Origin of the sequence: Nocardioides silvaticus (assembly GCF_003160695.1) — a bacterium.
GTDB classification, from domain to species: domain Bacteria; phylum Actinomycetota; class Actinomycetes; order Propionibacteriales; family Nocardioidaceae; genus Nocardioides; species Nocardioides silvaticus.
Genome location: NZ_QGDD01000013.1, coordinates 1 through 81102 on the forward strand (window position 1 = coordinate 1; position 81102 = coordinate 81102).

An 81102-nucleotide genomic window follows, 5' to 3' on the forward strand; every position below is an offset into this window, starting at 1 on the left:
CGCCTTGACCTGGGCGAGGGCAGCGGCGGCCTGTACCGCCTCGGAGCCGGTGAGCTGGTCCCATGGGACCTCGGCAAGTTCCCGGGCGTGGTCGAGGACGGCGGTCGCCGTCTCGAGCGCTCCGGGAGAAGTCATGCGCTCAGTCTATCGAACAAGTGTTCGAACAGCAAGGGTTGTACGCGATCTACTCGAGGGAATCTGGGGCCCGCCGGCCGGGAAACAAGGGCGCCCACCCGCCCTCCTCGCTCCGTCCAAAGCACTTTCGATCGCAACAACCCACAGCCGGAGGTCGCGGGCAGAGGCACGGCGTCTCGATACGACCTCGCGCCAGAGCGCTCGGCCTACTCGACGACCGATAGCGGCGGTCGCCACCACCCACAGCCGCAAGGCCGCAGTGATCGCACCGCGTCTCGATACGACCTCGCGCCAGAGCGCTCGGCCTACTCGACGACCGGACGGCGCTCGGTTCCTCCTCGACGACCAATGGCGGCCTGCTCGACGACCGAGGGGGTCAGCCCATCGTGTTGGGGTCGCGCCACCGCCGCTCGAAGGGCAGCCGCCAGGCGTAAGGGGCTACGAGCTGGTGGATCTGGTTCGGTCCCCAGCTGCCCTGCCGGTAGGGCCGGACGATCGGCGGGTTCTCGAGGAGCGGGGTCGAGATCTCCCAGAGCCGTTCGATGCCCTCGGCGGAGCTGAAGAGGGTCCGGTCGCCGCGGGCGGCGTCGTAGATCAGCCGCTCGTAGGCCTCAAGCACCGACCCCGCCCAGGTGGTGTCCTGCATCGCGAACTGCATCGACAGCTTGTCGAGCTTCATGCCGGGGCCGGGGCGCTTGCCGTAGAAGGACAGAGACATCTTCGCCCGGTCGGCGAGGTCGAAGGTGAGGTGGTCGGGGCCGTAGTCGCCGACGCCGGAGTTCTTCGGGAACATCGACCGCGGCGGCTCCTTGAACGCGATCGAGATGATCCGCGCCCCTTCGGCCATCCGCTTGCCGGTGCGCAGGTAGAACGGCACGCCCGCCCACCGCCAGTTGTCGATGAAGCACTTGAGGGCGATGAAGGTCTCGGTCTCCGACTCCGGCGCGACGCCCTCGATGTCGCGGTAGCCCTGGTACTGGCCACGGACGACGCACGCGGGGTCGATCGGGAGCATCGACCGGAAGACCTTGTTCTTCTCCTCGTTGATCGCGTCCGGCGAGAGCGACGTCGGCGGCTCGAGCGCGATGAAGGCGAGCACCTGGAACAGGTGCGTGACCACCATGTCCTTGTAGGCGCCGGTCGCCTCGTAGAAGCTGGCGCGCTGCTCCAGACCGAGCTCCTCGGGCACGTCGATCTGGATGTGGTCGATGTGGTTGCGGTGCCAGATCGGCTCGAACAGGCCGTTGCCGAAGCGGAACGCCAGGATGTTCTGGGCCGCCTCCTTCCCGAGGAAGTGGTCGATCCGGTAGATCTGCGACTCGTCGAACACCCTGTGCAGCTTGGAGTTGAGGTCGACCGCTGACGCGAGGTCGACGCCGAACGGCTTCTCCATCACGATCCGGCTGCCCTTGGCGAGGTCGGCCTCCTCGAGCATCGAGACCACCGCGAGGGCGGCCTTCGGAGGGACACTGAGGTAGTGGAGGCGCACGTTGTCGCCGTCCCAGTCCGTCTCGGCCTTCTCGACCGCGGCTCGGAGCCCGGCCGCGCCCTCGGCGCCCGGCGCCCAGTGCAGCCGCTCGGAGAACTCCGACCACGCCTTCATGTCGGCGTCGTCACCGTGCTCCGCGACCGCCTCGTGCGCGAGCTCCACGAACGACTCGGTGGTGTGCTCGTCGAGCGAGGTGCCCACGACCTGGATGTCCTGCAGCAGCCCGCTCTCGAAGAGGTGGAGCAGCCCCGGGAGGAGCTTGCGTCGCGACAGGTCTCCCGTCGCCCCGAACAGCACGACCGTCACGCGTTTCGTCGCCATGTCCTCCACTGTGCCTCCCGGAAGTTTCAGTGCTGTGTCTCCATCGAACCACGGCGGTGGCGGAGGCCGTCCAGCAGAAGGCCCAGCCCGGCCGCGAAGTCGCGGTCGCTGTCGTCCTCGTGGGACAGCACGAACCGCACCAGGGTGCGGGCGCCCAGCCGCGCGATCTCCGCGTCCGCGCCGCCGCGTTCGAGCGCGGAGCGCAGCGGCAGCTCCAGCGCACCGGCGTCACTCCGGTGCACCCGGGAGATGAGCGCGGCGCCGTCCCGGTGGCGGCGCATGGCGTCGCGCAGCTCCACGCACAGCAGCTGGAGCTCGGCGTCCCAGGCGGCGATCTCCGCGGGCCGGCGGCCCCGCCTGAGGATCTCCTCGGCGACCGCGGCGAGCAGCGCCGCCTTGTTGTCGAAGTGGTGGTAGAGCGCGCCCACCTGCACCCCGAGGTCGGCGGCGATCCGGCGCATCGAGAGGTCCTCCAGCCCGGTCTCGTCGAGCACGGCGATCGCGCGCTCGACGACGTCCGAACGGCGGTAGCGCACGTGACACCCCCTCGCGGACCCCTTATCGTTACCTGAACACCGTTCAACTTACCGTGCCGAGGAGCCCCATGAGCGCGCCGTTCGACCAGATCGCCACCCGCGTCCTCGAGGGAGGCGAGGCGACCGAGCAGGACGCGCTCGCAGTGCTCAGGGCCGACGACAGCGAGCTGATGGACCTCGTCGCCGCGGCGAGCCGGCTCCGCCGCGCGCACTTCGGCAACACGGTGAAGGTCAACTACCTCGTCAACCTGAAGTCGGGCCTCTGCCCCGAGAACTGCAACTACTGCAGCCAGGCGCTCGGGTCGCAGGCACCGATCCTCAAGTACTCGTGGCTGTCCAAGGACGAGACGCTCAAGCAGGCCGGCGCCGGCCTCGCCGGCGGCGCGACCCGCGTCTGCATGGTGTCGTCGGGCCGCGGGCCGTCGGACCGCGACATCGACAAGGTCACCGAGATGACCGAGGCGCTGAAGGCGGAGTACCCCGACGTCGAGGTGTGCGCCTGCCTCGGCCTGCTCAAGGACGGCCAGGCCGAGCGCCTCAAGACGGCCGGCGTGGACGCCTACAACCACAACATCAACACCGCCGAGTCCCACCACGACAACATCGTCCAGACCCACACCTACGAGGACCGGGTCGAGACCATCGGCAAGGCCAAGTCGGCCGGTCTCTCCCCCTGCTCCGGGCTGATCGCCGGGCTCGGCGAGACCGACGAGCAGCTCGTCGAGGCGCTCTTCGCGCTGAAGGCTCTCGACGCCGACTCGATCCCGGTGAACTTCCTGATGCCGTTCGACGGCACGCCGTACGAGAACACCTGGGAGCTCACCCCCGGGCGCTGCCTGCGCATCCTCGCGATGGCGCGCTTCGTCTGCCCCGACAAGGAGGTCCGGATCGCCGGCGGCCGCGAGATGCACCTCCGCTCGCTGCAGGCGATGGCGCTGCAGGTGGCCAACTCGATCTTCCTCGGCGACTACCTGACCTCCGAGGGCCAGGACGCCAAGTCCGACATCGAGATGATCCGCGACAACGGCTTCGTGATCCTCGGCGCCGAGGACGCGCTCGTCGGCTCTCCGGTGGTCGAGCCGGTCGAGACCCACGACCCGGCGATCCGGCACCGCGGCGCCGGCACCGAGGTCCCCGCGAACGCGTAACCGGACCGTGCGCAAGGCACAGGCGGTGGTCGAGGAGGCCGCCCGCGGCCGTCTCGAGACCCTCGCCTTCGACCGCGAGCACCTCTGGCACCCCTACACCTCCATGACCGAGCCGGCCCCGGTGCGGCTCGTGACGGGCGCCCGCGGTTGCGAGCTCGAGGTCGACGGCCGGTGGGTCGTCGACGGCATGTCGTCGTGGTGGGCCGCCATCCACGGCTACCGGCACCCGGTGCTCGACGCCGCGGTGCGCGACCAGGTGGAGCGCTTCAGCCACGTGATGTTCGGCGGCCTGACGCATGAGCCCGCAGTCACGCTCGGACGCCGGCTCGTCGACGTCACCCCCACCGGGCTGGAGCGCGTGTTCCTCGCCGACTCCGGCTCGGTGTCGGTCGAGGTCGCCGTCAAGATGGCGCTCCAGTACCAGCGTGGGATCGGTCGTCCGGAGCGCCGGAAGCTGCTGACCGTCAGGGGCGGTTACCACGGCGACACGTTCCACCCGATGAGCGTCACCGATCCGGACGGCGGGATGCACACGATGTGGAGCGGCCTCCTGCCCGAGCAGGTGTTCGCACAGGTCCCGCCCCGGGCGGGCGCCGGCACCGGCCACCTCGAGAGCTGGATGCTCGCACTCGAGCGTCAGGTCGTCCGTCGCCGCGACGAGCTGGCCGCGATCATCGTGGAACCGCTGCTCCAGGGAGCCGGGGGCATGAGGCACTACGACTCCGAGTGCCTCCGGGTCATGCGCGACCTCGCTGACGAGCACGGGCTCCTGCTGATCTTCGACGAGATCGCCACCGGGTTCGGGCGCACCGGCCACCTGTTCGTCAGCGAGCTGGTGACCCCCGACATCCTGTGCCTGGGCAAGGCGCTGACCGGTGGCTACCTCTCGCTCGCCGCCGTCCTGACGAAGGACGCGGTCGCGCGGGGCATCTCGGGGTCGGAGTCGGGCGTCGTCATGCACGGCCCGACGTTCATGGGGAACCCGATGGCCTGCGCGGTCGCCACGGCCTCGATCGACCTGCTCCTCGCGAGCGACTGGCCGTCGCGAGTGGCCTCGATCAACGAGCGGCTCGCCACCGGGCTCGAGCCGCTCCAGGAGCTCCCCGGCGTGAAGGACGTCCGCACCGTCGGAGCGGTCGGCGTGGTCCAGCTCGATCACCCCGTCGACGTCGTCGCCGCGACCGACGCCGCCGTGGCGGCCGGAGTGTGGCTGCGTCCCTTCCGGGACCTGATCTACACGATGCCGCCCTACGTCATCGCCGACGAGGAGCTCGACCGGCTCCTCCACGGCATCACCGAGGCGGTGAAGGCGGGATGACCTGGAGCGAGTGGCTGGCCGAGGAGGCCGCGGCCCGCGAGGAGGCCGGGCTGACCCGGCGCCTCAGTCCGCGGCCCGCCGTCGACCCGATCATCGACCTGGCGGGCAACGACTACCTCGGGCTCTCGCGCCACCCCGAGGTCCGGCAGGCCGCTGCCGACGCCGCGCTCACCTGGGGAGGCGGAGCCGGTGCCTCCCGCCTGGTCAGCGGCACGCTCGAGCTCCACGCGGAGCTCGAGGCCGAGCTGGCCGACTACCTCGGACAGCCGTCGGCCCTGGTGCTGTCGTCCGGCTACGCCGCCAACCTCGCGGTCGTCACCGCCCTGGCCGACCGCACCGCGCACGTGGTCTCCGACGCCCACATCCACGCCTCCCTCGTCGACGCGGCCCGGCTGTCGAGGGCGCGGCTCACCGTCACGCCGCACAGCGACGTCGAGGCGGTCCGGGAGGCGCTCGAGACATCGAGCGGCGACCGCACCCTGGTGCTCGCCGAGTCGGTCTACTCGGTCCTCGGCGACGCGGCGCCGCTGACGGAGCTAGCCGAGCTGTGCGCGTCGTACGACGCACTGCTCGTGGTCGACGAGGCGCACGGCCTGGGCGTGCACGGGCCGGGCCTGGTGACCGGCGCGGGGCTGGCCGGTCACCCGAACGTCGTCGTCACCGCGACCCTGTCGAAGTCGCTGGGCAGCCAGGGCGGCGCCGTGCTCGGACCGGCGAGGCTGCGCGAGCACCTGGTCAACCGCGCGCGACCGTTCATCTTCGACACCGCGCTGGCACCCGCGCCGACCGCGGCGGCGCTCGCCGCGCTCCGCGTGTTGCGCGCACGGCCCGGGCTCTCGGGCACGGTCCACGACCGGGTGCGCACCCTGGCCGACGCGCTCGGCGTGGTCGCGCCCGACGGCGCCGTGCTCTCGATCCCGATGCCGTCGCCGCAGGCCGCGGTCGCCGCACAGGCGGCCGCCCTGGCCGAGGGCGTGCGGGTGGGCTGCTTCCGGCCGCCGTCGGTGCCCGACGGCGTCTCCCGGCTGCGGGTCACCGCGAGCGCCGGCACCGCCGAGCCCGACTGGGACCGGGCGGTCGAGGTCCTGGTCGCGGTCACCAAGGAGCACCAGTGACCCGACGCATCGTCGTCGTCACGGGCACCAGCACCGGCGTCGGCAAGACCGTCGCGACCGCGGCGCTGGCGGCGACCGCCACCGGCGACGTGCTGGTGGTGAAGCCCGTGCAGACCGGGGTCGCCACCGACCCGGAGCGCGACGTCGCCGCGGTCGAGCGGCTCACCGGCCGTGCCGTCCTCGAGCTCACGGCCCTCGACGAACCGCTCGCGCCCGACACCGCCGCCCGCCGGCAGGGGGTCGAGATCCCGCGGGTCGCCGAGCACGCCGAGCGGATCCGCTCGCTCGTCCCGGACCACGAGACCGTCCTCGTCGAGGGTGCCGGCGGCCTGCTGGTCCGGCTCGACACGTCCGGCGGCACGCTCCTCGACCTGGCCGCGCAGCTGGCCGGCAGCGTTCCCCACGATGTTCGCGTCGAGGTGGTCGTGGTGTGCGCGGCCGGCCTGGGGACGCTCAACCACACCGAGCTCACCGTGGGTGCCCTCCGGGCCCGCGGGCTGGAGCCGGCCGGTCTGGTCGTGGGGTCGTGGCCCGAGCAGCCGGGGCTCGCCGAGGAGTGCAACCTCGAGGACCTGCCACGGGTCACCGGCCTCCCGGTGCTCGCCGTGCTGCCGGAAGGGGCAGGCGGCCTCGACCGCAAGGCCTTCCTGGCGGCCGCGCCCCGTTGGTTCGGAGCGCCGGCGGAGCCAGCGGGCGCTTAGGTCTTTGAACGGGCGGCCCGCGTCACGGCCTTCCGCCGCCCGAAACCGCCTCACTAGCGTTGCGGGCGGAGTTGGGGGACCGATTTCCAGCGGGACCTGGTGCGGTGCTCGCCCGGTGGGGTGGTGAGCACCGCAGCAGGCCTGCGGCGCTTGCCCGAGGGTCAGGCGTCCTCGCCGCGCAGGATCGCGAAGGCGCTCTCCCGGTCGGTGACCCGCAGCTTCTTCAACGCGGCGGAGACGTGCACCCGCACCGTCGAGCGGGACAGGAACAGCCGCCGCGCCACCTGGTCGGTGGTGAGCCCGGCGCCGAGCAGCTCCATCACCTGCCACTCGCGCGCGGTGAGCTTCGAGGCCGCCGGCGTGCTCTGCACGAACCGCGGCAGGGCCGGGGCCCGGAACTCCTCGGCGAGCCTGCGCACCAGCTGCCGCGGGATCGCGGCCTCTCCGTTGAGCACGCCGCGCAGCGCGAAGCCGAGCCGCGACGGGTCGGTCTCCTTGAGCAGGTAGCCCGCGGCGCCGGCGCGGAGCGAGTCGAAGAGGTCGTCGTCGTCCGCGGTCTGGGCGAACATCACCAGCGCCGAGGTCGGCAGCCGCCGGGCGAGCTCGCGCGCCGCGGAGATCCCGTGGCCGGGCAGGTCGACGTCGAGCAGCACGACGTCGGGGCGCTGCTCGACAGCGACGGCGACGACCTCTTCGGTCGTGCCGGCCTCACCGCAGACCTCGCACCCGTTGCCCTCGAGGGCAGCGACGACCCCGGCGCGGGCGGCGGGGTCGCCTTCCGCGACCACCACGCGGATCGGGTCGTCGGTCACGCACGCATGGTTCCACGAACCGCTGCTCCGCAGTCCGGTTTGGGTGCGACACGCGGTACCAGATCTGGCGTACCCCTCGGGCGACCCGCCCTCACCAGATCGGCGGCCGCCGCTCGCTCCAGGGCGCCGCGGCCTCGACCTGGGCCGCCAGCGAGAGCAGCAGCTCCTCCTCCGCGGGGCGCGCGGCGAGCATCACGCCGACCGGCAGTCCGTCGGTCGTCCAGTGGAGCGGCAGTGAGACGGCCGGCATGCCGGTGACGTTCCAGGCCGAGGTCCAGGGGGTGAACCGCTTCTGCGCCTCGAAGTCGGCGGCCGGGTCGGCGTCGTCGCGGATCGCGCCCACCGGGAGCGGCGGGCTGGCCAGGGTGGGCGTGAGGACGGCGTCGTACGGCGCCAGCCGGATCAGCGCCTCCGCCGCGAGCTGCCGGAGCCGGCCGATCGCAAGCCCGAACTCCGGGCCGCTCACCGCCTCGCCGCGCTCGCCGAGCCAGCGGGTGAGCGGTCGCAGCAGGTCCCTCCTCTCCGGCGGCAGCGGCGTGACCGACAGCGCGGTCAGCACCGACCAGCAGACCTCGAAGGTCGCCACCGCCTCGGGCGGAAGCGGCACCGGCACGTCCTCGACGCTGTGACCGAGGTCGGCGAGCAGGCGCGAGGTCTCGTCATAGGCCTGCCGGCTCTCGACGCTCACCTCGACGTCGGCGATCACCGGCTGCACGAACCGGGCGATGCGCAGCCGGCCGGGCTCGCGGCGGGTCGCGTCGAGGAAGGTGCCGCCCGGCTCCGGGGCCCAGAAGGGGTCGCTCGCACGACGCCCCGCGAGCACGTCGAGCAGCGCCGCGGCGTCCCCGACGCTGCGCGCGATCGAGCCGGAGGTGGCCAGGCCGATGGGGTCGCCGTACATCGGGAACCCGCTGATCCGCCCCCGGGTCGGCTTGAGCCCCACCAGGCCGCAGCACGACGCCGGGATCCGGATCGACCCGCCGCCGTCGGAGCCCTGGGCGACCGGCACCAGGCCGGCGGCCACCGCTGCGGCCGCACCCCCGGACGAGCCGCCGGCCATCCGGCTGGTGTCCCACGGCGTGACCGCGGGCGGGCGGCCCTCGGGCTCGGTGTAGCAGGGCGAGCCGAGCTCCGGCGTGCTCGTCTTGCCGAGGCTGACCAGCCCGGCCGCCTCCAGCGCCAGCGTGACGGCGTCGGAGACGTCGGGCACGTAGTCGGCGAACACCGGCGAGCCGAACGAGGTCGGCACCCCTGCGGTCAGGTTGAGGTCCTTGATCGCCGTCGGCACGCCCGCCAGCGGGGACGCGCCCTCTCCGACAGGACCGACCGCCGCCACCTCCCGGGCCCGGGCCCGGGCCAGGTCGGCGTCACGGAACGCGAACGCGCCGGCCACGAAGTCGGGGACCTCGCGGTCGGCGCGCTCGATGCGGTCGAGGTAGTGGTCGGTCAGCTCGACGGCGCTGATCTCGCCCGTGCGGAGGAGGGCGCCCTGCTCGAGCGCGGTGAGGTCGTGCAGGTCTGCCACCCGACCAACCTAGTGGGATCAGGCAGCCGCACCCGAGGCGTCGTACGACGCCAGGTCGGTCACCGCGGCGACGAACCGGTCCACGGTGTCGGCCTCGGCCAGCGGGTCGCTGCCGAACGCGTAGGCGTGCGAGAGCGCGATCCGCTCGACGACCGCGGCACCCGCCACGCGGGCGGACTTGCGGGTGTCCTCGTGGGCCCACTGGCCGCCGTACTGACCACCGGCGGTGCCGACGACGGCGAGCGGCTTGCCGCGCAGGGCGTTCTCGCCGTACGGGCGCGAGACCCAGTCGATGGCGTTGTTGAGGACAGCGGGCATGGTGCCGTTGTACTCGGGGGTGACGACGAGGATCCGGTCGGCAGCGGTGACCTGCTCGCGGAGCCGGACGGCAGCGGCGGGGGCCTGCCCCCCGTCGATGTCCTCGTTGTAGAACGGCAGCTCGCCGAGGCCCTCGGCGATCTCGACGGTCACGCCGCCAGGGGCGTTCGTGCGGATCGCCTCGGCGATCCGGCGGTTGTGCGAGTCGGCGCGGAGGCTGCCGACGAGGACCAGGACGCGGGTGGTGTGAGTCATGTCGATCGAAACGGACCATAGTCCGTTTTCATTCCCGGGTGTCGGGAAAAAGTTCCGGCGTCGGATGGGCACCGCCTCCTAGAGTGACCACGCCATGCCGAAGCCACTCCCCCTGCTCACGTCGCCGCCGCCCGAGCGGCGCGACGCGGCGCGCAACCGGGAGGCGCTGATGGAGGCTGCCGAAGCCCTCATCAAGCAGCACGGGGTGCGGGGCGTCACCATGGACGCGCTCGCGGCGGCGGCCGGGGTGGGCAAGGGCACCGTGTTCCGCCGGTTCGGGAGCCGGGAGGGACTGATGGCCGCGGTCCTCGACCACTCCGAGACCGAGTGGCAGGCCGCCGTCATGGGCGGGCCGGCCCCGCTCGGGCCGGGCGCCCCGCCGATGGAGCGGCTGCTCGCCTTCGGCGAGTCCCGGATGCTGCTCAACTTCAAGCACGCGGAGCTGATCGAGGCTGCGGGCTACCCGGGTCAGCGCAGCCTGCAGGCGCTGTCGTTCACGACGATGCACGTGCGCTACCTGCTCGGCGAGCTCGGGGTCGAGGGCGATCTCGCCTACCTCGCGACCGCGCTCGTCGCACCGCTCGAGCTGATCGTGCTGCGCCAGCAGGCCGACCGTGACCAGATCTCGACGACGCGCATCGTCGCCGGCTGGACCGACCTGGTCCATCGGGTCGTCAGGCCGGACTGACCGGCCCGGGCGCACCCCTCATTCGACCCTCGACCGACCCTCAATCGACCCTCATTCGACGTGGTGCCTCAGCAGCCCGTAGGTGAGCCCGTCGACCAGCGCCTCCCACGACGCCTCGATCACGTTGGCGCCGACACCCACCGTGACCCACGACGACTCTCCGTCGGAGGTCTCGATGAGCACCCGGGTGATCGCGTCCGTGCCGTGGCCCTGGTCGAGGATGCGGACCTTGAAATCGATGAGCTCGAACTTCGCGATCTCCGGGTAGGCCTGCACGATCGCGGTGCGCAGCGCCTGGTCGAGCGCGTTGACCGGCCCGTTGCCCTCGCCGGTCACGACGTAGCGGACCCCCGCCGCGGTGAGCTTGACGGTCGCCTCGGAGACCGCCTCCTCCCCCGGCTGTGCGTGGGTGAGGGTCTCGGTGATCACCCGCCACGACTCGACGTCGAAGTATGACGGGCGGTTGCCCTCCGCCTCTTCCATCAGCAGCAGCTCGAAGGATGCGTCGGCCGCCTCGAACGTGTAGCCCTGCGACTCCAGCTCCTTGACCCGGCTGGTGACGCGGGTGACGACCTCGGGGTGCTCGGAGAGGTCGAAGCCGAGCTCCTTGCCCTTGAGCTCGATCGATGCCCGACCGGCCATCTCCGAGACGAGCAGCCGCATGTCGTTGCCGACTCCTGCGGGGTCCATGTGCTGGTAGAGGTCGGGGTCGACCTTGATCGCGCTGGCGTGCAGGCCCGCCTTGTGCGCGAAGGCCGAGACCCCGACGTACGGCTGGCGCGACGCGGGCGGCACGTTGGTGACCTCGGCGATCGCGTGGGCGATCCGGGTCGCCTCCGACAGCAACCCGGGCGGGAGCACCTGCCGGTCCAGCTTGAGCTCGAGGTTGGCGACCACGTTGACGAGGTCGGCGTTGCCGGTGCGTTCGCCGTAGCCGTTGATGCAGCCCTGCACGTGGGTGGCGCCGGCGTCGACGGCGGCCAGGGTGTTGGCGACCGCGCAGCCGGTGTCGTTGTGGCAGTGGATGCCGACCCGCACGCCGGTCGTCTGCACCACGTCGTGGACGACGTCCGCGACCCAGCCCGGGAGCATGCCGCCGTTGGTGTCGCAGAGCGCGATGACGTCGGCGCCGGCGTCGTACGCCGTCCGCAGCACCTCGAGCGCGTAGGACCGGTCGAGACGGTAGCCGTCGAAGAAGTGCTCGGCGTCGAGGAACACCTGCTGCCCCTCCGCCCGGAGGTGGCTGACGGTGTCGCGCACCATCGCGAGGTTCTCCTCGAGCGTGGTGCGCAGCGCCTTCTCGACGTGACCCGCGTGCGACTTCGCGACCAGCGTCACGACGCCCGCGCCGCTGTCGCGCAGCGCCGCGATCAGCGGGTCGTCGGCAGCCTTCATCCCGGCACGACGGGTCGCGCCGAAGGCCGCCAGCCTCGCGTGCCGGAGGTCGAGCTCCTGGGCGGCGCGGCGGAAGAACTCGGTGTCCTTCGGGTTCGCGCCCGGCCAGCCGCCCTCGATGTAGCCGACGCCCAGCCCGTCGAGCTGGCGGGCGATGGCCAGCTTGTCCGCCACCGTCGGGTTGAGACCCTCTTGCTGCATGCCGTCGCGCAGGGTGGTGTCGTAGACGTGGAACGTCCCGTGCAGGTCGAGCGTCTCGGCTGGCTGGTTCATCGGTGTCTCTCGGTTCGGGGCTGCGGATGCGTCCGGGCAAAAGAAAAACCTCTCGGGAACGAGAGGTTGGCGCGTCGAGGGTCTCGACGCGCTAGCTAATGATGATCGTGGTGCGGTGCACGTGCTCAGTGTGCCACGAGGTCCGGCAGTGAGTCTCGCGGTCTCGCTACGCGGGTCGTCAGAAGGGCGGGCCCGAGCCCGGGGTCCAGCTGACGCCCTGGCTCGCGACGACCAGGCCGAGGACGCCAGCGAGGAGCACGAGCCCGGCGCAGAGCGGCAACCAGCGCCGCCAGGTGCGGGTGAGCGGGTAGAGAGCACGGGACAGCGGCGAGCGGAACCGGCTGGCGCCGGGACCCGACCACAGCGCGATGCCGAGCGTGGTGCCGCCCGCGAACAGGGTGGTCGCGCCGTCGACGGCCGCGGCGTAGCAGAGCAGCCCGGCCGCGAGCGCGAGGCCGAGGCTCCAGAGCGTGAGCACGAGGGTGCCGGTCAGGGCGCGGACCGAGTGCCACGGCGTGGTGAGGAGGACCTGCGGCGCGTCGTACCACTTCGTGCCGCGGGTGGTACGACGGTCCGCGCCGGCCGATGCTGCGAGCGAGCCGGTGCGGAGCACCCACACGCCGAGGACGACCGCGGTGAGCGCCAGCCACGGGGCGAGCGCCGTCGCCGCACCGAGCACGAGTGCTGCGCAGGTGACCGCAGCGCCCCGGCGGAACCGCTCCGCGAACGGCACCTTCGGCTGCACCAGCGCGCGGGCGTCCCACTCCTGCTCCCACTGGGCCACGGCCTGCGCGTGCTGCGGCCACGGTGCTGCAGACACCGGCGCGGGTCCGATCGTCGGCGGAGCGGGCGGTGGCGGGCCAGGCGGCGGGGTCAGCACCCGGGTCGCCGGACGGGGCTCGACCTGGGTCTCGGCGGTCCGCGGTGCCTGCGCGACGGGCAACGTGAAGTCGTCGGGTGCGTTCTCGACCGGGGGCGGCACCGCCGGCGCGGACGGCTGCGTGCTCAACGGCCGTAGCCACGCGAGCAGCTCGATGAGCGAGGGCCGCGCGAGGGGATCGGGGTCGAGCGCCGCGTCGAGGACGTCGCCGAGCGGGCCCTCGATGCCGCGCAGGTCGTGCTCGCCGCGCCGGGCGCGGTCCATGATCGCCATCGACGGGCCGCGGCCGAACGGCGGGTGGCCGGTGGCGCCGTAGGCGACGGTCGCCGCCCATGCGTAGACGTCCGCGGCGGCGGTCGCGTCGTCGCCGTACAGGATCTCGGGAGCGAGGTAGCCCGGCGTCCCGAGCAGCCAGCCGGTCTGGGTGAGCCGCGGGTCGTCGGCGACCCGGGCGAGGCCGAAGTCGATGAGGATCGGCGTCCGGCCCTCCATCAGCACGTTGGAGGGCTTGATGTCGCGGTGCAGGACGCCGGCGTGGTGGACCGCCGCGATGCCCTCGGCGAGGCAGCCGGCCAGCCAGAGCAGGTCGCGGTCGGCGACGGGCCCTTCCTCGACGACGTGGTCGTGCAGCGAGAGGCCGGGCACGTAGCGGGTCACGACGTAGGGCACGTCGGCCCACGGGTCGGCGTCGAGGAACTCCGCGATCCACGGGCTGCGGACCAGAGTGAGCGTGGTGACCTCGCGCGCCAGCCGCGCGCGGGCCTCCTCGTCGCCGACGATGTGCGGTCGCAGCACCTTCAGCGCGACCCGGCGCCCGTCGGTGTGCCGGGCGAGGTGGACGATCCCCATCCCGCCTTCCCCGAGGCGCGCCAGCAGCGTGTAGTCGCCCACGCGCGTGGGCGACTCGCTCTGCGGCTGGGTCGTCACGAAACGAGGCTACCCAGCGGACCGCCGTACGACGCCCAAGCGGGGCCGGATTCCGTTCCGTGCCCAGCGAATGGGTACCGTCGGTGGAGAAGGACGGCCGACTCGGGAGGTACGGCACGGATGACGGTTGCACGTACGGACGCCGCAGAGGCGGCCTACCGCGCGTTCGCCGGTGACCTGGCCAAACGGGCCCGGAAGCTGCCCCGCGAGGTGGTCAGCGAGCGCGTCGAGACCGCGTTCCGCGAGCTCTGCGTGTCGGTCCGACCCACCGTGAGCCTCGAGGTCGGCGCCCACGAGGCCGGCTTCAGCCGCTGGCTCAAGGCTGAGGTCCCCGACGCCCGCTGCGTCGCCTTCGAGGCCAACCCCTACGTCCACCGGAAGTTCGCCGCGGACCTTGCCGCCGCGGACGTGGAGTACCACCACCTCGCGGTGTCCGACGTCGCCGGCTCCGTCGACCTGCGCATCCCCCGCCGGCTGCACAACACGAAGCGGGACCGTTGGTTCCGCAAGCAGCGCACCAGCCGGATGGCGAGCCTCGCCGACCACCGCTGGGCGGTGCGCACCGAGAGCGTCGCCGTGCCGTCGGTGCCGCTCGACGACTTGATCCGGGTGCAGGACCACGACGCCGTCGTGGCCTGGATCGACGTCGAGGGCTCGTCCCGCCAGGTGCTGTCCTCCGGTCGCGAAGTGCTCTCGCGCGCCGAGCTCGTCTACATCGAGGTCGAGAAGGAGCAGGTCTGGGACGGCCAGTGGCTCGACACCGACGTCGCCGCCTTCTTCGCCGACTGCGGCCTCGTCCCCGTGCTGCGCGACATCCAGCGACGTCACCAGTACAACGTCGTCTTCGCCGCCGCCGACCTGGCGAACGATCCGCTCGTCACCCGGTTGCGCGACGACGTCTACCGGCCCTAGACGACGCGCTTCATCCAGCCGAAGGTGTCGTCGGCGCGCCCGAACTGCACGTCGACGAGCGCCTCGCGGATCCGCATGGTGAGGTCGGTGCTGGCAGGCGCGGGGACGTCGCCGTCCTTGGTCCTGAGCGCTCCGACCGGCGTGACCACGGCAGCGGTGCCGCACGCGAAGACCTCGGTGATCCGCCCGCTGGCGACGCCGTCGCGCCACTCGTCGATCGCGAACTTCCGCTCGGTCACGTGGTGGCCCATCTTGCCGGCGAGCTCGATGATCGAGGAGCGGGTGATGCCCTCGAGGATGGTGCCGGTCTCGGGCGTCACGATCGAGCCGTCGTCGAAGACGAAGTACATGTTCATGCCGCCGAGCTCCTCGACGTACTTGCCCTCCTGGCCGTCGAGGAAGACGACCTGGTCGCAGCCGTGGGCGTAGGCCTCGCGTTGGGCGACGAGAGAGCTGGCGTAGTTGCCGCCCGTCTTGGCCGCACCCATGCCGCCGCGGCCGGCGCGGGTGTACTCCTCGGTCAGCCACAGGCTGACCGGCTTCGCGCCGCCCTTGAAGTAGGCCCCGGCCGGGCTCGCGATGACCATGAAGGTCACGTGCTCGGCAGGACGGACGCCCAGGAACTTCTCCGAGGCGAACATGAACGGGCGCAGGTAGAGGCTCTTCTCGCCGGCACCGCTGTTGCTCGGCACGAACCGCTGGTCGACCTCGACCAGCGCCGCCACGGCCTGCACGAAGTCGTCGGCGGGCAGCTCGGGCAGTGCCAGCCGATCGCAGGAGCGCACCATCCGCTCGGCGTTGGCCTCGGGACGGAACATCCACACCGAGCCGTCGTCGTGGCGGTAGGCCTTCATGCCCTCGAAGATCTCCTGCGCGTAGTGCAGGACCGCTGCGGCGGGGTCGAGGGTGAGCGGGCCGTACGGCGTGATGCGGGCGTCGTGCCAGCCGTCGGTGGGGGTCCACTCCACCGTGAACATGTGGTCGGTGAAGTGGGTGCCGAAACCGGGGTTCTCGAGGATCTCGGCCAACCGCGCGTCATCGGTCGGGGACGACGTGAGCGTGGTGGTGATCTGCATGCCGGACAATTTAGTCGCACTTCCTAGCATTTCTACGGGGCAGGGGTCATGACTTGTCAGGCACTCCCCTTGGTTGTCAGCCATTGCAGAGGCGGACAACCCGCGGAATACCCGGCCGACCGGGTATTCCCCGGTCGACTCAGCCCGCTACTCGCGCCGCGATCGCGTCGCCCACCTGGGGCGTCGACCGCTTCTCGCCCGCGGTGCGGGCGGCGAGGTCGTCGATGACGGCGGCCTCGATCCGGGCGGCCGCCTCGGGGTGACCGAGGTGGTCGAGCAGGAGGGCGCCGCTGAGGATCGCGGCGGTGGGGTCGGCGACCTGCCGGCCGGCGATGTCGGGCGCGGAGCCGTGGACGGGCTCGAACATGGACGGCGCGGTGCGGTCCGGGTTCACGTTGCCGGACGCGGCGAGGCCGATGCCGCCGGTGATCGCGGCGGCGAGGTCGGTGACGATGTCGCCGAACAGGTTGTCGGTGACGATCACGTCGAACCGCTGCGGGTCGGTCGCGAGGAAGATCATCACCGCGTCGATGTGGCAGTAGTCGGTCGTGACGTCGGGGTGCTCCGCAGCCACCTGCTCGAACAGCCGCCACCACAGCGACCCCGCGTTGACGAGCACGTTGGTCTTGTGGACCAGGGTGAGCTTCTTGCGGGGCCGGCGCTGGGCACGGGCGAACGCGTCGCGGATGACCCGCTCGACGCCGTACGCCGTGTTGACCGACACCTCGGTCGCGACCTCGGCCGGGGTTCCCGTCCGCAGTGCGCCTCCGTTGCCGGTGTAGGGACCCTCGGTGCCCTCGCGCACCACCACGAAGTCGACCTCGCCCTTGCCGAGGACGTCGGCGGAGAGCGGCGAGACCGCGCCCGGGTAGATCCGGGACGGGCGCAGGTTGACGTAGTGGTCGAGCTCGAAGCGCAGCCGCAGCAGCAGCCCGCGCTCGAGGATGCCCGGGGGCAGGTTGGGGTCGTTGGGCTTGCCGCCCACCGCTCCGAGAAGGATCGCGTCGTGCTCCCGGATCTCGGCGAGCACGGAGTCGGGCAGCACCTCTTGGGTGGCGAGGTACCGCTCGGCGCCCAGGTCGTAGCGGGTCTGTTCGAACTTCACCCCGGCAGGGGCGGCGACCTCGAGCACCTTGAGTGCCTCGGCCGTCACCTCGGGGCCGATGCCGTCGCCGGGGACGACGGCCAGCGCGACGCTCCCTTCTGCGGGCGTGGTCGCGGGCACGGCGGACTCGGTGTCGGGGGTGGAGGTCATGGGCGAAGACGTTAGTTGTCGTCGGGACGGAGGTCGTCCTCGTCTCGCAGGGCAGTCCCGGCGGGACGGTCCAGCGTCGCCTGGAGCGCGCCGGCGTAGTTGCGGTGCAGCGGGTGATCGGGGTCGTGCTTCGCCGGGCCCCAGTCGGGATACATGTCGTACATCGTGCTCGCCTCTCGGGAAAGCGCACCGGCTCTCGCCGGGCACAGGGCTTCTGTCAGTTTGATCGAGAAGCCCATGCAGGCGGGGGATGCACGCCGCAGTACACCGCGGCGAGGTGGCCTCTCTCAGGCCTCGCCGCGGCGCACGATGAGTACGAAGAACTGCCGCATGGTGGTCCGAGCGTACGACGCCACGGCCCTCCTGTCTCGCGGATATCGCTCGCTGTTCGGATGCCGAGACACCCGTCTTGGGATGAAAGACTCTTTGCATGAGCGCGAACCCCGACCTGCCCCACGTGGTCAACCGCGCTTTCGACGTGTCGCGTCGCGCGGGGTACGTCTCGTTCTGCCGCAACGAGACCGGCCGGCTGCTGGCTGCGCTGGCTGCGACCCGCAACGGGATCATGGCCGAGTTCGGCACCGGCTGCGGCGTCGGCACCGCGTGGCTCCGCTCCGGCGTCCGCGGCACCCAGGCCCGCATCCTCACCGCCGAGCTCGATCCCGCGCTGGCCCGGGCGGCCGCCGAGATCTTCATCGACGACCCGCTCGTCGACGTGCTCACCGCGGACTGGTCGACCCTCCGCGACAAGGGCCCCTACTCGCTGCTCTTCCTCGACTCCGAGCAGCCCAGCGAGGTGGGCGTCGACGCCATCGCCGACCTGGTCGAGCCGGGCGGCATCGTGGTGCTCGACAGCTTCTGGCCCTGCGAGCAGTGGCCCCCCGTCGTCGACGGCCGGGTCGACATCCTGCGCGAGCAGTGGCTCACCGACGAGCGGTTCACCGCCGTCGAGGTGATGGTCGCCAGCGACTCCTCGGTCGTGCTGGCCACCCGCCGCTAGCTCCGGTCGTCGAGTAGCCCGAGCGCGCAGCGCGAGGGCGTATCGAGACGCCGTGCGCCGTCAGTGGACCTCGCCGGGCGCGGCCTTCCGGACGATGATCCGGCTCCACGCACCGAGGTAGACCCGGTCGTCGGGGCCGAGCTCCTTCTTCTCCCCCGGGGTCAGCGGCGTCGTGGGCAGCGGGCCGAGCGGACCGCCGACGTAGGTGCCGTTGGACGAGCCGAGGTCCTCGACCCACCAGCGGGTGCCGTCGGTCGTGAGCTGGCAGTGCCGCCGGCTGATGCCGTTGTCGGTGGCCAGGTCGATGTCGGGGTGGATGTTGCGGCTGCGCGACTGGCGGCCGACGAGGACCGACGTCGTCCGCAGGGGTACGACGACCGGCACGCCCGCGGACGGGAGCGGGTCGCTCGAGTCCTGGTCGGCGTACCAGTCCGGATCGATCCAGACCTCGGCCACCCACGAGCTGCTCAGCGGCGGTGCGATCGACGGCTGCGCATCGGCGGTCGGCGGGTCGAGGTCGGGCGGGCCCGCGGCCGCCGGCGCGTCGCCCGCGGCTGCGCCAGGGTCCGGCCCCGCCGGCGCGCCGAGGTCCAGCGAGGAGGGCGCGCGGGGCGGCTGCCCCGTGGTGAAGTCGTAGCCGCACGCCTCGCAGAACAGGGCGTTGTCCGGGTTGACCGCCGAGCAGTTGGGGCAGGTCGTGCCGGCCGGGCCGGGGGCCGGCGGGTCGGCCGGCTGGTCGGGGGCCGAGGGCGGCGGCGACGGCGTGCCGCTCGACGGCGTCGCCGGCCCGGCGTCGGTGATGGGCAGGCCGCAGACGTCGCAGTAGTCGTCGGCGGTCGAGTCGTGGCCCGAGGGACAGGTAGGCAAGGTCAGCTCCCGGTCGGGTCCTTGCGGACCCGGGTCGTCTTCGTCGACGCGGTGTCCAGCGCCATCTCGTCGGCCTTGTCGACCGCGCGCTTGAGCCGCACCGTCCCGTCCGCCTCGTTCTCGACGTCGACGACCTTGCGCAGCTTCGACGTCGCCTCGTCGTTGCCGGTCTCTGCGGCGAGCTGCACCGCGCGGCCGAGCTTGGTCGTCGCGGTCGCCTCGTCGCCGGCGGCCTTGGCAGCCAGGCCCTCCTGGATCATCGCCGCGAGCTCGGTCTGCCCGGTGTAGTGGGCCACCTGCTGGTCGATGCGCGTGGTCAGCTCGGAGTTGTTGGACCAGGTGGCCTTGATCAGTCCCTGGGTCACGGCGTTCTCGCCGAGCGCCAGCTGCACCCGCGCCGCGAGCTGCTCCTGGCCGATCGCCTTGGCGGCGACCCGCACCGCGACGTGGTAGTCGCGTGACTCGTCGGCCCAGGCACCCGTCGGGTAGTCGCGGGTCAGCGGGTTGACCGCGGTGCCGCGGTCGGTGAGGTCCTCGAGCGTCGGCGCGACCTGGCGCACGAAGAGGACCTGCGCACCCTGCGGCGTCCAGATCCGCAGCTTGGCGTCGGCCACGCCGCGGGCCATCGAGGCGCGCATGATCTCCTGGAACTGCGCGCGCATCTGGTCCGGCCTCGGGATGATGTCGACGGTGCCGAGCAGGGCCTGCGCGATCCGCCGGATCTCCGCGACCTGCCAGTCGGTGCCGGCGCCGCGGCAGTCGCACTGGAAGTAGCCGGTCGCGCGGTTGATCGCCTCGTCGAGGCGGCCGGGGCGCTCCCGGTTCTCACCGTCGGTGAGCAGCAGCGCGTGGCGCTGGGTCACCTGCGGCACCGACGCGAAGATCTGCCCCGCGAGGTCGAGCCAGGTCGAGATCGCCGTACCGCCGCTGCCGACGAACCGGCCGATCGCCGCGGACGCCTCCTGGCGGGTCTGGGCGTTCATCTGGACCAGGGCCGGCCCGCTGGTCACGGGCGGGTAGGCCAGCATCGCCCGGTCGGCGCCGGCGATCACCGCGAACCAGGTGCCGTCGACGATCTCGGCCAGCGCCGCCTGGGCCGCGTCCTTGGCCGCCGCCATCGTCGCCGGGCCCATCGAGCCCGACGTGTCGACGATGATGATCTCGCCGGCGTCGCCCGAGCCGGACTGGCCGGCCGTGCCGGCGCCCGTGCAGGAGATCGTCACGATCGCGTTGACGTCGGTCCCGCCGTCGGGCAGGAACTCGTTCTGGAAGACGGCGGTGGTGAACTCAGCCATCGGTCGGGGCTTCCTCTCCTGCTGCGTCGGTTCCTGCTGCGTCGGCGGCGGGTGCGGCCGGTGCTTCGGGGGTCGCTGCCGGCGGTGCCGGGGTACCGGCATTCTGCCCCGCCGGTGGTGGCGGCGGTACGGCGGGCGCGGACGGCGTCGCCGTCTCGACCTCCGCCGGCGGCGGCGGCGGGGGCGGAGGAGGCGGCGGGGGCGCCAGCGGCCCCAGGCGCGCCAGGCTGACCGTGATGTTGTCGTGCCCGCCGGAGGCGTTGGCGAAGTCGACGAGCCTCAGCGCGAGGGTCCCCGGGTCGGCCGGTCCGACCGCCCGGACCTGGGCCTGCAGCGCGGACGGCTCGGAGGCGTAGTTCCACAACCCGTCGGAGCAGACGAGCAGCCAGCCGGCGCCGCTCACGTCGAGCGTGGACACCGTCGGCACGAAGTCCTGGGAGTCGCGACCCAGCCACTTGGTGATCGCGTGCGCGAACTCGCCCGTCTCCGCCTCCTCCTTCGCCACACCCGAGGCGATCTGCTGCTGCGCGACCGAGTCGTCGACGGTCAGCTGCACCGCCTCGCCCTCGTCGGGGATCCAGTAGGCGCGCGAGTCGCCGATCTGGGCCGCGCTGATCCGTGTGCCCTCGAGGACCGCGACCGTGAACGTCGCCGACGCCGGGTTCGGCGAGTCCGGGTCGGTCACCGCGATGATCGCGGTGTTGGCGGCGGCGGCCGCGTCGGCGAACACCTTGGCGACGGCCGCGTCCCGGCTCTGCGGGGTTCCCATCCCCGCCGGGAGCGGGGTGCGCAGCACCTCCCGCGCGGCACGGGCACCGGCCAGCGAGGCGACGTCGGAGTCGATCGAGCTCGAGACGCCGTCCATGACCACCAGCACGGCCCGCGAGCCCTGCTCCTCGCCGGCGAGCAGCGCCATCGCGTCCTCGTTGCGGTTCTTGCGGACGCCCTTGTCGCACACGCCGGCCACCCAGGCGGCCGGCTCCTCGCGGAAGTGGTCGCGCTCGCTCGGCGCCTTGGTGCCGCACGACATGCAGTAGAGGTCGGGGCCGACCTCTCCCCCGCACGCCGCGCACGGCCGCCGGCCGGGGTCGGGCGGCGGGTCGGGCAGCGCGTCGTGCGGCCGTCGGGTGGGCGCGCTGATCGGCGCGTCCCCGAGCGGATCGGTCGTGTCGTCGGCGGGCACCATCGTCGGCGGCGTCAGCTCGGTCGAGGCAGCGGCGGCGCCCGTCTGCGCGCCGCACGACTCGCAGAACCGTGCTCCGGCTGCCAGCGGCGCACCGCAGGAGGGGCAGGCGACGTCCGGGGTCGCGGTCATGTGAGGCTCCAGTTCCGTACGGCGTTCGCCTGGTTGACCAGGTCCACGCGCTCGTCGAGCTCGTGGGCGTCGCGGGCCAGCAGCCGCAAGGCGTTCTCCAGCCCGTTCCTGATGTCGGTCTCGGACGCCGGCACCGAGCCGATGTGGGCGCCCTTGCCCGGCGGGTTCTTCGTCACGACCGGCAGTGCCTCCTTGAGGATCCGTACGGTGTAGCGCTGGCGGGTGGGCCCGTCGACCGACGAGCTCTCGATGGTGCGCAGCGCCTGGTCGAGGACGGTCAGGTCCATCGCGCTGCCCGCGAGGAGCACCTCGGCCCGCTGCTGGCGGCTCTCGGTGTAGCCGCGGCTGGTGGTCGGCACCAGGTCGAGCGCGGCGACGGCACCGGCCGTGTCGCGGCGCTCGGCACGCACCCGGGCCATGCCGAAAGCGGCAGGGGCGACGTACGTCGCGTCGGTGGCGACGCAGGTCTGGTACAGGCTCTCGGCCACCTCCGGCTGCCCACCCTTCTCGCACGCGAACGCCAGCGCCAGCTTCGGGGCGAGCTCGCCGGGGACCTGCTGGTAGACGGCGTTGAACGTCGCCTTCGCGACCTCCCAGTCCTGCTGCTGGACGGCCGCGAGACCCTCCATCCACAGCGCTCGCCACTCCCACGGGTCGGCCGAGAGCAGGTTGCCGGCGTAGCTCTTCGCGGCCGACGCCTCCTTGAGCTCGAGTGCCGCCTTGCAGCGGGCCAGCCACACTTCCGCGCTGTCCTCGGGAGCCGCGTCGAGGTCCTTGAGCCGCTGGCGCGGGTCGTCGGTGCCGATGGTCGACAGCCAGCCGTGCTGCGGGTCGGTGGTGTCCTCGCGCAGCGCGGGCAGCTGGTCCCACGACGTGATCGGACGGGCTGTCGCCGGCGACTCGAACAGGACCGACGCGGCAGAGGTGAGCGCCGTGCCCTGACGCTTGCGCGCGACCACCTCGCGCAGCACGCCGAGCAGCTGGGTGCGCAGCTCGTCGACGGAGGCGAACCGGTCGGCCGGGTCGGGAGCGCAGGACTTGGCGACCAAGTGGTAGAGCGAGTCGTACTGCTGGAACAGCGGCGTCGAGTCCACCGGCGGCAGGCTGTGCAGGTAGGTGCCCTGATAGCCGCGGAACTCCATCGTCAGCACCAGCAGGGTGCGGCCGATCGTGTAGATGTCGGAGGCCACCGACGGGCCGACCTCGGCCACCTCCGGCGCCTGGTAGCCGACCGTGCCGTAGATCGCCGACTCGTCGTCGTCGACCCGGCGGACACCGCCCAGGTCGATCAGCTTCATGGCGTCGCCGACCTGGATCATGTTGTCGGGCTTGAAGTCGCAGTAGACGAGCCCGAGGTCGTGGAGGTACTGGAACGCGGGCAGCAGCTCGAGGATGTAGGCGAGCGCCTGGTCGACGGGCAGCGGGTCGTAGGCGCCGTTGTTGGCCCGCATCCGGTCCTTGAGGATCTGCTTGAGCGACTTGCCGCCGACGTACTCCATGACGATGTAGCCGGCGCCCTCGTGGGTCACGAAGTTGTAGATCTCGACGATCGCCGGGTGCTCGACCTGGGCCAGGAACTGCTGCTCGGCGATCGCCGCCGCGAGCGCGTCGGGGTCGCCGGAGTTGAGCAGGCCCTTGAGCACGACCCACCGGTTGGACACGTTGCGGTCGCGGGCGAGGTAGATCCAGCCGAGGCCGCCGTGCGCGAGTGCGCCCGCCACCTCGTACTGGCCGGCGACCAGGTCGCCCTGCTGCAGCTTCGGCGTGAACGAGAACGCCTGGCCGCAGTTGGCGCAGAACCCCTCGGTGCGGCCGGGCTTGCCGTCGATGCTGCGACCGACCTTGTTGCCGCACTTGGCGCAGCTGCGCTTGTCCTCGGGCACCTCGGCGTGGGCCATGATCGCCTTCGCGGCGTCGACCGGCGGTGCCGGCGGCACCGAGGTGAGCCCGGCGCCGAGCCGGGCCGCACGCATCCGCTGGGAGCCGGTGCGGGTGCGCCGGGTGGAGCCGGTGCCGGTCGAGCCGGCTCGCCTGGAGCCGATGGCGGCCGACTGCACCCGGGCCGACGAGGTCGCCACCGAGGCGCCTCCGTGGGACACCGGCTCCGCCTCCTGCGCGACGACCGGCGCGTCGGCGGCGGTGCCGCAGATGTCGCAGTACCCGTCGAGGATCTTGCCCGAGCAGCCCGGCTGGCGGCACGGCGTGCCGTTGGGCACGGCGGCTGCCGGGGCGGGGCCGGTGGCCGGCGCACCGACGGTCGCGGTCGGGATGCCGGTCGTCGAGCCTGCGCCACCGGCGGTCGAGCCGGTGGCGGCCCCGGGCGACCCGCAGACGTCGCAGTAGCCGTCGAGGATGTTGCCGGTGCAGCCCGGCTGGGTGCAGGTGTTCGCAGTCACTGCGCGGTCTCCTTCTGAAGCCAGGTCTGGTAGGTCGCGACCAGCTGCTGGGCGACGGCCATCGGGGCCGGGGTGCGGGCGAGCACGGCGCGTGCCTGCCGCTCGCTCTCGACCAGGTCGCGGTTGCCGGCCACGCCTTGCGCGGTGGCCTTGGCGACGTAGGCGTCGAGCAGGGCGACCAGCTCGGTGTGCTGGGCCAGCGCGTCGGCGTACTTGTGCTGCGCGAACTCGAGCGCCTGCGAGACCCGGTCGAGCTTCTTGAGGTACTCGTCGATGGCGTCCGGCGTGTTGGGGACCGGGCCGAGGGCGTCGACGTCGGGCACGGCGAAGTGCGGCGCGGTGTCGACGGTCGCCACGCACTGCGCCGCGAGCTTCTCCAGCGCCTGCTCGCGCGCCTCGAGGTCCGCTCGGAGCTCGCGCGCCGACTCCAGCTTGGAGCGGGCGTCACGGCGCCGGGCGTTGCCGACGATGAGGTCGCGCTCGAACGTCGTCGCCTCGACCTCGAGCGGCCCCAGCATGCCGCCGACGTCGGCCCCGCGCTCCGACCGCTCGGTGAGCTGGTCGAGCCGCAGCATCAGCCCGGCCAGGGTCCGCGCGGCCGCCTCCTGCGACGCCGGCGGCTCGAGCCCGACCTGGTCGCGGATCCGCTCCAGCTGCGCGCGCAGGTCCCGGATCCGCGCCACCTGCTCGGTGGCGTCGTAGGTCAGCGCGAGCTTGGTGCGCAGCTGGCCCGTGAGCGCGTCGTTGAGACGGCACGCCTCCGGGAGCGACACCGCCAGCCCGCCGGGCATCCCGGACGCGCCGTCGAGCCGACCCCAGATCAGGGTCGAGATCCGCTCCCGCTCCTGCTGGAGCACCCGGCCGCCGTCCCACGTCGCGAAGACCAGCTGGTAGCGGTCGTGGATCGCCTTCCACATCGCCAGCACCAGCTGCATGTCCCCCGCCAGCTCCTCCCCCCGCCCGGCAGCGATCGCCGCGGCGTCGAGCTCTCTCAGCTCGTCGTCGCGCGTGCGCAGCCACCCGTCCAGCTCGACGACGTAGCGCTGGATGAGCGCCGGCTCGATGGCCTCGCCGAGCTTGCCGGGTGCGGAGGGGGCGGTCGCGGTCATGGACTGGTCGTCACTCCTACCGGTACGGCAGGGTCGGAGGCGGCTGCACGGCGTCGGCACCGTTCAAGGCGCTTTTGAGCCACCTGGTGTAGATCGGCTGCCACTGGTCGTTCTCGCGCATCGACTCCAACACGCCGTTGACGAAGGCCACCAGCTCGGTGTCGTCCTTGTTGGCACCGATCCCGTAGGGCTCGTCGTTGAGGGGAGCCTGCTCCGGGACGACGGCGTAGGGGTCCTGGGCTGCGAGGCCGGCGAGCACCGTGTCGTCACCGGTGATGGCGTCGACCTCGCCGCGCTGGAACTTCACGAGGCACCCCGTGTGGTTGGCGGCCGGCTCGATGATCGCTTCCTCCTCGGCTTCCTTGATGTTGTCGAGGCTGGTCGAGCCGGTAGGCGCGCAGACGCGCAGCCCAGCGAGGTCCGACGGGTCCTGGTACTCGCCGTTGCCCTCGTCGCCGTCGTCCAGCGACCGGCTCACGAGCACCTTCTGGGTGGCGGCGTAGTAGACCTGCGAGAACGCGATCTGCTCCCACCGGGCGCAGTTGATCGTGAAGTTCCGGATGACCAGGTCGACCGCTTCCTCCTCGAGGAGCGGGATCCGATCCGCGGCCGTGATCACGCGCAGCTCGAGGTTGCGACCGGTCTCGAAGTCGGAGCCGAAGATGGCCCGGCCGATGGCCTTGGCGAACTCGATGTCGAATCCCTCGATGCGGTTGCCCTCGTCGGGGTTCTCCGAGGCCATCAGGTAGGTGTCGGCCGAGACCCCGACGATGAGGCGGCCGCGGCTCTCGATCTCGGCGACCTTGCCGGTGATCTCGTCACTCGGCTCGTACGACGCGAAGTCGCTGTCCGAGGGGGTGCAGGTCGAGGCCGCGGGAGCGCTGCTCGGGGCGGCCTCGGGCTCCTCCGGCAACGGAGTCTCGTCGTAGCCGCAGCCGGCGAGGAGCGCAGCCATCGCACTCATCGCGGCCAGACCATTTGTCACGCGGCTCATGCGTACTCCTTCCGCCGGGCGCCGATTCCTCGCGCCACCGCGATCGCCGACGCGCATCCGAGCAGCACCGTCAGGAGGCTGCCTACGAGCGCGAGCGACCGTCCCGCTCGGAGCTCCTCGCTGACCGTTGCTCCGTTCTCCTGCACCAAGCCCTTCACGACGCCGTCGAACGCGTCGAAGGCGGCAGTGGAGTTCTGCCCGCCGGGCGCGTTCTCGGCGCCGGTCGCGATCTGGATAGCGGGGCCGCGGCGGTCCTCGTCGTCGTACTTGACGATGCTCGCGTGCGCGTTGGCGTAGCTCCGCCACTCGTCGAGCACGATCCGGTCGCCCTTCTCCTCGACGATCTCGGCCGCGGCGATCCACGGGTCCTCGTAGCGCGGTCCGGAGCCCCGGTTGACGAGTCGCAGGCTCTCGTTGGCCTTGGCGTCGTTGCCGGCCGTCCGCACGGCTGCCTGATCGACCGCCATCCGCAGCTCACCGGCGAGCAGGTCGTCGTTCTGGCTGTCGGCACGCCAGGCAGCGATCGCGGCAACGATTGTCGTCACGACGACCACGATCATCGCGACAGCGATACCGACGTTCACGTAGCGGCGGAACCGTCCGGCGAGCAGGATGCTGATCCACACCAGCACGGCGACGCTCGCCAGCCCGATGAGGAGCAGCCAGATCGGGTGCTGCCCGCCCATCGAGTCCTCGGCCCGCTCGGTGTTCGCGTCGACGAGGTTCGTCAGGATCGGCAGGGCGTCGGCGCGGAGGTTCGCGCTGGCCCCGCTCAGGTACTCCTTGCCCACCGGGTAGCCCTGTCTGAGGTTGGCGCGAGCCTCGGCGATCGCCGTCGCGTAGTCGTTGACCGCGACGTTGAGGGCGGCGAGCGCCTTCTCGTCCGCCGGCTGCGCCTCGGCCGCCGACGCGATCTCACCGAGGACGTCATCCAGCGCTTGGTCGTACTCCTCGTCGCGCGACGCGATCTCCGCCGGATCGAGGTTGCCACCGCTGACGGCGAGGTTGGTCGCGATCGCATCCACCCTCAGGAGGTTGGACTGGATCTCCTGCACCCTGACCAGCTGCTCGGTGTCGTCGGCCGCACGGCCGTCGGACTGGTAGGACAGGAACTGGACGAGCCCGCTGGCGAGGCCGAACAGGAGGACGGCCGCCATGCCGATGACCTGCAGGCGGTTGAGGAGCGTGGGGGTGTTCTCCACACCGACGCCCACCGGCTTGCCGGTGGGCGCGGCCCAGGAGCGCTTGGGTTTGGCGTTCGGTGGCGCTTGTGGGGCCGGCGCCGGCTGAGCCGCCGGGGTCGCCGGGGGCGGCGGCGCGGCAGCGGACTGGCTCATGAGGGCTCCTCTTCGGGCTCGGCAGGAGAGAGTACGTCGACCGGCTCGGCCGGGGGCGCGTCGGCCGGGGGCAGCAGGGTGCCGTCCTCGGCGACGACCGGCTCCTCCTCGTCGGCGCTGGGCGGCACCAGGTCGTCGGCCTCGAGCGAGCGCAGCTGCTCCACCGTCGGCTCCTCGATGTCGCGCAGCCGCCATGCGTGGTGACCGATCGCGGCCTCGAGCATGTTGCGCACGTAGCGCGCGTTGCCGAACGACGGCCCGCGCGGGACGTCGGCGAGGATCTCGCGGAGACGTTGGACCACCGGCTCCCCCGCGTCGTAGTCGGCGCCCTTCGCCATCTGCTCGAAGATCGCCACCAGCTCGTCGTCGCTGTAGTTCGCGAACTCGATGTGCGTGCGGAACCGGCTCTCGAGGCCGGGGTTCTCGGCGATGAAGACCGCCATCGGCAGCGGGTAGCCGGCGACGATGACCACCAGGTCGTCGCGCTTGTCCTCCATCTCCTTGACCAGCGTGTCGATGGCTTCCTTGCCGTACTGGTCGCCGGAGAGCGCGTACGCCTCGTCGATGAACAGCACCCCGCCCTCGGCGGACTTCACGACGTCGGCGGTCTTCTGCGCGGTCTGACCGAGGTAGCCCGCCACCAGCTCCGACCGGTCGCACTCGACCAGCTGCCCCTTCGAGAGCAGCCCGAGCGCACGGTAGATGCCGGCGACCAGCCGCGCGACCGTCGTCTTGCCGGTGCCGGGGTTGCCGTTGAAGACCAGGTGCCGGGTGATCGTCGGGCTCTCCAGCCCGGCCTTCTTCCGCAGCCCCTCCACCCGCAGCACGGCGGCCTGCCGGTGGATCTCGTCCTTGACGTTCTTCAGCCCGATCAGCGCGTCCAGCTCCGCCAGCAGCTCCTCAACCGTTTTCGTCGGTTCTGGATCAGCCTGAGCTTGAGCCGACCCGTCGGAAACCTCTGGCGCCGTCGCGGCTTCGTCGCGCTTCTCTACGGTCTGTGCGCCGGAGGTTTGCGACGTGTCGGCGTCGTCGGGCGCGTCCGGCGTGGACGGTGTGTGCGACGGCGGCGTGAGGCCCAGGCCAGCTCCGCGATTCATCGCCTCCAGCTGCTTCTGCACCTGGTCACCCATCCGTCGCACCTGGTCGAGCAGCTCGTCGCCGACGCCGGGGACGGGCTCGCGGGTGGGGAGGTCGAAGGCACCGGGTGCGCCGGCTGCCGGCCGGGTCGGCGCGCCGGACTGGGCGGCGAGGATCGTGGCGGCGGCGCCGCGGGCGTCGGGGCCCGGCTGGCCGAGCGTCTGCGCCGCCACCGCGACGTCGGAGAGGGCGGCGGCGTAGTCGGCGGCGTGCGCCGACTTCTCCAGCAGCAGCTGGTTCATCAGCGGCGTCGGGCCGCCGCGGAACCGGTTGCCCTGCTTGGCGGCGAGGAAGAAGTCCTCGGTCGCGCCGGGCTTCCCGACCTGTTCGCACCAGTCGACGAAGGCGCCCTTGGAGCGCTCGGAGACCGTGGCGGCCAGCGCTTCGCCCTCCGCGCGGGCCGCGGTCTCGTCGGCACCCGCGGTGCGGGCGACGCCGGCCAGCGCGTCGAGGGCCTCGGACAGAGTCGTCATGGTGTTCCCAGGTTGAGGTCGGGGCCACCGGTCGAGGAGTGGCCGAACTTGGCTTCGAGGAAGCGCCCGTGGGCGATCAGCGCCTGCGCGTCACCCAGGTTGGCGGCGTCGAAGATCTTGTCCATCGTCACGCCGAGCAGCTCGAGCTGTTCGATGAGCACCATCAGCGAGGTCTTGTTGCCGTCGATGGGCCGGGTGTCGGCCCATTCCCGCGGGAGTCGCAGGTAGCCGCCGAGCGCCTCGGGCAGGTAGTCGGTCGCGGTCGCCATCAGCGAGTAGCCGTCCTGGCTGCCCAGCCCCAGGTCGTTGAGCCGCGGGAGCGTCTGGTGGATGGTGCGCGCGATCTTCACCACCCGCGAGGTCACCACCGGCGGTGCGTTGCCCTCACGGCACATCGCGTTGACGCGGTTGAGCGCCGCCAGGATGTCGTTGTCGGTCGGCGGGGGCGGCGCGACGTACTCGGTCCCGGCGTCGTCGCCCTTGCCGCGGACCTTGCGGAACCACGACCCAAGGCCCACCCGTCAGCCCTGGATGTCGAGGGTGCCGGCGGCGTTCCGCTGGTCGTGCTGCTGGACCCGCTCGAGGTAGGACTTGGACTTCTCGACCTCGGCCTCGAGCACACCGATGGTCGTCGACATGTTGTCGAGCGCCTTCGACTTGAACTCGTCGATGGAGTCCATGGTCGCGTAGATGTTCGCGAACGCGGCCTGCAGCTGCTCGATCCCGATGGTCGACGACGCTGCCTGCTCCTGGATCGCCGCGGAGTTCTCCTTGAGCATCTCCGAGGTCTTCTGGATCAGGTTCGACGTCGTGGTGTTGAGCGCCGTGATCTGGTCGAGCACCAGCTTCTGGTTGCTCAGGGCCTGCGCCACGATGACGGCCGTGCGTAGCGCGGAGATCGTCGTGGTGGTGGCGCGGTCGACGCCCTTGATGAGCTCGATGTTGTTCTTGATGATGATGTCGATCGCCAGGTAGGCCTGGATCGACACCGCGAGCTGGGTCAGCAGGTCCTGGTGCTTCTGCCGCACGTAGAAGAGCACGTCCTGGCTGAGCGTCTTGGCGCCCTCGGGGTCGGACAGCTCCATCTCCGCGATCTTCGCCGACAGCTTCGCGTCGAGCCGCTCCGCGACGTAGATGTACTGGTTGAGCCGGCCCATCGTCGCCCAGAGGTTCGTCTTCTCCAGGTTGAGCGCGACGTTGTCGCGGGTGAGCTCGTCCTGGCCGCTGCGCAGGTGGTGCAGGATCCCGTTGAGCTGGCTCTGGGAGGACTGGTACTTGCGGAAGTAGTCCTCGATCTTGTCGTTGAAGGGCAGCTTGTCCCACCACTTCTTCGCACCGGTCGCCTGGCCCGGGTCGAGGTCCTCGATCGTGCGGCGCAGCTCGAGCAGGGTCTTGCCCACGTCGGAGCCCTGCGCGATGCCGCCCTTCTTCAGCGCCTGCACCGGCTTGTCGAGCATCCGGTTGGACGTCTCGGCGGCCTTGCGGATGTCGGCGTCGCCCATCGTGCGGACGTTCTCTGCCTGGGCCGCGAAGCCCGGGCTGCCGATCTTCTCGGTGGTGAGTGCGTCGAGGAAGCTGTCGACCTTCGAGTCCAGCTCCGGCACCATCGCGGCGTCGACCTGGGGCGCCATCTTCGGCGCCGCCGTCGCCGCGACGGGCTGGGGCGGCTCCGGGGCCGTCAGGGTCAGCACGGGCTCGGGCGGGGCGAGCGGGCTCGGCTCGGGGGCGGTAGCGGAACCATCGGTGGTCATGCCGCTGAGCCTATCCAGTCATCCCACCTCGCACACCGGGGAAATCCAGGACCTCACCCCGAGGGTTTCAGCGGTCTAGACCACGTGCCCAGTGCCGGGTGTCGAGCCCGCGCCCGCTCGTGGCGGGAGGGCGGAAGTCGTGCGGGGTGAACCGGGAGCGCGGGACCGAGCGCGGGGCGTCCAGCCAGCTGACGATGCGGTTGAAGCGATTGCTCATGACGAGACCTCCGTCTCGGGGGTGGTGGTTGCGGTGGAGGGAACGGTGACGTCGACGACGCACCAGGGCAGGAAGAGCTGGGTGAGCGGCCCGATGCCGAGCGCGTAGAGCACGGTGCCGGCACCGGCCACGCCGCCGAGGACGAGGCCGACGAGGACGACCGCCACCTCGAGCAGCGTGCGGACCAGCCGCAGCGAGAGCCCGGTACGACGGTGCAGGCCGGTCATCAGCCCGTCCCGCGGGCCGCGACCGAGCTGGGCGCCGATGTAGAGGCCCGAGGCGATGCCGCACAGCACGACCCCGCCGACCATCAGCGCGACCCGCGCCGCCAACCCGTGCGGCGCCTCGAGCACGGCCAGGGTCGCGTCCGCGGACAGGCCGACGAGCAGCGCGTTGCCCACGGTGCCGATGCCCGGCTTCTCCCGCAGCGGGACCCACAGGAGCAGCACCACGAAGCTCATCACGACGACCGCCTGCCCGAACGTCATCGGCAGGTGTTGGATCAGGCCGGTGTGGAGCACGTCCCACGGCGCCAGGCCGACGTCGCCGCGCACCATGAGGGCCAGGCTGACGCCGTACAGGACCAGCCCGACGAACAGCTGCGGGAGCCGACGGCCCAGCCGGCCGGCCCGCAGCTGGGCCACCGGGCCGAGGTCGGCCAGGATCGGGGCCGGGCGGCGGTCGGCCGTCGTGGCGGTCAGGGTCGTCATGCATCAAGGATCCCGAGAAGTGGCCTGTTCACAAATAGCCACTTGTGATCTACTGGACTGCATGTCGCAGTCCATTTCAGCCAGTCGGGTGGCCACCCTCGCCGGCGACTTCCACCGCTCACCCGCCTACGTCGGGTTGGCCGACGCCCTCAAGGAGCTGATCGGCGACGGCCGCATCGGCTACGGCACCCGGCTGCCGAGCGAGCGCGAGCTCACCGCGGCGCTGGGCGTCTCCCGGACGACGGTGACCCGGGCGTACGCCGTGCTGCGCGACACCGGGTACGCCGAGGCCCGCCACGGCTCGGGCACGTTCACCCGACTGCCGGGCGGGCCGACCCGGGCCCACGACCGGGCGCTCTGGCCCACCCACGTCAGCGGCGGGGTGATCGACCTGGTCTGCGCTGCTGCCACCGCCCCGCCCGGGATGGCGGCGGCGTACGCCGAGGCGGCGGCCGCCCTCCCGGCGCACCTCGGCAACCACGGCTACTACCCCGCCGGGCTGCCCGACCTGCAGGCCGCCATCGCCTCGTCGTACGACGACCGCGGGCTGCCCACCGACCCCGAGCAGATCATCGTCACGACCGGTGCGCTGGCCGCGAGCGCCGTCGTGGGCGCCGCGTTGGTCGGCCCGCGCGAACGGGTGCTGATGGAGTCACCGACCTATCCCAACGCGGTCCAGGCGCTGAAGACCGGCGGCGGCCGGCTGGTCACGATCCCGCTCGACCCGTCCGGGTGGGACCTCGATGCAGTCGGGCAGGTCCTCGCCAAGCACGGGCCGCGACTGGTGCACGTCATGCCCGACCACCACAACCCGACCGGGCTGGTGATGACCGAGGACGAGCGGGCGGCGTACGCCCGGTTGCTGTCGCGGCACGGGGCGACCGCCCTCGTCGACGAGGCCCACCACACCCTGCGACTCGACGACGACCCACCGCTACCGCCGTTCGCGACGTTCTCGCCGGACGCGATCACGGTCGGCAGCGTCAGCAAGAGCATCTGGGGTGGGCTGCGGATGGGGTGGATCCGGGCGCCCCACAACCTGGTCGACACGCTCACCCGGGCCCGGGTCGGTCTCGACCTCGGGGCTCCCGTGCTCGAGCAGGTGCTGCTCACCCAGCTCATCGGCAGCGGCCTCGAGACGATGCTGGCCGTGCACCGCGAGCGGCTCCGCGAGCAGCGCGACGCGCTCGTCGCCGCGTTGCACGAGGAGCTCCCCGACTGGACGTTCCGCGTCCCTGTCGGCGGGATGGCGTTGTGGTGCCACCTCCCCTCCGACCCCCCGGCCGGCGCGACCGCCCTCGTCATCGAGGCGGAGCGCCACGGCGTGATGCTGGCCCCCGGGCCGTCGTTCGCCCCCGCGGGCGGGCTCGACCGCTACCTGCGCTTCCCCTTCACCGTCCCGGTCCCCCAGCTCCAGGAGGCCGTCCGACGGGTCGCCGACGCCTGGCGTGCCGTCTACGGCACGGGCCCGGCGTCCTCCGCCGTACCCCGGCGACGCGGGGGCGTGCTGGTCGCCTGACCCCTCCGGTCGTCGAGGAGTAGAGCGAGCGCAGCGAGCCCCTGGTCGTCGAGGAGTAGAGCGAGCGCAGCGAGCGACGTATCGAGACGCCGCAAGCCGCCCATGGCCTCAGGTCGGCGGCCGGGCGCAGGCGTCTCGATACGCCCTCGCGCCAGAGCGCTCGGGCTACTCGACGACCGAGAGCGGCTCGGGCTACTCGACGATCGATAGGGCGTCAGACGAGGTCGACGGCGCGGATCGAGGCGGCCGAGATCGCGGAGGCGATCTCGGTGAGGGTGTCGGCGGGGATCGCGGAGTCGACGGACAGGGCGACGAGCGCCTGGCCGCCCTTGGAGTCGCGGGAGACCTGCATGCCGGCGATGTTGACCTGGGCGTCGCCGAGGATCTGGCCGACGGTGCCGACCATGCCCGGGCGGTCGTCGTAGGTGAAGAACGCCAGGTGGTCGGTCGGCTCGATGTCGATGTCGTAGCCGTTGACCTCGACCAGGCGCTCGCGCTGGTGGATGCCGACGAGGGTGCCGCTGACGGAGATCTGAGCGCCGTCGGCCAGGGTGCCGCGGATCGTGATCAGGTTGCGGTGGTCGGGGCTGTCGGCGTCGGTGACGAGACGTACGGCGACGCCTCGCTCGGCCGCGAGGAGCGGTGCGTTGACGTAGGAGACCTGGTCCTCGACGACGCTGCTGAACACGCCCTTCAGCGCGGCCAGCTCGAGCACCTTGACGTCGTGGTCGGTGATCTCGCCGCGCACCTCGACGTCGAGCTGCTGGGGGAGCTCGCCGGCAACGCCGGTGAAGATCTGGCCGAGCTTCTCGGTCAGCGGGATGCCGGGCCGCACGTCCTCGGCGATGACGCCGCCCTGGACGTTGACGGCGTCGGGCACCAGCTCGCCGGCGAGCGCGAGGCGCACCGACCTCGCGACGGCGATGCCGGCCTTCTCCTGGGCCTCGTCGGTCGAGGCGCCGAGGTGGGGGGTCGCGACGACGTTCTCCAGCTCGAAGAGCGGGCTGTCGGTGCACGGCTCCTTGGCGAACACGTCGAGGCCGGCGGCGGCGATGCGGCCGGTCTTGAGGGCGTCGAAGAGGGCGGCCTCGTCGACGATGCCGCCCCGGGCGGCGTTGACGAGCACGAGCGACGGCTTGGCCTTGGCGAGTTGGTCGGCACCGATGAGGCCCGCGGTCTCGGGAGTCTTCGGCAGGTGCACGGACATGAAGTCCGACTCCGACAGGAGGGTGTCGAGGTCGACGAGGCGGACGCCCATCTGGGCGGCGCGGCCGGCCTGCACGTAGGGGTCGTAGGCGATCACGTTCATGCCGAAGGCGCTCAGCCGTTGGGCGACGAGGACGCCGATCCGGCCGAGGCCGACGATGCCGACGGTCTTCTCGTAGAGCTCGATGCCGCTGTACCTCGACCGCTTCCACTCGCCGTTCTTCAGCGCCGCGTGTGCGGGCGAGACGTTGCGGGCGGCGGCGAGCATCAGCGCGACGGCGAGCTCGGCCGCGGAGACGATGTTGGAGGTCGGCGCGTTGACGACCATCACACCGGACTGGGTGGCCGCCTTCACGTCGACGTTGTCGAGGCCGACCCCGGCCCGCGCGACGACCTTGAGGCGCTTGGCGGCGGCCAGCGCCTCGGCGTCGACCTTGGTCGCCGACCGCACGAGGATCGCGTCGACGTCGGCGATCGCGGGCAGCAGCTCGTCGCGGTCCGCACCGTTGCAGTGCCGGATCTCGAAGTCCGGGCCCAGCGCCTCGACGGTGGCGGGGCTGAGCTCTTCGGCGAGGAGTACGACGGGACGGTCAGTCACAGCTGTGGGGTCCTTCGAACGAGGATCGTGCGGGGCGGTGAAGGTGCACGACGCTGTGCCTCTCCTCACGGTACCGGACCGGTTCCTGTGTCACGAACCTGTGTCAGACATCGAAAGGGCGCGTGGCGGGCCGGACGTAAATGGGTCGCGCCCCGCACGCCCGCGCGCCTACGGTGGTGCACATGGAGCTCTGAGGCCGTCCGCGTCCGCCCCCTCACCCAGAGAGCTCCTATGTCTTCGGTCATCTCCCTCTCCTCCGTCGGCTTCGCCTGGCCCGACGGCACCGTCGTCCTCGAGGACCTCGAGCTGCTCGTCGGCACCGGCCGCTCCGGCCTGGTCGGCGCCAACGGCGCCGGGAAGTCCACCCTGCTGCGGCTGGTCGGCGGCGAGCTCATCCCGACGTCGGGCCACATCGCGGTGACCGGCCGGGTCGGCTACCTGCCGCAGGACCTCACCCTGCGGGTGGAGCAGCCGGTGGCGTCGTTCCTCGGCATCGACCGGCAGCTGCGCGCGCTCCGCGCGGTCGAGGCCGGCTCGACCGACCAGGCCGACTTCGACGCGATCGACGACGCCTGGGACGTCGAGGACCGCGCGGTCGCCGAGCTGGCCCGGCTCGGGCTGCCCGACGGCACGCTGACGCGCACGATGGGCGAGCTCTCCGGCGGGGAGGTCACTCGGCTCGGGCTCGCCCGCCTGCTGCTGGACCGGCCCGACGTGCTGCTGCTCGACGAGCCGACCAACAACCTCGATGCGCAGGCGCGGGAACGGCTGTACGACGTCGTCGACTCCTGGCGCGGCACCCTGCTGGCGGTCAGTCACGACCGTGACCTCCTCGAGCGGATGGACCGGATCGGAGACCTGCGCGAGGGCGCGGTCCGGTGGTACGGCGGCGGCTACTCGTCGTACGTCGAGCAGGTCGACGCCGAGCAGGCGGCGGTCCGCCAGGCGGTGACCGCGGCCCGCTCCGACGTCCGGCGGCAGCGGGCCGACCGGGTCGAGGCGGAGCGGGTGCTGGCCCAGCGCCGGCGCCAGGGCCGAGCGGCCCAGCTGAGCGGCGGCATCCCGAAGATCGTCTCCGGCGGCAAGAAGCGCAAGGCGGAGAACTCGGCGGCGGCCTACCGGAAGGTGCACGACGAGCGGCTCAACGCTGCGCGCGAACGGCTCGACGAGGCGCAGACTCGGCTCCGCGAGGACCGGGAGATCCGGGTCGATTTGCCCGGCACGGTCGTGCACCGCGGCCAGCAGGTGCTGGGGACCCGTGGCCTGGTGCTGCGGACCGGCGCCGCGGTCGACCTGACGGTCGATGGCCCGGAGCGGATCGCGGTCACCGGCGCGAACGGAGCGGGCAAGACGACGCTGCTCGAGACCCTCGCGGGCCGGCTGGCCCCGTCCGCCGGGGCCGCGACCGTGCACGTGCCGGTGGCCTACCTCCCCCAGCGACTGGACGTCCTCGACGAAGCGCTGAACGTCGCGGAGAACGTCGCTCGCCGGGCGCCGGACGCCGATGTGACGGCCGTCCGCTTGCGGCTGGCGCGGTTCCTCTTCCGCGGCGCCGCCGCCGACAAGGAGGTCGGGGCGCTGTCGGGCGGCGAGCGGTTCCGCGCGTCGCTGGCGTCGCTGCTGCTCGCCGACCCGGCGCCCCGGCTGCTGCTGCTGGACGAGCCCACCAACAACCTCGACTTCGCCTCGTACGACGCGCTGGTCTCGGCGCTCGCCTGCTACCGCGGCGCGCTCGTCGTCGCCAGCCACGACGAGGCGTTCCTCACCGACATCGGGGTCGGCCGGACGGTCCGGCTCTGAGGGTGTCCGGGCAGGGTCAGATCGCGCAGCCGTCGGGGCCGCAGGCGTCGGCGTCCTCGGCGCCGGGCACCGTCGCGAGGACCGGCCGGCTCTCCGACCACGCGCGCTCGAGGAGCTGGGCGAACAGCTCGGTCGGCTGGGCACCGGAGACGCCGTACTTCTCGTCGACCACGAAGAACGGCACACCGTTGGCGCCGTACGCCCGCGCCTGCGCGACGTCGGCGGCGACCGCGTCGGCGTACTCCTCGCTCGCGAGCACCGCGCTGACCCGTCCGGCGTCGAGGCCGATCCCGGTCGCGACCTCGCGGAGGACGTCGTGGTCGGCGAGGTTGCGGGCCTCGCCGAAGTAGGCGTGCAGGAGAGCGTCCTTGAGCGCCGCCTGCTGGCCCCGGCCGCCCTCGGCGAGCGCGAGGTGGAGCAGCCGGTGGGCGTCGACGGTGGCGGCATGCGGCGAGTCGGGGTGCCGGGACCAGTCCATCCCGAGCTCGGCGGCGACCGCGATCACCGCGCCCTGCTTCTCGGCGGCCTCCTCGAGGCTCAGTCCGTACTTGCGGGCCAGCATCTGCTGCGCCGTCTCCGTGGGCTCGGTGGGAGCACCGGGGTCGAGAAGGAAGGAGTGGAAGACCATCTCCACCTCGTCGCGGTGCGGGAAGTCGGCCAGCGCCCGCTCGAGCCGGCGCTTGCCGATGGAGCACCAGGGACAGACGACGTCGGACCAGATGTCGATGCGCATGTCGTTGAAACCGCAAGCACCTCGGTGGTGTTCCCCGGGGGTGCTCCCGCCGTACCCCGAGGGTCGGCCTCCCCCTCCCCTGGGTGGCCTCAGGGTCGGGTCAGGGGCCGATCCGGGGGTCTGCCCGACGCGCGCAGGAGGGCTCGGCCGGAAGGCTGACGGCCATGATCACCATCGACTCCCTCACCAAGAAGTACGGCGCCTTCACCGCCGTCGACGAGGTGACGTTCACCGCCGAGCCCGGTCGGGTGACCGGCTTCCTCGGCCCGAACGGCGCCGGCAAGTCCACCACCATGCGGGTCATGGTCGGCCTCACCGAGCCGACCTCCGGCCACGTCCACGTCCTCGGCCGCCCCTTCGGCGCCCTGCCGAACCCCGGCCGCGAGGTCGGCGTCCTGCTGGACGCGTCCGCCCAGCACGCGGGCCGCACCGGCCGCGAGATCCTCACCATCGCGGCGCGCACCATGGGCCTGCCCAAGGGGCGCGTCGACGAGATGCTCGAGCGTGTCAGCCTCACCGAGGAGGAGGCGGGCCGCCGTGTGCGCAACTACTCCCTCGGCATGCGGCAGCGGCTCGGCATCGCGACCGCGCTGCTCGGCGACCCCGAGGTCCTCATCCTCGACGAGCCGGCCAACGGACTCGACCCGGCCGGCATCCGTTGGATGCGCGACCTGCTGCGCGGGTTCGGTGACCAGGGCGGCACCGTGCTGCTCTCCAGCCACCTGCTCCACGAGATCGAGGTCATCGCCGACGACATCGTCGTCATCGGCAACGGCCGGATCGTCGCGGGCGGCACCAAGGAGGAGCTGCTGGCGTCGGCCGGCACCCTGGCCCGCGCGGCTGACCCCGCCGTCCTGAGCCGCGCCCTCGAGGCCGCCGGCCTCGTCACCTCGATCGCCGACGGCGCGGTCTTCACCGACGCCGACCTCACCACCGTCGGGCGGGCGGCGTTCGCCGCCGGCATCGCCCTCACCGAGCTGCGCACGGCCGACGGAGCGGGGCTGGAGGAGATGTTCCTCGAGCTGACCGCCGAGAGCCAGCGCGACGCCGTCACCGACAACAAGCTGGAAGGAGCCGCGGCATGAGCACCGCGACCATGACCCCGGAGGCGTCCAACACGCCTTCGACCGTCGGCGGCGGGACCGCTGCCGTCGCCCGGCGCCCCGAGCGCGCCGTACCCGACCCGATCCCCTTCGGCCGGATCCTCGGCGTCGAGCTGCGCAAGATGTTCGACACCCGGTCCGGCTTCTGGCTGATGGCGAGCATCGTCATCACCTCGGCTGTCGCGACCGTGCTGACCGTCCTGCTGAGCGACCGCGACGAGCTCACCTTCGACTCGTTCGCCGCGTCGGTCGGCAGCCCGATGTCGATCATCCTGCCCATCATCGGCGTCCTGGCGATCACCAGCGAGTGGAGCCAGCGGACCTCGCTGACCACGTTCACGCTGGTGCCGAGCCGGGGCCGGGTGATCGGGGCCAAGCTCGTCAACGTGCTGGTGATCGGCGCGGTCTCGATGCTGATCGCCCTCGGCGTCGGCGCCGTCGGCAACCTGGCGACCGCTGCCATCACCGGCAACGACGCGGTGTGGGACATCCCGGCCTGGACGTTCGCCCAGATCGTCCTCGCCAACGAGCTCGGCATGATCTTCGGCTTCACCCTCGGCCTGCTGTTCCGCAGCTCGCCCGCGGGCATCGTCGGCTACTTCGTGTGGGCCCTGGTCCTGCCTGGGATCTCCGAGGCGCTCGCGTCCGCCCAGGACTGGTGGGCCGACAACGCCGCCTGGTTCGACGTGAACCAGACCCGGTTCCTGCTCTTCGACTCCAAGCTGACCGACACCGAGTGGGTCCAGCTGGCCGTCACGTCGGGCATCTGGGTCGTGCTGCCGTTCCTCATCGGCCTGCGGCTGGTCATGCGGTCCGAGGTCAAGTAGCGCGCACCCGACGTCCTGCGGACGGGGCCGCCGACGGCCCCGTCCGTCGGACGTCCTCGTCGGTCCTAGTCCGATCGGGCCATCCGTCCGGACCCCTTGACCGATGTGGTCGCCGCGCCCGTGGCGCAGGGTAGAGATGCGATGAAAAAGGAGGCACCCGATGCTTGTCGCACCAGCAGCGTTCCCGACGCCGAAGCCGGAGACCCGGCCCTCCGCCGGCGAACGGCAGGCCACGTGGGCGATCATCCTGATCTCCCTCGCCCTGTTCTGGTACGGCGTGGGCGTGGGTGTCCAGCACCTCTGGACCTCGTTCGCCGGCTGACCGGCGCCGGCTACCGCTGACGCGGGATCGCCAGCCACTCCGCCCAGGAGAGGTCGCGCCCGACGTACCGCGGGGCCTGCAGCGGCCAGTCCTCGGCGATCCACCTCGGGACCAGCTCGTCGAGGGCGGTCTCGACCTCGGTGCCGACGTACTCGTCGCGCACCCACCACGAGATGTCCGCGTCACCGCCGGCCTTGTCGGTCGGGTCGATGTAGACGCAGCCGATCAGCTCGGTCTCCTCGGCGTCGAAGAGCGCGTAGTTGAAGGACTCGTGGGCCACGATCTCGTCCCAGTGGTGCTGCAGGTCCTCCCGGTCCTGCTCGGCGGTCATGTCGGCCGGCGGCCAGCCCCACGCCTCGCCGTAGATCGACCACAGCCGCTCGCGGGAGCCCATCACCGCGGGCATGTCGAGCTCGGTGTCGTCGGGGTGGATCGGCCGGAGGTGGTGCCCGGTCGGCAGCTCGACGCGGGTGGGGTGCTCCCAGTCGGCGGGCAACCAGGGGGTCTCGTCGTTGGTCACCGCGGCACCCTACGTGCGGAGCGCGGGCCGCGCCGCCGAATTGCGGCGGGCGGGCGCGGCGGGGGCGCGGGCGACGTCGCGGGATGACAGCATCGCGGGATGACGGCACTCTCGGCCCGGCTGCTCGGCGGCTTCCTCGCGATCGCGACCGTCCTCGGACTCGGGGCCGCCCCGGCCACGGCAGCCGACCCGGAGCCGCCCGTCCTCACCATCACCGCGCCGCGCGCGCACGAGGGCGAGCCGACGACGGTGACCGTGGTCGTCACCCGGCTCGGCGCGCCGGTCAGCGGTGCGGCCGTGACCGTCGAGCGCCGTCGGAACGGCGCCTGGACACCGGTCGCGGAGGTGGTCACCGACGCCCAGGGCGTCGCCACGACCGAGGTCACGTTGGCCCGCGACCCGCGCGACAACACGGTCCGCGGCACGACCCCGCCGACCCAGGAGCACGAGGGAGCGACGGCCACCTTCGACGTACCGCTGGAGAAGCGGGACAGCGTCGTGACCTTGCGTGGGCCCGAGGAGTTCAAGGACGAGACCGAGGCGACCTTGACGATCCGCTGGCGAGCGGTGGGCGGCGGACCGGTGGCCGGGAACGTCCGGCTCCTGCGCCGGCTCGCGGGCGAGCGGAAGTGGCACGCCGTACGACGGCTCGCGACCGGCGCCGACGGCGAGGTCGCTGTCGACGTGTCCCCGCGCGTCGACAGCCGCTGGCGCGCGATCGCCGTCGGGGTGCCGTGGGCGCGCCGCGGCCGCAGCGACGTGCACCGCCTCGACAACCTGCCGCCGATCGCGCCGGTGTCGATGCCGCGCGGGGCGCCGCGCCCGCGCCGGTCGCTGCCGCCGCAGAAGCACGCGGTCGGCAAGGGCGCCAACGCCAAGATCTCGCGGATCCCCGGCGGCGTGTGGCGGCAGATGACCGGTCGCAGCTGGCACGCCGGCTGCCCCGTCGGGCGCGCCGGCCTGCGGCTGGTCCGCGTCAACTACTGGGACTACACCGGCTACCGGCGCCGCGGCGAGGTCGTCGTCGCCTCGGGTGTCGCCCGTCAGGTCGCGGGTGCGCTGAAGGCGATGTACGCCGCCGAGCTGCCGATCCGCTCGATGTACCGCGTCGACCGGTTCGGCTGGTCCGCCCGGCTGCACGGGGCCGACGACTACGCCTCGATGTCCGCCGGCAACACCTCGGCCTTCAACTGCCGGGAGGTCGTCGGCCGCCCCGGCGTCCGGTCACCGCACTCCTACGGCCGGTCCCTCGACATCAACCCGTGGGAGAACCCCTACCGCTCCCCCCGCGGCGTCTTCCCCAACACCTGGTGGCTGAGTCGCTCCCACCCCGAGGTCGCCTGGCGCTCCCGGAGCCACCGCGTCGTGCAGATCATGGCGGGCCACGGCCTGCGCTGGACCTACGGTCTGCAGGACATCCACCACTTCGACGCCGTCCCCCGCGGCGGGCGGATGATCGCGCTGCCCCGGGGTTGTGCGGACGTGGTGTGCCACTGAGCCGGGCTGGCCGGTCCGCGGAATACCCGGTCGACCGGGTGTTCCGCGGGTTGTCAGCCTCTGCAATGGCTGACAACCCGTGGGATACCCGGTCGACCGGGTATCCCACGCCGCCCCGAGCTCAGCGCGCCGCCGAGCCCTCGGTGTAGTCGTCGTCGGTCTGCTTCCACGCGAAGTGGGCGCGGAGCGCCTTGCCGGTCGCCTCGATCGGGTGGCCGGCCTCCTCCTCGCGGAGCTTCTGGAACTCCGGGGCGCCGGCGTCCTGGTCGGCGATGAACCGCTCGGCGAAGGAGCCGTCGCGGATCTCGGCGAGGATGCCGCGCATCGACTCCTTGACGGCGCTGTCGATGACCCGCGGTCCGGAGACGTAGTCGCCGTACTCGGCGGTGTCGGAGACCGACCAGCGCTGCTTGGCGATGCCGCCCTCCCACATCAGGTCGACGATCAGCTTGAGCTCGTGGAGCACCTCGAAGTAGGCGATCTCCGGCTGGTAGCCGGCCTCCATCAGGGTCTCGAAGCCGGCCTGCACGAGGTGGGAGACGCCGCCGCAGAGGACGGCCTGCTCGCCGAACAGGTCGGTCTCGGTCTCCTCGGCGAAGGTGGTCTTGATGACGCCGGCGCGGGTGCCACCGATGGCCTTGGCGTAGGACTTCGCCAGGTCCCACGCAGAGCCGGACGCGTCCTGCTCGACGGCGATGATGTCCGGGATGCCGCGGCCGGCGACGTACTCGCGGCGCACCGTGTGTCCCGGCGCCTTCGGGGCGACCAGGATGACGTCGACGCCCTCGGGCGCCTGGATGTAGCCGAACCGGACGTTGAAGCCGTGGCCGAACACGAGCGTGTCGCCGGCGGCGATGTGCGGGGCGATCTCCTCGGCGTAGATCGTGCGCTGGTGCTGGTCGGGGGCGAGCACGACGATGACGTCGGCCTCCTCGACGGCCTCCGCGACCGGGAGCACCTTGAGGCCCTGCTCCTCGGCCTTCGCGACGCTCTTGGAGCCGGGGCGCAGGCCGACGCGCACGTCGACGCCGGAGTCGCGCAGGTTCAGCGCGTGGGCGTGGCCCTGGCTGCCGTAACCGATGACGGCCACGTGCTTGCCCTGGATCAGGGACAGGTCGGCGTCGTCGTCGTAGTAGATCTCAGCCACGGGGGGCTTCTCCTTCATCTCTTTGCTGGTCGAGCCTGTCGAGACCCGATGGACGGTGGTGCTTTCAGCTGGCAGGCGTGACGGGTACGGCGACCGGCTTGCCGCGCTCGGAGATCGACCGCGAGCCGCGGCCGATCGCGATCGCACCCGACTGCACGAGCTCACGGATGCCGAACGGCTCGACCACGCGGAGGAAGTCCGCGATCTTGCCGGTGTTGCCGATGATCTGGATGGTCACGGCGTCGGGGGCGACGTCGACCACCTTCGCCTTGAACAGCTGGACCGCGTCGAGCACCTGGCTGCGGGTCTCGGGGGTGGCGCCCACCTTGACCAGCACCAGCTCGCGCTGGACCGCTGCTGCAGCGTCGAGCTCGACGATCTTGATGACCTCGACCAGCTTGTTGAGCTGCTTGGTGACCTGCTCGAGCGGACTGTCCTCGACGTTGACGACGATCGTCATCCGGGAGACCTCGGCATGCTCGGTCGGGCCGACCGCGAGCGACTCGATGTTGAAGCCGCGGCGGCTGAACAGGGCCGCGATCCGGGTCAGGACGCCGGGCTTGTTCTCGACCAGGACCGACAGGGTGTGCTTGGCCATGGCTTACAGGTCGTCCTCGTCGAACTGGGGAGCAAGGTCCCGGGCGTACTTGATGTCGTCGTTGCTGGTGCCGGCGGCCACCATCGGCCACACCATCGCGTCGCGGTGGACGCGGAAGTCGACCACGACGGGGACGTCGTTGATCTCCATCGCCTTGCGGATCGTCGCGTCGACGTCGTCGGGCGAGTCGCAGGCCAGGCCCACGCAGCCGTAGGCCTCGGCGAGCTTCACGAAGTCGGGGATCCGCTTCGAGTGCAGGTCGGTGTTGGAGTAGCGCTCGTTGTAGAAGAGCGTCTGCCACTGGCGCACCATGCCGAGCGACTCGTTGTTGATCACCGCGACCTTGATCGGGATGTCGTTGATGGCGCAGGTGGCGAGCTCCTGGTTGGTCATCTGGAAGCAACCGTCGCCGTCGATCGCCCACACGGTCTGGCCGGGCATGCCCACCTTCGCACCCATCGCGGCGGGGACGGCGTAGCCCATCGTCCCGGCGCCTCCGGAGTTCAGCCAGCGGTTCGGCTGCTCGTAGTCGATGAACTGGGCCGCCCACATCTGGTGCTGGCCGACGCCTGCGGTGTAGATCGTGTCGCTGTCGGAGATCGCGTTGATCCGCTCCAGCACGTACTGCGGGGCGAGACCGCCGTCGGCGGGCTTGTCGTAGCCGAGCGGGTACTTCTTCTTCACGCCCGCGAGGAACTGCACCCAGCCCTCGTAGTCGCCGGTGTTGCCGGCGTCGGCCTCGGTGCGCAGCGCCGTGATCAGGTCGATGAGGACCTCGCGGACGTCGCCGACGATCGGCACGTCGGCATGGCGGTTCTTGCCGATCTCGGCCGGGTCGATGTCGGCGTGGATCACCTTGGCGCCCGGGGCGAACGAGTCGAGGTTGCCGGTCACCCGGTCGTCGAAGCGAGCGCCGAGGCTGATGATCAGGTCGCTCTTCTGCAGGCCGGCGACCGCGGCCACCGTGCCGTGCATGCCGGGCATGCCGAGGTGCTGCGGGTGGCTGTCAGGGAAGGCGCCGCGGGCCATCAGCGTGGTCAGCACGGGGATGCCGGTCAGCTCGGCGAGCTCGATGAGCTGCCGGGACGCGCCGGAACGGATGGTGCCGCCGCCGACGTAGAGCACCGGCCGGCGGGACTCGAGCATCAGCCGAGCGGCCTCGCGGATCTGCTTGGCGTGCGGCCGGGTCACCGGGCGGTAGCCGGGCAGGTGGATCTCCGAGGGCCAGGCGAACGACGTCGAAGCCTGCAGCGCGGACTTCGCGACGTCGACGAGCACCGGGCCCGGGCGGCCGGTCGAGGCGATGTGGAAGGCCTCGGCGATGGTCCGCGGGATCTCCGCCGGGTCGGTGACCAGGAAGTTGTGCTTCGTGATCGGCATCGTGATGCCGCGGATGTCCGCCTCCTGGAAGGCGTCGGTGCCGATGAACTGGGCGCCGACCTGGCCGGTGATCGCCACGATCGGCACGGAGTCCATGTGGGCGTCGGCGATGGGCGTGACCAGGTTGGTCGCGCCCGGTCCGGAGGTGGCCATGCACACGCCCACCCGACCGGTCGCGGAGGCGTACCCCTGCGCGGCGTGCCCGGCGCCCTGCTCGTGCCGCACCAGGATGTGGCGGATCGGGCTGTCCATCAACGGGTCGTACGCCGGGAGGATCGCGCCGCCGGGGATGCCGAAGATGTCGGTCACGCCCGCCGCCTCGAGGGACTTGACCAGGCTCTCGGCCCCGGTCACCTGCCCCGAGCTGGTGCTGGCGCCCTGCTGCTGCTCACTCATCCGACTACTCGTTCCTCACATCTGGACATCTGGTCGACCCGGTCGCCCGACTGGTCGTCGTACTCAACAAAAAACCCCTCGGTTGCGAGGCAACGAGGGGCGGACGCGCAGGGCGGTGTCAGCCGGCGCGTCCGGTGCGTACGAGGAGAAGGTCCTGGCGCATGCGGACAGAGTACGCCGTCGCGCCTCACGCCGTGCGCGGACCCTGCCTGGCGTCCCAAATGGCGGGACGCGCGTCTCAGATCCAGCACGGGTCACGGCAGGACCAGCTGGCCGATCGGACCGGGGTTGAACGCGACCTCCCACCGGTAGCCGTCGGGGTCGCCGAAGTAGCCGGTGTAGCCGCCCCAGTCGCGCTCGACCGCGTCGGAGACCGGGTCGGCGCCGGCGCGCCGAGCCGTCGCGAGCACCGCGTCGACCGCTTCCTTGGTGGCGACGTTGTGGGCGAGGGTGATCGGTGCGATGCCGCCGGTCGAGCCGCCGGGCATGGTCGGCTCGCCGACCTCCTCGGCGAAGTGGGCACGGTCCCAGAGCGAGAGGACGAGGCGCTCGCCCGTGCGGATCATCAGCACCTCCCCCGGCACGTCGAGCTCCGGGTGCCACCCGAGTCCGTCGACGTAGAACCTTCGGGTGGCCTCGAGGTCGGCCACTGCGAGCGTGACGAAGCTGATGCGCGGGTCCACCGGCTCACTGTAGGAAGACGCACCGACTGAAGCCCACTGGAAGGAAACTGGAAGGCACCTCCCGCACCCTTCCGGCGTGGGCTCACTCCAGCACCTCTCCTCCCGGCGCGCGGTCGCACGGACGGACCTCGCCGCCCTGGCGAGCTCGGTCGACAAGCGCCGCTACGTCTGCCCCGACCAGCTCGACCGACGGCTCGACCAGCTGCTCGGCGACGGTCCTGACGCCCGGCTGCTGCTGCTCAACGGCACCGGCGGGTCCGGCAAGAGCGCCGCCCTGCGCGAGGCGGCCCGACGGGGCGAGCGCCTCGGCTACCACGTGGTCACCCTCGACGGCCGCCAGCTCGCGGCAGCGGGGCCGCGGCTGGCCGACGTCCTCGCCGACCTGCCCGGGACCGACCTGCTGGTCCTCGTCGACGAGCTCGGCCACCTCGGCGCCCACGCCCACGCACTGGGCCGGGCTCTTCTCGCGCTGCCCGACTCCACCCGGGTCGTGACCGCGGCCGTCGAGCAGCCGCACGGCTGGGTGCCGCCCGAGCTGGCTCCGCTCGTCGCGTCGCTGCGGATGCCGGTCCTCACCCCCGACCAGGCCGACCGGGTGCTGGGCAACCACGGGGTCGAGGACCCCAGCGCCCGCGCCACCATCCGCGCCTGGGCGTGCGGGCTGCCGCTCGCGCTCGTGCTCGGCGCGGCGGCGTGGGTCGAGCACGGCGCCGACGCGATCGAGCCCGGCGGGCCGGTGCTGGCCGCGACCGCCGACGACCTGGTCGGGCACCTGTCCGGACTGGCGCTCGACCAGCTCGACACCGACCTGCTCGAGGTGGCTGCCGTGGCCGGCTGGCTGGACGAGCGGCTGCTCGCCGACGTCCTGCCGGAACGGGACTGCCACGCCGCACTGACCACGCTGTCGTCGTACTCCTTCGTCGAGCGGAGCGGCAGCGGCATCACCCTCCACCCGCTGGTCGCGCACGCCGTGGCCGAGCGGGTGCGGCACGACGGCGTGCGGGTCTCCGACCTGGTGCTGCGGATCGCCTCGCACCTGCGGGACCGCGCGATCCACGGCGACGCCCGGTCGCTGCACCAGCTGGCCGCGCTGTCCGAGGACCCGCGACTGCGCGCCGGAATGTCGCCGGGTCACAGCTCCACCCTCTACGGCGACGACATCCGGGCCGGCGAGGTCGACGAGGTCGGCCGCTGGGCGCCCGACGGGCTCGGCGCCGCCGTACGGCCCTGGCTGCAGACGCTGCCCGCCTCGACCTGGCGGACACCGACCCAGGTGGTGCGCCACACCGACGGCCGGGTGGTGGCGGCGGCGATCGCGGTCCCGATGGCCGAGGCCGCCGCGCTGGTCCGGGCCGACGACCCGCGGGCCGAGCTGGTGCGGCCGCTGCTGGAGTACGCCGAGCGCAACGGCATCGCCGACCGGGTGGTGATCAGTCCCTTCCAGCTGCTCGCGCCGGGTGCGGTGGAGGAGGACCCCAGCGTGATGGCGCTGCGCAACGGCCACACGCTGCGCCGCTGCCGGGTGCCGAACCCCAGGTTCGACCTGGTCAACGAGTTCGGCTGGAGCGACTTCGAGCGCGCGGTCGTCGCCGACTGCGGCTATGTGGAGGTGCCCGAGCTGCGCCGGGAGGTCCGCGGCCAGGAGGTGCGGACCTGGCTGGCCGACGTCGGTCCGTGCGGCCTGGTCGGTCTGCTGTTCCGCGGGATCGCGAGCGAGCACGGCATCACGTTCCCGGAGCCCCGCACCCAGGGCGAGCTGGTGCTGACGGCCCTCGACGACTTCCACGACGACGCGGTCCTCGCCGGGCTGCCGCCGGCACCGCTCGGCCACGACCCCCGGTACGCCGCCGACCGGGTGCGCACCTGGGTGCGGCGGCTGATGATGAGCGCGCTGCACGACCAGCCCGACCTGGCCGCGCTGCTGGAGCAGCGCTACCTCACCCCGGCCGCCACCCACGACCAGGTGATGCGCGCGACGTTCCTGAGCCGGGCGACGTACTTCCGCCGGATCCGGACCGCCCGCGACCTGCTCGCTACGGCTGCGGACCGGGTGGGCGCGCCGCTCTGAGCGCTGTCCGCTGCCGGCCGTCGTCGTCGAAGTTCGCCGGGTCGAGCCAGGCCCGGTGGGCGGCCGCGACCTCCGGCCACTCCTCGGCGGTGACCGAGAACCAGTCGGTGTCGCGGTTGCGGCCCTGGGTGACCATGTGGTTGCGGAACCGGCCCTCGTAGGTGAAGCCGAGCCGCGCGGCCGCCCGCCGCGACGGCTCGTTGAGGCTGTCGCACTTCCACTCGAAGCGGCGGTAGCCGAGGTCGTCGAAGGCGTGGGCCATCAGTAGGTGGATCGCCTCGGTCGCGGCCCGGGTGCGCTGGAGAGCACTGCCGAACAGCACGCCGGCGACCTCGACCTGCCCGGTCCGCGGCTCGATCCGCATGTACGACGCGATCCCGCTCGCGCGGTCGGCCCGCTCCCCCTCCTGCGGCACCAGCGCGAAAGTCACGTCGCTGGGCGAGTCGACCAGCTCCGCGAGGTGCATCCACAGCGTCGCCAGCGAGTCCGGCTTCGCTATCGGCCGGTAGGTCCACCGCGGGCCGTCGTCCGGACCGCACACGGCCGCGAACAGGTCGGCGTAGTGCACCGACGACAGCGGTACGACGCGTACGTACCGGCCGGTGAGCGTGACCGGCTCCGGCGCCGGGCGGGTCTCCCAGCCCGGCACCTCGTCACCGACCTGCTGCCCCCACCGGTTCACCTCCACCACGACGCGAGCCTAGCCAGGCCGCCGGGGCGACTCAGCCGGTGACAGCGCCCAGCGCAGCCGACTGGACCGTCTTGGCGTACTTGCCGAGCACCCCGCGGGTGTACTTCGGCGGCAGCGGCTCCCAGCCCTCCTTGCGCTTCTCCAGCTCCTCGGGCTCGACGTCGAGCTCGAGGGTGCGGTTGGCGACGTCGAGGGTGATCGGGTCGCCGTCGCGGACGAAGGCGATCGGGCCGGCGTCCACCGCCTCGGGGGCGATGTGGCCGACGCAGAGGCCGGTCGTGCCGCCGGAGAACCGGCCGTCGGTGATGAGCAGGACGTCCTTGCCGAGGCCGGCGCCCTTGATGGCACCGGTGATGGCGAGCATCTCGCGCATGCCCGGGCCGCCCTTGGGGCCCTCGTAGCGGATCACCACCACGTCGCGGGGCTGGATCTTCCCCTCGGCCAGCGCGTCCAGCGCGGCACGCTCGCCGTCGAAGACGCGGGCGGTGCCCGTGAAGGTGGTGTCGTCGAAGCCGGCGCTCTTCACGACCGCGCCCTCGGGAGCCAGCGTGCCCTTGAGGATCGTGAGGCCACCGGTCTTGTGGATCGGCTCGTCGAGGTGGCGGATGATGTCGCCGTCGACGGCCGGGGGCGCGATGTCGGCCAGGTTCTCGGCCATCGTTTTGCCGGTCACCGTCAGGCAGTCGCCGTGGAGGAGGCCGGCGTCGAGCAGCGCCTTCATCACCACCGGGATGCCGCCGACCTTGTCGACGTCGTTCATCACGTAGCGGCCGAACGGCTTGAGGTCGCCGAGGTGCGGCACCTTGTCGCCGATGCGGTTGAAGTCGTCGAGGGTCAGGTCGACCTCGGCCTCCCGCGCGATGGCGAGCAGGTGCAGCACCGCGTTGGTCGAGCCACCGAGCGCCATCGTCACCGCGATGGCGTTCTCGAACGCCTCCTTGGTCATGATCTGGCGGGCGGTGATGCCCTTGCGCAGCAGCTCGACGACCGCCTCGCCCGACTTGTGCGCGAACCCGTCACGACGACGGTCGACCGCCGGCGGCGCCGCGGACCCGGGCAGCGACATCCCGAGCGCCTCGCCGATCGAGGCCATCGTGTTGGCGGTGTACATGCCGCCGCAGGCGCCCTCGCCCGGGCAGATCGCGCGCTCGATGCGGTCGACCTCCTCGCGGGTGATCTTGCCGGCCAGGCAGGCCCCGACCGCCTCGAACGCGTCGATGATCGTCACGTCCCGACCGTCGACGTTGCCGGGCATGATCGAGCCGGCGTAGAGGAACACCGAGGCCAGGTCGAGGCGCGCGGCCGCCATCAGCATCCCGGGCAGCGACTTGTCGCAGCCGGCGAGCAGCACCGAGCCGTCGAGGCGCTCGGCGTTCATCACGACCTCGACGGAGTCCGCGATCACCTCGCGCGAGACCAGCGAGAAGTGCATCCCCTCGTGGCCCATCGAGATGCCGTCGCTGACCGAGATCGTCCCGAACTCGAGCGGGTAGCCGCCGCCCGCGTGCACGCCGTTCTTCACGGCCTTCGCGAGCCGGTCGAGCGACAGGTTGCAGGGGGTGATCTCGTTCCAGCTCGACGCGACGCCGACCTGGGGCTTGGCGAAGTCCTCGTCACCCATGCCTACCGCGCGGAGCATGCCACGGGCAGCGGCCCGCTCCAGGCCGTCCGTGACGTCGCGCGATCGGGGCTTGATGTCGGGGGCGTCGCTCATGCCCCAAATCTAGTCGGGCGGCGCAGCGCCGGCCGGGGCAACCCGTTCTGCGGGATCGGGCTCGGCCAGGGCGCGGGACGCTCCGGCGCCCTGCCGCCACTCCGCGGCGATGTGCTCGCGCAGCCAGTACACGATGTGGAGCGCACCGAGCGCCATCACCACGGCGACGACGGCGAAGATCACCCGGTAGTCCCAGATGACGACGAGCAGCGACCCGAGCGCCAGCGAGACCGCCTGCGGCGTCGCCATCACGACCTCGGCCGCGGTCGACGCCCGGCCCATGATCGCCTGCGGCGTCCGGCGCTGCAGCAGCGTGAGGTAACCGATGATCATCAGCGGCAGACCGGCGCCGCTCACCGCGGCGAAGACCAGCACGACGTCCATCGACGGAGCGGCGGCGATGCCACCGACGGCGATCGCGAAGACGACCAGGCCGACCACGATCGCCGTCACCTCCCCGGCGCGCCGCACCGCCCGGGACGCGACCAGCCCGCAGCCGATCGCGCCGACACCCATGGCGGCGACGAAGACCCCGGCGTACGTCGGAGGCCGGTCGAACGCGTCGAGCAGGGCATAGATCGAGGACTCGACGAAGCCGATCACCAGCAACGACAGGCCCACGCCGATCAGGGTGTGCCCGAGCACCCGATCGCCGACCAGGTGCCGCACGCCGGCGGTGATCTGCTGGAGCACCGGCTCGTCGGTGCGCTCGGGCACCTCCTCGTCGAGCGGGAGCGAGGAGATCGCCAACGCCGCGACCACGAAGGTCAGCGCGTCGATGAACGCGACCGACCAGCCGCCGAGCCAGGCGAAGAGCGCGGCGCCGAGCAGCGGGCCGAAGAGCCGGTAGGCCTCCTTCGTGGTCTGCACCGCCGAGTTGGCCTCGACGAGGAGCTCGTCGGGCATCAGCTCCTTGAGCAGGCCGTTGAGCGCGGCCGGCAGCACCACGAAGCTGACGCCGTAGCCGAACGCGACCAGCCAGATGATCCACACGTCGCCCGCGTCGCGGACCAGCACCAGCGGCAGGACCACCAGCGCCGAGGCGAGGTTGCCCCAGACCAGCATCGGGCGGCGCCGGACCCGGTCGATGAGCACGCCGAGCAGCGGCGCGACGAGCGAGGGCAGCACCATGAACAAGAAGGTCAGGCCGGCCATCGCGTTGGAGCCGGTCAGCGTCTTCACCCAGATGCTCAGCACCAGGAGCATCATCGAGTCGCCGAGCATGGACGACGCGAGGCCGCCGTACAACCGGGCGAACCCTTGCTGCCGGAACGCCTGCCTCATGTCCGGTCCTCACCCAGCGAGACCGGCACGCCCCACGCGACGAGCTCGACCAGCCGCGCGCCCTCGGGTCGCTTCGAGGGATCGGTGAGCCGGTCGAGGTCGCGCATCAGGATCGCGTTGATCTCGGCGTTGCGCTCGGCGAGCTCCTCGTCGGTCAGCCAGGTCGCCGACTGCATCACCCCCATCGCGGCCCGCCACTCCGGCGGCTCCCCCGGAGCTTGGGCGCGCGCCGCGTGCAGGCGCTCGAGGTTCCGCTGGAGCATCATCTCCGACAGGCTCAGCGAGAGCTGGTGGTCGGCCACGGTCGGCGCCGCCTCGGAGTCCCAGCTGAGACCGATCTCGGTCACCCGCCACGGCCGCCGACGTCCCTTGCCGTCCCCCGTCTCCTCGACGAAGTCGAGCTCGGCCAGCTTGCGAAGGTGCCAGCTGCAGTTGGCCGGCGACTCCCCGAGCCGGTTCGCCAGCTCGGTGGCGGTCTGCGGTCCCTCGATCGAGAGCAGCTCCAGGATTCCGATCCGGACCGGGTGGGCGAGCGCGGCCAGCTCGCGCGGGTCGGTGAGGCGGCGCATGTATCGAAACTACTCTTTCGAAAGGATTCTTTCAACACTTGGTTGAAGCTGGACGTTGTATCCGTAGTCGCCACGGATGTACGCACCCGCCCCGCCGAGCACGCTTGTCCGTGGGACAACGCAGCACCACGCAGGACGACCAGAGGTAGGGATCGAGATCGTGACGACTTTGCTGATCAGCCTCGATCTCGATCCCGACCGGGCCACGGAGGTGGTCTCGCTGCTCCGGAGCGAGATGGCCCCGTGGATGCGCCAGCAGCCCGGGTTCGTCTCGAGCCACTGGCTGCTCGCCGAGGACCGCCGGCACTGCACCATCACCGTCGACTTCGAGTCCGAGGGCGACGCCGCCGCGGTCGCGAGGGCGACCCTCGCCCTCCCCTCCAACGCCGCCCGCTCCTGGAACGTCGGGCGGGTGGAGACGGTCGCCGACCTCGACTTCGCGCCCCGCCCGGGCCTGCGGGTGGAGGGCTAGGGGCGGGTAGTCCCTGACGAAAAGCACCGGGATTGTGGGGATCTCGGTGCTTTTCGTCAGGGACTATCGCGCCTGCCGACTTCCCCTCAGCCGGCGAGGTGGGGGGCGAGGGCGCCGCGGTCGGCGGCGCCGGTGCGCTGGAGCAGGCGGGCGACGTGGGTCTCGACGGTGCGGACCGAGAGGAACAGACGTTCGGCGATGGCCTTGTTGGGGAGACCCTCGACGACCAGCTCGAGCACGTCGTACTCACGGGCGGTGACGCCGATGCGCTGGAGATGGGCGGGGACCCGGTCGCTGCCGACGGCCCGGCGAGGTACGGCGACGCCGGCCTCCCGCATCGCGACCCGGCAGGCGGAGGCGGCCTCGGTCTGGCCGTAGTCGACCAGCCCCTCGAGCGCCTGGCGGAACCACTGCTCCGGGGCCCCCCAGCCGTCGGCGGCGGCCGCGCGGGCGACGAGGACCCGGGCGTGCAGCTCCATCCACGGCTCGCGGCCGGGGAACGGCCACTCGGCGTCGGCGAAGACCCGCTCCGCCTGCTCCTTCTCCCCCGTCCGGCCCAGCGCCACGGCCTCGGCGCAGCGCTGCACGAACCGGTTGTACGGCGCGTTCGCCTGCGGTCCGGTGCGGATCACCTCCCGGGCCCAGGCACCCCGCTCGTCGTCGGGGTCGAGGACGGTCTCGAGCAGCGCCCAGAGCCCGCGGGTCGAGAACGGCAGCGACGGGAACCGGGCGGCCGCCTCGACCGCGGTCTCCCAGTGCCGGCGCGCCTCCTCGTAGCGGCCGCGGGTCAGCGCGACCGGGCCGAGGACGTGTCCCGGGATCGCAACGGCGAGCATCGCGGCGTCGTGCGGCACGGCGCGGGACGCCTCGAGGTCGGCCGCCATCGCGTCCTCGTTGCCGAGGAGGCCGTGGGTCAGCGCCCGCACCATGAGGGCGACCGAGAGGTCGGGCAGCTTCAGCTTGGTCATCATCGCGATCGCGTTGTCGATCGCCGCCATCGCCTCGTCGAGCTCGAAGTAGCGGGTGCGCAGCATGTTGAGGTCGAGCTCGACGCGCGCGGCCGTGGCGATGGCCCCGGCCGCGAGGGCGGCACTGCGGGCGGCGAGCAGCCGTTCGTCGCTGGGCCGCCGGTGCACGATGTCGAGGGCGCCGAGCGCGGCGAGCAACCGGCAGCGCCACAGGACCAGGCCGGTGCGGTCGGCGAGCCGGAACCCCTCCTCGAACGCCTCCTCCGCCTCGACCACGTCCCGGCCGCGCGCCGCCTGGCCGACGATCTCCCAGGCCTCGCACGCGACCTCGGGCCGGTCGGCTCCGACCTCGCTCAGCGCCGAGCGAGCCCGCTCGACGGCGAGGTCCTCCTGCTGCCGGCCGAGCGCGAGCCGGGCCTCGAGCACGTGGGTGAGGGCCGGGTCGCCCCCGGCCTCGGCGAGGGTCGCCTCGGCCTCGTCCCAGCGGCCGCCTGCCAGCAGCGCCCGCGCGAGCCGGAGCCGGAGCCGGGCCGACCGGTCGGACTGGTCGTCGAGCCCCCCGAGGACGCCGGTCAGGCTCGCCGCGGCTGCAACGGCCCGCGGGATGTCGCCGGCCAGGGCGTGCACCTCGACCTCCGCCTCGCGGATGTCGAGGTCGAGGTCGCCGGCGAGGTCGGCGCCGGGGTGGTCCGACGCGCGGGCGAGCGCCTCGCCGGCGCTGCTCAGCGCGCCCCGGGCGATGGCCTCCCGCGCCGCCGCCAGCCAGTGCTCGGCCGCCCGACGGGCGTCGCCGGCCGCCTCGAACAGCTCGGCGAGTGCCTGCTCCGCGCCGGCGTCGCGGCCGGCGTCCTGGGCCGCGACGGCCTCGGCCAGCAACGCGGCCAGGCGGCGCCGGTCGGGCGGGAGCACGGTGGCGAGCACGGCCTCGCGGGTGAGCGCGTGCCGCATCGCGAACCCGTCGCCGTCGGGTACGACGAGGCGGTCGCGGGCCAGCTCCCGGATCGCGGCCGACGCGGTGCGGTCGTCCAGCCCGAGCGCGGAGCCGACCACCTGCCAGTCGAAGTCGGTGCCGAGCAGCGCGGCCGCCTCGATCACCTCGCGCGCCGTGGGCGAGAGTTGGTCGAGCCGGTCCTCGACCGACCGCGCGAACGAGGCGGGCACCGATGCCTCGAGCTCGGTCGCGACCCGCCACCCCGCCTGGCCCGGGCCCGCCGAAGGATCCTCGGCGAGCGTGCCGGAGGCCCGCAGGTCGGCGAGCACCTCCTCGACGAGCAGCGGGAAGCCCGCGGAGAACCGCAGGACCCAGTCCCGGAGGCCGTCCGGTGTCGCCCCGGACAGGCAGGCGTCGAGCATCTCCCCGACCTCGGCCTCGTCGAGCGGCTCCAGCGGCAGCACGTCCAGGGCACCCCGCGTCCGCAGCGCGCCGACGAGCTCGGTGACGACGGGCGCGTCGTACGGCCGCGTCGTGGCGACCACCAGCAGCGGCACGTCGCGCACGTTGTCGGCGAGGTACTCCAGCACGCTGAGCGTCTCCGGGTCGGCCCAGTGCAGGTCCTCGACCAGGAGCAGCACCCCGGGGCCGTCGAGCGCGGTGGCCAGCCGCAGCAGGCCCTCGCCGACGAGCATCACCGACGAGCCGCCCTCCTCGGGCGCGGTGCCGAGCTGCGGGGCCAGCCGCCCCAGCGCCGGGAGGTACGGCGCCAGCCGGCGGTCGTCCGGGACCGACCCGGTCCGCAGCCAGCCGAGCAGTGCCTCGCCCAACGGCCGCAACGGCACGGGCGCCGCCGACCGGACGGCCCGCCCGGCGAACACCGCCATCCCTGCCTGCTCCGCCTCCTCCACGACCGCGGCCGCGAGGCGGGACTTGCCGACTCCAGGCTCACCCTGCAGCACCCAGACGCCACCGCGACCTGAGCGCGGCAGCGCGAGCGCGTCCCGGAGCCGCGCCATCTCATCCGCCCGGGAGACGAGGACCGGACAACGCACGACGTGATCGTAGTGGTCCAGACCGGGCAGCCGAGTCTGCGGCGCGGCTCAGCCGATCACGCCGGCCTTCACGCACATCACGTCGGGCAGGTTGCTCGCGATCTGGCGCCAGGTGGCGCCGTCGTCGGCCGAGGCCCAGACCGACCCGTTGCGGGCACCGAAGTAGATCCCGGCCGGGTCGTGGGTGTCGGCGCACAGGGCGTCGCGCATCACCCCGACGTAGAAGGCGTCGGGCAGGCCGTCGGTGCGCGCGGTCCACGTCGCGCCCGCGTCGTCGGACTGCCAGACGGCTGCCTGGGCGCCCGGGGGATAGCGGCTCTCGCCGGCGCCGTTCGGGAAGACGTAGATCGTGTCCGGGCGGTGGGGGTGGACGACGATCGGGAACCCGAAGTCGCTCGACAGCTCGTCCCCGATCGAGGTCCACGAGCCGCCCTCGTCGTCGGAGCGGTAGACGCCGCCGTGGTTCTGCAGGTAGAGCCGCTCGGGCCGGCTCGGGTGCCGGGTCACCTTGTGCACGCACTGCCCGAACTCCGGGTACCGCTGCTCCTCGGGGAGGAAGTCCGCCCGGATGCCCTCGTTGCGCGGCGCCCACGATGCGCCGCCGTCGGTGGTCTGGTACACGCCGCCGGTCGAGATCGCTGCCGTGACCGACGCCGGGTCGACCGGGTGCGGGAGGATCGTGTGGAACGCCTGGCCGCCGAACCCCTCGCCCCACTCCGCCTTGTGCGGGTGGTTCCACAGCGCCTCCTCGAGCGCGAACGTCGCTCCGCGGTCGACCGACTTCCAGACCGCGCCCGGCTCGGTGCCGGCGTACAGCACGCCGTCCTCGCACCCGGGCACGATCTGCCACACCCGTTCGACCGTCGCGCCGCTCCCCTCCGGGAACCGGATCGCTCCGCCCGGCGTCTCCTGCCAGGTCGCGCCGAGGTCGTCCGACCACCGCACCTGTGGGCCCAGCCAGCTCGACGACGCGCCCGAGAACAGCCGCGGCGTGCCGCCGCGGGTGTCGACGAGGCAGGAGTAGACCTCCTCCATGTCGTGGTGCGGCCCGCTCCACGACCACTCCTCGCGGCGGTCGTCGGACTGCCCGATCCAGAGCCCCTTCCGGGTGCCGACCATTACGACCGTGCTCATCGCGTCCTCCTCCTCGGCAGGGCCGGACCGCGGTGTCGGTCCCGCTCCTCCTACATTGACCGAGTGACAGGCACGATGTCATCGGTCTCCGACAGCCGAATTCCGACGAGGGGTACGGCGATCGGGCTGGTGATCATCGGCATCGCGTCGGTCCAGCTCGGGGCCGGTTTCGCCAAGACCCTCTTCGACGAGGTGTCGCCCACCGGCCTGGTCTGGCTGCGGCTGGCGTCGAGCGCGCTCGTGCTGCTCGCGCTGGCGCGCCCGCGGGTGCGGGGGCGCGACCGGGTCGACTGGCTGGTCGTGCTCGGGTTCGGTGCGTCGCTCGGGATCATGAACTGGGCCTTCTACCAGTCGTTCAGCCGGATCCCCATCGGCATCGCGGTGACCATCGAGTTCATCGGCCCGCTGAGCGTTGCCGTCCTCGGGTCGCGGCGGCGCCGCGACCTCGCCTGGGTGGGACTCGCCGCCGCCGGGGTGGTGCTGCTCGGCGCCGAGCGCGCCGACCTCGACCCGCTCGGTGTCCTCTTCGCGCTGGTCGCGGGCGGCTGCTGGGCCGCCTACATCCTGCTGAGCTCCCACACCGGCCGGCGCTGGGAGGGGCTCGACGGGCTGGCCGTCGCGAGCGCCGTCGCGGTGCTGCTCCTCACCCCCACGCTGGCCGGCACCGAACGCGACCCGCTGGCGGACCCGCGGATCCTCGCGTTCGGCGCGGCGGTCGGGCTGCTCTGCTCGGTCGTCCCCTACAGCTGCGAGCTGGTGGCGCTGCGCCGGCTCCGCGCGGCACAGTTCGGGGTGCTGATGAGCTTGGAGCCTGCCGCGGCCGCGATGGCCGGCCTGCTCGTCGTCGGCGAGCAGCTCGAGCCACTCCAGTGGCTTGCGATCGGGTGCGTGGTCCTCGCCAGCATCGGCGCCACCCGCACCTCGCCGCCCCCGGTCGAGCAGACGGCGCCACCGCCGGCCGGGTGAGGCGGGGCGAGGCGGAACCTCGCACTCAGGATCATTTCACCGACATGTCATGTGCCGGTGATGTGCTCGGGCCGGATCCGGCGTACGTTGATCGCAACCCCCGAACTTCCCCCATCGGAGCGATGCCATGTTCACCCCCATGAACCAGCTCGTCCGGCTCGGCCAGGCCATCTCGGAGTGGCCGGTCGCGTCCCAGCAGCAGGCCCGCCGCAACGCCATGATCGCCCTCACCGACTGCGCCCAGCGACGCGCGGAGCGTGAGGACGTCGAGTCCTTCCTCGCCGAGCGTGCCGCCCTGAGGGACGCCGCGACGACCGGCGGCACAACCGCCGCCACCGATGCGGGAGTCGCCGCACACGCGTGACCGGGCTCGGGCACAATCTGCCCATGCCCACTTCGACGCCCGACACGGCCCGGACGGCCTCGGTGACGTTCCACGACATCCTGTCCGACGACGGCACCCACGTCCGGGTGTGGACCAACGACCCCGACGGCGTCATCGACGGGCCGACCGTCGTGCTCTGCAACGGGCTGGGCACCAACGCCTACATGTGGCCCGCGCTGCTCGACCCCGACTGCGGCGTCCGCGTCATCTCGTGGAACCACCGCGGCACCGGGGGCTCCGAGCGTCCGCGCGACAAGAGCCACGTGGAGATCGAGCACTTCGTCGAGGACGGCTTGTCCGTCATGGACCACTTCGGTGTCGACCGCGCCGTCCTCATGGGCTGGTCGATGGGCGTCAACACGATGTTCGAGCTCGCCGCCCGCAACCCCGAGCGCGTCGCCGGGCTGTTCGCGGTCTGCGGCGTGCCGGGCGACACCTTCCGCACGATGCTCGCGCCGTTCCGGCTCCCCCACCCCGTCGCGCGGGCGATCACGATCGGGGCCTGCCACGTCGGCAAGCTCACCGGCTGGGCCATCACGCCGATCACCAGCCGGCTGCCGATCGGCCCCCGCACCATCGCGTTCATCTCCCACACCGGCTTCATGTTCCCGGTCGCCGACCCCGAGCTCGCGGCGGTCGGGATCAAGGAGTTCATCAAGACCCCGGTGCAGTGGTACGCCCACATCGCGCTCGGCACCTCCAAGCACGCCCGGGTGTCACTGAGCGGGATCCACGTGCCGTCCCGGTTCGTCGCGGCGACCTACGACATCCTCGCCGGGGCCCGCGACATGTGGACCGCGGCGGAACGGCTCAGCGACGCCGAGTACATCGAGCTCCGCGGCTCGCACTTCATCCAGCTGGAACAGCCGGAGCGGGTGCACCAGCTGCTGCTGGAGTTCCTCGACAAGGTCGGGGTCACCGCGACCGACGGCTGAGTACGCTCGCGGCATGCGCGCTCGTCGTACTGCCCTGGTGCTGGCGGCGACCGCAGCGCTGCTCGTCGCCTGCGGCGAGGAGGACGAGCCGGACGCCGACGAACCGTCGCCGACCGCCGGCCGGACCGACGGGTCGTCCGGTGCCGCGACGCCGGACCCGGGGGACGGACCGAGCGTCGTCGCGACCGTCGCCACCGGGCTGGCCGTGCCCTGGGGTCTCGACTTCCTGCCCGACGGAAGGGCGGTGGTCACCGAGCGCGACACCGCGCGGGTGCTCGTGCTGACGCCGTCGCGGGGGGACGCGGAGGCCGAGGTCACCGAGGTCGGCCGGATCCCTGAGACCGCGCCGCAGGGCGAGGCCGGGCTGCTCGGGGTCGCGGTCTCCCCCGACTTCGAGGACGACCGGTTCCTCTACTTCTACGTCTGCACCGCCGAGGACAACCGGGTCGTGCGCGCCACCCTCGACGAGAAGGGGACGCTCGGCACGACCGAGCCGGTGCTGACCGGGATACCCGGCGGCGCGATCCACGACGGCGGGCGGCTCGAGTTCGGGCCCGACGGCCACCTCTACGTGTCGACCGGTGAGACCGGCGACGACCAGCTGGCGCGCGAGCGGGAGGGGTACGCCGGCAAGATCCTGCGGATCACGACCGAGGGTGAGCCCGCGCCCGGCAACCCCTTCGACGACGAGGTGTGGTCGTGGGGCCACCGCAACGTGCAGGGCCTGGCGTTCGACGACGGGGGGCGGCTGTGGGCCAGCGAGTTCGGCGCCAGCAGCTTCGACGAGCTGAACCTGATCGAGGCCGGGGATGACTACGGGTGGCCGACGGTCGAGGGCACCGGCGGCGAGCCCGACTTCCACGACCCTGCGCTGACCTGGCCGACCGAGGAGGCCTCGCCCTCGGGGTTGGCCTTCCTCGACGGCGACCTCTGGATGGCGGCGCTGCGTGGGGGCCGGCTGTGGCGGATCCCGGTGTCCGCTGACGGCACGGAGGGCGTCGGTGAGCCGACGGCGCACTTCACGGGTGAGTACGGCCGGCTGCGCACCGTCGCCGTCGCTCCCGACGGCCGGCTCTGGCTGACCACCAGCAACCTGGACGGGCGCGGGGACCCGGCGGCGGAGGACGACCGGATCCTCGCGGTCGCGCCCTGACCCGGCGCCGGCTCACAGGTCGGTGAGCGGGTCCCGTCGGTCCTGCGCGTCCCAGTCCGCGTTGAACTCGGAGTCCTTGCGGCTGATGATGTCGTGCCGCTCCTCCGCGGTGAGCGACTCCAGCAGCGCGGTCACCGATGGTGGCTGGCCGCTCACCTCGGGCGCGTCGTGGAGCGGGATGACCGTGTGGACGATGCGGTCGTCGTAGACGTGCACCGTGGTGAACGCCTGGTGCCCGTCGACCCCGGAGATCAGCCGGTCCAGCGGAGCGGGGTCGGTCGTGTAGCAGCTCGCCGAGGCGACCGAGACGGGCACGCCGGCGAACGTCGAGTGCGAGGAGTAGTGGTAGTGACCGCCGAGGACCTGGCGCACGTCGGTGCCCTCGATGACGGCCGCGAGCCGGTGCTGGTCGAACAGCTCGATGATCGCGGCGACCTCCATCGTCGGGGTCGGGATCGGCGGGTGGTGCATCGCGAGGATGGTGCCGTGCTCTGCTGGCGTGCTGAGCAGGTCGCGCAGCCAGTCGAGCTGGTCGTCGGTGAGCTCGCCGTGGTGGAAGCCGGGCACGCTGGTGTCGAGCGCGACGATCCGCAGGCCACCGAGGTCGTGGACCCGGTCCTGCGGGCCGTCGTCGTCGGAGTCGAACAGCGCCTTGGCGAACGGCGCCCGCTCGTCGTGGTTGCCCATCACCCACACGACCTGGGCACCCAGTGCCTCGGCGGCCGGCTCGACCACCTCCCGCAGCCGGGCGTAGGCCTCGGGCTCGGCCTTGTCGGCCAGGTCGCCGGTGAACACGAGTGCCTGCGGCCGCGGGTCGAGCCGGGTCAGCCGGTCGAGGGCGAGCACCAGCCCGCTCTCGGGAGCGACCACGCCGTACTGCTTGGCGTCGTTCGCGAGCAGGTGCGGGTCGCTGAGGTGGGCGATCGTGAACCGCGGAGCGGGATGCTGGCCGTACTGCACGAGCCGAAACTAGGGCATCGCGCCAAGGCGCGCGGCGCTATCGCCGCTCGATCCGGGCTCGGCGCGCGGCACGGCGCAGCGTGGTGAGGACCGCCGGGCCGAGGAGGGCGATGGCGAGCGCGTTGGTGATGGCGCGGCCGGTGTCCCACCCACCGGTGGACGTCAGCAGCGTGTAGACGCCGAACCGGTGGAGGTTCTCCAGCAGCGGCGCGCCCGGCGCGTAGGAGAGGTCGGTCGAGTCCTGGCCCGGCACCTGCACCCCGAGGATGAACGGCCAGCCCCAGAGGTTCATCAACAGGCCATAGGCGTAGGCCGCGAGGACGCCGTACCCGACGAGCATGAGGATCTCCCTGCGCCCGGAGACCCGGCGCGGCAGCAGCCCGGCGAACATGCCCACCCAGCCGGCCACCAGCATCTGGAACGGCAGCCACGGCCCGACGCCGGCCGTCATCAGCGCGGATGCGAACAGCGAGGTGCAGCCGAGGACGAACCCGAACCCGGGACCGAACACCCGCCCGCCCAGGATCAGCAGGAAGAAGACCAGCTCGAGGCCCGCCGTACCGGCGCTGACGCCGCGCAGCACGGCGTTGACCGCGCTGAGGACACCGAGGATCGCCAGCACCCGGGCGTCCATGCCGCCCTCGCTGATCTCGGCCAGGACGACCGCGAGGATGACCGGCAGCAGGCCGATGAACAGGAATGGCGGGTCCACCCGTTCGGCCGGGTCGGCCTCGAGGAGCAGCGGCCAGCCGAGCATCATCAGCCCGATCAGCGAGGCGAGGCCCAGGACGAGGGCGGACCGCAGCCCGATCGGTACGGCGACGTGCCGGTCGGTGTCGGCGACGGCGGTCACGACCGCACCTCCGTCCGGCCCGCGGCGGCCAGCGCGGCGGCGACCTCGTCGACCCGCAACCAGCCGGGGCCGAGCACCTTGGTCACCTGCGGCGCGAACGCCGGCGACTCGGCGATGACCGAGCGGACCGGCCCGCTCGACACCACCTCACCCTCGGCGAGCACCACGACCCGGCCGGCGACCTGGGCCGCGAACTCGACGTCGTGGGTCGCGACCATCAGCGCGCGCCCCTCGGCCGCGAGGTCGCGCAGGATCTCCGCCAAGGCGTGCTTGCCCGGGTAGTCGAGCCCGCGGGTCGGCTCGTCGAGCAGCAGCACCGGCGGGCCGGCCGTCAGCACGATCGCGACCGCCAGCGCCAGCCGCTGCCCCTCCGAGAGGTCGCGCGGGTGCCCGGACGGGTCGATCCCGGGCGCCAGTCGTTCCAGCAGCCCGGCACACGTGCCGCCCGCGGCCCCCGCGGAGCGGTCCGCAGCCGCGCACTCCTCGGCGACCGTCTCGAGGTAGAGCAGGTCGGCCGGGCTCTGCGGCACCAGCCCGGTGATCGCCCGCCGCCCCTCCGGCTTGAGCCGGTGCGGGTCCTCCCCCGCCACCCGCACGGTGCCGCTCGCGGCCGCGTGCCGGCCCTGGAGCGCCCACAGCAACGTCGTCTTGCCTGCCCCGTTGCGTCCCATCAGCGCGGTCACGGTGCCGGCTGCCAGCTCGAGGTCGACGTCCTGCAGCGCCGCGACCGGTCCGTGGGCGACCGTGAGCCGCCGTACCTGAACTCGAGGCTCCTCTGAGTCGCGACGCACCGGGGAAAATTGCTGGGAATCGGCGGGATCCACGACGATTTTCCCCGGTGCGTCGGGAGGAGGGGCACCGAGACGGGCCCGCAGGTCCGCCGTACGACGCCGCGCGTCGCGGACGGTGAGCGGGAGCGGCGACCAGCCGGCCAGCCGCCCGAGCTCGACGAGTGGCGGCGCGATCGGTGAGTCGACGAGGAGCTCGGCAGGATCGCCGACGCGCACCCGGCCGCCGGCGCCGAGCAGGCACAGCCGGTCGGCGAAGGGGACGACCCGCTCGAGCCGGTGCTCGGCGACGAGCACCGAGACGCCGAGGTCGTGCACCAGCCGGGTCAGCGTGGCGAGCACGTCCTCGGCAGCGGTCGGGTCGAGGGCGGAGGTCGGCTCGTCGAGCACGAGCAGCCGCGGGTGGGTGGTCAGCACCGAGCCGATGGCGACCCGTTGCTGCTGGCCGCCGGACAGGGTGCGCAGGTCCCGGTGGCGGAGGTCGGCGATGCCGAGCAGGTCGAGGGTCTCCTCGACGCGGCGCCGCATCGTGGCGGCGGGCAGGCCGAGCTGCTCCATCCCGAAGGCGAGCTCCTCCTCGACGGAGTCGGTGACGAACCAGGCGGGCGGGTTCTGGCCGACGTAGCCGACCACGTGCGCCCGCTCCCGCGCCGGCACCGCCAGCACGCTCTCGCCGTCGATCACCACGTCGCCGGTGAGGGTGCCGCCGGTGAAGGCCGGGACCAGCCCGGCCATCACACCGAGCAGCGTCGACTTCCCGACGCCGGTCGGACCTGCGAGCAGCACCAGCTCACCGTGGTCGATGGCGAGGTCGACACCGTCGAGGACCCGGCGGTCCTCGTAGCGGAAGGTGACGTCGCGCAGCTCGAACACTCAGACCCCCACCCTCGCGGGCTCGTCCGGGACGGGAGCGGCGACGGCGGTCGATGCACGGTTCTGCGCGGTGAGCGGCGGCGGAGCCACGAAGACCGGTGCGATGCCGACCAGGACCGCGGCGACCGCGACCAGGCCCAGCTCCGGTACGGCGAGCACGCCGGGGTGCGCGACCGCGTAGTCGTCGTGCTGCACCCACCACAGGCCCGCGCCGACCAGGGCCCCGGACGCCACGATCAGCAGCTCGGGGGTGCGCCACCGCTCGGGACGGTAGACGGTGCGGTGGACGCGGCGTCCCGCCAGGACGAACCCGCCCAGGGCGGCCACGACACCGAGGGCGAGCATCGGCCACGCGAGCACCCGCGGCGCGGTCGAGTCGAGGAACGCGTAGACGCCGACGCAGATGCCGAGCAGACCGAGCACCATCAGGGCGCCGGTGCCACGGCGCTGCCCCGCGCTCGCCGTACCGCTACGGCCGTAGCCGCGGGCGTCCATCCCGGCGGCGAGCGCCAGCGAGCGCTCGAAGGCGTCCTCGAGGATCGGCACCAGCAGCCGGCGCAGGCCGCGCACCCGGCCGAACCGGCCGGGGTCGCCGCCGCGCAGCTGCTGGGCGGCGCGGACCCGGCGCGCGCTGTCCGCGAGCTGCGGGATGACGGTGATCGCGACGACCATCGCCGTGCCGATCTCGTAGAGCGCCGGCGGCAGCGAGCGCATCAGCCGCTTGGGGTTGGCGAGCGCGTTGGCCGCGCCGACCGTGATGAGCAGCGTCGCCAGCCGGAGGCCCTCGTAGACCGCGGCGAGCAGCTCCTCGCGGCTGAACGGCCCGAGCAGGCTGATGCCCGCCACCCAGTCGGGCAGCGGGACCTCCGGCAGGGAGAGCAGCACGTGGCCGGCGTCGTTGCCGCCGACCAGCACCCGGAACAGCACCCGGACCACGAGCACGATCGCGCCCAGCCACAGGTAGAGGCGGAAGGACCGGGCCCACGGCTGGTCGCCGCAGCACGCGTAGACGGTGATGGCGGCGACCGCCAGCAGCAGTCCGAGGAGGAACGGGTTGGTCGTGCAGGAGGCGCCGACCGCCAGCCCGATCGCCCAGCACCACCAGGCGACGGGGTGGAGGTCGCGCGCCACCTTCATCGAGCGGGCCTCATCCCGCGCGCCTCCGCAGCACGGTCACGACGCCCGCGGCGCCGAGGACCGCCGCGGCCAGTCCGATGCCGATCCAGGTCGGCACGGCGCTGCCGTCCTCTCCGGGGTCGTCGGTCGCGAGGTCGCCCGACGGCGGCGGGCCGGCCGTGATCTCCGCGGCTCCCGGCAGGGCGCTGTCGGAGGTGTCCGAGGTGGGGTCGGATGCCTGCGTGGCTCGCGACTTCCTGCCCTTCGACATCCCCGCTCCCGACTTCTTCGCGCTGCTGGTGGTCCCGTCGGTCGCGGCGGTCGTCGAGGTCGCCGACGGCGCGGGGCTCGTCGCCTCGTCGCCCGGGCCGTCGCCGCTGACGTCGTCACCGGAGCCGCCGTCGCCGTTGTTGCCGTTGCCGTTGCCGTTGCCGTTGCCGCCGTTGTCGTCGTTCGGGCCGGAGTCCTGGCGCGGCGTCGGCACGACGGCCGGTGGCGCCGCCTGCCCGGCACCCTCGTGCCAGGCCCAGGCGACGTACCCGCCGTCGGGCACCTCCAGCGACCCCACCCCGCGGTTGGAGAACACCCAGCGGCCCGACTCGCCGTCGGACCACCACAGGCTCCAGAAGGAGTCGTTGGACGCGCAGTCGCCGTCGGCGGGCTTGCCCTGCACCTTGCAGACGTAGCCGTTCATGCCGGGCTGCTGGCTGTACTCCAGCGTGTAGCCGGCGTCGCGGAACACCTCGGCCGCGGAACGGTCGCCGCCGTCCTGGTCGCAGCCTCCGGTGACGCCGCCGCCGAGCTCGGCGAAGTCGACGAAGGCGGTGACGCCGGTCGATCCACGGCAGGCAGCCGCAGCCGGCGCGGTCGCGCCGGCCACGGGCTGAGCGAGGGAGAGGCTCCCGACGGCGGCCAGCAGGGCCGCCGCCGAGCGCCGCAGGATCGTGCTCCGCACGAACATCTAGCGTGCGGTCGTGCTGTCGGCTGCCGAGGCGTTGGCGGTCAGCACCTTGACGGTCTTCTTGCCCTTGCCGGGCACCTTGACACGGACCGACAGCGGCTTGTCGCCGCGGGGTCCGACGACCGCCTTCACCTGCTTGCCGATGCCGACGCAGGCCCGCTCCCCCGGAGCCAGACCGCTGACCCGCGCCCGCAGGGTGCCACCCGCGTCGGACCTCGCAGGCACGGAGATGCCGAGCTTCACGTGCGGTGCCGGCGCATGGGCGAGCGCCGGCGTCGCCTGGACGCCGACGGTCTGCCACTCACCGGCGGTGAGCGCGGTGATGCCGTCCTCGACACCGTCCTGGAACGACGCCTTCGTGAAGGCGATGGCGCCGCGATGCCGGGCGAGCTTGCCGTCGCAGGGGCGACCCGCGACCTGGAGCGCCCGCAGCCAGACCGCCGCCTTCTGCGCGGCCTTCTCACGCTCGGCGATTCCCAGCGCCCAACCAGCGAGACCGGTGCTGTTGGCGTTGGCGAGGCCCTGGTCGTCGGCGAAGCTGCCGTTGGCGGACTGGAAGCCGACGAGGAACTCGACGGCCTCGTCGAGGGCGGTTGCGAGCGCATCGTCGGACGCCGCGTAGTCGCTGAGCAGGACGACGGCGAGCGCGGTGGCGTCCGGGCCTGCCTGCCCCGCAGCGCAGGAGGCGTCGAAGTAGGTAGGGAAGTGACCGTCGTCGCACTGCTGGGACAGCAGGAAGTCGACCGCCGCAGAGGCCTCACCGGAGGCGACGTTCAGCAGGCCGCGGGCGGCCCAGATCTGGCCGAAGACGTTGGCGTAGTCGCACGGGGTGTCGTTGGGCCCGGTGCAGAAGTTGTAGGGCGCGACGTCCACGTCGGCGATCCGGCCGGCATCCTCGCCGTCGTCGGTGGTCAGCGCCTCCATCCGGGTCACGAGGTTGGTGCCGCCGAACGCGGTGGGGTTGGGGTCGTCGCCGTCGAGCTCGGACGCGAACGCCAGGAGCTTCCCGGTCGGCCCCGCGTACCGGTCGTCCGGCTCCCCTGAGCCGGCGCCCGTGATGTAGGAGTCGACATCGCCCCTCAGCGCGTCGGCGATCCGCGGCAGCAGCCGGGTGCGGTCCACGGCGTCGAGCGCGTACGCCGCCTCGACGGTGCCGCCGTAGTCGGCGTACTCGATCGGGCCGGACCCGCCGTCGAAGGCGGCGTGGAGCAGCCCGTCGTCGAGCCGGGTGTTCAGCCAGCCGGCCGCGATTGCCTTGGCTCGACGGTCGGGCTCCTCGTGGGCCTGCGCCGCCGGCGCGAGCGTGACCGAGGCCAGGACGGCGCAGCCGAGGGCGACGCCCCCTCGCCGGAGAGTGGTGGTGATGGACATGTGGTTCCTTCCCGCTGCACGCAGACGGGTCGGAGCCGTCCGGCTCCCGCCCGCTGCTTCTCCGCGACAGCGTTGCGTCAGGACGCGTCGTGGCAGGTGCTCCGGCTCGCCGCGCTTCCCGAGAAGTGCGGCCCACGGTTGCGGGTCAGCGCCGGACTTCGACCGGCTTCCCCCGCCACGGGCGTGATGGATGTTGGCGGCAGCCTAACCCCTCGGTCTCAGGACAGCTTCGCCAGGATCAGCTCGCGAACGCGACCGGCGTCCGCCTGCCCGCGCATCTCCTTCATGACCGCGCCGATGAGGGCACCGGCGGCCGCGACCTTGCCGTCGCGGATCTTGTCCGCGACGTCCGGGTTGGCCGCGATCGCCTTGTCGACGGCCGCCGACAACGCACCCTCGTCGGAGACGATCTCGAGACCGCGGGCGGCGACGATCTCCTCGGGCGTGCCCTCGCCGGCGTAGAGGCCCTCGAAGACCGACCGCGCGAGCTTGTCGTTGATCGTGCCCGCGTCGACGAGCGCCTGGACCGCGGCGACGTCGGCCGCCGTCACGCCGAGGGCGTCGATCGCGGTGTCGGTGTCGTTGGCACGCCGGGCCAGCTCCCCCAACCACCACTTCCGCGCCGCCTGCGGCGACGAACCGGCAGCAACGGTCTCCTCGACCAGCGCGAGCGCGCCGGCACCGACGGTGTCGCGCATCTCGAGGTCGGAGAAGCCCCACTCGGCCTGCAGCCGGGCCCGCTGGGCGGTCGGGTTCTCGGGCAGCGTCGCGCGCAGCTCCTCGACCCACTCCCGCGACGGTGCCACCGGCACCAGGTCCGGCTCGGGGAAGTAGCGGTAGTCCTCGGCGTCGGACTTCTCCCGGCCCGAGGTGGTGATGCCGGTGTCCTCGTGCCAGTGCCGCGTCTCCTGGAGCACCTTCTCCCCCGCGTCGAGGATCGCGGCGTGGCGCGACATCTCGTAGCGGACGGCGCGTTCGACCGAGCGCAGCGAGTTGACGTTCTTGGTCTCGGTGCGGGTGCCGAGCACCGGCTTGGTGGTCGAGCCTGTCGAGACCTTCGGCGCGAGCGACAGGTTCACGTCGGCCCGGATCGAGCCCTGCTCCATCCGGGCGTCGGACACCCCGAGCGCGACGATCAGGTCGCGGAGCTGGGCGACATAGGCCCGCGCCACCTCGGGCGCCTTCGCGCCGGCACCGACGATCGGCTTGGTGACGATCTCGATGAGCGGGATGCCGGCGCGGTTGTAGTCGACCAGCGAGTAGTCCGCGCCGTGGATCCGGCCGGTCGCACCACCGATGTGGGTGGACTTGCCGGTGTCCTCCTCCATGTGGGCGCGCTCGATCTCGACCCGGAACGTCTCACCGTCGACGTCGACGTCCATGAAGCCGTCGAAGGCGATCGGCTCGTCGTACTGGGACGTCTGGAAGTTCTTCGGCATGTCCGGGTAGAAGTAGTTCTTCCGCGCGAACCGGCACCACTCCGCGATCCGGCAGTTGAGCGCCAGCCCGATCCGGACCGCCGACTCCACGGCCTTGCCGTTGACGACCGGCATCGACCCCGGGAGGCCGAGACACGTCGGGCAGACCTGGGTGTTGGGCTCCGCGCCGAACTCCGTCGGGCAGCCGCAGAACATCTTGGTCACGGTGTTGAGCTCGACGTGGACCTCGAGGCCCAGCGCCGGGTCGTACGACGCCAGTACGTCGTCGAACGGGACCAGGGTGTCGCTCATCGGTCTCCCTCCCGGTGATCGAGCTTGTCGAGATCAGGGGCCTTGTCGAGCAGCGGACCGCCCCACTCCGCCGCCAGCAGCGCCTCGAGCGCGGCGCCGACGCGGTAGCAGCGGTCGTCGGCCAGCGCGGGGGCGAGGACCTGGAAGCCGACCGGCAGCCCGTCCTCGTCGGCGAGGCCAGCCGGCACGGAGATGCCGGGCACGCCGGCCAGGTTGGCGGGGATGGTGGCCAGGTCGTTGAGGTACATCGCCAGCGGGTCGTCGAGCTTCTCACCGAGCTCGAACGCCGTGGTCGGCGCGGTCGGCGACACGAGCACGTCGACCTTGTCGAACGCGGCCTCGAAGTCGCGGCTGATCAGCGTGCGCACCTTCTGGGCCTGGCCGTAGTAGGCGTCGTAGTAGCCGCTCGACAGCGCGTAGGTGCCGAGGATGATCCGGCGCTTAACCTCGTCGCCGAACCCGGCGTCACGGGTGGCCTTCATGACGTCCTCGGCACTGGGGTTCCCCTCCGGCACGACCCGCAGCCCGTAGCGCATGGCGTCGAACTTGGCGAGGTTGGAGGAGCACTCCGCCGGGAGGATCAGGTAGTAGGTCGCCAGCGCGTGCACGAAGGTCGGGCACGACACCTCGACCACCTCGGCGCCGGCCTTGACCAGCAGGTCGACCGACTCCTGGAACCGGGCCATCACGCCGGGCTGCCAGCCCTCGCCGGACATCTCGGTGACGACGCCGATCCGCACGCCGCTGAGGTCGCCGGACGCACCCTGGCGGGCGGCGTCGACGAGCGACGGCAGCTCCTGGTCGACCGACGTCGAGTCCAGCGGGTCGTGGCCGCCGATCAGCTCCTGCAGCAGGGCCGCGTCGAGCACGGTCCGGGTGACCGGTCCGGCCTGGTCGAGGCTGTTGGCGAGGGCGATCAGGCCGTAGCGCGAGACCGCGCCGTACGTCGGCTTCACTCCGACCGTGCCCGTCACGGCTCCCGGCTGGCGGATGGAGCCGCCGGTGTCGGTGCCGATCGCGAGCGGCGCCTCGTAGGCCGCCACCGCGGCCGCGGAGCCGCCGCCGGACCCTCCCGGGATCCGGGTCTGGTCCCACGGGTTGCGGGTCGGACCGTAGGCCGAGTGCTCGGTCGAGCTGCCCATCGCGAACTCGTCCATGTTGGTCTTGCCGAGGATCGGCAGGCCGGCGGCCTTGATCCGGCGGACGACGGTCGCGTCGTACGGCGGGACCCAGCCCTCGAGGATCTTGGACCCGGCGGTCGTCGGCATCCCTTCGGTGACCACGACGTCCTTGACCGCGATCGGCACGCCGTCGAGCGGGTGCAGCGGGTTGCCGGCCGCGCGCCGCTCGTCGCTCTCGCGGGCGGTGGCCAGCGCGCCCTCGGCGTCGACGTGGAGGAACGCGTGCACGCCGGCGGTCGCGTCACCGTCGACCGCGGCGATCCGGTCGAGGTGGGCCTGGGTCAGCTCGACGGAGGTCACCTCGCCGGAGGCGAGGGCGTCGGCCAGGTCGGCGGCGGTCCGGCGGGTCCAGTCCACGGCGCTCACTGCTCGTCCCCCAGGATGCGCGGCACGCTGAACCGGCCGTCCTCGCTGGCGGGAGCCCCCGACAGCGCCTGCTCGGCGGTCAGGCTCGGCGTCACGACGTCCTCGCGGAACACGTTGGTGAGCGGGATCGGGTGCGACGTCGGCGGGACGTCGTCACCGGCGACACCGCGGATGGACGCGACCGACTCGAGGATCACGGCGAGCTGCGGGGCCAGGTGGTCCAGCTCGGCGTCGTCGAGGTCGATCCGGGCGAGGTCGGCCAGGTGCGCCACCTCGTCTCGGGAGATCTCAGGCATACCGCTCATCCTAGGGTCCGCGCACCCCGCGGGCCGCGCCGGGAGTCGGGGCCTGCAACCGCGGGGCAAGTGCGTTGCAAGCGGGCCGGCACAGGGTGGTCGCACCACCTCGGAGAACATCCGTCCAGCAAGGAGCGACCCGCATGTCCGCCCATCCGGCCACCCCGTCCCCCGAGATCGTCGACACCAGCGCGATGCCGGCGATCCACACCTTCTTCCGGCGCGAGTTCCGGCTGGCCGGCAGCCTGGTCCGCGGCGTCGCCGACGGCGACCGGGCGAGAGCCGCCGTGGTCGTCGACCACCTCGACTTCCTGCACCGCGCGCTCCACCACCACCACGGGATCGAGGACGACCTGCTCTGGCCGCTGCTCCTGGAGCGGGTGCCGGAGGAGCTGGCGCCCATCGTGCACCTGATGGAGTCCCAGCACGCCCGGATGGAGGAGCAGCTGGACGCGTTCGTCGACCTGCTCCCCCGGTTCCGGGCCACCGCGTCGGCCGCCGACCGCGACCGTCTGGCCGACCTGGTCGACACCCTCTACGTCCACCTCGTCGAGCACCTCGACGCCGAGGAGGAGCGGCTGTTGCCGATCGCGGCCCGGAACATGACGAGGAAGGAGTGGGACGCGCTCGGGGAGGCCGGTCGCGCCCGGGGCGAGCGAGCGGACGCGACGCTGTTCCTCGGCATGGTCCAGCACGACGCCGACCCGGCGGGCTTCGCCGGGATGATCGCCGACGCGCCGCCGCCCGTCCGGTGGCTGCTGCCGAAGCTCGCCCGCCGTCGGTTCCGCCGCCACGCGCAACAGGTGCACGGCACCGTCACGCCATGAGGAAGTCCCGGCACGACACCGGGCCGTCCGGCTAGCGCCGTCCAGGGCGGCTAGGTCAGCCGGCCGAGCTCGGCCTCGCTCATCGCGACCCATCGGGGGAGGCCGAGGTCGGCGTGAGTCCCGCGCGAGGCCTCCAGGTGCTCGCGTGCGCCCGCAACGTCGCCGAGGCACGCCGCGAGCCGCCCGAGCGTCAGCCGGATGCTGCCGCGGAACCCCACGGGCGCCGAGTAGGCCACCCGGTCGGCGTACGGCGTCAGGTCGGCCAGCAGGTCGGTCGCGGCGGCACGGTCGTCCAGGGCCGTCCAGATCTCCGCCCTGATCGTGGCGAAGACCAGCCACAGGTAGTCCCAGGTCAGCGGCGGCTGCTCCGACCAGGCGCCGACCAGCGCGCGGAGCTCGTCCAGCCGTCCCGCACGCACCAACGCGAGCTGGTGCAGCTCGCGCAGCGCCGGGTGGAAGTCGCGGAGCCCGCGGAGCATGGGCTCCAGCTCCGGCAGCCGTCCCTGCGCGTCGCGCAGCTGGGCCAGCTGGCACAGGCCGATCCCGTTGCCGGACATGGCGAGCGTCGCCTGGAACGCCTCGGTCTCGCCGATGGCCGCCTCCGCGGCCTCGAAGTCCTCGTCCATCTGCTTGCGCAGGGCCAGAGCCCAACCGGTGATCATCCGGTTCTCCGAGAGGCGGTGCCGCTCGGCGAGCTCGTGAGCCCGGGTGACGTCGGACAGCACGTCGGGCAGCCGCCCCAGCTCGGCCCGGTTCTGCGCGCGGGCGGACAGGGCGGAGGCGAGGCTCAACGGGTCGCCGATCCTCGTGGCGCGCTCGACGATCTCGTCGGACAGCGGGATCCGGTGGTGCAGCAGGTCGGGCCGCAGCAGCGCGTTCTGCGCGAGCCGTAGCACCGCCAGCTCCTTCCGTCCGTGGCCGCCGGTGCGTCGTACGGCGGCCACGGCCTCGTCCGCGAGCCGGGTCGACTCCGCGTGCGCGCCCGGCTTGGTCAGGTGCTCGGCGGCGAGCGCCGCGGTGAGGTGCGCCCGGGTGAGCTCGTCGTGCACGGGCGAGTCCAGCACCCGGCGCCACAGCGCGATCGCGTCGTCGTCGTAGTCCGGGTGGACGCGCCACCCCCACACGGTCCCGTCGGTGATCGTGAGCAGCGCGCTCGCCGCGGCCGCGAGGTCGTCGCGAGCGAGCGCGGACTCGGCAGCGGCCCGGGTCGGCGCCCACGCCTCGACCGGACGGCCGACGCGGACCAGTGCCCGCGTCAGCCCCAGCAGCACCGGCTCCCGCTCGACCGCCTCGACCGTGGGGTCGCCGTCCTGGAGCCTCCGGGCCTCGCCGTACAGCCGCAACGCCTCGTCGTAGGCCGACCGCTCGGCCGCGGCCTCCGCTGCCTGGCGGGCGAAGACCCACCCGGACCGGGCGTGGGCGGGCCCCGCCAGCCGGTAGTGCTCGGCGAGCTCGTGGAGGTGGTCGTGGACCCGGCCGGCGTGCACGTCCTCGACGGCCGCCGCCACCAGTGCGTGCAGCCGGGCCCGCTGCGGCGCCGGCGTCGCCTCGTAGAGCGCGTCCCGCACGAGCGCGTGGCTGAACCGGAAGCGCCCCGGCCCTTCCTCACCGACCAGGCCACGCACCTGCGCGGCCTCGATGGCCGCCTCGGCGGTCTCGTCGTCGGACTGCCCGGCCCGGACGACCACGGCCAGGTCGAAGGAACGGCCGGCGACGGCCGCCGTCCGGAGCAGGGCGACCGCCTCGTCGCTGAGCTGCGACAGCCGGTGCCGTACGACGTCGCGCACACCGCCTGGCACCTGGCCCCAGGCGGCCGCCGTCGGATCGGTCAGGGCGCCCTCGCTCACGAGCAGCCGCACCAGCTCGGTGACGTAGAACGGGTTGCCGTCGGTGCGCCGCGCCAGCTCAGCAGCGACCTCTTCCGGCACCGGGCGGGCCGTCTGCTCCGAGACCCAGGCGCCGATGTCGGCCGCCGAGAGGCCGTCGAGCTCGATGCGCACCGGGTCGACGCGGGCGAGCGCGGCGAGCAGGTCGGCGACCGCGTCGCTGATCTCGGCAGGGTCGGACCGCACTGCGACGACGATCACGAGCGGCATCGTCGCCAGGTCGGCCGCGATCCTCCGCAGGAGGCGGAGGCTGCCGGCGTCCGCCCAGTGCACGTCGTCGAGCACCAGCAGCGAGGGCGCACCTCCACCGTCCACACCGAGGGCGTCGCGCAGCGCGTCGGCCTGCCGGAAGCTGGCCGACGCGACGTCGACGTCGTCGCCGACATCGAGCACGTCGGTCCGGCCGAGCAGCTGGTGGACGGCACGGGTCCATCCCCAGAGCGCGGGGACGGCGTCGGCCTCCCAGCCGCCGCGGCCGGTGCGGAAGCCCCGAGCCGTGGCGAGCGCGGTGAGCTCGTCGGACAGCCGGGTCTTGCCGATGCCCGGCTCCCCACTGAGGATCACGACCCGGCCGCGTCCCCGGGTGGCGTCGTCGAGCGCGGCTGCGGCGCGCGGGAGGTGGGCCTCCCGACCGTGCAGCACCGGCGGCTGGGCCGGCACCGGAGTGGCGGCCGGCGGCGGGGCGGCGGTCGCAGGGGGTGCGGCCGCCGCGGCTGCCGGGACGTCGAGCTCCGGGTCGTGCCGGAGGATCGCCTCCTCCAGCCGGCGCAGCTCCGGTCCCGGGTCGACTCCGAGCTCGTCGGCGAGGTGCTCGCGAGCGCGCCGCAGGGCGGCGAGAGCGTCGCCCTGCCGAGCCGATCGGTAGAGGGCGAGGGCGAGCAGGGCCCAGAGCCGTTCGCGGAGGGGCTCTAGCCGGGTCAGCTGCTCGAGGTCGGCCACCGCCTCGAGGTGCTCGCCGCGGCGGATCCGCAGCTCCCACAGGTCCGCCACCGCGCCGGCACGGAGCTCGTCGAGGCGGGTCGCCTCCGCCCGCAGGGACGGGCTGTCGAGGCCCTGGTAGGGCGTGCCCCGCCACAGCGCCAGGGCCTCGGTGAGGCCGGCGACGGCCGCGTCGGGCTCGGCCCCGGCGCGGGCGCGGGCGGCGCGGACCGTCGCCACGAACCGCCGGGCGTCGACCGCGTGCTCGTCCACGTCGAGCGCATAGCCCCCGACGTGGGTCCGCAGCCGGTCCGCCGGGCGGCGGGCGTCCCGGTCCGGCTCGAGCGCCCGACGGAGCCGGGCGACGTACGACTGCAGCGACGCCTCCACCCGGGCCGGCGGCCCCTCCGGCCAGACCTGGTCGATCAGCTGCTCGACCGGCACCGCCCGGCCCTCGGCCGCGACGAGCAGGCCGAGGAGTGCACGCGGCTTGCGACCACCCAGGTCCACCGGCTCACCGGCCACGTGCACGTCGAGGTCGCCGAGCACGCTCACCTGCATGCGCAGAGGCTAGGCGGGGCGGGTCGCCCCGGAGGTGGTTTCAGGCGATCCGCTCCACCGTGCGCGGCGCCGACCGCACCGGCCGCGGGGCGCCGGCCACGGCGATGCCGAGGGTGAACACGGCGATCGACATGGCGGCCCCCGCGAAGACCGGGGTGAACTCGGTGTCGGGGAAGAGGACCGTGAGCGGCACCGAGAACGCGTGCAGCAGGCCGGCGACCGCCCCGACCACGGCGACGACCCGGCGCCAGCCACGCCACACCCGGCCGAACGCGAGGGCGAGGAACACCAACGCCCACCCGGTGACCGGGTAGAGGACGGTGGCCAGCCCGATGTGGCCGAACGCCACCGGCGCGGCGTCGCCGGCGGCGAGCCGGTCGGAGTCGATCACGGCGGCGAGGTGCGCGACGGTCTCGACGACGTACGCCGACACGGCGACCGCCGCGAAGCCCAGGGTGCGCTGCACGCTGGTCGGCCAGACCCGGCGCCGGTGGGCCATCCAGAGCCCGGTCGCCAGCAGCACCGTGCTCAGGACGATCAGGCTGTGGCCGGGGACCCAGGCGCTGTCGGCGGTCATGACGGCGAGCTCCTTGCGGAGCGGGTCCTCGGAGTCCGACGACGGGTGCATCGGCGCACCGGCGAGGAGGGCCACGCCGGAGGCGGCCAGGACCAGGCGCCAGCCGTGGGCGTGGAAGAAGGTCATGGTGGTGGTGTCTTCGGGGTAGTTCATGAGCAGACCGTCCCCCGCGCCGCTTGCAGAGCGCTTGACGACGACTGGACCGGTGCTGCTATGCAGAGGACCGGGCTCGGGACCGAAGGAGAACGACATGAACCAGCGCGGAGGCCTGTTCCGCACGAAGACCGTCGAGCAGTCGATCGCTGAGACGGACGAGCCGGAGCACAAGCTCCGGAAGGACCTCACGGTCATCGACCTCATCGTGTTCGGCGTCGGGGTCATCATCGGCGCGGGGATCTTCGTGATCACCGGGACGGTGGCCAAGACCAACGCCGGCCCCGCGATCACGATCTCCTTCGCGATCGCCGGTCTCGCCTGCGCGCTCGCTGCGCTCTGCTACGCCGAGTTCGCCTCGACGGTGCCGGTGGCCGGCAGCGCCTACACGTTCAGCTACGCGACGTTCGGCGAGCTGATCGCGTGGATCATCGGCTGGGACCTGGCCCTGGAGTTCACGATCGGCGCCGCTGCCCTGTCGACCAGCTTCTCCGGCTACTTCCAGGAGGTGATGGAGGGGACGCCGTTCGAGGTCCCGGCCCAGCTCGGGTCGGCCGCCGACGGCACGATGGACCTCCCGGCCATCCTGATCGCGCTCCTCGTCACCGGCGTCCTCATCGCCGGCATCAAGCTGTCGAGCCGGCTCAACCAGATCGTCGTGGCGGTCAAGCTGCTCGTCATCGCGGCGGTGATCGTCTTCGGCGTCTCCCACATCAAGGTCGGCAACTGGACGCCGTTCGTCCCCGACTCGGAGCCGGTCGAGGAGAGCTCGGCCGGGTTCATGGACGCCACCCTCATCAGCTGGCTGTTCGGCCTCGACCCCGCGGTCTACGGCATCGCCGGGATCATCTCGGCCGCCTCGGTCGTGTTCTTCGCGTTCATCGGGTTCGACATCGTCGCGACCACCGCGGAGGAGACCCGCAACCCGCAGCGCGACGTGCCGCGCGGCATCCTCGGGTCGCTGGCGATCGTCACGGTCCTCTACATCGCGGTGAGCCTGGTGATCACCGGCATGCAGAAGTACTCCGACATCGACGCCGCGGACGCTGCGCCGCTGGCCACCGCGTTCGACGCCGTCGGCATGGACTGGATGGGCCGGCTGATCGCGATCGGCGCGTGCATCGGGCTGATCGTCGTCGTGATGATCCTGATGCTCGGCCAGACCCGGGTCGCGTTCGCGATGGCGCGCGACGGCCTGCTGCCGCCGGCGCTGGCGAAGGTGCACCCCACGTTCCGCACGCCCTGGGTCATCACCGCCGTCACCGGGGTCGCCGTCGCCATCATCGGCGGGCTGGTCGACCTCGAGACGCTGGTGCACCTGGTCAGCATCGGCACCCTCTTCGCGTTCGTGCTGGTGAGCATCGGCGTGGTGGTGCTGCGGCGGACCCGCCCCGACCTGCCGCGCGCGTTCCGGACGCCCGCCGTCTGGGTCGTGGCGGTCGCCTCGTCGCTGCTGTGCTTCTACCTGATGCTCAACCTGACCGGCGGCACCTGGGTGCGCTTCCTGGTCTGGATGGCGCTCGGCCTGGTCGTCTACCTGGTCTACGGCCGGACCCACAGCCGCCTCGCCCGCCGGGCCAAGGAGGGCGAGGCGCAAGAGGTCGGCTGATCCCGCGTCCAACCTCTTCCACGTCCGGCGGCATCTGACAGGGTGACCGACAAGGACAGGGAGAGTCGATGACGCGACCACCGACCGATGAGGAGTTCGCCGAGCTCGTGCACGCGTGCTGGGCGAGCCTCTACCGCACCGCCTACCTGATGCTCGGCGACGCCGCCGATGCGGAGGACCTGGTGCAGACCGCGCTGGCGAAGACCTACGCCAACTGGCGCCGGGTCCGCAGCGTGGAGGCCGCCCCGGGCTACGCCCGGACGACGCTGGTCAACACGGCCGCGTCGTGGTTCCGCAAGAAGGGCTGGCGCAACGAGCGCCCGACCGACGTGCTCCCGGAGAGCCCGGGGTCGACCCACGAGCCCGACCTCAGCGACCGCGCGACGGTGATCGACGCGCTCGGCACCCTTCCCCCGCGGCAGCGAGCGGTCGTCGTGCTCCGTTACTACGAGGACCTGACCGTCGCGCAGGTCGCCTCCGCCCTCGGTGTCACCGAGGGGACCGTGAAGTCCCAGACCTCCGAAGCACTCAGCAAGCTTCGTGCGCTGCTCGGTGACAGCGTCATCCCGGCAGGAGCGAACCATGACTGAACGACTCAAGCAGCTGCTCGACGGCGAGGCGCTCGGCCTCGACGTGCCGCCCCCGGCCACCGACGCCGTGCTCCACCAGGGCCGCGGCCTGCGCCGGCGCAACCGGCTGACCGTCGCCGGCGGCGCGGTCGCCGCGGCGATCATCGTCGGCGGCAGTGCCGTCGCGTTCACGGGGGGTGGCGGCGGAGGCGGTGGCGACGCCGCCGACCCGGCCGGCCCGAGCGCACCGGCGGTGGGTGACGACGCCGTCTTCTCCTTCGGCAACCACGTGTTCTACGACGGCCCCGGCAACGTCGCGGTGATTGACGACGCGGCTGTGAAGTCGCTCTACTACACCTCCGCCGGCGTGCTCGTCCGGCACGGGAACAACCCCTACAGCGACGGCGGTGGGCCGCAGCGGTTCTCGCTGGTGACGCCCGACGGTGACGTCCGCCGGCTCGGCCTCGTCACCGAGGAGACCGTGCACGCGACCGACTCCGCGCAGCCGTACGTCGCCTACGGCGAGGCCGTGGACGGCGAGCTCCAAGTGGTCGTCTACGACGTCGAGGCCGACGCCGAGGCGGCCCGCGTGGATGTGGCCCCGACCAGCGACGGCTGGTTCCCGGTGGCGATCGACGGCTCGACGGTGTACGTCCAGAACGGCTACGACAGCGGCGTCTTCGCGGTCGACTGGGAGGACGGCACGGTCGCGGAGTCCGATCTCGACACCTTGTGGGAGGTCGGGGGTGGCCGGATGGCCACCGAGGGCGATGGCGGCGCTGCCTCCATCATCGACCTCGCGACCGGTGAGGACGTGCTCACGGCGGACGGTCCTGGCTACTTCGACCTCTCCCCCGACGGCAGGTACGCCCAGCTGGTCGAGGAGGACGTCTTCGACGCCGAGCCCGGTGGCGGCGTCACGGTCTACGACGTCGAGACCGGCGACTCGGTCAGCCTCGAGGGCGATGCCTTCGGCTGGGGCTGGACCGCCGACGGTGACCTGTTCCGTGTCGGCAAGGACACCGTCACCACCTGCGACCCGGCCACCGGCGAGTGCACGGACGCGCCGTACGACCAACCCGCCAGGTCCGAGGCCGGCGGCGGCCCGGAGGCGCCGTACCTCAAGCTCGGCGGGATGACCTACGAGTCCTGATCCTCGGCGGACTCAACGGACGTGCCGGGCCAGGAAGCGGCCGGTGCGCTCCATCGAGGCGAAGAACTGCGGACCGAAGGCGTGGCCCTCACCGGGATACTCGGTGAGGGTCACGTCGACCCCGTCCCGCTCCATCAGCCGCGCGGTCTCGCGGCTCCACCGAATCGGGCAGGTGTCGTCGAGGGTGCCGTGGTGGATGAGCACCGGCTCTGAGATCTGGTCGAAGTAGGTGCGGGCGCTGATGCCTTCCCAGAACTCCGGATCGTCCTTCGGTAGCCCGTGCGACCGGCGGAGCGCAGCGACGATGTCACTGCGCGTCGGGTCGCTCCCGATCCACCGGTCGTAGTTGTCGACCGCGTCGGAGCTGACCGGCGCCCAGACCACGCCCGCGTCGACCAGCCCCGGCTGCGCGACCAGCACGTTGTAGACGACGCCGCCGCCCATCGACCGCCCGCCGACGGCCATCCGGTCGTCGTCGACCGGGCCGTCCCACGCGCGGAGGGCGAGGACGGCGTTGACGACGTCCTCGGTGTAGCCCATCCGCATGTCGGCCTCGCCCACCCCGCGCTCGGCGAGTGCGGTGTCGTCGGAGCCCGCGTGGTTGCGGTAGTCGACGTGCAGGGCGATGTACCCGTTGTTCGCGAACCACTCGCGCTCGCGGGTCATCCCCTGCCCGTTCACGTAGTAGGCCGGGTCGATGTAGCCGTGGGCCAGCACGATCGCGGGGAACGGCCCCTTCCCCTCCGGGATGGCGATCCGCCCGGAGATCGTCAGGCCGCCGCCGCGGTAGGTCACCTCGTACTGGCGCTGGGTCGAGGTCGTGTAGACCTCGGCTCCGAGCCGGAGCCGACGTCCGTCGTACTCCTTGGCCATGAGGGCGGGCAGCGAGACCGGGTCGGGCTTCTCGGTCGGCTCCTCGCTCGGCTCCCCGGACTCCTCCGGTGCGGGTGGCGCCGACGAGTCGGTCTCGTCGGCTGACGCGGTCGGGGACGGGGCCGGGTTGGGCTCGGCGTCGTCCGGCCGGTCGTCGGGATCGGTGCACCCGACCAGCACGAACACGCAGCACGTCACCGCCGCCAGCAGCCGCTTCACGTCCCCAGTGTGCAGGGCTGTGAGAAAAACCCGCAGGGCTGTCGATCCCGGCGTGCGACCGCGCCGGCATCCGTTCACGGAGCCGGTCGAGAAGGCCTTCGGTCGTCGAGCAGGTCGCCATCGGTCGTCGAATAGGCCGAGCGCTCTGGCGCGAGGCCGTATCGAGACGCGTTGCGATCACTGCGGCCTCGCGGCTGTGGGTGGTTGCGACCGCCGTCCGGTCGTCGAGTAGGCCGAGCGCTCTGGCGCGAGGCCGTATCGAGACGCGGTGCCTTTGCCTGCGGCCTTGCGGCAGTGGGTGGTGGCGACCGAAAGGGCTTCCGACGGGGGCGAGGAGGGCGCGGGTTGCGCGCCGACGCCGACTGACGGGCCGCGCCTTTCGGTCGTCGAGCAGGTCGCCATCGGTCGTCGAGGAGGAACCGAGCCGCTATCGGTCGTCGAGTAGGCCGAGCGCCCTGGCGCGAGGCCGTATCGAGACGCCGCACCTCTGCCCGCGACCTCCCGGCTGTGGGTGGTGGCGACCGCCGTCGGTCGTCGAGTAGGCCGAGCGCTCTGGCGCGAGGTCGTATCGAGACGCCGTGCCTCTGCCCGCGACCTCCGGGCTGTGGGTGGTGGCGATCGAAAGGGCTTTGGACGGAGCAAGGAGGGCGGGTGGGCGCCCCGGCCGGCGGGCCCCAGATTCTCTCGGATAGATCGCGTACAACTCTTGCTGTTCGAACACCTGTTCGATAGACTGAGCGCATGACTTCTCCCGGGGCGCTCGAGACGGCAACCGCCGTCCTCGACCACGCCCGGGAACTCGCCGAGGTCCCATGGGACCAGCTCACCGGCGCCGAGGCGGTACAGGCCGCCGCTGCCCTCGCCCAGGTCAAGGCCCTGGTCGACGGCGCGCTGGTCGGCCTGGCCGAGCAGCTGGAGTCCACCGGTG

At 72.5% G+C, this 81102-nt stretch carries 71 protein-coding genes; 24 read left to right on the forward strand and 47 right to left on the reverse strand.

From position 1 onward, the window contains the following. Positions 1-511: 511 nt before the first annotated feature. Both zwf and DJ010_RS20840 read right to left on the reverse strand, forming a co-directional pair. Positions 512-1945: a glucose-6-phosphate dehydrogenase gene (gene zwf, locus DJ010_RS20835; RefSeq protein ID WP_109697442.1), complete on the reverse strand. Its 1434-nt coding sequence runs from the start codon at positions 1943-1945 to the stop codon at positions 512-514. Between the two features lie 26 nt (positions 1946-1971). After that, positions 1972-2481 (reverse strand): TetR family transcriptional regulator, encoded by a 510-nt coding sequence (locus DJ010_RS20840; RefSeq protein WP_109697384.1) that lies wholly within the window; start codon positions 2479-2481, stop codon positions 1972-1974. 68 nt (positions 2482-2549) lie between these two features. Between DJ010_RS20840 and bioB the strand changes: the two genes are divergently transcribed. From bioB to bioD, 4 genes are read left to right on the forward strand one after another with little or no spacing between them, the layout of a single operon-like run. After that, positions 2550-3629, forward strand: a complete 1080-nt coding sequence (bioB, locus tag DJ010_RS20845; protein WP_109697385.1) for a biotin synthase BioB — start codon at positions 2550-2552, stop codon at positions 3627-3629. A 7-nt stretch (positions 3630-3636) separates the two neighbouring features. After that, positions 3637-4947 carry an adenosylmethionine--8-amino-7-oxononanoate transaminase gene (locus DJ010_RS20850; protein ID WP_109697386.1) on the forward strand — a complete coding sequence of 437 codons (1311 nt, stop codon included), beginning with the start codon at positions 3637-3639 and terminating at the stop codon, positions 4945-4947. Further along, positions 4944-6062, forward strand: a complete 1119-nt coding sequence (locus DJ010_RS20855; RefSeq protein ID WP_109697387.1) for an 8-amino-7-oxononanoate synthase — start codon at positions 4944-4946, stop codon at positions 6060-6062. Before DJ010_RS20850 ends, DJ010_RS20855 begins: the two co-directional genes overlap by 4 nt. Further along, the gene (bioD, locus tag DJ010_RS20860; protein WP_109697388.1) at positions 6059-6763 is read left to right on the forward strand and encodes a dethiobiotin synthase; all 705 of its coding nucleotides are present in this window, start codon (positions 6059-6061) and stop codon (positions 6761-6763) included. Before DJ010_RS20855 ends, bioD begins: the two co-directional genes overlap by 4 nt. 161 nt (positions 6764-6924) lie before the next feature. Here bioD and DJ010_RS20865 read toward each other — a convergent pair whose 3' ends face one another. From DJ010_RS20865 to DJ010_RS20875, 3 genes are all read right to left on the reverse strand, one after another. Beyond that, entirely contained in the window at positions 6925-7575 is a 651-nt protein-coding gene (locus DJ010_RS20865) for a response regulator (RefSeq protein ID WP_109697389.1), read from the reverse strand. 91 nt (positions 7576-7666) lie between these two features. Further along, positions 7667-9100, reverse strand: coding sequence for an amidase (locus tag DJ010_RS20870; RefSeq protein ID WP_109697390.1), 1434 nt, complete (start codon positions 9098-9100; stop codon positions 7667-7669). An 18-nt stretch (positions 9101-9118) separates the two neighbouring features. Next, complete coding sequence (locus DJ010_RS20875; RefSeq protein ID WP_109697391.1) at positions 9119-9673, reverse strand: NAD(P)H-dependent oxidoreductase; 555 nt, start codon at positions 9671-9673, stop codon at positions 9119-9121. A 94-nt stretch (positions 9674-9767) separates the two neighbouring features. Between DJ010_RS20875 and DJ010_RS20880 the strand changes: the two genes are divergently transcribed. Continuing rightward, complete coding sequence (locus DJ010_RS20880; protein WP_109697392.1) at positions 9768-10361, forward strand: TetR/AcrR family transcriptional regulator; 594 nt, start codon at positions 9768-9770, stop codon at positions 10359-10361. 51 nt (positions 10362-10412) lie between these two features. Here the strand turns inward: DJ010_RS20880 and cimA are convergent, their stop codons facing one another. Both cimA and DJ010_RS20890 read right to left on the reverse strand, forming a co-directional pair. Further along, positions 10413-12029, reverse strand: a complete 1617-nt coding sequence (gene cimA / locus DJ010_RS20885; protein ID WP_109697393.1) for a citramalate synthase — start codon at positions 12027-12029, stop codon at positions 10413-10415. Positions 12030-12207: 178 nt separating this feature from the next. Next, positions 12208-13836, reverse strand: coding sequence for a serine/threonine-protein kinase (locus DJ010_RS20890; protein WP_146207423.1), 1629 nt, complete (start codon positions 13834-13836; stop codon positions 12208-12210). A 120-nt stretch (positions 13837-13956) separates the two neighbouring features. Here DJ010_RS20890 and DJ010_RS20895 point away from each other — a divergent pair, with 120 nt between their 5' ends. Next, positions 13957-14748 carry an FkbM family methyltransferase gene (locus tag DJ010_RS20895; protein WP_109697395.1) on the forward strand — a complete coding sequence of 264 codons (792 nt, stop codon included), beginning with the start codon at positions 13957-13959 and terminating at the stop codon, positions 14746-14748. On the opposite strand, the gene DJ010_RS20900 is transcribed toward DJ010_RS20895, so the two are convergent. The 3 genes from DJ010_RS20900 to DJ010_RS22190 form a co-directional block, all read right to left on the reverse strand. Next, on the reverse strand, positions 14745-15824 hold the full coding sequence (locus DJ010_RS20900; protein ID WP_109697396.1) for a branched-chain amino acid aminotransferase: 1080 nt from the start codon (positions 15822-15824) through the stop codon (positions 14745-14747). The genes DJ010_RS20895 and DJ010_RS20900 overlap by 4 nt on opposite strands. Positions 15825-15963: 139 nt before the next feature. Further along, positions 15964-17079, reverse strand: a complete 1116-nt coding sequence (locus DJ010_RS20905; protein WP_109697397.1) for a 3-isopropylmalate dehydrogenase — start codon at positions 17077-17079, stop codon at positions 15964-15966. An 11-nt stretch (positions 17080-17090) separates the two neighbouring features. Beyond that, the gene (locus tag DJ010_RS22190) at positions 17091-17234 is read right to left on the reverse strand and encodes a hypothetical protein (protein WP_158283086.1); all 144 of its coding nucleotides are present in this window, start codon (positions 17232-17234) and stop codon (positions 17091-17093) included. Positions 17235-17509: 275 nt separating this feature from the next. On the opposite strand from DJ010_RS22190, the gene DJ010_RS20910 reads away from it, so the two are divergent. Then, the gene (locus tag DJ010_RS20910; protein WP_109697398.1) at positions 17510-18079 is read left to right on the forward strand and encodes an O-methyltransferase; all 570 of its coding nucleotides are present in this window, start codon (positions 17510-17512) and stop codon (positions 18077-18079) included. A 60-nt stretch (positions 18080-18139) separates the two neighbouring features. Here DJ010_RS20910 and DJ010_RS20915 read toward each other — a convergent pair whose 3' ends face one another. The 12 genes from DJ010_RS20915 to yczE form a co-directional block, all read right to left on the reverse strand. Then, a complete protein-coding gene (locus DJ010_RS20915) occupies positions 18140-18946 on the reverse strand; it encodes an FHA domain-containing protein (protein WP_245927768.1) in 807 nt (268 codons plus the stop codon). Between the two features lie 2 nt (positions 18947-18948). Beyond that, positions 18949-20241 carry a vWA domain-containing protein gene (locus DJ010_RS20920; protein ID WP_109697399.1) on the reverse strand — a complete coding sequence of 431 codons (1293 nt, stop codon included), beginning with the start codon at positions 20239-20241 and terminating at the stop codon, positions 18949-18951. Continuing rightward, positions 20234-21556, reverse strand: coding sequence for a PP2C family protein-serine/threonine phosphatase (locus tag DJ010_RS20925; RefSeq protein WP_109697400.1), 1323 nt, complete (start codon positions 21554-21556; stop codon positions 20234-20236). Before DJ010_RS20925 ends, DJ010_RS20920 begins: the two co-directional genes overlap by 8 nt. Continuing rightward, complete coding sequence (locus DJ010_RS20930) at positions 21553-23952, reverse strand: serine/threonine-protein kinase (RefSeq protein ID WP_109697401.1); 2400 nt, start codon at positions 23950-23952, stop codon at positions 21553-21555. The genes DJ010_RS20925 and DJ010_RS20930 overlap by 4 nt, the downstream gene beginning before the upstream one ends. Continuing rightward, positions 23949-25061, reverse strand: a complete 1113-nt coding sequence (locus tag DJ010_RS20935) for a hypothetical protein (protein ID WP_109697402.1) — start codon at positions 25059-25061, stop codon at positions 23949-23951. The genes DJ010_RS20930 and DJ010_RS20935 overlap by 4 nt, the downstream gene beginning before the upstream one ends. Positions 25062-25077: 16 nt before the next feature. Continuing rightward, complete coding sequence (locus tag DJ010_RS20940; protein WP_109697403.1) at positions 25078-26055, reverse strand: glutamate ABC transporter substrate-binding protein; 978 nt, start codon at positions 26053-26055, stop codon at positions 25078-25080. Beyond that, positions 26052-27392: a GlnX family signal transduction membrane protein gene (locus DJ010_RS20945; RefSeq protein WP_146207424.1), complete on the reverse strand. Its 1341-nt coding sequence runs from the start codon at positions 27390-27392 to the stop codon at positions 26052-26054. The genes DJ010_RS20940 and DJ010_RS20945 overlap by 4 nt, the downstream gene beginning before the upstream one ends. Further along, a complete protein-coding gene (locus tag DJ010_RS20950; RefSeq protein WP_109697405.1) occupies positions 27389-29002 on the reverse strand; it encodes an AAA family ATPase in 1614 nt (537 codons plus the stop codon). The genes DJ010_RS20945 and DJ010_RS20950 overlap by 4 nt, the downstream gene beginning before the upstream one ends. Beyond that, on the reverse strand, positions 28999-29520 hold the full coding sequence (locus tag DJ010_RS20955; RefSeq protein WP_109697406.1) for a hypothetical protein: 522 nt from the start codon (positions 29518-29520) through the stop codon (positions 28999-29001). The genes DJ010_RS20950 and DJ010_RS20955 overlap by 4 nt, the downstream gene beginning before the upstream one ends. A 3-nt stretch (positions 29521-29523) precedes the next feature. Next, positions 29524-30753, reverse strand: coding sequence for a toxic anion resistance protein (locus DJ010_RS20960; protein ID WP_109697407.1), 1230 nt, complete (start codon positions 30751-30753; stop codon positions 29524-29526). A 67-nt stretch (positions 30754-30820) separates the two neighbouring features. Beyond that, positions 30821-30970 (reverse strand): hypothetical protein, encoded by a 150-nt coding sequence (locus tag DJ010_RS22195; RefSeq protein ID WP_158283087.1) that lies wholly within the window; start codon positions 30968-30970, stop codon positions 30821-30823. Beyond that, entirely contained in the window at positions 30967-31680 is a 714-nt protein-coding gene (yczE, locus tag DJ010_RS20965; protein WP_109697408.1) for a membrane protein YczE, read from the reverse strand. Before yczE ends, DJ010_RS22195 begins: the two co-directional genes overlap by 4 nt. Positions 31681-31741: 61 nt before the next feature. Here yczE and yczR point away from each other — a divergent pair, with 61 nt between their 5' ends. Further along, positions 31742-33199, forward strand: coding sequence for a MocR-like transcription factor YczR (gene yczR, locus DJ010_RS20970; protein ID WP_109697409.1), 1458 nt, complete (start codon positions 31742-31744; stop codon positions 33197-33199). 214 nt (positions 33200-33413) lie between these two features. On the opposite strand, the gene serA is transcribed toward yczR, so the two are convergent. Beyond that, positions 33414-35003, reverse strand: a complete 1590-nt coding sequence (gene serA / locus DJ010_RS20975) for a phosphoglycerate dehydrogenase (RefSeq protein ID WP_109697410.1) — start codon at positions 35001-35003, stop codon at positions 33414-33416. A 231-nt stretch (positions 35004-35234) separates the two neighbouring features. On the opposite strand from serA, the gene DJ010_RS20980 reads away from it, so the two are divergent. Beyond that, positions 35235-36803, forward strand: coding sequence for an ABC-F family ATP-binding cassette domain-containing protein (locus tag DJ010_RS20980; protein ID WP_109697411.1), 1569 nt, complete (start codon positions 35235-35237; stop codon positions 36801-36803). Positions 36804-36819: 16 nt separating this feature from the next. On the opposite strand, the gene DJ010_RS20985 is transcribed toward DJ010_RS20980, so the two are convergent. Further along, a complete protein-coding gene (locus DJ010_RS20985; RefSeq protein ID WP_109697412.1) occupies positions 36820-37536 on the reverse strand; it encodes a DsbA family oxidoreductase in 717 nt (238 codons plus the stop codon). A 164-nt stretch (positions 37537-37700) separates the two neighbouring features. Between DJ010_RS20985 and DJ010_RS20990 the strand changes: the two genes are divergently transcribed. The 3 genes from DJ010_RS20990 (at position 37701) to DJ010_RS22200 (ending at position 39788) form a co-directional block, all read left to right on the forward strand. Continuing rightward, positions 37701-38621: an ABC transporter ATP-binding protein gene (locus tag DJ010_RS20990; RefSeq protein ID WP_211318907.1), complete on the forward strand. Its 921-nt coding sequence runs from the start codon at positions 37701-37703 to the stop codon at positions 38619-38621. After that, entirely contained in the window at positions 38618-39466 is an 849-nt protein-coding gene (locus DJ010_RS20995; RefSeq protein ID WP_109697413.1) for an ABC-2 transporter permease, read from the forward strand. The genes DJ010_RS20990 and DJ010_RS20995 overlap by 4 nt, the downstream gene beginning before the upstream one ends. Positions 39467-39626: 160 nt before the next feature. Beyond that, positions 39627-39788 (forward strand): hypothetical protein, encoded by a 162-nt coding sequence (locus tag DJ010_RS22200; protein WP_158283088.1) that lies wholly within the window; start codon positions 39627-39629, stop codon positions 39786-39788. Between the two features lie 10 nt (positions 39789-39798). Here DJ010_RS22200 and DJ010_RS21000 read toward each other — a convergent pair whose 3' ends face one another. Beyond that, entirely contained in the window at positions 39799-40308 is a 510-nt protein-coding gene (locus tag DJ010_RS21000; protein ID WP_109697414.1) for a GNAT family N-acetyltransferase, read from the reverse strand. Between the two features lie 99 nt (positions 40309-40407). On the opposite strand from DJ010_RS21000, the gene DJ010_RS21875 reads away from it, so the two are divergent. After that, positions 40408-41805 carry a M15 family metallopeptidase gene (locus tag DJ010_RS21875; protein ID WP_146207425.1) on the forward strand — a complete coding sequence of 466 codons (1398 nt, stop codon included), beginning with the start codon at positions 40408-40410 and terminating at the stop codon, positions 41803-41805. 121 nt (positions 41806-41926) lie between these two features. Here the strand turns inward: DJ010_RS21875 and ilvC are convergent, their stop codons facing one another. From ilvC to DJ010_RS21025, 4 genes are all read right to left on the reverse strand, one after another. Next, positions 41927-42952: a ketol-acid reductoisomerase gene (gene ilvC, locus DJ010_RS21010; RefSeq protein ID WP_109697446.1), complete on the reverse strand. Its 1026-nt coding sequence runs from the start codon at positions 42950-42952 to the stop codon at positions 41927-41929. A 64-nt stretch (positions 42953-43016) separates the two neighbouring features. Next, positions 43017-43550, reverse strand: a complete 534-nt coding sequence (gene ilvN, locus DJ010_RS21015) for an acetolactate synthase small subunit (protein WP_109697415.1) — start codon at positions 43548-43550, stop codon at positions 43017-43019. A 3-nt stretch (positions 43551-43553) separates the two neighbouring features. Continuing rightward, a complete protein-coding gene (locus DJ010_RS21020) occupies positions 43554-45326 on the reverse strand; it encodes an acetolactate synthase large subunit (protein WP_109697416.1) in 1773 nt (590 codons plus the stop codon). 254 nt (positions 45327-45580) lie between these two features. Then, entirely contained in the window at positions 45581-46009 is a 429-nt protein-coding gene (locus DJ010_RS21025) for a VOC family protein (protein WP_109697417.1), read from the reverse strand. A gap of 76 nt (positions 46010-46085) precedes the next feature. Between DJ010_RS21025 and DJ010_RS21030 the strand changes: the two genes are divergently transcribed. Continuing rightward, on the forward strand, positions 46086-48077 hold the full coding sequence (locus DJ010_RS21030) for an amino acid adenylation domain-containing protein (protein ID WP_109697418.1): 1992 nt from the start codon (positions 46086-46088) through the stop codon (positions 48075-48077). On the opposite strand, the gene DJ010_RS21035 is transcribed toward DJ010_RS21030, so the two are convergent. The 4 genes from DJ010_RS21035 to DJ010_RS21050 are packed head-to-tail and all read right to left on the reverse strand — an operon-like array spanning position 48043 to position 52335. After that, on the reverse strand, positions 48043-48768 hold the full coding sequence (locus DJ010_RS21035; protein WP_109697419.1) for a GNAT family N-acetyltransferase: 726 nt from the start codon (positions 48766-48768) through the stop codon (positions 48043-48045). The genes DJ010_RS21030 and DJ010_RS21035 overlap by 35 nt on opposite strands. 31 nt (positions 48769-48799) lie before the next feature. Continuing rightward, positions 48800-50482, reverse strand: coding sequence for a dihydroxy-acid dehydratase (gene ilvD, locus DJ010_RS21040; RefSeq protein ID WP_109697420.1), 1683 nt, complete (start codon positions 50480-50482; stop codon positions 48800-48802). A 9-nt stretch (positions 50483-50491) separates the two neighbouring features. After that, on the reverse strand, positions 50492-51766 hold the full coding sequence (locus DJ010_RS21045; protein ID WP_109697421.1) for an MFS transporter: 1275 nt from the start codon (positions 51764-51766) through the stop codon (positions 50492-50494). Next, complete coding sequence (locus DJ010_RS21050) at positions 51763-52335, reverse strand: winged helix-turn-helix domain-containing protein (RefSeq protein ID WP_109697422.1); 573 nt, start codon at positions 52333-52335, stop codon at positions 51763-51765. The genes DJ010_RS21045 and DJ010_RS21050 overlap by 4 nt, the downstream gene beginning before the upstream one ends. Before the next feature lie 160 nt (positions 52336-52495). Here DJ010_RS21050 and DJ010_RS21055 point away from each other — a divergent pair, with 160 nt between their 5' ends. Further along, positions 52496-52807, forward strand: a complete 312-nt coding sequence (locus DJ010_RS21055) for an antibiotic biosynthesis monooxygenase (RefSeq protein WP_158283089.1) — start codon at positions 52496-52498, stop codon at positions 52805-52807. 86 nt (positions 52808-52893) lie between these two features. On the opposite strand, the gene DJ010_RS21060 is transcribed toward DJ010_RS21055, so the two are convergent. After that, positions 52894-55761: an ATP-binding protein gene (locus tag DJ010_RS21060; RefSeq protein WP_146207426.1), complete on the reverse strand. Its 2868-nt coding sequence runs from the start codon at positions 55759-55761 to the stop codon at positions 52894-52896. Between the two features lie 48 nt (positions 55762-55809). Beyond that, positions 55810-56895, reverse strand: coding sequence for a WD40/YVTN/BNR-like repeat-containing protein (locus DJ010_RS21065; protein WP_109697425.1), 1086 nt, complete (start codon positions 56893-56895; stop codon positions 55810-55812). Between the two features lie 63 nt (positions 56896-56958). On the opposite strand from DJ010_RS21065, the gene DJ010_RS21070 reads away from it, so the two are divergent. From DJ010_RS21070 to DJ010_RS21085, 4 genes are all read left to right on the forward strand, one after another. Beyond that, positions 56959-57861 (forward strand): EamA family transporter, encoded by a 903-nt coding sequence (locus DJ010_RS21070; protein ID WP_245927776.1) that lies wholly within the window; start codon positions 56959-56961, stop codon positions 57859-57861. A 139-nt stretch (positions 57862-58000) separates the two neighbouring features. Next, positions 58001-58225 carry a hypothetical protein gene (locus DJ010_RS21075; RefSeq protein ID WP_146207427.1) on the forward strand — a complete coding sequence of 75 codons (225 nt, stop codon included), beginning with the start codon at positions 58001-58003 and terminating at the stop codon, positions 58223-58225. A 23-nt stretch (positions 58226-58248) separates the two neighbouring features. After that, positions 58249-59181, forward strand: a complete 933-nt coding sequence (locus DJ010_RS21080; RefSeq protein WP_109697447.1) for an alpha/beta fold hydrolase — start codon at positions 58249-58251, stop codon at positions 59179-59181. Between the two features lie 13 nt (positions 59182-59194). After that, entirely contained in the window at positions 59195-60334 is a 1140-nt protein-coding gene (locus DJ010_RS21085) for a PQQ-dependent sugar dehydrogenase (protein WP_109697428.1), read from the forward strand. A 12-nt stretch (positions 60335-60346) separates the two neighbouring features. Here DJ010_RS21085 and DJ010_RS21090 read toward each other — a convergent pair whose 3' ends face one another. The 9 genes from DJ010_RS21090 to gatC all read right to left on the reverse strand — a co-directional run bounded on the left by DJ010_RS21090 (position 60347) and on the right by gatC (position 70829). Continuing rightward, positions 60347-61294, reverse strand: coding sequence for a phosphodiesterase (locus DJ010_RS21090; protein WP_109697429.1), 948 nt, complete (start codon positions 61292-61294; stop codon positions 60347-60349). A gap of 37 nt (positions 61295-61331) precedes the next feature. Beyond that, positions 61332-62147 carry an ECF transporter S component gene (locus tag DJ010_RS21095; RefSeq protein ID WP_245927778.1) on the reverse strand — a complete coding sequence of 272 codons (816 nt, stop codon included), beginning with the start codon at positions 62145-62147 and terminating at the stop codon, positions 61332-61334. Beyond that, positions 62144-63808 carry an ABC transporter ATP-binding protein gene (locus DJ010_RS21100; RefSeq protein WP_109697430.1) on the reverse strand — a complete coding sequence of 555 codons (1665 nt, stop codon included), beginning with the start codon at positions 63806-63808 and terminating at the stop codon, positions 62144-62146. Before DJ010_RS21100 ends, DJ010_RS21095 begins: the two co-directional genes overlap by 4 nt. Further along, complete coding sequence (locus tag DJ010_RS21105) at positions 63809-64945, reverse strand: energy-coupling factor transporter transmembrane component T (RefSeq protein ID WP_109697431.1); 1137 nt, start codon at positions 64943-64945, stop codon at positions 63809-63811. It lies immediately after the preceding gene. 10 nt (positions 64946-64955) lie between these two features. Next, entirely contained in the window at positions 64956-65879 is a 924-nt protein-coding gene (locus DJ010_RS21110) for a hypothetical protein (RefSeq protein ID WP_146207428.1), read from the reverse strand. A 6-nt stretch (positions 65880-65885) separates the two neighbouring features. Next, on the reverse strand, positions 65886-67256 hold the full coding sequence (locus DJ010_RS21115) for a prenyltransferase/squalene oxidase repeat-containing protein (RefSeq protein WP_109697433.1): 1371 nt from the start codon (positions 67254-67256) through the stop codon (positions 65886-65888). A gap of 218 nt (positions 67257-67474) precedes the next feature. After that, positions 67475-68986: an Asp-tRNA(Asn)/Glu-tRNA(Gln) amidotransferase subunit GatB gene (gene gatB / locus DJ010_RS21120; RefSeq protein ID WP_109697434.1), complete on the reverse strand. Its 1512-nt coding sequence runs from the start codon at positions 68984-68986 to the stop codon at positions 67475-67477. Beyond that, positions 68983-70524 carry an Asp-tRNA(Asn)/Glu-tRNA(Gln) amidotransferase subunit GatA gene (gene gatA / locus DJ010_RS21125; protein ID WP_109697449.1) on the reverse strand — a complete coding sequence of 514 codons (1542 nt, stop codon included), beginning with the start codon at positions 70522-70524 and terminating at the stop codon, positions 68983-68985. The genes gatB and gatA overlap by 4 nt, the downstream gene beginning before the upstream one ends. A gap of 5 nt (positions 70525-70529) precedes the next feature. Further along, a complete protein-coding gene (gatC, locus tag DJ010_RS21130; RefSeq protein WP_109697435.1) occupies positions 70530-70829 on the reverse strand; it encodes an Asp-tRNA(Asn)/Glu-tRNA(Gln) amidotransferase subunit GatC in 300 nt (99 codons plus the stop codon). A gap of 143 nt (positions 70830-70972) precedes the next feature. Between gatC and DJ010_RS21135 the strand changes: the two genes are divergently transcribed. After that, entirely contained in the window at positions 70973-71656 is a 684-nt protein-coding gene (locus DJ010_RS21135) for a hemerythrin domain-containing protein (RefSeq protein WP_109697436.1), read from the forward strand. A gap of 50 nt (positions 71657-71706) precedes the next feature. Here the strand turns inward: DJ010_RS21135 and DJ010_RS21140 are convergent, their stop codons facing one another. Continuing rightward, on the reverse strand, positions 71707-75021 hold the full coding sequence (locus tag DJ010_RS21140) for an ATP-binding protein (RefSeq protein ID WP_109697437.1): 3315 nt from the start codon (positions 75019-75021) through the stop codon (positions 71707-71709). Between the two features lie 40 nt (positions 75022-75061). Next, a complete protein-coding gene (locus DJ010_RS21145) occupies positions 75062-75751 on the reverse strand; it encodes a hypothetical protein (RefSeq protein ID WP_109697438.1) in 690 nt (229 codons plus the stop codon). Between the two features lie 97 nt (positions 75752-75848). Here DJ010_RS21145 and DJ010_RS21150 point away from each other — a divergent pair, with 97 nt between their 5' ends. The 3 genes from DJ010_RS21150 to DJ010_RS21160 all read left to right on the forward strand — a co-directional run bounded on the left by DJ010_RS21150 (position 75849) and on the right by DJ010_RS21160 (position 79082). Further along, positions 75849-77360: an amino acid permease gene (locus DJ010_RS21150; protein ID WP_109697439.1), complete on the forward strand. Its 1512-nt coding sequence runs from the start codon at positions 75849-75851 to the stop codon at positions 77358-77360. Between the two features lie 68 nt (positions 77361-77428). Beyond that, on the forward strand, positions 77429-77950 hold the full coding sequence (locus tag DJ010_RS21155) for a SigE family RNA polymerase sigma factor (protein WP_109697440.1): 522 nt from the start codon (positions 77429-77431) through the stop codon (positions 77948-77950). Next, positions 77943-79082 carry a YncE family protein gene (locus DJ010_RS21160; RefSeq protein ID WP_109697441.1) on the forward strand — a complete coding sequence of 380 codons (1140 nt, stop codon included), beginning with the start codon at positions 77943-77945 and terminating at the stop codon, positions 79080-79082. Before DJ010_RS21155 ends, DJ010_RS21160 begins: the two co-directional genes overlap by 8 nt. A 12-nt stretch (positions 79083-79094) precedes the next feature. On the opposite strand, the gene DJ010_RS21165 is transcribed toward DJ010_RS21160, so the two are convergent. Beyond that, positions 79095-80174, reverse strand: a complete 1080-nt coding sequence (locus DJ010_RS21165; RefSeq protein ID WP_245927780.1) for an alpha/beta hydrolase family protein — start codon at positions 80172-80174, stop codon at positions 79095-79097. A gap of 741 nt (positions 80175-80915) precedes the next feature. Here DJ010_RS21165 and DJ010_RS21170 point away from each other — a divergent pair. Then, the coding region (locus tag DJ010_RS21170; RefSeq protein WP_146207429.1) for a hypothetical protein at positions 80916-81102 on the forward strand (187 nt) is incomplete at its 3' end.

Excerpts from the sequence above, each read along its gene's own strand:
- zwf (WP_109697442.1), bottom strand. The coding sequence starts at position 1,945 with ATGGCGACGAAACGCGTGACGGTCGTGCTGTTCGGGGCGACGGGAGAC.
- bioB (WP_109697385.1), top strand. The coding sequence starts at position 2,550 with ATGAGCGCGCCGTTCGACCAGATCGCCACCCGCGTCCTCGAGGGAGGC.
- DJ010_RS20855 (WP_109697387.1), top strand. The coding sequence starts at position 4,944 with ATGACCTGGAGCGAGTGGCTGGCCGAGGAGGCCGCGGCCCGCGAGGAG.
- DJ010_RS20875 (WP_109697391.1), bottom strand. The coding sequence starts at position 9,673 with ATGACTCACACCACCCGCGTCCTGGTCCTCGTCGGCAGCCTCCGCGCC.
- DJ010_RS20880 (WP_109697392.1), top strand. The coding sequence starts at position 9,768 with ATGCCGAAGCCACTCCCCCTGCTCACGTCGCCGCCGCCCGAGCGGCGC.
- cimA (WP_109697393.1), bottom strand. The coding sequence starts at position 12,029 with ATGAACCAGCCAGCCGAGACGCTCGACCTGCACGGGACGTTCCACGTC.
- DJ010_RS20895 (WP_109697395.1), top strand. The coding sequence starts at position 13,957 with ATGACGGTTGCACGTACGGACGCCGCAGAGGCGGCCTACCGCGCGTTC.
- DJ010_RS20900 (WP_109697396.1), bottom strand. The coding sequence starts at position 15,824 with ATGCAGATCACCACCACGCTCACGTCGTCCCCGACCGATGACGCGCGG.
- DJ010_RS20905 (WP_109697397.1), bottom strand. The coding sequence starts at position 17,079 with ATGACCTCCACCCCCGACACCGAGTCCGCCGTGCCCGCGACCACGCCC.
- DJ010_RS22190 (WP_158283086.1), bottom strand. The coding sequence starts at position 17,234 with ATGTATCCCGACTGGGGCCCGGCGAAGCACGACCCCGATCACCCGCTG.
- DJ010_RS20910 (WP_109697398.1), top strand. The coding sequence starts at position 17,510 with ATGAGCGCGAACCCCGACCTGCCCCACGTGGTCAACCGCGCTTTCGAC.
- DJ010_RS20920 (WP_109697399.1), bottom strand. The coding sequence starts at position 20,241 with ATGGCTGAGTTCACCACCGCCGTCTTCCAGAACGAGTTCCTGCCCGAC.
- DJ010_RS20925 (WP_109697400.1), bottom strand. The coding sequence starts at position 21,556 with ATGACCGCGACCCCGGACGTCGCCTGCCCCTCCTGCGGTGCGCCGCTG.
- DJ010_RS20935 (WP_109697402.1), bottom strand. The coding sequence starts at position 25,061 with ATGACCGCGACCGCCCCCTCCGCACCCGGCAAGCTCGGCGAGGCCATC.
- DJ010_RS20940 (WP_109697403.1), bottom strand. The coding sequence starts at position 26,055 with ATGAGCCGCGTGACAAATGGTCTGGCCGCGATGAGTGCGATGGCTGCG.
- DJ010_RS20945 (WP_146207424.1), bottom strand. The coding sequence starts at position 27,392 with ATGAGCCAGTCCGCTGCCGCGCCGCCGCCCCCGGCGACCCCGGCGGCT.
- DJ010_RS20950 (WP_109697405.1), bottom strand. The coding sequence starts at position 29,002 with ATGACGACTCTGTCCGAGGCCCTCGACGCGCTGGCCGGCGTCGCCCGC.
- DJ010_RS20960 (WP_109697407.1), bottom strand. The coding sequence starts at position 30,753 with ATGACCACCGATGGTTCCGCTACCGCCCCCGAGCCGAGCCCGCTCGCC.
- DJ010_RS22195 (WP_158283087.1), bottom strand. The coding sequence starts at position 30,970 with ATGAGCAATCGCTTCAACCGCATCGTCAGCTGGCTGGACGCCCCGCGC.
- yczE (WP_109697408.1), bottom strand. The coding sequence starts at position 31,680 with ATGACGACCCTGACCGCCACGACGGCCGACCGCCGCCCGGCCCCGATC.
- yczR (WP_109697409.1), top strand. The coding sequence starts at position 31,742 with ATGTCGCAGTCCATTTCAGCCAGTCGGGTGGCCACCCTCGCCGGCGAC.
- DJ010_RS20980 (WP_109697411.1), top strand. The coding sequence starts at position 35,235 with ATGTCTTCGGTCATCTCCCTCTCCTCCGTCGGCTTCGCCTGGCCCGAC.
- DJ010_RS20985 (WP_109697412.1), bottom strand. The coding sequence starts at position 37,536 with ATGCGCATCGACATCTGGTCCGACGTCGTCTGTCCCTGGTGCTCCATC.
- DJ010_RS20990 (WP_211318907.1), top strand. The coding sequence starts at position 37,701 with ATGATCACCATCGACTCCCTCACCAAGAAGTACGGCGCCTTCACCGCC.
- DJ010_RS20995 (WP_109697413.1), top strand. The coding sequence starts at position 38,618 with ATGAGCACCGCGACCATGACCCCGGAGGCGTCCAACACGCCTTCGACC.
- DJ010_RS22200 (WP_158283088.1), top strand. The coding sequence starts at position 39,627 with ATGCTTGTCGCACCAGCAGCGTTCCCGACGCCGAAGCCGGAGACCCGG.
- DJ010_RS21875 (WP_146207425.1), top strand. The coding sequence starts at position 40,408 with ATGACGGCACTCTCGGCCCGGCTGCTCGGCGGCTTCCTCGCGATCGCG.
- ilvN (WP_109697415.1), bottom strand. The coding sequence starts at position 43,550 with ATGGCCAAGCACACCCTGTCGGTCCTGGTCGAGAACAAGCCCGGCGTC.
- DJ010_RS21020 (WP_109697416.1), bottom strand. The coding sequence starts at position 45,326 with ATGAGTGAGCAGCAGCAGGGCGCCAGCACCAGCTCGGGGCAGGTGACC.
- ilvD (WP_109697420.1), bottom strand. The coding sequence starts at position 50,482 with ATGAGCGACGCCCCCGACATCAAGCCCCGATCGCGCGACGTCACGGAC.
- DJ010_RS21045 (WP_109697421.1), bottom strand. The coding sequence starts at position 51,766 with ATGAGGCAGGCGTTCCGGCAGCAAGGGTTCGCCCGGTTGTACGGCGGC.
- DJ010_RS21050 (WP_109697422.1), bottom strand. The coding sequence starts at position 52,335 with ATGCGCCGCCTCACCGACCCGCGCGAGCTGGCCGCGCTCGCCCACCCG.
- DJ010_RS21065 (WP_109697425.1), bottom strand. The coding sequence starts at position 56,895 with ATGAGCACGGTCGTAATGGTCGGCACCCGGAAGGGGCTCTGGATCGGG.
- DJ010_RS21075 (WP_146207427.1), top strand. The coding sequence starts at position 58,001 with ATGAACCAGCTCGTCCGGCTCGGCCAGGCCATCTCGGAGTGGCCGGTC.
- DJ010_RS21080 (WP_109697447.1), top strand. The coding sequence starts at position 58,249 with ATGCCCACTTCGACGCCCGACACGGCCCGGACGGCCTCGGTGACGTTC.
- DJ010_RS21085 (WP_109697428.1), top strand. The coding sequence starts at position 59,195 with ATGCGCGCTCGTCGTACTGCCCTGGTGCTGGCGGCGACCGCAGCGCTG.
- DJ010_RS21105 (WP_109697431.1), bottom strand. The coding sequence starts at position 64,945 with ATGAAGGTGGCGCGCGACCTCCACCCCGTCGCCTGGTGGTGCTGGGCG.
- DJ010_RS21115 (WP_109697433.1), bottom strand. The coding sequence starts at position 67,256 with ATGTCCATCACCACCACTCTCCGGCGAGGGGGCGTCGCCCTCGGCTGC.
- gatB (WP_109697434.1), bottom strand. The coding sequence starts at position 68,986 with ATGAGCGACACCCTGGTCCCGTTCGACGACGTACTGGCGTCGTACGAC.
- gatC (WP_109697435.1), bottom strand. The coding sequence starts at position 70,829 with ATGCCTGAGATCTCCCGAGACGAGGTGGCGCACCTGGCCGACCTCGCC.
- DJ010_RS21135 (WP_109697436.1), top strand. The coding sequence starts at position 70,973 with ATGTCCGCCCATCCGGCCACCCCGTCCCCCGAGATCGTCGACACCAGC.
- DJ010_RS21140 (WP_109697437.1), bottom strand. The coding sequence starts at position 75,021 with ATGCAGGTGAGCGTGCTCGGCGACCTCGACGTGCACGTGGCCGGTGAG.
- DJ010_RS21145 (WP_109697438.1), bottom strand. The coding sequence starts at position 75,751 with ATGAACTACCCCGAAGACACCACCACCATGACCTTCTTCCACGCCCAC.
- DJ010_RS21150 (WP_109697439.1), top strand. The coding sequence starts at position 75,849 with ATGAACCAGCGCGGAGGCCTGTTCCGCACGAAGACCGTCGAGCAGTCG.
- DJ010_RS21155 (WP_109697440.1), top strand. The coding sequence starts at position 77,429 with ATGACGCGACCACCGACCGATGAGGAGTTCGCCGAGCTCGTGCACGCG.
- DJ010_RS21160 (WP_109697441.1), top strand. The coding sequence starts at position 77,943 with ATGACTGAACGACTCAAGCAGCTGCTCGACGGCGAGGCGCTCGGCCTC.